This is a genomic window from Massilia polaris (genome assembly GCF_012927275.1).
Taxonomy (GTDB): Bacteria; Pseudomonadota; Gammaproteobacteria; order Burkholderiales; family Burkholderiaceae_D; genus Telluria_A; species Telluria_A polaris.
Map to the genome: position 1 here is coordinate 340910 of NZ_JABBGG010000001.1, position 115343 is coordinate 456252.

At 64.1% G+C, this 115343-nt stretch carries 111 protein-coding genes and 3 pseudogenes (2 of these 114 running past the window's edge); 58 read left to right on the plus strand and 56 right to left on the minus strand.

Annotated features, from left to right (window positions below; all coding sequences use genetic code 11):
- The 26 genes and pseudogenes from HHL21_RS01645 to HHL21_RS01770 form a co-directional block, all read left to right on the plus strand.
- Positions 1-703: the final stretch of a GH92 family glycosyl hydrolase gene (locus HHL21_RS01645; RefSeq protein ID WP_206085504.1), read on the plus strand. Its footprint begins 2663 nt before the window's first position; the window shows 703 of its 3366 coding nt (coding positions 2664-3366); its start codon lies beyond the left edge, outside the window; the stop codon is at positions 701-703.
- A 258-nt stretch (positions 704-961) separates the two neighbouring features.
- Entirely contained in the window at positions 962-1948 is a 987-nt protein-coding gene (locus HHL21_RS01650) for a LacI family DNA-binding transcriptional regulator (protein WP_169463507.1), read from the plus strand.
- Positions 1949-1970: 22 nt separating this feature from the next.
- Entirely contained in the window at positions 1971-3185 is a 1215-nt protein-coding gene (locus HHL21_RS01655; protein WP_169463508.1) for an AGE family epimerase/isomerase, read from the plus strand.
- Complete coding sequence (locus HHL21_RS01660) at positions 3178-4101, plus strand: carbohydrate kinase family protein (protein ID WP_169463509.1); 924 nt, start codon at positions 3178-3180, stop codon at positions 4099-4101. Before HHL21_RS01655 ends, HHL21_RS01660 begins: the two co-directional genes overlap by 8 nt.
- The gene (locus HHL21_RS01665; RefSeq protein ID WP_370659650.1) at positions 4098-6530 is read left to right on the plus strand and encodes a GH92 family glycosyl hydrolase; all 2433 of its coding nucleotides are present in this window, start codon (positions 4098-4100) and stop codon (positions 6528-6530) included. The genes HHL21_RS01660 and HHL21_RS01665 overlap by 4 nt, the downstream gene beginning before the upstream one ends.
- Before the next feature lie 50 nt (positions 6531-6580).
- Complete coding sequence (locus HHL21_RS01670) at positions 6581-7879, plus strand: sugar MFS transporter (RefSeq protein ID WP_169463510.1); 1299 nt, start codon at positions 6581-6583, stop codon at positions 7877-7879.
- A gap of 10 nt (positions 7880-7889) precedes the next feature.
- Positions 7890-9791, plus strand: a complete 1902-nt coding sequence (locus tag HHL21_RS01675; RefSeq protein WP_169463511.1) for an MFS transporter — start codon at positions 7890-7892, stop codon at positions 9789-9791.
- Between the two features lie 37 nt (positions 9792-9828).
- Positions 9829-12435: a family 20 glycosylhydrolase gene (locus tag HHL21_RS01680; protein ID WP_229495828.1), complete on the plus strand. Its 2607-nt coding sequence runs from the start codon at positions 9829-9831 to the stop codon at positions 12433-12435.
- A 323-nt stretch (positions 12436-12758) separates the two neighbouring features.
- Positions 12759-13124, plus strand: coding sequence for a MarR family winged helix-turn-helix transcriptional regulator (locus HHL21_RS01685; RefSeq protein WP_229495830.1), 366 nt, complete (start codon positions 12759-12761; stop codon positions 13122-13124).
- Positions 13125-13295: 171 nt separating this feature from the next.
- Complete coding sequence (locus tag HHL21_RS01690; RefSeq protein ID WP_169463513.1) at positions 13296-14063, plus strand: alpha/beta fold hydrolase; 768 nt, start codon at positions 13296-13298, stop codon at positions 14061-14063.
- Between the two features lie 86 nt (positions 14064-14149).
- A complete protein-coding gene (locus tag HHL21_RS01695; protein ID WP_169463514.1) occupies positions 14150-14578 on the plus strand; it encodes an organic hydroperoxide resistance protein in 429 nt (142 codons plus the stop codon).
- A 254-nt stretch (positions 14579-14832) separates the two neighbouring features.
- Positions 14833-15246: a MarR family winged helix-turn-helix transcriptional regulator gene (locus HHL21_RS01700; RefSeq protein ID WP_267874046.1), complete on the plus strand. Its 414-nt coding sequence runs from the start codon at positions 14833-14835 to the stop codon at positions 15244-15246.
- A 200-nt stretch (positions 15247-15446) separates the two neighbouring features.
- Complete coding sequence (locus tag HHL21_RS01705) at positions 15447-16217, plus strand: alpha/beta hydrolase family protein (RefSeq protein ID WP_169463516.1); 771 nt, start codon at positions 15447-15449, stop codon at positions 16215-16217.
- Between the two features lie 196 nt (positions 16218-16413).
- Complete coding sequence (locus tag HHL21_RS01710; RefSeq protein WP_169463517.1) at positions 16414-16716, plus strand: hypothetical protein; 303 nt, start codon at positions 16414-16416, stop codon at positions 16714-16716.
- A gap of 221 nt (positions 16717-16937) precedes the next feature.
- Complete coding sequence (locus tag HHL21_RS01715; RefSeq protein WP_169463518.1) at positions 16938-17336, plus strand: hypothetical protein; 399 nt, start codon at positions 16938-16940, stop codon at positions 17334-17336.
- Positions 17337-17450: 114 nt separating this feature from the next.
- Positions 17451-18755 carry a TolC family protein gene (locus HHL21_RS01720; protein WP_169463899.1) on the plus strand — a complete coding sequence of 435 codons (1305 nt, stop codon included), beginning with the start codon at positions 17451-17453 and terminating at the stop codon, positions 18753-18755.
- A complete protein-coding gene (locus HHL21_RS01725) occupies positions 18752-20284 on the plus strand; it encodes an efflux RND transporter periplasmic adaptor subunit (RefSeq protein WP_169463900.1) in 1533 nt (510 codons plus the stop codon). Before HHL21_RS01720 ends, HHL21_RS01725 begins: the two co-directional genes overlap by 4 nt.
- Positions 20281-23424, plus strand: coding sequence for an efflux RND transporter permease subunit (locus HHL21_RS01730; RefSeq protein WP_169463519.1), 3144 nt, complete (start codon positions 20281-20283; stop codon positions 23422-23424). The genes HHL21_RS01725 and HHL21_RS01730 overlap by 4 nt, the downstream gene beginning before the upstream one ends.
- A 315-nt stretch (positions 23425-23739) precedes the next feature.
- Positions 23740-24306 carry a YceI family protein gene (locus HHL21_RS01735; RefSeq protein WP_169463520.1) on the plus strand — a complete coding sequence of 189 codons (567 nt, stop codon included), beginning with the start codon at positions 23740-23742 and terminating at the stop codon, positions 24304-24306.
- Between the two features lie 237 nt (positions 24307-24543).
- Positions 24544-26307: an amidohydrolase gene (locus tag HHL21_RS01740; protein WP_169463521.1), complete on the plus strand. Its 1764-nt coding sequence runs from the start codon at positions 24544-24546 to the stop codon at positions 26305-26307.
- A gap of 475 nt (positions 26308-26782) precedes the next feature.
- On the plus strand, positions 26783-26944 hold the full coding sequence (locus HHL21_RS01745; protein WP_229495832.1) for a hypothetical protein: 162 nt from the start codon (positions 26783-26785) through the stop codon (positions 26942-26944).
- Positions 26945-27035: 91 nt separating this feature from the next.
- A complete protein-coding gene (locus tag HHL21_RS01750; RefSeq protein WP_169463522.1) occupies positions 27036-27308 on the plus strand; it encodes a hypothetical protein in 273 nt (90 codons plus the stop codon).
- A 9-nt stretch (positions 27309-27317) separates the two neighbouring features.
- Positions 27318-27788, plus strand: a pseudogene (locus HHL21_RS01755) (efflux RND transporter permease subunit); the annotation flags it as partial.
- 409 nt (positions 27789-28197) lie between these two features.
- Positions 28198-30858 carry a TonB-dependent receptor gene (locus tag HHL21_RS01760; protein WP_229495835.1) on the plus strand — a complete coding sequence of 887 codons (2661 nt, stop codon included), beginning with the start codon at positions 28198-28200 and terminating at the stop codon, positions 30856-30858.
- A gap of 72 nt (positions 30859-30930) precedes the next feature.
- Positions 30931-31623, plus strand: coding sequence for a PepSY domain-containing protein (locus HHL21_RS01765; RefSeq protein WP_169463524.1), 693 nt, complete (start codon positions 30931-30933; stop codon positions 31621-31623).
- The gene (locus HHL21_RS01770; RefSeq protein ID WP_169463525.1) at positions 31620-33425 is read left to right on the plus strand and encodes a 2Fe-2S iron-sulfur cluster-binding protein; all 1806 of its coding nucleotides are present in this window, start codon (positions 31620-31622) and stop codon (positions 33423-33425) included. Before HHL21_RS01765 ends, HHL21_RS01770 begins: the two co-directional genes overlap by 4 nt.
- An 80-nt stretch (positions 33426-33505) precedes the next feature.
- Here the strand turns inward: HHL21_RS01770 and HHL21_RS01775 are convergent, their stop codons facing one another.
- The 10 genes and pseudogenes from HHL21_RS01775 to HHL21_RS01820 form a co-directional block, all read right to left on the minus strand.
- Positions 33506-34447, minus strand: a complete 942-nt coding sequence (locus tag HHL21_RS01775) for a CopD family protein (protein WP_169463526.1) — start codon at positions 34445-34447, stop codon at positions 33506-33508.
- Positions 34447-34812: a copper homeostasis periplasmic binding protein CopC gene (copC, locus tag HHL21_RS01780; RefSeq protein ID WP_169463527.1), complete on the minus strand. Its 366-nt coding sequence runs from the start codon at positions 34810-34812 to the stop codon at positions 34447-34449. The genes HHL21_RS01775 and copC overlap by 1 nt, the downstream gene beginning before the upstream one ends.
- A 79-nt stretch (positions 34813-34891) precedes the next feature.
- The gene (locus tag HHL21_RS01785) at positions 34892-35278 is read right to left on the minus strand and encodes a copper-binding protein (RefSeq protein ID WP_169463528.1); all 387 of its coding nucleotides are present in this window, start codon (positions 35276-35278) and stop codon (positions 34892-34894) included.
- A 21-nt stretch (positions 35279-35299) separates the two neighbouring features.
- Entirely contained in the window at positions 35300-35743 is a 444-nt protein-coding gene (locus tag HHL21_RS01790) for a DUF411 domain-containing protein (RefSeq protein ID WP_169463529.1), read from the minus strand.
- A 22-nt stretch (positions 35744-35765) separates the two neighbouring features.
- Positions 35766-37160, minus strand: a complete 1395-nt coding sequence (locus HHL21_RS01795) for a multicopper oxidase family protein (RefSeq protein WP_169463530.1) — start codon at positions 37158-37160, stop codon at positions 35766-35768.
- 14 nt (positions 37161-37174) lie between these two features.
- Entirely contained in the window at positions 37175-38590 is a 1416-nt protein-coding gene (locus HHL21_RS01800) for a TolC family protein (RefSeq protein ID WP_229495837.1), read from the minus strand.
- A 15-nt stretch (positions 38591-38605) separates the two neighbouring features.
- The gene (locus HHL21_RS01805; RefSeq protein WP_169463531.1) at positions 38606-38917 is read right to left on the minus strand and encodes a hypothetical protein; all 312 of its coding nucleotides are present in this window, start codon (positions 38915-38917) and stop codon (positions 38606-38608) included.
- A 601-nt stretch (positions 38918-39518) separates the two neighbouring features.
- Positions 39519-39713 (minus strand): heavy-metal-associated domain-containing protein, encoded by a 195-nt coding sequence (locus tag HHL21_RS01810; protein ID WP_169463532.1) that lies wholly within the window; start codon positions 39711-39713, stop codon positions 39519-39521.
- Between the two features lie 333 nt (positions 39714-40046).
- Positions 40047-40427: pseudogene (gene cueR / locus HHL21_RS01815) on the minus strand (Cu(I)-responsive transcriptional regulator); the annotation flags it as partial.
- 140 nt (positions 40428-40567) lie between these two features.
- A complete protein-coding gene (locus HHL21_RS01820; protein ID WP_169463533.1) occupies positions 40568-43141 on the minus strand; it encodes a heavy metal translocating P-type ATPase in 2574 nt (857 codons plus the stop codon).
- A gap of 460 nt (positions 43142-43601) precedes the next feature.
- Between HHL21_RS01820 and HHL21_RS01825 the strand changes: the two are divergent.
- The 3 genes and pseudogenes from HHL21_RS01825 to HHL21_RS01830 all read left to right on the plus strand — a co-directional run.
- Positions 43602-43781, plus strand: a pseudogene (locus HHL21_RS01825) (2Fe-2S iron-sulfur cluster-binding protein); the annotation flags it as partial.
- On the plus strand, positions 43724-43981 hold the full coding sequence (locus HHL21_RS21500) for a hypothetical protein (RefSeq protein ID WP_229495988.1): 258 nt from the start codon (positions 43724-43726) through the stop codon (positions 43979-43981). The pseudogene HHL21_RS01825 and the gene HHL21_RS21500, both read left to right, overlap by 58 nt.
- Before the next feature lie 8 nt (positions 43982-43989).
- Positions 43990-44601, plus strand: coding sequence for an EAL domain-containing protein (locus HHL21_RS01830; RefSeq protein WP_229495958.1), 612 nt, complete (start codon positions 43990-43992; stop codon positions 44599-44601).
- 37 nt (positions 44602-44638) lie between these two features.
- On the opposite strand, the gene HHL21_RS01835 is transcribed toward HHL21_RS01830, so the two are convergent.
- Positions 44639-45586, minus strand: a complete 948-nt coding sequence (locus HHL21_RS01835; RefSeq protein ID WP_169463535.1) for a GlxA family transcriptional regulator — start codon at positions 45584-45586, stop codon at positions 44639-44641.
- A 129-nt stretch (positions 45587-45715) separates the two neighbouring features.
- Here HHL21_RS01835 and HHL21_RS01840 point away from each other — a divergent pair, with 129 nt between their 5' ends.
- Positions 45716-46522 carry an SDR family NAD(P)-dependent oxidoreductase gene (locus tag HHL21_RS01840; protein WP_169463536.1) on the plus strand — a complete coding sequence of 269 codons (807 nt, stop codon included), beginning with the start codon at positions 45716-45718 and terminating at the stop codon, positions 46520-46522.
- A gap of 14 nt (positions 46523-46536) precedes the next feature.
- Here the strand turns inward: HHL21_RS01840 and HHL21_RS01845 are convergent, their stop codons facing one another.
- From HHL21_RS01845 to HHL21_RS01920, 17 genes are all read right to left on the minus strand, one after another.
- Positions 46537-47793, minus strand: a complete 1257-nt coding sequence (locus tag HHL21_RS01845; protein ID WP_169463904.1) for an ATP-binding protein — start codon at positions 47791-47793, stop codon at positions 46537-46539.
- A 50-nt stretch (positions 47794-47843) separates the two neighbouring features.
- Positions 47844-48584, minus strand: a complete 741-nt coding sequence (locus HHL21_RS01850; RefSeq protein WP_169463903.1) for a response regulator — start codon at positions 48582-48584, stop codon at positions 47844-47846.
- A 138-nt stretch (positions 48585-48722) separates the two neighbouring features.
- Entirely contained in the window at positions 48723-49061 is a 339-nt protein-coding gene (locus HHL21_RS01855) for a CzcE family metal-binding protein (protein WP_169463537.1), read from the minus strand.
- Positions 49062-49207: 146 nt separating this feature from the next.
- On the minus strand, positions 49208-49723 hold the full coding sequence (locus HHL21_RS01860) for a thioredoxin family protein (RefSeq protein ID WP_169463538.1): 516 nt from the start codon (positions 49721-49723) through the stop codon (positions 49208-49210).
- Between the two features lie 2 nt (positions 49724-49725).
- A complete protein-coding gene (locus HHL21_RS01865; RefSeq protein ID WP_169463539.1) occupies positions 49726-50433 on the minus strand; it encodes a cytochrome c biogenesis CcdA family protein in 708 nt (235 codons plus the stop codon).
- A gap of 365 nt (positions 50434-50798) precedes the next feature.
- A complete protein-coding gene (locus HHL21_RS01870) occupies positions 50799-51215 on the minus strand; it encodes an organic hydroperoxide resistance protein (protein ID WP_169463540.1) in 417 nt (138 codons plus the stop codon).
- A gap of 66 nt (positions 51216-51281) precedes the next feature.
- On the minus strand, positions 51282-51467 hold the full coding sequence (locus HHL21_RS22240) for a hypothetical protein (protein ID WP_308640216.1): 186 nt from the start codon (positions 51465-51467) through the stop codon (positions 51282-51284).
- 102 nt (positions 51468-51569) lie between these two features.
- The gene (locus HHL21_RS21990) at positions 51570-52127 is read right to left on the minus strand and encodes an alpha/beta fold hydrolase (protein ID WP_308640217.1); all 558 of its coding nucleotides are present in this window, start codon (positions 52125-52127) and stop codon (positions 51570-51572) included.
- A 34-nt stretch (positions 52128-52161) separates the two neighbouring features.
- Entirely contained in the window at positions 52162-52914 is a 753-nt protein-coding gene (locus tag HHL21_RS01880) for an HvfC/BufC N-terminal domain-containing protein (RefSeq protein WP_169463541.1), read from the minus strand.
- Positions 52911-53762: an MNIO family bufferin maturase gene (bufB, locus tag HHL21_RS01885; RefSeq protein ID WP_169463542.1), complete on the minus strand. Its 852-nt coding sequence runs from the start codon at positions 53760-53762 to the stop codon at positions 52911-52913. The genes HHL21_RS01880 and bufB overlap by 4 nt, the downstream gene beginning before the upstream one ends.
- Positions 53763-53844: 82 nt before the next feature.
- On the minus strand, positions 53845-54189 hold the full coding sequence (locus HHL21_RS01890) for a lipase family protein (RefSeq protein WP_206085505.1): 345 nt from the start codon (positions 54187-54189) through the stop codon (positions 53845-53847).
- Between the two features lie 40 nt (positions 54190-54229).
- Complete coding sequence (locus HHL21_RS01895; RefSeq protein WP_169463543.1) at positions 54230-54655, minus strand: DoxX family protein; 426 nt, start codon at positions 54653-54655, stop codon at positions 54230-54232.
- Positions 54655-54936 (minus strand): BufA1 family periplasmic bufferin-type metallophore, encoded by a 282-nt coding sequence (locus tag HHL21_RS01900; protein ID WP_169463544.1) that lies wholly within the window; start codon positions 54934-54936, stop codon positions 54655-54657. The genes HHL21_RS01895 and HHL21_RS01900 overlap by 1 nt, the downstream gene beginning before the upstream one ends.
- 222 nt (positions 54937-55158) lie before the next feature.
- Complete coding sequence (locus HHL21_RS01905; RefSeq protein ID WP_169463545.1) at positions 55159-56568, minus strand: MFS transporter; 1410 nt, start codon at positions 56566-56568, stop codon at positions 55159-55161.
- 45 nt (positions 56569-56613) lie between these two features.
- The gene (locus HHL21_RS01910) at positions 56614-57261 is read right to left on the minus strand and encodes a DsbA family protein (RefSeq protein WP_169463546.1); all 648 of its coding nucleotides are present in this window, start codon (positions 57259-57261) and stop codon (positions 56614-56616) included.
- The gene (locus HHL21_RS01915; RefSeq protein ID WP_169463547.1) at positions 57258-57485 is read right to left on the minus strand and encodes a 2-hydroxymuconate tautomerase family protein; all 228 of its coding nucleotides are present in this window, start codon (positions 57483-57485) and stop codon (positions 57258-57260) included. The genes HHL21_RS01910 and HHL21_RS01915 overlap by 4 nt, the downstream gene beginning before the upstream one ends.
- A 40-nt stretch (positions 57486-57525) precedes the next feature.
- Positions 57526-58266, minus strand: coding sequence for an SDR family NAD(P)-dependent oxidoreductase (locus tag HHL21_RS01920; protein WP_169463548.1), 741 nt, complete (start codon positions 58264-58266; stop codon positions 57526-57528).
- A gap of 155 nt (positions 58267-58421) precedes the next feature.
- Here HHL21_RS01920 and HHL21_RS01925 point away from each other — a divergent pair, with 155 nt between their 5' ends.
- Entirely contained in the window at positions 58422-59342 is a 921-nt protein-coding gene (locus HHL21_RS01925; RefSeq protein WP_169463549.1) for a LysR family transcriptional regulator, read from the plus strand.
- Positions 59343-59442: 100 nt separating this feature from the next.
- Here the strand turns inward: HHL21_RS01925 and HHL21_RS01930 are convergent, their stop codons facing one another.
- Positions 59443-59679: a hypothetical protein gene (locus HHL21_RS01930; protein ID WP_169463550.1), complete on the minus strand. Its 237-nt coding sequence runs from the start codon at positions 59677-59679 to the stop codon at positions 59443-59445.
- Positions 59680-59921: 242 nt separating this feature from the next.
- Here HHL21_RS01930 and HHL21_RS01935 point away from each other — a divergent pair, with 242 nt between their 5' ends.
- Entirely contained in the window at positions 59922-60638 is a 717-nt protein-coding gene (locus HHL21_RS01935) for an HAD family hydrolase (RefSeq protein WP_169463551.1), read from the plus strand.
- A gap of 12 nt (positions 60639-60650) precedes the next feature.
- Here the strand turns inward: HHL21_RS01935 and HHL21_RS01940 are convergent, their stop codons facing one another.
- The 6 genes from HHL21_RS01940 to HHL21_RS01965 all read right to left on the minus strand — a co-directional run bounded on the left by HHL21_RS01940 (position 60651) and on the right by HHL21_RS01965 (position 65643).
- Complete coding sequence (locus tag HHL21_RS01940; RefSeq protein ID WP_169463905.1) at positions 60651-61115, minus strand: hypothetical protein; 465 nt, start codon at positions 61113-61115, stop codon at positions 60651-60653.
- 2 nt (positions 61116-61117) lie between these two features.
- Entirely contained in the window at positions 61118-62245 is a 1128-nt protein-coding gene (locus tag HHL21_RS01945) for an MGDG synthase family glycosyltransferase (RefSeq protein WP_169463552.1), read from the minus strand.
- A gap of 82 nt (positions 62246-62327) precedes the next feature.
- Positions 62328-62768 (minus strand): carboxymuconolactone decarboxylase family protein, encoded by a 441-nt coding sequence (locus HHL21_RS01950; RefSeq protein WP_169463553.1) that lies wholly within the window; start codon positions 62766-62768, stop codon positions 62328-62330.
- 59 nt (positions 62769-62827) lie between these two features.
- Positions 62828-64246 carry an MFS transporter gene (locus HHL21_RS01955; protein WP_169463554.1) on the minus strand — a complete coding sequence of 473 codons (1419 nt, stop codon included), beginning with the start codon at positions 64244-64246 and terminating at the stop codon, positions 62828-62830.
- A 21-nt stretch (positions 64247-64267) separates the two neighbouring features.
- Entirely contained in the window at positions 64268-64972 is a 705-nt protein-coding gene (locus tag HHL21_RS01960) for an SDR family oxidoreductase (RefSeq protein ID WP_169463555.1), read from the minus strand.
- Positions 64973-65058: 86 nt separating this feature from the next.
- Positions 65059-65643, minus strand: a complete 585-nt coding sequence (locus tag HHL21_RS01965) for a TetR/AcrR family transcriptional regulator (RefSeq protein WP_169463556.1) — start codon at positions 65641-65643, stop codon at positions 65059-65061.
- Positions 65644-65767: 124 nt separating this feature from the next.
- Here HHL21_RS01965 and HHL21_RS01970 point away from each other — a divergent pair, with 124 nt between their 5' ends.
- Positions 65768-66484, plus strand: coding sequence for a fumarylacetoacetate hydrolase family protein (locus tag HHL21_RS01970; RefSeq protein WP_169463557.1), 717 nt, complete (start codon positions 65768-65770; stop codon positions 66482-66484).
- On the opposite strand, the gene HHL21_RS01975 is transcribed toward HHL21_RS01970, so the two are convergent.
- Positions 66458-67882: a phospholipase D family protein gene (locus HHL21_RS01975; protein WP_169463558.1), complete on the minus strand. Its 1425-nt coding sequence runs from the start codon at positions 67880-67882 to the stop codon at positions 66458-66460. The two genes, HHL21_RS01970 and HHL21_RS01975, sit on opposite strands and share 27 nt — an antisense overlap.
- Before the next feature lie 662 nt (positions 67883-68544).
- Here HHL21_RS01975 and rnk point away from each other — a divergent pair.
- Complete coding sequence (gene rnk, locus HHL21_RS01980; RefSeq protein WP_169463559.1) at positions 68545-68958, plus strand: nucleoside diphosphate kinase regulator; 414 nt, start codon at positions 68545-68547, stop codon at positions 68956-68958.
- Here rnk and HHL21_RS01985 read toward each other — a convergent pair whose 3' ends face one another.
- The 3 genes from HHL21_RS01985 to HHL21_RS01995 form a co-directional block, all read right to left on the minus strand.
- Positions 68959-69708 (minus strand): hypothetical protein, encoded by a 750-nt coding sequence (locus HHL21_RS01985; protein ID WP_169463560.1) that lies wholly within the window; start codon positions 69706-69708, stop codon positions 68959-68961.
- 41 nt (positions 69709-69749) lie between these two features.
- Positions 69750-70145, minus strand: a complete 396-nt coding sequence (locus tag HHL21_RS01990; RefSeq protein ID WP_169463561.1) for a hypothetical protein — start codon at positions 70143-70145, stop codon at positions 69750-69752.
- A 134-nt stretch (positions 70146-70279) separates the two neighbouring features.
- Positions 70280-70483, minus strand: a complete 204-nt coding sequence (locus tag HHL21_RS01995) for a hypothetical protein (RefSeq protein ID WP_169463562.1) — start codon at positions 70481-70483, stop codon at positions 70280-70282.
- Between the two features lie 209 nt (positions 70484-70692).
- On the opposite strand from HHL21_RS01995, the gene HHL21_RS02000 reads away from it, so the two are divergent.
- The gene (locus HHL21_RS02000) at positions 70693-71985 is read left to right on the plus strand and encodes a glycerate kinase type-2 family protein (protein ID WP_169463563.1); all 1293 of its coding nucleotides are present in this window, start codon (positions 70693-70695) and stop codon (positions 71983-71985) included.
- Here the strand turns inward: HHL21_RS02000 and glf are convergent.
- The 3 genes from glf to HHL21_RS02015 form a co-directional block, all read right to left on the minus strand.
- Positions 71969-73123: a UDP-galactopyranose mutase gene (glf, locus tag HHL21_RS02005; RefSeq protein WP_169463564.1), complete on the minus strand. Its 1155-nt coding sequence runs from the start codon at positions 73121-73123 to the stop codon at positions 71969-71971. The two genes, HHL21_RS02000 and glf, sit on opposite strands and share 17 nt — an antisense overlap.
- Before the next feature lie 107 nt (positions 73124-73230).
- Positions 73231-73503: a hypothetical protein gene (locus HHL21_RS02010; RefSeq protein WP_169463565.1), complete on the minus strand. Its 273-nt coding sequence runs from the start codon at positions 73501-73503 to the stop codon at positions 73231-73233.
- A gap of 81 nt (positions 73504-73584) precedes the next feature.
- Positions 73585-75699: a putative bifunctional diguanylate cyclase/phosphodiesterase gene (locus tag HHL21_RS02015; protein ID WP_229495849.1), complete on the minus strand. Its 2115-nt coding sequence runs from the start codon at positions 75697-75699 to the stop codon at positions 73585-73587.
- 249 nt (positions 75700-75948) lie between these two features.
- Between HHL21_RS02015 and HHL21_RS02020 the strand changes: the two genes are divergently transcribed.
- On the plus strand, positions 75949-76131 hold the full coding sequence (locus HHL21_RS02020) for a hypothetical protein (RefSeq protein ID WP_169463566.1): 183 nt from the start codon (positions 75949-75951) through the stop codon (positions 76129-76131).
- A 7-nt stretch (positions 76132-76138) separates the two neighbouring features.
- Here the strand turns inward: HHL21_RS02020 and HHL21_RS02025 are convergent, their stop codons facing one another.
- The 8 genes from HHL21_RS02025 to HHL21_RS02060 form a co-directional block, all read right to left on the minus strand.
- Positions 76139-76513 (minus strand): diguanylate cyclase, encoded by a 375-nt coding sequence (locus HHL21_RS02025; RefSeq protein WP_370659651.1) that lies wholly within the window; start codon positions 76511-76513, stop codon positions 76139-76141.
- A 257-nt stretch (positions 76514-76770) separates the two neighbouring features.
- Complete coding sequence (locus tag HHL21_RS02030) at positions 76771-77334, minus strand: histidine phosphatase family protein (RefSeq protein WP_169463568.1); 564 nt, start codon at positions 77332-77334, stop codon at positions 76771-76773.
- Positions 77335-77345: 11 nt separating this feature from the next.
- A complete protein-coding gene (locus HHL21_RS02035) occupies positions 77346-77834 on the minus strand; it encodes a DUF6644 family protein (RefSeq protein WP_169463569.1) in 489 nt (162 codons plus the stop codon).
- Entirely contained in the window at positions 77834-78172 is a 339-nt protein-coding gene (locus HHL21_RS02040) for a DUF6152 family protein (protein ID WP_169463570.1), read from the minus strand. The genes HHL21_RS02035 and HHL21_RS02040 overlap by 1 nt, the downstream gene beginning before the upstream one ends.
- 22 nt (positions 78173-78194) lie before the next feature.
- Positions 78195-79031 (minus strand): hypothetical protein, encoded by an 837-nt coding sequence (locus HHL21_RS02045; RefSeq protein WP_169463571.1) that lies wholly within the window; start codon positions 79029-79031, stop codon positions 78195-78197.
- A gap of 2 nt (positions 79032-79033) precedes the next feature.
- Entirely contained in the window at positions 79034-79639 is a 606-nt protein-coding gene (locus tag HHL21_RS02050; RefSeq protein WP_169463572.1) for a hypothetical protein, read from the minus strand.
- 22 nt (positions 79640-79661) lie between these two features.
- Positions 79662-81617, minus strand: coding sequence for a DUF2779 domain-containing protein (locus HHL21_RS02055; protein ID WP_169463573.1), 1956 nt, complete (start codon positions 81615-81617; stop codon positions 79662-79664).
- Positions 81618-81698: 81 nt separating this feature from the next.
- Entirely contained in the window at positions 81699-81899 is a 201-nt protein-coding gene (locus HHL21_RS02060; RefSeq protein WP_169463574.1) for a hypothetical protein, read from the minus strand.
- A gap of 160 nt (positions 81900-82059) precedes the next feature.
- On the opposite strand from HHL21_RS02060, the gene HHL21_RS02065 reads away from it, so the two are divergent.
- From HHL21_RS02065 to HHL21_RS02095, 7 genes are all read left to right on the plus strand, one after another.
- Positions 82060-82932: a hypothetical protein gene (locus HHL21_RS02065; protein ID WP_169463575.1), complete on the plus strand. Its 873-nt coding sequence runs from the start codon at positions 82060-82062 to the stop codon at positions 82930-82932.
- Between the two features lie 136 nt (positions 82933-83068).
- Positions 83069-83407: an IS66 family insertion sequence element accessory protein TnpA gene (gene tnpA / locus HHL21_RS02070; RefSeq protein ID WP_169463576.1), complete on the plus strand. Its 339-nt coding sequence runs from the start codon at positions 83069-83071 to the stop codon at positions 83405-83407.
- Positions 83407-83790 carry an IS66 family insertion sequence element accessory protein TnpB gene (tnpB, locus tag HHL21_RS02075; protein ID WP_169463577.1) on the plus strand — a complete coding sequence of 128 codons (384 nt, stop codon included), beginning with the start codon at positions 83407-83409 and terminating at the stop codon, positions 83788-83790. The genes tnpA and tnpB overlap by 1 nt, the downstream gene beginning before the upstream one ends.
- 7 nt (positions 83791-83797) lie before the next feature.
- Entirely contained in the window at positions 83798-85411 is a 1614-nt protein-coding gene (gene tnpC, locus HHL21_RS02080) for an IS66 family transposase (protein WP_169463578.1), read from the plus strand.
- 17 nt (positions 85412-85428) lie between these two features.
- Entirely contained in the window at positions 85429-86073 is a 645-nt protein-coding gene (locus tag HHL21_RS02085) for a reverse transcriptase domain-containing protein (RefSeq protein WP_229495964.1), read from the plus strand.
- Positions 86074-86334: 261 nt separating this feature from the next.
- The gene (locus HHL21_RS02090) at positions 86335-87759 is read left to right on the plus strand and encodes a hypothetical protein (RefSeq protein ID WP_169463579.1); all 1425 of its coding nucleotides are present in this window, start codon (positions 86335-86337) and stop codon (positions 87757-87759) included.
- Positions 87760-87878: 119 nt separating this feature from the next.
- Positions 87879-88478, plus strand: coding sequence for a peptidoglycan-binding domain-containing protein (locus HHL21_RS02095; RefSeq protein WP_169463580.1), 600 nt, complete (start codon positions 87879-87881; stop codon positions 88476-88478).
- Positions 88479-88810: 332 nt separating this feature from the next.
- Here HHL21_RS02095 and HHL21_RS02100 read toward each other — a convergent pair whose 3' ends face one another.
- Entirely contained in the window at positions 88811-90916 is a 2106-nt protein-coding gene (locus tag HHL21_RS02100) for an AAA family ATPase (RefSeq protein WP_169463581.1), read from the minus strand.
- Positions 90917-91045: 129 nt separating this feature from the next.
- Between HHL21_RS02100 and HHL21_RS02105 the strand changes: the two genes are divergently transcribed.
- Together HHL21_RS02105 and HHL21_RS02110 are read left to right on the plus strand one after the other, a co-directional pair.
- The gene (locus HHL21_RS02105; RefSeq protein WP_169463582.1) at positions 91046-91537 is read left to right on the plus strand and encodes a putative molybdenum carrier protein; all 492 of its coding nucleotides are present in this window, start codon (positions 91046-91048) and stop codon (positions 91535-91537) included.
- A gap of 67 nt (positions 91538-91604) precedes the next feature.
- Positions 91605-92609 carry a helix-turn-helix transcriptional regulator gene (locus HHL21_RS02110; RefSeq protein ID WP_169463583.1) on the plus strand — a complete coding sequence of 335 codons (1005 nt, stop codon included), beginning with the start codon at positions 91605-91607 and terminating at the stop codon, positions 92607-92609.
- Here the strand turns inward: HHL21_RS02110 and HHL21_RS02115 are convergent.
- Together HHL21_RS02115 and HHL21_RS02120 are read right to left on the minus strand one after the other, a co-directional pair.
- The gene (locus HHL21_RS02115) at positions 92600-94024 is read right to left on the minus strand and encodes an aminotransferase-like domain-containing protein (protein ID WP_169463584.1); all 1425 of its coding nucleotides are present in this window, start codon (positions 94022-94024) and stop codon (positions 92600-92602) included. The two genes, HHL21_RS02110 and HHL21_RS02115, sit on opposite strands and share 10 nt — an antisense overlap.
- Entirely contained in the window at positions 94024-94236 is a 213-nt protein-coding gene (locus HHL21_RS02120; RefSeq protein WP_169463585.1) for a DUF2970 domain-containing protein, read from the minus strand. Before HHL21_RS02120 ends, HHL21_RS02115 begins: the two co-directional genes overlap by 1 nt.
- Positions 94237-94448: 212 nt before the next feature.
- Here HHL21_RS02120 and HHL21_RS02125 point away from each other — a divergent pair, with 212 nt between their 5' ends.
- From HHL21_RS02125 to HHL21_RS02175, 11 genes are all read left to right on the plus strand, one after another.
- On the plus strand, positions 94449-95156 hold the full coding sequence (locus HHL21_RS02125) for a c-type cytochrome (protein WP_169463586.1): 708 nt from the start codon (positions 94449-94451) through the stop codon (positions 95154-95156).
- A 1-nt stretch (position 95157) separates the two neighbouring features.
- Positions 95158-96441, plus strand: coding sequence for a c-type cytochrome (locus HHL21_RS02130; protein ID WP_229495869.1), 1284 nt, complete (start codon positions 95158-95160; stop codon positions 96439-96441).
- Positions 96442-96557: 116 nt separating this feature from the next.
- Positions 96558-98198, plus strand: coding sequence for a flagellinolysin (locus tag HHL21_RS02135; RefSeq protein ID WP_169463588.1), 1641 nt, complete (start codon positions 96558-96560; stop codon positions 98196-98198).
- A 191-nt stretch (positions 98199-98389) separates the two neighbouring features.
- The gene (locus HHL21_RS02140; RefSeq protein ID WP_169463589.1) at positions 98390-100525 is read left to right on the plus strand and encodes an alpha-amylase family glycosyl hydrolase; all 2136 of its coding nucleotides are present in this window, start codon (positions 98390-98392) and stop codon (positions 100523-100525) included.
- Between the two features lie 96 nt (positions 100526-100621).
- Positions 100622-101350: an SDR family oxidoreductase gene (locus HHL21_RS02145; protein ID WP_169463590.1), complete on the plus strand. Its 729-nt coding sequence runs from the start codon at positions 100622-100624 to the stop codon at positions 101348-101350.
- Positions 101351-101773: 423 nt separating this feature from the next.
- Positions 101774-102406, plus strand: a complete 633-nt coding sequence (locus tag HHL21_RS02150; protein ID WP_169463591.1) for a response regulator — start codon at positions 101774-101776, stop codon at positions 102404-102406.
- Between the two features lie 349 nt (positions 102407-102755).
- Positions 102756-106454, plus strand: a complete 3699-nt coding sequence (locus tag HHL21_RS02155; protein WP_169463592.1) for an EAL domain-containing protein — start codon at positions 102756-102758, stop codon at positions 106452-106454.
- Entirely contained in the window at positions 106451-107335 is an 885-nt protein-coding gene (locus tag HHL21_RS02160) for an HDOD domain-containing protein (RefSeq protein WP_169463593.1), read from the plus strand. The genes HHL21_RS02155 and HHL21_RS02160 overlap by 4 nt, the downstream gene beginning before the upstream one ends.
- Complete coding sequence (locus HHL21_RS21995; RefSeq protein ID WP_169463594.1) at positions 107304-108248, plus strand: ATP-binding protein; 945 nt, start codon at positions 107304-107306, stop codon at positions 108246-108248. Before HHL21_RS02160 ends, HHL21_RS21995 begins: the two co-directional genes overlap by 32 nt.
- Positions 108245-109543, plus strand: coding sequence for a response regulator c-di-GMP phosphodiesterase, NosR family (gene nosR / locus HHL21_RS02170; RefSeq protein ID WP_169463595.1), 1299 nt, complete (start codon positions 108245-108247; stop codon positions 109541-109543). The genes HHL21_RS21995 and nosR overlap by 4 nt, the downstream gene beginning before the upstream one ends.
- Positions 109540-110070, plus strand: coding sequence for a response regulator (locus HHL21_RS02175; RefSeq protein ID WP_169463596.1), 531 nt, complete (start codon positions 109540-109542; stop codon positions 110068-110070). The genes nosR and HHL21_RS02175 overlap by 4 nt, the downstream gene beginning before the upstream one ends.
- A gap of 9 nt (positions 110071-110079) precedes the next feature.
- On the opposite strand, the gene HHL21_RS02180 is transcribed toward HHL21_RS02175, so the two are convergent.
- Positions 110080-111033 (minus strand): DMT family transporter, encoded by a 954-nt coding sequence (locus HHL21_RS02180; RefSeq protein WP_169463597.1) that lies wholly within the window; start codon positions 111031-111033, stop codon positions 110080-110082.
- A 265-nt stretch (positions 111034-111298) separates the two neighbouring features.
- Between HHL21_RS02180 and HHL21_RS02185 the strand changes: the two genes are divergently transcribed.
- Complete coding sequence (locus tag HHL21_RS02185; RefSeq protein ID WP_169463598.1) at positions 111299-111553, plus strand: hypothetical protein; 255 nt, start codon at positions 111299-111301, stop codon at positions 111551-111553.
- Between the two features lie 8 nt (positions 111554-111561).
- Here HHL21_RS02185 and HHL21_RS02190 read toward each other — a convergent pair whose 3' ends face one another.
- Together HHL21_RS02190 and HHL21_RS02195 are read right to left on the minus strand one after the other, a co-directional pair.
- Positions 111562-113277, minus strand: coding sequence for a putative bifunctional diguanylate cyclase/phosphodiesterase (locus HHL21_RS02190; protein ID WP_267874040.1), 1716 nt, complete (start codon positions 113275-113277; stop codon positions 111562-111564).
- Between the two features lie 213 nt (positions 113278-113490).
- A complete protein-coding gene (locus HHL21_RS02195; protein WP_169463600.1) occupies positions 113491-114798 on the minus strand; it encodes a hypothetical protein in 1308 nt (435 codons plus the stop codon).
- 159 nt (positions 114799-114957) lie between these two features.
- On the opposite strand from HHL21_RS02195, the gene HHL21_RS02200 reads away from it, so the two are divergent.
- Positions 114958-115343: the beginning of a diacylglycerol/lipid kinase family protein gene (locus HHL21_RS02200; RefSeq protein WP_169463601.1), read on the plus strand. Its footprint extends 616 nt past the window's final position; the window shows 386 of its 1002 coding nt (coding positions 1-386); its start codon is at positions 114958-114960; the stop codon falls past the right edge of the window.

Sequence of the window (115343 nt, forward strand, 5' to 3'; positions counted from 1 at the left end):
GTACCCGTTGCGGATGGGCTCCCCGGAATACGTGATCGGCGCGCCTGCCTTCGACCGCGCCGAGGTCCGCCTCGACAGCGGCCGCACGCTCACCGTCATCGCGCACGGCAATGGCCCCGATAAGGTCTATGTGCAATCGCTCAAGGTCAACGGCAAGCCCTGGACCCGGCCCTGGATTCGCCACGATGACATCGCCGCCGGCGCGACCCTGGAATTCGTCATGGGCAGTGCGCCATCGTCCTGGGGAAGCGATGCGGGCGCCTTGCCGGGATCGATGACCGCGCCTGGTCGCCGGCCCGCGGTAATGAAGGACCGCGCCAAAGGGGCAGCGGCAATCACCGTGGACAGCGGCGTCGCTGCCGGTGGGCTGGTCGACGACGATGCATCGACCTCGCTGTCGCTGCACGGCCGCGCGGTCGTCGGCTTCGCGTTCGCCGGTTCCACAGCGATCAGTTACTACACGATTACCGGTGGCAAAGCCCCGCCGGACAAGCTGGCCTGGACGCTTGAAGGACGCAACGGCAAGGGCAGCTGGGCGGTGCTTGACCGGCGCAGCCACGAGCGTTTCGCGTGGCAGCAGCAGTTGCGTCCGTTCCGCATCGCCAGGCCGGGCGGGTATCGCGAGTACCGGCTGCGGTTCGAGAATGCGGCGGCGTTTGAACTGGCCGAGCTCGAGTTGCTGGACTCTGCGGAATCGAAGTGAACGCGCGCGCGGCAGTTGGTCAATGCGCTGTTTACTAAAAACCTGCTAAAAGCGTGCCGATCAGGCCGCTTTGATTGACTCTCGCAAATGGCGGCTGATATAACGGTTACCTATGAACTGACGCGGGGCACAGAACTTCGCGCACACAGAAAACGCAGCCATACGCGTTTAATAAACCAGATATCGGAGACTCTTCATGCACTTGAATTCGCGGCATGTCCCCTTGCTTCAACGGCCGCGTCGCTTGTTGGGGCAGCCATGAGCCAGGTCACGCTGCGCGACATCGCGCAGGCCACCGGGCTGTCGATCGGCACGGTGTCGCGCGCGCTGAAGAACCAGGCCGGGATGACCGAGCCGACGCGCGACAAGGTGCGCGAGGCCGCGCTGCAGCTGGGCTATGACTTCGGCCAGCTGAAGAAGGGACGCATCCGCCGCATCGCCTTCCTGCTGCACAGCCAGCACAACACGCTGGCATCGAGCCCGTTCTACTCGCCGGTCCTGCATGGCGCGGAAGAGGCCTGCCGGCGCGAGGGCGTCGCATTGTCCTTCATCGCGGTCGGACCGGCCGATCCGGTGCTGGGACAAATCCGCTTGCACCAGCCCGATGCCATCGTCTGCGCCGGTTTTTTCGAGCCGGAGGTGCTGGCCGCGCTGCAGCAAATCGGCAAACCGATGGTTTTGGTCGACATGCACCGGCGCGGTTTCACCTCGGTTAACCCGGACAATATGCGCGGCGGCTACCTGGCCACCCAGCACTTGCTGCGCTGCGGACGCAAGCGCATCGCGATGCTGTCGGGCTCGCTCGCCCACTACAGCATCCAGCAACGTAACCGCGGCTTCCGCCAGGCGCTGTTCGAGGCCAGGGTCCTGGCCGACCCGGACCTGGAAGTCATCGTGCCGGCCATGGACGACGGCGACGAAGGCGTGGCGGAAGCCATGCGCAGCCTGCTTAGCCTGCCGAAGCGGGCCGATGCGGTGTTCTGCTACAACGACAGCACGGCGCTGTCGGCGATGAAGTATTGCCTGAACGAGGGCATGAAGATCCCGCATGACATTGCCATCGTCGGTTTCGACGACATCGCCGCGGCCGCCGCCGCCATTCCCCCGCTCAGCACGGTCCGCGTGGACAAGGAAGCGCTGGGCCGGGCCGGGGTCGAGTTATTGCTCCACAAGCCAGACGAATGCCCGTCCCACATCACCGTGCCGGTCCAGATGATCGTGCGCGAGAGCAGCTGCGACGACTAGTACACCCCTAACCCTGCCTACTATGACCACTCTCCCCAACTTTCGCAGCCCGGCCGTGCTGCTCAACCATGCGCGCCACACCATGGGCTTTTATCACCCGCGCGCGATCGACCCCGCCGGCGGCCTCTATCACTATTTCAAGGACGACGGCACCGTCTACGACGCGCAGCACCGGCACCTGGTCAGCAGCACGCGCTTCGTGTTTACCTATGCCATGGCGTACCGGCATTTCCGCGATCCGGCCTATCTGGAGGGCGCCGGGCATGCCCTGCGCTTCCTGCGCGAGGTGCACCGCGATCCGGTCGGCGGCGGCTACGCCTGGCTGCTCGATGGGGGCAAGGTGGCGGACGGCACCCAGCACGCCTATGGCCTGGCCTTCGTGCTGCTGGCCTATGCGCACGCCACGATGGCGGGGCTGGAACAGGCCCGCGCCTGGATCGGCGAAACCTTCGCCTTGATGGAGGCGCGCTTCTGGGACCCGCAGGCCGGCCTGTATGCCGACGAAGCCAGCCAGGACTGGACGCTGTCCGGCTACCGCGGGCAGAACGCCAACATGCATGCCTGCGAAGCGCTGCAGGCGGCATGGCAGGCCACCGGCGAGCGGCGCTACCTCGAGCGTGCCTACACCATCGCGTACAACATCACCCAGCGCCAGGCCGAGCGCTGCGGCGGCCTGATCTGGGAACACTACGACGCCCAGTGGCAGCCCGACTGGGCCTACAACTTCGACGATCCGGAGAACCTGTTCCGCCCGTGGGGCTACCAGCCCGGCCACTTCACCGAGTGGGCCAAGCTGTTGCTGCAGCTGGAGGCACGCGCCAGCGGCGTGCTGGAGCAGGACCTTGGCTGGCTGCTGCCGACGGCCGAACGGCTGTACCGGGTCGCGGTGGAAAAGGGCTGGGATGCCGAGCACGGCGGCCTGTGCTATTCGCTGGCGCCGGACCTGACGGTGTGCGACACGCATAAATATTTCTGGGTCCAGGCCGAGAGCGCGGCGGCGGCGGCCATGCTGGCGCAGCGCACCGGCAATGCGGAATACTGGGAATGGTACGAGCGCCTGTGGGCGTACAGCTGGACCCATTTCGTCGATCACCAGTACGGCGCCTGGTTCCGCATCCTCGACCGCGAGAACCGCAAGCTCAGCGACGAGAAGAGCCCGGCCGGCAAGGTGGATTACCACACCATGGGCGCCTGCTACGACATCCTGGCCGTGCTGGCGAAGGCCGACCATGCATGACGCGCCGCTGATGCTGTGCGCCGGCGAGGCGCTGACCGACATGATCAACCAGGGCGGCGAGCAGTGGGTGAGCCGCGTTGGCGGCTCGACCTGGAACGTGGCGCGCGCGCTGGCGGTGCTGGGCGAGCCGACCGCCTTTGCCGGCGCCATCAGCCGCGACCGCTTCGGCGACGCCCTGTGGGCGGCCAGCGAGGCGGCGGGGCTGGACCTGCGGCTGCTGCAGCGCGTCGAGCGTTCGCCCTTGCTGGCCGTGGTTGAGCAGGGCGAGCCGGCGCGCTATTTCTTTATCGGCGACGACAGCGCCGACCTGCATTTCGATCCCGCGGCGCTGCCCGATGGCTGGCCGGCGGCGCTGCGCTGGGCGCACTTCGGCGGCATCAGCCTGGCGCGCGAGCCGCTGGCATCAACCCTGGTCGCGCTGGCCCGGCAGTTGAAGGCCCAGGGCGTGGCGATCAGCTACGACCCCAACTACCGCAACCTGATGGACGAACGCTATGCGCCGACCCTGCAGCGCATGGCGGCGCTGGCCGACGTGATCAAGGTGTCCGACGACGACTTGCGCGGGCTGTTTCCCGGACTCGGGCTCGAGGCGGCTCTGCAGGAGGTGCGCGCGTTCAATCCCGCGGCGCATTGCCTGCTGACGCGCGGCGGCCAGGGCGCCAGCCTGTTCCACGGCGCGCAGCGCTGCGATGCGCGCCCACCCACGGTGGAGATGGTGGACACCGTCGGCGCCGGCGACGCCAGCGTGGCCGGCCTGCTGCACAGCCTGGCGCGCCATCCCGGCCGGCGCTTGCAGTCGCACCTGCATGCCGCGCTGGCGGCCGGCTCCGCCGCCTGCCTGCAGGCCGGCGCCACGCCGCCGCAGCCGGCGGCCATGCACCGATTGTTCGAAGTGCTCGAAGGAGAAGTATCGTGACGACCCGACCCCGCTTTGCCCCCTTGCTGCTGGCGGCGTTGCTGCTGCCGGCGACCGCCCAGTGCGCCGCGCCAGCCGCCGCCGCGGGCGCCAGTTCCATGCCGGTGAACACCTTCATCGGCACCCAGGACGAAGGCAATACCTTCCCCGGCGCCGCGGCGCCATTCGGCAAGATCCAGGTCAGCCCGATCGCCGACCATTACGCCGGCTACCGCTACAGCGACAAGCGCATCCGTGGTTTCGGCCACTCCTTCCTGTCCGGCGCGGGCTGCTGGGAACAGGGCGGGCAGTTGTCGGTGCTGCCGGTCACCGGCCACATCGGCCCCGGCGGCGATTTCGACACGTCCAAGGCTGACAGCTTCGACCACAAGCGCTACGCCGCCGAATACAGCCATGAGGGAGAAGTAGGGCAGGCCGGCTACTACCAGGTCAAGCTGACCAGCTATGGCGGCATCACCGCCGAGGCGACCGCGCTGACCCGCGCCGCCGCCGAGCGCTACACCTTTGCCTCCGGCACCGCCACCGGGCACGTGCTGCTCAACCTGGGCCAGGCCAACGAGCGCCATTCCGTGATCGGCAGCGAGGTCAAAGTGCTCGACGGCCGCAGCGTCGAGGGCAGGATCGTCACCAAGAGCTTCTGCGGCGGCGCCAAGTACAGCACCTGGTTCCGCATCGTGTTCGACCAGCCGGTCGTGGCCCATGGCATCTGGGACGACCGCGGCGGCTGGCCTGGCGTGGACGGCCCCAGCCAGCAGGGCGAGGCCAAACCGCATGGCGTCTGGCTGAGCTTCGACCTTGGCAAGGGGACGGCGGTCACCGCGGTCAGCGCGATTTCCCACGTCGATGCCGAGGGCGCGCGCATCAACCTGCAGGCCGAAGGTATGGAAGCTGGCAAGCCGCTGGCTTTCGATGCGATGAAGGCGAAGGCGCAGCGCGAGTGGCAGCGCGAACTTTCCAGCGTGCGCATCGAAGGCGGCAGCCAGGACGACCGCACGGTGTTCTACACCGCGCTCTACCACGCGTTGCTGCAGCCGATGACCGGCAACGATGCCGACGGCCGCTACCGCGGCTACGACGACCTCGTCCACAGCGCGAAAGACTGGACTTACTACGAGTACTTCTCGCTGTGGGACACCTACCGCGCCCAGAACCAGCTGCTGGCCCTGCTGCGTCCGCAGCGCGCGCGCGATATCGCCAACTCGGTGCTGAAGATCCGCGAGCAGGGCGGCTGGTTGCCGCGCTGGGGCTACGCCAGCTTCGAGACCAACATCATGACCGGCGACCCGGTCACTCCCTTCCTGGTCGACCTGTGGCGCTTCGGGGCGCTGAAGGGGCGCGAGCGCGAGGCCTATGCCGCGCTGCGCGAAAACGCCTTCGGCGTGCCGGCTTTCAGCATCCGCCCGCAGGGACGTTCGGGCAACCCGAGCTACCTGCGCGACGGCTTCGTGCAATACGACCGCAGCTTCATCTCCAAGGGCATGGACACCGACCCGCACCACGGCGCCTCGGCGACGCTGGAATATGCGCTGGCCGACAGCGCGCTGGCGCACATGGCGAAGGCGCTGGGCCACGGCAAGGACGCGCAGCTGCTGGCGCAGCGCGCCCTCAACTGGCGCAAGGTGTGGGACCCGAGCGTGGTCGACGCCCCAACCGGGCAGCGCGGCTTCCCGCGTCCGCGCCTGCCTGGGGGCGGCTGGTTCGCCGACGTCGGCAGCGGCTTCGACCCGCGCGGCGACCATGGCTTCCACGAAGGCACGGCCTGGCAGTATCAATGGCTGGTGCCGCAGGACGTCCCCGGCCTGGCCGCGGCGATGGGCGGCACCGCCCAGGCCCAGCGCCGCCTCGACCAGTTCTTCGACTACGACGCCGTGCTGGCCGATCCGGCGGCCGTGCGCAAGTCCTGGGTGGTCGGGCCGTACAGTTATTACAGCCAGTTCCGCTACAACCCGAACAACGAGCCCGACCTGCATGCGCCGTGGATGTACACGCTGATGGGCCAGCCCTGGAAGACCACCACGGTGCTGCGCGCGGCCGAAACGCTGTTCGCCAATGGCCCAAGCGGCGTGACCGGCAACGACGACCTCGGCACGATGTCGGCCTGGTACCTGTTCAGTGCGCTGGGTATGTATCCTGACGCGCCGGGCAGCGGCCGCTTCCTGCTGCACGCGCCGCGCTTCGCGCGCGCCGAGATCGACCTGCCGCAAGGCCGCGTGCTGCGCATCGAGGCACCCGAGGCCAAGCCCGGCGAGCGGCGCTTCGTGCAGTCCGTGAACTGGGCTGGGCGTCCGCTGTCGCGCGTGTGGCTGGACTGGGAGCAGTTGCAGGCTGCCGGCACCCTGAAATACCAGCTCGCGCCGCAGCCGGACACGGCGGGATGGGGCACGCGCGGCCGCGACTTGCCGCGCCCGCCTGCGGGCATCACGCCGTAAGGCATATTCTGCACACACAATAAGATCATAAGATCACCAGGAGACTTCGCATGGCAAACATTTCGCAACCGACGACGGCGCTGCCGCAAGTGGGCACGCAGACCGGCACCACCGGGCCGCTCGTCATCATCACCATCCTGTTCTTCATGTGGGGCCTGCTGACGGCGCTCAACGACGTGCTGATCCCGCACCTGAAGGAACTCTATACGCTGACCTACGTGCAGGCGATGATGGTGCAGTTCTGCTTCTTCGGCGCCTACTTCATCGTGTCGCTGCCGGCTGGCGCATTGATCAAAAGGATCGGCTACCAGAACGGCGCCGTGGCCGGGTTGGTGGTTGCCGCGGCCGGTTGCGCGCTGTTCTACCCGGCCGCGAACAGCGGCTACGCGCTGTTCCTGTTCGGCTTCTTCGTGCTGGCCGCCGGCATCACGATCCTGCAGGTCGCGGCCAATCCCTTCGTGACGGTGCTGGGCGACGCCCGCAACGCGTCGAGCCGCCTGACCCTGACCCAGGCCTTCAATTCGCTGGGGACGACGGTGGCGCCGGCTTTGGGCGGGATCCTGATCCTTTCCGGCAGCGTGCTGGGCGTGGCCGAAGTGGCGGCGTTGCCGGCCGTGGAGCAGGCCGCTTACCGCGCGGCCCAGGCGGCCAGCGTCCAGGGCCCTTACCTGGTGCTGGCAGCAGCGCTGCTGGTGCTGGCGATCCTGTTCGCCGTCGTGCGCCTGCCGAAGATCATTCATGCCGACGACTCCCTGCCGATGCCCGGCAGCGCCGCCAAGGAGTCGGCGCTGGCCCATCCGCATCTGTTGCTGGGGACGATCGGCATCTTCCTGTATGTCGGTGCCGAAGTGAGCATCGGCAGCTTCCTGATCAATTTTTTCGGCGAGCCGCGCATCGCGGGCCTGAACCACGCCGACGCCGCCCACTACGTCAGCTATTACTGGGGTGGCGCCATGATCGGCCGCTTCATCGGCTTCGCCGTCATGCGCCATATCAGCCCGGGCAAGGCACTGGCCTTCAATGCGGCTGCATCGATCGTCCTGATCATGGTCGCTGTGTTCGGCCAGGGCCAGGCCGCGATGTGGGCGATTATTGCGGTCGGCCTGTTCAATTCGATCATGTTCCCGACCATTTTCAGCATGGCGCTTTTCCGGCTCGGAAAGCTGACCGGCCAGGCATCGGGCATCCTGTGCATGGCAATCGTCGGCGGCGCCATTGTGCCGTTCGCCCAGGGCTTGATGGCGGACACGATCGGCCTGCAGTGGTCCTTCGTGGTGCCGGCGGCGTGCTATGCCTTCATCCTGTACTATGGCGCGCGTTACGCGCGGCTGTATGAAGCGGCTGCTTAATAGGCAAGCAATGTCCATCGATGGCAAGCAACGCTTGCACCTCCTGTTCCTGACCGCGGTCTGCGGGCTGGGCGGACTTCTGTACGGGATCGATATCGGCATCATCGATCCCGCCTTGCCCTACCTGCACCGGGCCACCAGCCTCACTGAAGGACAGTTGTCGCTGGTGGTGGCGGCGGTGATGGGCGGCTCGATCCTGGGCTCCGTGGTGGCCGGCATGCTGGCCGACTGGCTCGGGCGGCGCCCGATGATGGTCGTCAGTGCGCTGCTGTTCGTCGGCAGCGTTACCGTGATCTACCTGTCGCAATCGTTTGTGGCCTTGCTGCTGGGGCGCCTGCTGCAGGGCCTGAGCGGCGGCGTGATCGCGGTGGTGGTGCCGCTGTACCTCGCGGAGTGCCTGCCGGCCAGCCAGCGCGGACGCGGGCTGGCGCTGTTCCAGCTCGCGCTCACCGCCGGCATCGTGCTGGCCGCGTTCATCGGCAATCACTACCTGAGCAACGCCGAACTGGCGATCCAGGCCGCCGGCGGCGATGTCGCAGCGGCCACTGCCGCCGCCGACCGCGCCTGGCGCAGCATGTTCCTGGCGGTGCTGTATCCGGGCACCCTGTTCCTGCTCGGCTGCCTGTTCGTGACCGAATCGCCGCGCTGGTTGATGCGGCGGGGACGCGCGGCGCAGGCCGAAAGCGTACTGGCGCGCCTGCGCCCGGCGGCGCAATGCGAGGCCGAGGTGGCCGAGATCGGCGCCGCGCTGGCCGAGGAGAGGGCGCGTCCGAAGCTCGGTCGCGGCGCGGCGCTGGCCGAGATGCTGACCGAGCGGCGCTACGTGCTGCCCTTCGTGCTGGCGTGCGTGATCCTGGGCTGCAACCAGGCTACCGGCATCAACTCGCTACTGCAGTTCATGTCGACCATCCTGCAGCACGCCGGGCTCGATCCGGTGAGCGCGGCCAGCTACGGCACCGCGATCAAGATCCTCAATTCGCTGATGACGGTCGCCGCCATCATGCTGGTCGAGCGCAAGGGCAGGGTGTTCCTGCTCAAGATCGGCACCGCTGGCATCATGGTGTCGCTGTGCCTGCTGGCGCTGCTGTTCCACCGCTTCGAATCGCAGCGCGTCGACGTGCGCGCCGAGGTGGCGGCGCTGGTACGCGACAATGCGCTCGACCTGAGCCTGGCCGATGCCCGGTTTGCACGGTCCGCAGCCGGACCGGTGCAGCTGACCATCCTGTACCAGTACGGCGCCAGGCAGCAGGTGGCCGAAGCATATACGGCGACCCCCGAGGCGCAGGCAGTGCTGGCGCGCGCGCAGGCGCTGGTGCGCACGCTGCCGCAGGACCAGCGCGCGCTGCTGGACCAGGCGCGAGCAGCGTGGAGCGGGCGCGCCGACCCCGCCGTGGCCGATAGCGCGCAGCAGCTGATCGCGAGCCTGGCGCCTGACGCGCGCGCCACGATCGATGCCGCACGGCGCGTCCACACGGCCCAGCGCATCGCTATCCGGCCAGCCGAAGGCGCTGGCGCAGGTGGAGCGGCACTCGAGATCGTGCGCGCCAGCGTCGGCCCGATCCCTGACAGGAACAGCGGGATGCTGGCGGCGCTCTGCATCGCCGGATTCATCGCCGCATTCTCGATCGGGCCGGGCGTATGTGTCTGGCTGGCGCTGTCCGAACTGATGCCGACCCGGATCCGCTCGGTGGGCATGGGCGTGGCGCTCCTGATCAACCAGGGCACCGGCACGCTGATCGCCGGCGCCTTCCTGCCGATCGTGGGCAACTTCGGCTACCACATGATGTTCCTGTTCTGGGCCGCCTGCACCGCGGTGTACTTCATCACGGCGACCTTCTTCCTGCCTGAGACCAAGGGCCAGTCGCTGGAAGAAATCGAGCGGCTGTTCGCCCGTTCCGGCGCAGCCAAGTGAGGCAGGGCGGTCGATGCGCGCACTTGGGGAGAGAGATTTGGACAAGAAGACGATGACGGGCCGCGCCGCGATGTCGTCAACCCTGCTGGCGGCGCTGATGGCGCTGGCGGCGCCGACTGCGCTGGCGGCGCCGACTGCGCTGGCTGAACAGGCCGGGCAGACCGGGCAAGCCATTCCTGCGGCCAGCGGTTCCGCGCTTGGCGTCGCCAACGGCGCCCGGCTGCAACTGCGCTGGGAACTGCAGCGCAAACCGGCGGGTGCACAACTGCCGCAGGGCGGCACGCCGGCGCGCTTCATCCTGGCCAACGGCGACCGGCAGCCGCTGCCGGGGTCTGGCTGGTCGCTGTACTTCACCGGCATCGATCGCATGCCGGCCGGCGCCCAGTCGGGCGGCTTGGTGCTGGAGCAGGTCGCCGGCGGCTTGTTCCGCCTGCGCCCGGGGCCGGATTTCAAGGGCCTGGCGCCGGGCCAGACGCTGGAATTCGCCTATCGCCACAACGATTCGGTGTTCATGCCCTCACGGTCGCCGGGCGCGCCCTACCTGGTGTACGACGCGACGCCTGATGCAGGCGTGTCACTGCAGTACACGGTGGCGACGTTGACCGAACCGGCCCAGCGTGGCAAGGTCGGCAGCCCGCATTCGGCGGTGTCGCCGGAGGACACCTACTGGCGCAACGCGGGCGCCGACCTGCTGCCGGCATCAAGCGTGCCGCCGGTCTTGCCAACGCCACTGCTGCTGCAGCCCGGCGCCAGCCGGCTGGCGCTGGCGGGACGGCCGAACATCAGCGCACCCGCCGCGCTGGCCAATGAAGCGGCGCTGGCGCGTTCGCTGTTCCCGGCTGCCCTCGCTGCCAGCGGTGGGCCGCCGCTGCGCCTGACTGTGGGGGCGGTCGAAGGGCACGCCTCGTCCGAAGCCTACCGCCTCACGATCAGCGCCGCCGGCGGCATCGACATTGTCGGCAACAGCGCGGCCGGCGTCGCCCATGGCGTGCAGACCCTGCGCGACCTGATGCCGCTGCCCGGCGCTGCGGCGCCGGCCTTGCCCGAACTGACGATCGTCGACGCGCCGCGTTTCGGCTACCGCGGCTTCATGCTGGATGTGGCGCGCAACTTCCACGGCAAGGAAACCGTGTTCAAGTGGCTCGACCTGATGGCACGGTTCAAGCTGAATAAATTCCACTTCCACCTGACCGACGACGAGGGCTGGCGCATCGAGATCGCGGGCCTGCCTGAACTGACCACGATCGGCGCCGTACGCGGCCACAGCGCCAAACCCGGCGTGCGCCTGCAGCCGGCCTACGGCTCCGGACCCGATCCGCGTGACGCCAGCGGCAGCGGCTACTACACCCGCGCGGACTACAAGGAGATCGTGCGCTACGCGGCGGCGCGCCACATCGAGGTGACCCCTGAGATCGAGATGCCCGGCCATGCGCGCGCCGCCGTGCAGGCGATGGAGTCGCGCTATCGCCGCCTGAAGTCAGCCGGCAGCGGCGACGCCGCCCGCTACCTCCTCAACGACCTGGACGACCGCTCCGAGTACGTGTCGGCCCAGCTGTTCAACGACAACGTCATCAATCCCGGACTCGAGTCGAGCTACACCTTCGTTGAGCACGTGGTCAGGGAGCTGGCAGCGCTGCACCGCGAGGCCGGCGCACCCATGAAGACGATCCACATGGGCGGCGACGAGCTGGCCAACGGGGCCTGGGAAAAGTCGCCCGCCAGCCTTGCCATGATGCGCAAGCACGGGCTCGAGACCAGCGCCGACCTGTGGGATTATTTTTATGATCGCGTCGACGCCATCGTGCGCAAGCACGGCATGGTCACGTCCGGCTGGGAAGAACTTGCCGCGCGCAAGACGACGTTGGACGGCGCCTCGAAGCTGATCCCCAATCCCCGCTTTACCCGTAACGGCTTCATCGCCTACGTGTGGAACGACACGCTGGGCGCCGAAGACCTGGCCTATCGCCTGGCCAACGCCGGCTACGACATCGTGCTCACGCCGGTGACGCGCATGTACTTCGACATGGCGCACAACGCCAATCCGGAAGAACACGGCGTCAATTGGGGCGCTTACGTCGAACTCGATACGGTGTACGACTTCGACCCGCTCGACATCATGAAGGATGCGCCGGAAGCCGCCCGTGCCGGCAAGGATCGCCTGACCGAGTACGGCAAACGCCGCGTGCGTGGCATCCAGGCCAACCTGTTCTCGGAAACCGCGCGCGATCCGGCCCGCCTCGACTACCTGGTGATGCCGCGCATGGCGGCGTTGGCCGAGCGCGCCTGGGCGGACGCTCCGGGCTGGGCCGCCACGGCGGACCCTGCCAAGGCCGCCGCCCTGCACCGCAGCGCGTGGTCGGGCTTCGTCAATGCATTGGGCCAGCGCGTGCTGCCACGTCTTGACCTGGAAGGCGCCGGGCTGGCCTACCGCATCGCCCCGCCCGGGCTGGTGCTCTACAACGGCAGGGTGCTGGCCAACCACGTGCTGCCCGGGATGACGCTGCGCTATACCAGCGACGGCAGCGACCCGACCCCGGCCAGCAGCCCCGTGACCGGGCCAATCGCCGAGCGCGGCACGATCCGCGTCGCGGCGTTTGACCGCAAGGGCAGGAGTGGGCCGGTCGCCAGCATCGAATCGCGCTGACGCGACGAGACGGTAGCTGCGTGGTATTGACGAGCTGTTCGGCAATTGGCGGGAGCGGAGCCGTCCCCTCAGTCACGCGCGTGCGGACGGGCTCGACGATCAGCCTCCGGGCGATTACTGAGCGGCGGGGAGACGGCGGTCATTCCCATTAGAACAACCGTCCAAGGGCGCGAGCCGAGTGCAGGGAACGGATTGCTATACGGGGTGCTTTCAAATCGGTTAGGCTAGAGCCCACTACAGTCGATAAATTGCCAATGACCTCTCTACTGCCACCGCGGCTCGCTGACCATCTGTGTTTCAATTTGTACTCTACGTCCCTTAAGATGACGCAGCTGTATAAGCCGCTGCTTGCCCCCCTCAATCTTACCTACCCGCAGTACCTGTTAATGGTCGTCCTTTGGGAGCAGGAGGGCTTGGGAATCGGTGAACTCGCAACACGGCTCGGACAGGATCCCGGCTCGATTACCCCAGTTGTGAAACGTCTTGAGGCGGAAGGATATTTAATTCGAAACCGCGACCCAGAAGACGAACGAAATCGTGTGGTCACGCTCACCGCGTCTGGACGAAAGCTCCGGACTGCCGGCGCGCAGGTAAGTCAGAAGATCGCAGATGCCTGCAATATGAAGAGGGATGAGTTCGAGGCCATCATGAGGATTCTCGACAAGCTCGGGAGCAATCTCGACCGATGACTCGGAACAAATTTGGGCAGCATGAAAAAATATTTCAAAATTAGCTTGCGCGCTAACGATTAGCGCGCTAAAGTTATGTTCATGGCGAAGCGCAAAACGAAAAAGCGCCATTGAACATACTTAGTGCGCTAAACAATTTTTCCATAATTCATCTTTTCGAGAGGCTCTATCATGAAAAACGCTACCAAAACCGCACTGCTGTTGTCCGCCGCCTTTTCCGCTGCCGCCGCGCTATCGAACCAAGCGCTCGCTGCGCCAGTCAGCGACACCACCGTTGTCCTCGTCCACGGCGCGTTCGCCGATGGTTCGAGCTGGAACGCAATCACGCCGCTGCTGCAGGCCAAGGGCCTGAAGGTAGTCTCCGTGCAAAATCCCCTGTCCTCGCTGGCGGATGACGTCGCCGCAGTGCAGCGAGTAGTTGATGCGCAGACCGGCAAAGTTGTCTTGGTCGGTCACTCTTGGGGCGGGGCAGTTATCACACAAGCCGGCGTGAGCGATAAAATCAAGGCGCTTGTCTACGTGGCTGCCTTCGCGCCATCAGAAGGCGAAACCCTTGGCACCGTCGGTAAGGACTACCCGCTGCCACCTGGCGTCCCCACTCTTAAGCCAGATTCAAACGGTAACCTCGAGCTGTCGCCGGAATCGTATGCGAAGAACTTCGCTCAAGACATTCCAGCATCCACTAGCGCTGTCTTGGCAACCACCCAAGGCCTGTTCCCTGCCAAGGCGTTTGGCGAGCCAATCACGTTTGCCGCATGGAAGAACAAGCCGAACTACTACATCGTGGCCACTAAAGACCGCATGATCGACCCAGGTCTCCAGGCTGCTTTCGCCAAGAAACTCAATGCTGTGACGACTTCCGTGCCGGCGAGCCACGTGCCAATGCTGTCGCAACCGAAGGCGGTCGCCGACGTTATTCTGGCCGCCGTGAAGCGCTAATTCGAGCTGGCCACGAAGGTGGCCCCTTACGGCGCAAGATCAAACCACCGTCTCACAATTAAACGCAACTTCCAAAGGAAATTACCATGTCTATTCAAAATATTCTGTACCGCGCAACCGCCAAAGCAACCGGCGGCCGTGAAGGACGCGCCGTCTCGCAGGACCAAGTATTGGACGTCAAGCTGACGACTCCGAAAGAGTTAGGCGGAAACGGCGCTGTCGGTACCAACCCTGAACAGCTGTTTGCTGCAGGCTACTCCGCCTGTTTCTTAGGCGCGATGAAATTTGTCGCCGGCCGCGACAAGATTACGCTGCCTGCAGATGTCAGCATCGAAGGCACGGTCGGCATCGGTCCGATCGAAACAGGTTTCGGCATTGAAGTCGAATTGAAGATCTCGCTGCCTGGCATGGACCGTGTTGTCGCTGAAAAACTGGTAGCCGCAGCGCACATCGTCTGCCCCTACTCGAATGCGACGCGCGGCAACATCGACGTCACCCTCACGATTGACGCATAGGAAAACGACCCATGAAAAAACTCGTTGGCTATTTCTAGGCAACTGCTTACTGTATCGCTAACGAGCTTTGTTCACGGGTTGTTTAGCCCATCTCCGGTGCTGGATTCGCTTTAGGTAATTTCCTTGTTTTCAAGTTATCGCCTATAGCCAGACTTCGCCAGGTTTTGGGTCGAAAGGTTTGTATGAAAGCCGGTAAAAACCCACCTTCCATTTCTAGTCACCTCTGCTTCAACCTGTATGCGACGTCTCTCAAAATGACGAATCTTTATCGACCATTACTCGCGGAACTGGGGTTGACCTATCCCCAGTATCTTGTGATGCTGGTCCTTTGGGAGCAAGACGGCTTAGGAATTGGCGCAATCGCAGAGAAACTGCACCAGGACTCCGGCTCGGTCACCCCGCTAGTAAAGCGACTAGAGCGTCTTGGCTACCTTTCGCGAGAGCGTAGTTCACTTGACGAACGAGCCCTCCGAATTGTTCTAACTCAGCCGGGAAGGGAGCTTCGCGGTGCCGCTGCGAAGGTAACCGCACAGGTAACTCATGCATGTAATATCGGGCAGGCCGACCTTGATGAACTAATGTCGCGAATCGGAGTGTTAGCCCGAACGTTGGCGGGCGGCAGCGACTCCGCTAGCATTCCCCAAAGCGGAAGGTGTGAGGTATCCTGACATTTTTGGACACTCCTGTATGAGTAAATTTTGCCACTGGGAGAATTTATGAAGAAACTGACCACTACACGCCAGAGCTTCGCGAAGAAGCTGTAAGCTGGTTCTCACGCAGGGGCTTGCCATCGACGAAGCAGCCGGGCGCTCAACGAGAACTGCGCCACGCGCCGGCGCAACCGATTAACTGAAAATAGGAGGATGAAATGACCCTGCAGCGTACCGATTTCCGTGGGGCAGATGGTCAGCTCCTGGCCGCCCGCCTTGACCGTCCCAAAGGCGCGATCCGCGCATACGCGCTCTTTGCGCATTGCTTTACTTGTGGCAAAGACGTCTTCGCGGCAAGCCGTATTGCCCAGTCCCTCACAGAACATGGGCTTGCAGTCCTGCGGTTCGACTTTACTGGCCTTGGCGCCAGCGAAGGCGAATTTGCAAATACAAATTTCTCGTCCAATGTCGCCGACCTCGTCGCCGCGGCGAACTACCTGCGCCAGCACCATGATGCGCCCGCCGTGCTCATCGGCCACAGCCTGGGCGGCGCCGCAGTCTTGGCCGCGGCTGAACACGTTCCCGAAGCACGAGCCGTGGTGACGATTGCCGCCCCCAGCGATCCGTCGCATGTAGTCGGACTGTTCCGCGACCACTTGGCCCAGATCGAAGCGGTCGGCGAGGCGGAAGTGCAGTTGGCCGGCCGCCCCTTCCGGATCAAGCGTCAATTCTTGCTGGACGCGGCGGAGAATCAACTCGGCAGCAAAGTAGCCCGGTTGCGCAAGGCACTGCTGGTGATGCATTCACCGCTCGACGCTACTGTCAACATTGCGAACGCGTTAGAAATTTTCACTTGGGCCAAGCATCCGAAAAGCTTCGTGTCGCTCGACAGCGCGGACCATCTGCTGAGCCACAAAAGCGATGCTGTTTACATCGCCAACGTCATTGCCGCCTGGAGCGAGCGCTATCTACCGCAAACTCCCCGATAACCGTTGCGTACCACGCAGCGCACCTATAGCGCCGCCCAAACCTCCCGATGTCCTTCATCCGGCATATGGAGAAGATTGCGCCGAACGGGCGGCGATTCCGCCATTTCAGCGGCGCGCCGTCGGTATCGACACCGGAATAGACTTGCCCTTGCCCGACGATGCACGCCGGGTCCGATAGTCACTCAAGGGAGCCAGAATGAAAAAAATCTCTGTGTTGTTCGCCGCGTTGCTTGGTATCAGTGGCGTCGCCGTCGCCGATCACCATATGAAGGGCGAAAAAAAGATGGACATGAAAATGGTCGATGCCAACGGCGACGGCATGATCTCGAAAGACGAGTTCATGAAGCACCATGAAATGATGTACGAAAAGATGAAGAAAAATAAAGCCGGGATGGTCGACATGAAGGATATGGAAATGATGCATCACGGCATGGCGAAGATGCACATGGATAAAGCCAAGGACACGCATGGCGCCATGAAGGATGGCACGACAAAATAAGTCGCCCTGAAGCGGCATGCTCCTGCCAGCCGCGGCGCAAGGCAGCTTGTAACATCGTTGGGGATCATGAAACTTTCCCGCGCAGCCAGGTTATTTGCCGCCAGCATTGCATCGCACCAAGCTGAACCACAAGGCCGGAAAAGGACGCATTTCCCTTTCCAGGCCGTTTTGCAGCACACTGTTGACAGGATCTGTTTGCCCTTGTAGTATCGTCGCTGACTATGAAATTATCCCGTTCATCCCGCCTGGTCGCCGCGGTTATCGCTTTGTTCAGCATCCTGTTCATGCAGCTTGCTGTAGCGTCGTACGCCTGCCCGTCGCTGAGCGCCGATCATGGCAGCCAGGCGATGGCTGCCATGCCGATGGAAGAGATGGCGGGATGCCACGACATGGATCCGGAGCAGCGCAGCCTGTGCCACGCGTATGGACAGGCCGGGAATCAGTCGCTCGACAAGCCGGCAGTCCCGCCGCTGCAGCCTTTCCTGGCGGTCGGCTTTGGCCTTTCGGTGACTGCGCCGGATGCCAATCATCTTCCTGCTTTCGCATTCCCGCGCAACACCTTCCTTACCCGCGCGACGGCGCCTCCGCTTGCCATTCGCAACTGCTGCTTCCGCATTTAATCCTCCCGCTTGCTTTGCTTTCATTTCGCTGCGCGTCTGCGCTGGCGACGTTGTCCATTGCATTCTGGAGGTATCATGTCATCCCGGTTTTTCACAGCGGCCAGCCGGCCGCAAATGCCAGCTATTGGCTGGCGCGCGGCGGTCGTGGCGGCCGCTTTGTTCGGCGCGCTGGTCAGCGCCGCTTATGCAGCTGACGCTCCGTTAACGCTTGACGAGGCAATTCGGCTCGCCGTCGAGCGTTCGCGCCTGCTGTCCGCCAAGGATTCGGCAGCCGAGGCATCGAGGGAAATGGCGGTCGCCGCAGGCCGGCTGCCGGATCCAGTGCTGAAGATTGGTCTCGACAACCTGCCGATCAACGGGCCGGATCAGTTCAGTACGACGCGCGACTTCATGACCCAGCGACGCATTGGCTTCACGCAGGACCTGACCCGCGCCGACAAGCGGCACCTGCGCACCGAACGTTACGAGCGTGAGGCGGAAAAGTCCGTCGCCGAAAAAGCCGCGGCGTCGGCCGCAATCCAGCGCGATACCGCCATGGCCTGGCTGGCCCTGTCCTATGCCGAGTCGATGGCTACTGCGGTCAGCGAACAGACGGCACAGGCGAAGCTGGAAGTGCAGGCGGCGGAGGCTGCCTACCGCGCGGGACGCGGCACCCAGGCGGATCTCCTCAATGCCCGCAGTGCGCTGGTGACGTTCGACGATCGGGCGAGCGAAATCCGCAGCCGCATTACCGACGCCACCATCAAGCTGGCGCGCCGCGTCGGCGACGCAGCTCAACGACCGCTCGCCGACAGGCCTGCAACCACTGCCATTCCGCTTGACCCGGCGACGCTCGAGATCCAGCTCGCAAAACACCCGGATATTGCCGTACTCAACAAGCAGGAAGAAATCGGCGCGACCGAGGCGAAGCTGGCGCGCGCCGACAAGAAAGCGGATTGGAGCGTCGAAGTGGCGTTCCAGCAGCGCGGTCCGGCATATTCGAACATGGTGTCGCTCGGCGTCTCGGTCCCCCTGCACTGGAATCAGAAGAACCTGCAAGACCGCGAGGTGGCATCAAAGCTCGCGCTGGTCGAACAGGCAAAAGCCGAGCGCGACGACGCGTTACTCGAGCGGGTAGCCGAAGTACGGGCATTGATCAACGAATGGCATACCAGCCGCGAGCGGCGCATCCGCTACGAGGGCGATCTCGTGCCGCTGGCGCAGTCCCGGGCAGCCGCGCTGTTGGCGGCGTACCGCGGCGGCAAAGCGGCGCTCGCCGACGTGCTCGCAGCGCGCAACGCTGAGCTGACGGTGCGTCTCGAGGCATTACAGCTGGAGGCGCAGGGCGCTCAACTATGGGCCCAGCTCAATTACGTATTTCCGCAGGAAGGCGGGCCGGCACCCCATTCCGACGCGCGCGTGAACAAGGATTCAAAATGAAAAACAAGATAGTCATCGGTGTCTTGGTGGCCGCCGTCGCGGTCGGCGGTGCGGGGTACGGTTTGTACGCGCTCGGAAAGAAACAGGGAATGGCGGCCCGGTCGGGGACGGCAGCGCCGGCGGCGGCGCAAGCGGAACGCGCCGTTGACCCTGCAAGTGGCAGGAAGGTTTTGCATTGGCACGACCCGATGGTACCCGGCCAGAAGTTTGACAAGCCGGGCAAGTCGCCATTCATGGACATGCAGCTGGTGCCCGTGTATGCCGCTGAAAGCGCCGATGAAGGCGGCGTGTCCATCAGTCCGCGGGTACAGCAGAACCTCGGGATCCGCACCGCCGAGGTCACCCGCGGTTCGCTGTCGCGCGCGATCGAGGCGGTCGGAAGCATCGCCTACAACGAGCGCGATGTCGCGCTCGTCCAGGCGCGCAGCAATGGCTACGTCGAGCGGCTGTTCGTACGCGCGCCGCTCGATCCGGTAAAAAAGGGCCAGCCGCTGGCCGAGCTGTATATGCCGGACTGGGTCGCAGCGCAGGAAGAATTTCTTGCCGTCAAGCGGATGCGTGGCGTCGGGACGGAATCCCTGGCCGATGCCGCGCGTCAACGGATGCGCCTTGCCGGCATGAGCGATTCGCAGATCCGCCTGATTGATTCGACTGGCAAAGTACATCCGCGGCTGACGGTGCACGCCCCTATCAGCGGGATCATCGCTGAACTGAGCGTGCGCGAAGGGATGACCGTGATGTCGGGAGCGCCAATGTTCCGCATTAACGGCCTCGACACCGTCTGGGTGAACGCCGAGGTGCCGGAAGCAGTCGCCGCGCAGGTAAGCCCAGGTGCTGCCGTCGAAGCGCGCGCGGCCGCATTGCCGGGTACTGTACTGAAGGGCAGGGTCAGTGCGATTCTTCCCGAGGTTGAGGCGGCCACGCGCACCCTGAAAGCGCGCGTGGAGCTGGTCAACCCAGGCCACCGTCTCGTGCCGGGCATGTTTGCTACCGTGCAGTTCTCGCCCGCCGCACCTTCCGAGGTGTTAATCGTTTCGAGCGAAGCGGTGATCCGGACCGGAACGCGCAGCGTCGTGATGGTGGCGCAGGAAGGTGGCAAGTTCACGCCGGTCGACGTCGAAACTGGGGCGGAAAGTGATGGCCAGACCGAGATTCGCAAGGGATTGGAAATGGGGCAGAAGGTTGTCATATCGGGGCAGTTCCTGATCGACTCCGAAGCCAGCCTGCGCGGAACGGCGACCCGGATGAGCGACATGCCCAAGGCGGAAACGCCGCAGCAAACCGGGGGCGCGGTCCACCGCGGCGAAGGAAAAATCGAAAGCATCGACGCCGACGAGGTCACCTTGTCCCACGGGCCGATATCGAGCATGCAATGGTCAGCGATGACGATGGGGTTCCAGCTACCTGACGGTGGCGTCGCCAAGGGCCTGAAAGTGGGCGATACGGTGAGTTTCGAATTCAAGCCAACGAAGGACGGGGCGTTCAAGCTCACCGCGATCACGCCAAAAAGCGCAGGCGGTAAGAAATGATCGCCAAGCTGATTCGCTGGTCCATCTCGAACCGCTTCCTGGTATTGCTGGCAACGGTGATGGTCACGGCATGGGGAATCTGGTCGCTGCAGCGGGCGCCGCTCGATGCGCTCCCTGACCTGTCAGACGTCCAGGTAATCATCCGCACCGCCTACCCGGGACAGGCGCCGCAGATCGTCGAAAACCAGGTTACCTACCCGCTGACGACCACGATGCTGTCGGTGCCGGGCGCGAAAGCCGTACGAGGCTATTCCTTCTTCGGCGACTCCTTCGTGTACATCCTGTTCGAGGATGGCACCGACCCGTACTGGGCGCGCTCGCGTGTGCTGGAGTACCTGAACCAGGTGCAGTCGCGCCTGCCACCGCAGGCGAAGACCGCGCTCGGCCCGGATGCCAGCGGGGTAGGGTGGGTGTATGAATATGCGCTGGTAGACCGCAGCGGCAAGATGGACCTGTCGCAGCTGCGCGCGCTGCAGGACTGGTTCCTCAAGTACGAGCTGAAAACGGTGCCGAACGTCGCAGAAGTCGCGAGCGTCGGCGGCATGGTGCGCCAGTACCAGATCGTGCTCGATCCTGCCAAAATGCGGGCGTACAACATCGCCCACGGTGTCGTGGTCGACGCGGTGCAGAAGGCGAACCAGGAAAGCGGCGGCTCGGTGCTCGAACTGGGCGAGGCGGAATACATGGTGCGCGCCAGCGGTTACCTGCAGTCGCTCGACGACTTTGCGAAGATCCCGTTGATGACCACGGAAGCCGGCGTTTCCGTGCGCCTTGCGGACGTCGCGCGGATTCAGCTGGGCCCGGAAATGCGGCGCGGCATCGCTGAACTGAATGGCGAAGGCGAGGTGGCCGGCGGGGTGATTGTCATGCGGTCAGGGAAGAATGCATTGGAGACGATCAATGCGGTCAAGGCGAAGCTGGAATCGCTCCGCGCCAGCCTGCCGGCAGGCGTCGAAATTGTCCCCACCTATGACCGTTCGGGCCTGATCAAGGGGGCGATCAGCAATCTCCAGGAAAAACTGATCGAGGAATTTATCGTGGTCGCGATTGTCTGCGCGATCTTCCTGTTCCATCTGCGTTCCGCGCTGGTCGCCATCGTGACTTTACCGATCGGCATCCTGATCTCGTTCATTGTCATGCACTACCAGGGCGTCAATGCCAACATCATGTCGCTGGGCGGGATCGCCATCGCCGTCGGCGCGATGGTGGATGCAGCGGTGGTGATGATCGAAAACGCGCACAAGCACATCGAGGCATGGAACCATGAGCATCCAGGCCGCAAGCTGGAGGGGAAGGAGCATTGGCGCGTGATCGGTGACGCCGCGGCGGAGGTGGGGCCGGCGTTGTTCTTCTCGCTGTTGATCATCGTCCTGTCGTTTATCCCGGTTTTCACCCTGGAGGCCCAGGAGGGGAGGCTGTTCTCTCCGCTGGCGTTCACCAAGACCTATGCGATGGCTGCAGCGGCTGGCCTGGCGGTGACCCTGATTCCTGTGCTGATGGGCTATCTGATCCGGGGACGCATTCCGGACGAGCAGAAAAATCCGCTCAACCGGGTGCTGATTGCGGTGTACCGTCCCTTGCTCGAACGGGTACTGCTGTTTCCCAAGGCGACGCTGCTGGTGGCCGGCCTGATCGCCGTGGTTACGGTGTGGCCGATGACCAGGCTCGGGGGCGAGTTCATGCCGCCGCTTGACGAAGGCGATCTGCTGTACATGCCGTCCGCGCTGCCTGGACTGTCGGCCGGCAAGGTGGCGCAACTGCTACAGCAGACCGACCGGCTGATCAAGACTGTGCCGGAAGTGCACAGTGTGTTTGGCAAGGCCGGGCGCGCCGAAACAGCGACCGATCCGGCGCCGCTCGAGATGTTCGAAACCACCATCCAGTTCAAGCCGCGCGACCAGTGGCGGGCGGGCATGACGACCGATAGGCTGGTGGCCGAACTCGATCGGATCGTGAAGGTGCCGGGCCTTTCAAATATCTGGGTGCCGCCGATCCGCAACCGCATCGACATGCTCGCCACCGGGATCAAGAGTCCGGTTGGCGTCAAGGTTGCCGGCACCGACCTCAAGGAAATCGACCGCGTCGCCGGCACGATCGAGCGGATCGTCAAACGTGTACCCGGGGTGTCGTCGGCTCTCGCGGAACGGCTTACTGGTGGGCGCTACATCGACCTCGACATCAACCGGGATATGGCGGCGCGCTACGGCCTGAACATCGCCGACGTGCACGGCATCGTATCGTCCGCGATAGGTGGCGACAATATCGGTGAGACCATCGAAGGCCTGCAGCGATTCCCAATCAATGTGCGCTACCCGCGTGAATACCGCGACTCGATCGAGAAGCTGCGCCAGCTACCCGTGCTCACGCCGCGGGGCGCACAGATTCGCCTGGGCGATGTCGCGACCATCCGCATCAACGATGGTCCGCCAATGCTCCGTAGCGAAAACGCGCGCCTGTCCGGATGGGTGTATGTCGACATCCGCGGCCGCGACATGGGGTCGGTGGTGCGCGACATGCAGCAAGCGGTGGCCAGGGAGTTGAAGCTGCCCGCAGGGTACTCCGTGTCGTGGTCGGGCCAGTTCGAATACCTGGAGCGGGCCAGCGCCAAGTTGAAGGTGGTGGTGCCCGCCACGCTGCTGATTATTTTCGTGCTGCTTTACCTGACGTTCAAACGCGTCGACGAAGCGGCGCTGATCATGGCCACGCTTCCCTTCGCGCTGGCCGGCGGCGTCTGGCTGCTGTGGGTGCTTGGGCATCACGTGTCCGTTGCGAGCGCGGTCGGATTCATTGCGCTGGCGGGCGTGGCGGCCGAGTTTGGCGTCATCATGCTGATCTACCTGAAGCACGCGTGGGAAGACCGGATACGAGACGGCAAACATACCGAAGCGGACCTGCTCGATGCGATACGCGACGGCGCGGTGCTGCGCGTGCGGCCCAAGGCGATGACGGTGGCGGTCATCATCGGCGGCCTGATCCCGATTGTCGTCGCTTCCGGCACCGGTTCGGAAATCATGCAGCGCATCGCTGCGCCGATGGTGGGCGGGATGATCACCGCGCCGCTGTTATCGATGTTTGTGGTGCCGGCGGTGTACCTGTTGATGCGTCGGCGCGAAGTGAGGCAGGCGCTCGCTAAGCCGTGAATGGGACGGTCGCTGGCGTGTTTCAGGCGTGCAGGGTGGCAGGCATTTTTTGATATTGCTCGTGGAGGGAAATATGGAATTCAACACATTCAAATGGGCCGCGCTCGGCGGGACGCTTGCAGGCCTGCACCGCCAGGTCAGGCTTTGTGGGTGTGTGCCGAATGCACGTGGGGGCGTGCGCGACATTCGATGGATTCGATGAAAGCCCAGCAAATTTTCCGTTTTGTAACAATGCGCCCAAGACCGGATACTGCTGGGCTTGCCTTCTGGTAGTAATGAGCCGAAGGCGGTTCCGCACACCTTAAAGGATATGATATGAAGAAATTTGCGCTTTTCTGTCTCACAGCCGGTTTGTCGCTGACCGCGGTCGCAGCGCCTGAGACCTATGTGATCGACGGCTCCCACACCTACCCGCGGTTCGAGTACAGCCACTTCGGCTATTCGAATCAGGTAAGCCGCTTCGACAAGACCAGCGGCACGATTGTCATCGACCGCGCGGCCAAGATCGGTTCGGTCAACGTCACCATCGACACGACCAGCGTGAATACTGGCTTCCCGGTGTTCAACGACCACCTGCAGGGGGAGGATTTTTTCGATACGAAAAAATTCCCGACGATCACCTTCAAATCCAGCAAGCTGAATTTCGCGGGCGATAAGCCGAGCTCGGTAGACGGCGACCTCACCATCAAGGGAGTTACCAAGCCGGTCCGCCTCGACATCACGTCGTTCCACTGCATGCCGCATCCCATGTTGAAGAAAGACGCCTGCGGCGCGAATGCCATTACCAAGATCAAGCGCACTGATTTCAACAATGGCAAGTATGCCCCGTATGTCGGTGATGAAGTTACGCTGACGATCGCGGTGGAAGCGATCAAACAGTAACGCTGCCGCTGCATCGCAGCTTGCCGGGTTGCGGTGCGCAGCATGAACGGCCCCGCGCCTGCGCCGCTGTCTCTAGCCTTTCCCGACGCTCGATTAAATCGATCGTCACGTCGGCAATCAAGCGCTTTCTGCGACGGTTTAACCGGTGCATACTTGCATCACGGGTCGCCCCAAGCTCGCGGGTGGCGAATTTTTCACTTCGACTACTGTGCTGCGCGAGCGGCGTTTGGGAAAATTATGAAAAAGTCTTCGTACATTCTTCTGGCGGGTCTGACAGTGGCGGGGCTGGCCCATGCGCAGGCAGATTTGATTCTGACGAACGGCAAAATCGCGACCATGGTCAAAGAAGGCGAATTTGTCGAGGCAGTCGCCATCAAGGACGGGAAGATCGCAGCGGCCGGCACCAACGCTGCTGTGCTCAAGCTCAAGCGCGCCGACACCACGGTAATCGACGCTCAGGGCCGCACGGTGATTCCCGGCCTGAACGACTCCCACACCCACGTGATCCGCGCCGGGCTGAATTACAACATGGAACTGCGCTGGGACGGGGTGACGTCACTCAAACGGGCGATGGAAATGCTGAAGGAGCAGGCCGCGCGTACTCCCGAGGGGGAATGGGTGAAAGTGGTGGGCGGCTGGAGCGCACATCAGTTCGAAGAGAAGCGGATGCCGACCCTCGCTGAAATCAATGCTGCCGTCCCCGATAGGCCGGTGTTCATCCTTTACCTGTACGGGCTCGGCTACCTCAACAAGAAGGGGATCGAGGCGCTCGGCTACAGCAAAGAGACCAAATACAAGGATGGCGTTGTCGAGCTCGACGGCCAAGGCAAACCGACCGGACTGCTGGTGGCCAAACCAAATGCGATGGTGTTGTATTCGACGCTGGGGAAAACAAACAAACTCGGACGCGCCGAGCAGGTGAATTCCACGCTCCATTTCTACAACGAGCTCAATCGCTTGGGCCTGACCAGCGCAATCGACGCGGGAGGCGGGGGGCAGGCCTATCCCGACGACTACGGGGTGACCATCGAACTCGCACGCGCGGGAAAGATCACGGTCCGCACCTCGTATTTCTTGTTTGCGCAAAAGCCCGGCACCGAGCTGGCAGACTTTCAGCGCTGGATGACGCTGACCAAGCCCAACAAGAATGACCATATGGTGTATCCGAATGGCTTCAGCGCGGAGGGTGCGGGAGAAAACCTGGTGGCGAGCGCCGGCGATTTCGAAAACTTCCTTGAGCCGCGCCCTGATCTGCCGGAGCACATGGAGGGCGAGCTGGAACCTGTGATCAGATTGCTCGTCAAGAACCGCTGGCCGTTCCGCCTGCACGCTACCTATGCGGAAAGCATCGACCGGGACCTGGCAGTTATCGAGCGGGTCAATCAGGAGACGCCGCTCAACGGCTTGCGCTGGATTATCGACCACGCAGAGACGATCTCCGATGACCAGCTTAAACGTATCAAGAGAATGGGAGGGGGCGTGGCTGTTCAGAACCGCATGTATTTCCAGGGCGAGTCTTACTGGCAGCGCTACGGCGCCCAGACGCGCCAGATGCCGCCCATCCGCAAGATGCTCGAGATGGGCGTTCCGGTAGGCCTGGGTACGGACGGTACGCGAGTGAGCAGCTATGCGCCGTGGCCCGCGCTTTACTGGGCAGTGACTGGCAAGACCGCTGGGGGAATGAAAATGTGGCAGGACCGTGACGTGCTGAGCCGGTTCGAAGCGCTACGCCTGATGACGACCGGCAGTGCATGGATGAGCGGAGAAGAGCAGCTGAAAGGAACGCTCAGGAAGGGCCAGTACGCCGACCTGGTTGTCCTGCCAGACGATTATTTTTCTATACCGGCAGAGAAAATCAAAACGCTTGAGAGCGTCCTGACCATCGTCAATGGCCAGGTGGTTTATGGCGCCGGCCCGTTTAAGCCGCTGGCGCCCCAGCTGCCGCCGGTTTCGCCAGCGTGGAGCCCGGTCAACGCGTATGGCGGCTACCAGAACAAGTAGCGCGTTGGCTGCGCGGGGCGAATGTAAGGCAGCATTCTGGCCCATAGCCCTTCATCACTGCGCGGCCGCAGCCGACCCAGACGAACATCAAAGCTGAGCGGCACAATTAGTTTTCGGGTCGGCTGCTAGCGGTCGTCGGAGCAGCAAGGGCACTTGTGGTCGATTTAAACCGCAAGGGAATCGGACCGAAACGTAGGCAAAAAAAATCCCGCAGTTTCCGGCGGGATAAATTCCAATTCTTTTCTGAGGAGATTTGGAGGAGACAAGCTGATTGTGCTGCACTACAGCATTAGGGTCCAATTCTTTTTCTGAATACCGCATATATCCATAATGAATGCCGCAGCTACGGCGAAAAGGCGCTCACAGACCGCATCTCGCTCTCTGTAGCGGACCACTCGGGCATTTTGTGGACGACAAATGCGATGCGTGGTGGGCGAGCGCAAGCTTTAATTTGCGCGGGCACGCGAGGTGCAAAGTGAGGTTCTCGCTAGAGATTTTCACGTGGGCCAAGCATCCGAAAAGCTTCGTGTCGCTCGACAGCGCGGACCATCTGCTAAGCCACAAAAGCGATGCTGTCGACATCGCCAACGTCATTGCCGCCTGGAGCGAGCGCTATCTACCGCAAGCTCCCAGATAACCGTTGCGCACCAAGCAGCGCACCTAAGGCGCCGTTTGCTGTAGCGTCGTACGCCTGCCCATCGCTGAGCGCCGATCATGGCAGCCAGGCGATGGCTGCCATGCCGATGGAAGAGATGGCGGGATGCCACGACATGGATCCGGAGCAGCCCAGCCTGTGCCGCGCGTATGGACAGGCCGGGAATCAGTCGCTCGACAAGCCGGCAGTCCCGCCGCTGCAGCCTTTCCTGGCGGTCGGCTTTGGCCTTTCGGTGACTGCGCCGGATGCCAATCATCTTCCTGCTTTCGCATTCCCGCGCAACACCTTCCTTACCCGCGCGACGGCGCCTCCGCTTGCCATTCGCAACTGCTGCTTCCGCATTTAATCCTCCCGCTTGCTTTGCTTTCATTTCGCTGCGCGTCTGCGAGCGGCGCTGATCATGGCCACGCTTCCCTTCGCGCTGGCCGGCGGGGTCTGGCTGCTGTGGGCGCTTGGGCATCACGTGGCCGTTGCGAGCGCGGTCGGATTCATTGCGCTGGCTGGCGTGGCGGCCGAGTTTGGCGTCATCATGCTGATCTACCTGAAGCACGCGTGGGAAGACCGGATACGAGACGGCAAACATTCCGAAGCGGACCTGCTCGATGCGATACGCGACGGCGCGGTGTTGCGGGGGCGGCCCAAGGCGATGACGGTGGCGGTCATCATCGGCGGCCTGATCCCGATTGTCGTCGCTTCCGGCACCGGTTCGGAAATCATGCAGCGCATCGCTGCGCCGATGGTGGGCGGGATGATCACCGCGCCGCTGTTATCGATGTTTGTGGTGCCGGCGGTGTACCTGTTGATGCGTCGGCGCGAAGTGAGGTAGGCGCTCCCTAAGCCGTAAAGTTGCCGCGCCGGAATAAATCCTGGCGCTCCGCCGTTACGCTCTGGACCAGGCGGGAGTTGCGCGAACGCGACATTCTGGAAGGAATGGTCGCTTTCGGCAAATTTAATTTGCACAAAGAAAGGATTTGGCGATTTAAATTGGAAATTGCATACTAGAATAAACAACTGCTTGCCTTGACATTGCGCAAGGAATAGAGTGATTCTAATTCGCACTTGTATAGACAAGTATGTGTCGGCAGTGTGAAGGCGGGTTTTTGTATTGCAGCTTTGGAGAGCGATGCGCAATCAGCCAGGCTGGCGGTGGCGCAGGTGCATATGCAGCATAAATTAGCGGAGATTAAATGTCTTATAAAAATGTACCAACAGCAACAGCATTAGGTCTTTTACTGTTGAGCCAAGGCTCATACGCGCAGCAGGCAGCAGTACCCGGCAACACCGACAAAGCCGCTCCGATGGAGCGTGTGCAGATCACCGGCAGCCGCATTAACCTCAAGCAGGAACAGATTTCCGGCGTTGGTCCCGTCACGGTGATCGATGCGGACGCCATCCAGCGCTCGGGCGCCATTTCCATTGAGACCCTTCTGCAGCGCATGCCATCGTCGGCAGGTACCGCCGGCAACCAGGGCAGCGCCTACTGGACCAGCAACGGCTACGGCACCACCCAGGTCAACCTGCGCGGCCTCGGCATCGACCGCACCCTGGTACTGCTGAACGGCCGCCGCGTCGTCGCCGGCGGCACCGGCGCCAACAGCTCGGTCGACCTGAACATGATCCCGGTCGCGATGATCGAGCGCGTCGAGGTACTGAAGGACGGCGCATCCGCCATCTACGGCGCCGACGCCGTCGCCGGCGTGGTCAACATCATCACCAAGAAAGCCATCGACGGCGTCGAGATGTCTGTCCGCTACGGCAAGACCGGGCAGAGCGACGGCGAGGAAAAAGCCGCCGACATCGTTTGGGGCACGCGCAGCGACCGCGGCTCGATGATGGCCTCGCTGAACTACTCCGAAAGCGGGGACGTCAACCTGGCCTCTCGTGCGCCATGCGCACTGTTCGAGGACGACGGCAAGCTGGTCTGCTCGGGCAGCTCGTCGACCATCGGCGGTCGCGCGCGCCTTGCTGACGGGCGGCGCGTCAATTTCAACCAGGACCTGGGCGGCAATCCGCGCGGCTTCGAGACCTACTCCGCAGCCAAACACGGCTACAACAGCAACCCGTTCCTGAACGCGGTCAACCCGATCAAGCGCGTCGGTGTCAGCGCCTTCGGTAAATTGAACCTGAACGACAATGTCGAGCTGTTCACGGAATTGATGTTCACCAATCGCCAATCCGAGCAGCTGGCCACGCCCGGCGCGATCGGCGCCAACCGTCCGATCCGTATCGCGGCATCGCACCCGACCAACCCGACCGGCCAGGACCTGGTACTGGAACGCCGCCGCGTGGCTGAAGTCGGCCCGCGCAACTTCTTTCAGGAGACCAACACTTTCCGCATCGCTACCGGCCTGGCCGGCGCGATCAACGACAAGTGGGACTGGTCGGCATCGGTCAACTGGGGCCGCAATACCGGCGTCGACGGCATGACCAACATCATCAACCTCGACCGGGTCGATGCCACGCTGGACGCCGCCAACTGCGGCAAGACCCCGACTTCCGCACCTTGCGGCAACTACCTCGGCTACGGCAATCTTACCCCGGCGGTGCTGGACTACATCCACTTCGACACCCGCGACAACGGCGGCAACGACCAGAAGAGCTTCAATGCCGGCGTCAGCGGCGAGCTGTTCAACATGCCAGCGGGCGCGGTCGGCTTCGCGACCGGCTTCGAGTATCGCCAGGAAAAAGGCTGGCGCGATCCAGACAGCCTGATCGTCTCCGGCGCTGCCAATACCAACCGCCAGGACCCGATCGCCGGCGAGTACAGCGCGCGCGAAGTCTTTGCCGAATTGTCGGTGCCGCTGCTGGCCAAGCTGCCGCTGGTCGACTCGCTCACCCTGAACGGCGCAGCGCGCTATTCGGACTACAGCCTGTTCGGCTCGAAGAGCACTTACAAAGTGGGCCTGGACTGGCAAGTGATCCCATCCCTGAAACTGCGCGCCAACAAGTCGACCGCGTTCCGCGTGCCGAACGTACCCGAGCTGTTTGGCGGCGTGTCAGAGGGCAACCTGACCACGACCGATCCTTGCAACAGCTGGAACCTGCAAGACCCGAGCTCCAACATCTATAAGAACTGCCAGGCGTCGCGCGTGCCGGTCGGCTTCAAGCAGTTCGGCCCGTCGATCCTGACCACCGGCGGCGGCAACGTCAACCTGGAACCGGAAGACGCCGACACCTTCACCGTGGGCGCGGTGTGGACGCCGTCGAAGTCCGTCACGCTGACCCTCGACTACTTCAACATCGAGATCAATAACGCGATCGAAACGGTGCCGGGCTCGACCAAGCTGTCGGTCTGCTACAACTCGCCGGGCCTGGCGCACATCTTCTGCAGCCCATCGAGCTTCACGCGCGAGCCTGCGACCGGAGAGATCAACTTCCTGTCGTCGCAGCCAGCCAACGCGGCGCAGCAGCGCGTCTCCGGCATCGACCTCGGTGCGATGTACGACTTCCGTGCCTACGGCTGGAACGTGGCGCTCAACGGTGACGTATCACGCCTGAACCGCTTCGACGTCGCGCCATTCCCTGGCGGCGACATCATCGAGTACGCAGGCAAGATCACCGGCGGACGCGGCAGCTACGCCGAGTGGCGCGCCGCCACCGGTTTGACCGCGGCAAACGGTCCTTGGTCGGGTTCGTATAACATCCAGTACATCGGATCGGCGGACGACATCAATGCATCGGCAGGCGACATCGGTGCGCGCGCGCCGAGCGTGGCGTATCACAACGCCAGCGTGAAGTATGCGTTCAACAAGGCCATGACGCTGTCGTTCGGCGTCGACAACCTGTTGGACAAGGCGCCGCCGTTTATCCAGAGCTGGACCGACGGTAACACCGACACGATGACCTACGACCTGCTCGGCCGCCGCTGGCACGCGCGCCTGGGCTACCGTTTTTAAGTATTTGCCAACGCCGTACCCGCGCAGCCGCTAGTACCTGCGCGGGAACGGCGACTTTACATCGGAATCAGAATGCAATTATCTTTCTGGACACGCCGTGCCCATAAGTGGCTTGGGCTGGTCGTCGGCGTTCAGGCCCTGCTGTGGATGATCAGCGGCCTGTACATGGTCATCGTGCCGCTCGACGTCATCCATGGTGACCACCTTGCCCACGTTTTCACGGAGCCGCTCAAACCCGGCGCGACCCGCATCGCGCAGGATAAGCTAGCGGAGCTCTATCCGGGCATCACGTCCGTTCGCCTGAAGAACATGCTCGGCAAGGAAGTCTACGAGATCAGGCAGGGCAAGGACGCAGCGCTTGTCGACGTGACCACCGGAGCGAAGCTAAGCCCGCTGGACCGCGACACGATCATGGCCCTGGCGGAAGAATCCCACGTTGGCGAAGGCAGCATTCGCGGCATCGAATGGATAACCAAGGCGCCGTCCGAGGTGGGCAAGCGTCCGGTGCCGCTGTGGGCGGTCCATTACGAAGAAGCCGGCGACACCACGCTGTATTTTTCGCCGCACACCGGCGACCTGGTCGCACGCCGCCACAATCTGTGGCGCATCTTCGATTTCGTTTGGATGCTGCACATCATGGACTACGACACCCGCGACAACGTCAATAACACTTTGCTGCGCATCGCCTCGATGACAGGCGTCGCGTTCGCGCTCAGCGGCGCATGGCTGCTGCTGCACAGTTTCAAGCGGAGGAAGCAAGCATGACTCCCTGGATGAGGAAGATCCATAAGTGGGTGGGGCTCGTCATCGCCATCCAGTTCGTGCTGTGGATGGCCAGTGGCGTGGTCATGAGCCTTCTCGACGCGAAAAAGGTAGCGGGCCGCGAGTTCCGCATCATGCCGGCCGCCGCACCTGCCTGGCCTGGGAACGTGATGCCGGTCGATGCAGTGCTGGCAAAGAGCCGCGCGCAAGTGATGAACATCTCGTCGGGCTGGCTGCTTGACCGGCCCGTGTACCAGCTGGTGAACGACAAGGCCACCTGGATGGTCGATGCGGTCAAGGGAACCCCGGTGGCGCTTGACGAAGGCCTGGCGATGCGCATTGCGCAGGCATCGTACTCTGGCAGCGGCACGCCGGCCGGCGCGCGACTGCTCAACTACACGCCCGAGACCCGCAAGCACAAGGAGCCGGTGTGGGGCATCGATTTCAACGATGCCGATGACACCACCGTCTATGTGTCAGCCAACAGCGGCAAGGTGCTCGAACACCGCAACAGCACCTGGCGGCTATTCGACTTCTTCTGGATGCTGCACATCATGGATTACGTCGAGCGCGAGAACTTCAATAATAAGCTCCTCGTGACGAGCGCGGTGGGCGGCCTGTTCATGGCCCTGACCGGCGTGTGGCTGCTGGTCACCAGCTTCCGGCTGGCCGAGTTCATTCCGCAGCGGCTGCGCCGCGCCAGCAGCATCAATGTGTACGGCGACGACGGCGGCAAACTGCGCGCGGTTGCAGCATCGGCTGGAGACACCGTGTTCCAGGCACTGGCGCGCGACGGCCTGCAGCTGCCGTCCAACTGCGGCGGCGGCCAGAGTTGCGGCCTTTGCGGAGTGCGCTGCATTGGCAAAGCCCCCAAGCCGACCAGCGCGGACCGTGCGCTGCTGTCGCCTGAAAAGCTGGCGGCCGGCTTCCGGCTGGCCTGCAACCTTCCAGTCGACAGCAGTGTCGAGATCGAAGTCGCCGGCGGCGCTGCACTGTCAACGGAGTACGAAGCGACCGTCACCAGCGTGCGCGCCGTCACGCCGTTCCTGCGCGAGATCACGATCCGTCCGGATGCCAAAGTCGAATGCCGGCCGGGCTCGTACATCCAGGTCCACGTGCCCGATTACCAGCGCGACGCCGCGCACATCGAGCTGCCTGACGAACATCGCGACGCCTGGAGCACGCTCACGCTGCCGCAGCAGCTGGTCAACGCTGAGCCGCTGCGCCGTTCGTATTCGCTGGCGGTACCGGTGGAGAAGTGCGGCGGACAGCTGACGCTGCTCGTGCGCTTCATGCCAGGCGCACAGCCGGGAAAAGGATCGAGCTATATGTACACGCTGAAAGAGGGCGAGAAGGTCCGGTTCAGTGGCGCGTTTGGCGACTTCGCGATCAAGCCGGGCGGACGCGAGAAGGTCTTCATTGGCGGCGGGGCTGGCATGGCGCCGCTTCGCGCGATGATCCATTCACTGCTTGACGAGGGCGCGCGGGAGCCGATGCACTTCTGGTACGGTGCGCGCAGCCAACGCGATGCGCCATACGTCGACGAGATGAAGGGATTCGCCGACAAGCATCCGAACTTCAAATGGCAACTGGTGCTGTCCGAAGATGCTGGCGGCGCGGAGAATGTATCGGTCGGGCTGGTTCACGAGGCAGCGCGCGATGCGTTGCTGCAAAAGCATCCTGACCTGGGCATGTGCGACTTTTACCTGTGCGGGCCGCCCGCGATGCTTGAGTCGACTCTCGAGCTGTTAAAGGACCTAGGGGTAGACAGCGACCGTATTGCGTTCGACGATTTCAAGGTCTGAAGTGCGAGCAAGGGCTGGGCATTGCTGGCCGAATCGAACGGTTCGGCCAGCGGCCTGCGTACTCTTCGGGCCTGCTTGGATCAGCCGGCGCCCGGTGGTGAGGTTGAACTGAGAACGGCGGCAAACACCAGCGCTCCGGCAAGGACCAGTGATTCAACCTGCAGGATGAAGACGAATCTTTGCTCCTGCTTGCTCGATGGCGCGCCCGGCGCGCGCAGGCCGGCCAGCAAGCGTGGCATGACGACAAAGCGGTTCAGGCCACCAAGGGCCGCGGCGATGGCAACGAGCGCCAGCTTGAGCAGCAAGACTGTCGCATAGGGATTGCCGGTAATGTTCTCCAGGCTTCCCAGCCCTCGCCATGCGCTGATGAGCCCGGTGATGGCGATGCCAGCAAGTGCGATAGTTGCAGAATTCGACAACGCTTGCGTGTACTGCGCACGCTCCGGACCATCCTGGCCAGTCGCGCCTGGGAGATGGCGCAGCGTCACAAAGCCTGCGACCAGAACATCGCCGACCCACACGCTGATCAGGACCAGATGAATCCAGTCCGCAGCCATTGCCCAACTGATATCGCCGCCTGCGCCAGCGTGGCTGACCATGCTGCGCGTATACATGAACGCGCCGATGGCGGCCAAGCGCACAAGATCAGCAACCGGCCCGCGCTGCGGCGACCAGCGAAGTGTCGTCACCACGGTCACGACAGCTAGCGCCACCAGTCCGATTTTCCAGGAAAACCCGTAATGCGTTGCCGTCAACACGGCATCGATTGCCGGCGCGGCCTGTGAAAGAGCCACCTCCGCCATTGACGCGGCTTCGAGCCACAGCGCAGCCATATAAGTGAGCAGGGCAGTGGTGACGGACACCAGACCGACGCGGCGCAAGCTGACGCGGTTCCGCATTGCCCAATGCGAGCTACTCGCATGGAGCCAGCGGTCGGCCAGGCTGGCCCCTGTCAGCGCGGCCATGGACAGGTTCAGGACCACCGTCGCCGCGACCTGCGCAGCAGGAAGGTCGAGCGCCATTATTTAACCTGGAACGAAAACTCGCCTTTGACCTTGTGCCCGTCGCGCGTCAGCGTCGTCCACTGAACGCGGTACGCGCCACGAGTGAGCGCGGGAAGGGAGGCAACCATGACCTTCGCGTTCGCCTTGTCCACCGCGACTTTCAGCGGTTGGATCGCGGCGCCTTTTCCATCCACAAGCTTGATCTTGCTGAACGCCATTTCAAGCGGCTCGTTGAACTGAAGGCGCACTTCCTTCGGAGCAGGCGCCACGATTTCGTTGGCCTTTGGGGTCGACGCTTCCAGTTTGGCGTGGGCAAAGGCGGCCGAAGACATCGTCGCGGCCAGCATCATGGCGGCAGCGGCGAGCAGGTATTTTTTGTTCATGTGCTTCTCCTTGAGCGCGCGTGTTTGCTTGTGCATCCGGCGCAGCGGATGCACGAGGTCTTGTAAAAAAGCGTTTCGCTTACTTCGCTGGGACCAGTTGAACGACAGTGAACGCGCCGTTCACGCGCTCGGCGACGAACTTCACCTTGTCGCCGGCCTTGACCTGGGTGAGCATAGCCGGATCTTTCACGCGAAATACCATCGTCATCGCGCCCATGCCAAGGTTCTTCAGTTCCCCGTGGCGCAGCGTGATTTTGCCGGCTTCCTTGTCGGCTTTCTTCACTTCGCCGTCCGTCATTTCGACGGCATCGCCTTGATGGCCTGCGTGGGCCGAACCATGCCCGGCCTGGGCCGCCGCCATGCCGTGGGTTGCGTGTTCGCCGTGCTTTGCCTCCTGGGCAAAAGCGGTAGCAATGGACATCGCGGCAATCAGGGCTACTGCGGAGATTTTGGTGAATGCTTTCATGGTGAATCCCTTCATTGAATTTTAGTTGTAATGTTTGTACACGGTGATACGGCCATCCGCTCCGACCAGCAGGACATCGTAAGGATCTTTGCGTGGCCCTTCCATTCCTGGCGAACCCAAGGGCATGGCGGGCACCGCCAGTCCGCGTGCTTTCGGCTGTTCGGCGAGCAGGCGCTTGATGTCAGCCGCCGGAACATGGCCTTCGATGGCATATCCCTTTACCATGCCGGTGTGGCAGGATCCCAGCTGGTCGGGAATGCCGCCCTTTTCGCGGTAGTCCGAAGGATTCTCGACGTTCACGGCCTTGACGGCGAACCCGTGCGCCTTCAGGTGTTTCACCCACTCGCTGCAGCAGCCGCACTGCGCGCTCTTGTAGACCTCGATAACGGGCAGGGCGGCGCTGGCGGCAAGCGGAAAGCCCAGCGCGCCGGCGAGAACGGCTCGCGAAAGAATGTGACTTATCATGATTTCTCCTCTTCGGTTAGTGTCAACGATGTCCGCTGTGGCCTGAAGGCTTGCGCACGTTGAGTTCAATGTCGGGCCGCTTCTTGGCAACCGGCATGGCTTGTCCGCCGGCGGAGCTCTTCCGGACCGGCGCCGGGGTTTCGCCCTTCCATTCATAGGCAACGGTTCCGGCCGGATGCGTGTACCAGCCCGGATCCCTGTAGTCGCCAGGCTTCTGGTCTTTCCTTACCTTCAGCATCGTGAACATGCCGCCCATTTCGACGCCGCCGAACGGACCCTGGCCCGTCATCATCGGCAAGGTGTTGTCGGGCAACGGCATTTCCATATCGCCCATCGAGCCACCCTTGTCGCCCATGACCATGTAGTCGGGTACCAGGGCATTGATCTTCTCGGCGATACCACTGTGGTCGACGCCGATCAGGTTGGGCACCTCGTGGCCCATGGCGTTCATGGTGTGGTGCGACTTGTGGCAGTGGAAGGCCCAGTCGCCAGGGTCGGTCGCCACGAATTCGATTGCCCGCATCTGGCCAACCGCGATGTCGGTGGTGACTTCAGGCCAACGCGACTCGCGGCGCGTCCAGCCGCCGTCTGTCCCGGTGACTTCGAACTCGTGCCCGTGCAGGTGGATCGGGTGATTCGTCATCGTCAGGTTGCCGGCGCGGATGCGCACGCGGTCACCCTGGCGAACGTTCATCGTATCGATGCCCGGGAACGCCCGGCTGTTGAAGGTCCACAGGTTAAAGTCCAGCATGGTGTTGGTCTTCGGTGTGTAGCTGCCCGGATCGATATCGTAGGCGTTAAGCAGGAACACGAAGTCGCGGTCGACGGCGTGGTGCGCCGGGTTCTTCGGGTGGGTAACCCAGAAACCCATCATGCCCATCGCCATCTGAACCATCTCGTCGGCGTGCGGGTGGTACATGAACGTGCCCGGCCGCTTCGCCACGAACTCGTAGACAAAGGTCTTGCCCGGCTGTATGCCCGGCTGGGTCAGCCCGGTCACGCCGTCCATGCCGTTCGGCAGGCGCTGCCCGTGCCAGTGGATGCTGGTGTGCTCGGGCAGTTTATTGGTCACAAAGATGCGCACCCGGTCGCCTTCGACCACTTCGATCGTCGGGCCGGGGCTCTGGCCGTTATAACCCCACAGGTTGGCCTTCATGCCTGGCGCGATTTCACGCACCACAGGTTCGGCGATCAAGTGGAACTCTTTGACGCCGTTGTTCATCCGCCATGGAAGTGACCAGCCGTTCAGGGTCACAACGCCGTTGTAAGGGCGTCCGTTCGGTGGCGCCAGCGGTGGCTGCGTCTCGGCGCTGTTCATCACTGGCGCTTCAGGAAGGGTTGCTGCGCCGGCCCGGCTTACCAGTCCGGCGCCGACCAAGGCCGCTGCACCGGTAAAGAAATTTCGACGTGAAGTCATTGACTGTCCTTGTATTAATGTGCCTGGGGAGCATCGCCCGATGCCTCTGCGCGCATTTGCATTGCCGCGCCGCCCGTTCCGTTGATCGCCGCCTGCAGATCGGTTTCAGCGATCCAGTAATCGCGCTGGGCTTCGATCGATGTGTTGACGCTATTAATCTGCGCCCGCGCATCCGCCAGCAGTTCGAATACGCCGATCAGCATGCCGTTGTAGCGAAGCAGCATCTCATCCGAGATCTTCTTCCGCAACGGCACCACCTCGTCGCGGTAATGGCGTGCCAAGTCGTACGAGGTGCGGTAGGCCGAGTACGCCTCCCGCACTTCCGAGCGGGCCCGGATCGCCGCGTTCGCCGTACGGTGCACCGATTGCATGTAGATCGCCTCGGCTTTGGCGACACGCGATCCGCCCCAGTCGAACAGTGGAAGTTCCAGTTCGATCTCATAACCGTCCTCGCGCGGCGCATCCGTCGTGCTGCTGTTGGTGTAGCCTGCATGGAGCACGTTGATGAAACGGGTTGCCTTCGACAAGCCGAGCGCACTGGCCGTCATTGCCGCTTCGCGCTTGGCAAGCTGGATATCGAGGCGCTGTTCCATCGCCTGCGCCTCGCTGTTGCTACCGATGCCTGGCGCCGCAGGCAGGTCTGGCAAACGGTCGGGTAATGTGAGCGCGGCGTTGTCGCCCCACAAGCCCATCAGCCGGACAAGCTGCTCGCGCGCCACGGTGGCGTTATGCCGGCTGCGCGCCAGTTGCGCTGTCGCGTCCGCGTAAAAGGCTTGCTCCCGTGCCTGCGCAAGCTTGCTGAAGTTGCCCGCCTGCGCCATCCGTTTGGCGAGCTCGGCGCTCGCTTCGGCGGAGGCGCGCACCTGGTCCGAGTACAACGCCGTTTGCTGCGCTGCGACAGCATTGAAATAGGCTTTGCGGGTCTCTGCCGCGTGCCGGACAGCGTCAGAAGCGGCCTGCAGCTTGGCGAGCTCGAAACGGCGGCCTTCGATCTTGCTCCGTACTGGAATCGTCAGGAGTCCGACGATGTCGAACATGATGGCGCGCTCGATCTCAACCTCGTGGCCCCCGGACATCCGGCCAAACGAGAAACTTGGGTTGCTCATCCATCCGGCTTGCACCAGGTCGGCCTCGGCGATACCAAGTTGAGCAAGCGATGCTTGCAGGCCTTTATTGTTCAGCAATGCGACTTGCACGGCGGTGTCCGCAGTCAGCGGCTTGCCCAGCAGCTGGGCCACCTTACCGTCGACCGTCGCAGTTTCCGCGCCTGGCCTGGAAAACTGCACCGACTGGCCAGTACGCGCGTTGGTCATCGCGGAGACTGCGTCGAGCCCACCGTCTTTGGAAAACGTCGAGCAGCCGGCCAGCAGGACGGCGACGACGCCGAGCGTGAGCAAGCGGATACGTGTTGGTGGAATAGATATGTGCATAATATTTTCGCCTGATCAGTGCTTGCTGTGATCAACCGGCGTGTGCTTCGCTGCCGGCGCTGGCGACTTCGGCGGGCTGGCGTGGTGTCCCGCATGCCCGTCGGACTGCGCGACCTTGTCGTTTGCGGCGCGCCAGCGCATGTCCGGCGTCGCCTCGTCGTCAGTTCCCACGGCCGGAGCATAGTCGGCAAACGCGGACTGATAGGCAATTGCCGGGACGGCAGCCTTGGCATCACGTGGGTCGGGTTGTACGGATGCGCTCTGTGCCAGGGCGGCAAACGGCAACGCGGCCATCAAGCCGATGGCGATGGATTGTTTCAGTGTCAAGGTCATTCCCCAAAATCGATGGTATGGATGTGCGAAAGCACAAACGATTTATCCGACGTTATCGCGCCACGGACAGGGCGTGTCCGTGCGTTATCGGATCAAACGATCAAGCGGACATGTTTCGGGGAGGGCGTTTCAGGCCATCGGGCACGAACCCGACAACCGATGGGGAAAGCGAAATGACGACAGCCTCTGCGCCGGTAAGGGCAGGAAGGGGACTGAACGAAGAAGGGGGCGCAACGGCGCCGATGCAGAAATTAGAGCAGGCACTGCACGTGGAATGACCGGGACCGTCCGATGCATCGTGAGAGTCAGGCGAGGAGGGCGAATCCGTGAGCGCAGCGGTCGTGTCCACGCCGCCGTGCTGGTGCCCCATATCGCCGTCGTGTCCATGATGATCGGCAGCTGCCGACATCGTCTGCTGATGCACAGGACCACAAGACATGCCCATAGCTGCGGCGCCCGCGTGCAGCGGTACCAGAGCCATCAGAAGCCAGAGCAGAAAGGTCTTGAGGGTGCGTTCCATTGCGTAAAGTATAGCATGAAGCATTTCGCCGAAGTCAACACCAGGCGACCGCCCCGCGATGGTCATCGCTTCGGGTCACTGCTTGTCCGGGTACCCGGCTTCGCTAAGCACCGTGAGGAAAGCGCTCTCGTCCAAGGCGCTTTCGACCCGAACTTCACGCGCAGGCGGGTCGGTTTCGATGCGGGCTTGCGGGTCGACGCTCAGCAGCGCCTTGGTGACGGACTTGGCGCAGCCGCCGCAGGTCATGTTTGGAATGTAGAAACGAAGCATCTTGATCTCCTGGTTGCTTACTGTGTCCGACTAATATGGGGTTTGACAGCGTGATAAGGTCAAACGCTTTTTAGCGAAATTTTTTACTTCGACTCAATGGCGAAATTCTTGCCCCCGCGTTTGAGCGAACCCGAGAAGGGATGGCCATCGAAGATCGCTGACCTCGGCTGGGTAAGAACGATGCTGAGAAAGCTTGTGCGCGTTCACCTCCGCTCACGAAAGCGTCAGCGTGGCGGCGCGATCGCGTGACGAGGCGGGCGTGTCGACCCCAAACCGAGGCGTCCTATGTGGAGCCTGTGAACGCTGTTCCGCCGCCGCTGCGGCGGTCGGCTCAGCCAAATCCGCGATGATCGGGCAATCCGGGCGGTCATTACCGTGGCAGTGATCGGCCAGGTGCTCGAGCGTTTGCGCCATCGCTTGCAGTTCGGCGATCTTCGCCTTCAGTCCGGCGACATGGGACAGCGCCATCGCCTTGACGTCGGCGCTCGCGCGCTCACGGTCGCGCCACAAGACCAGTAGTGCCGAGATCTGTTCGACAGAAAAGCCAAGGTCGCGTGCGCGACGGATGAAGCGAAGGCCATGCACGTCCGGCGAACTGTAATGTCGGTAGCCTGCATCAGAACGACTAGCTTGCGGCAGCAAGCCAATCTGTTCGTAGTAGCGAATCATCTTCGCCGAGACGCCGGAGAACTTGGCCGCTTGACCGATATTCATCATTCTAGCCACGCCTTCAGCGTCCGGCAGTCAGGACAAGTCGGTGTCGTGTCGATGCTTACTTGGGGATGAGATGCGCTAGCCATGACGGCCTCCTTAACTTGTTTTGGTATTCAGTCAGGCGCGGCTTCGGCCCGGGATCAATGCTCGTTCACCAGGCGTGACTTGGGCGATGCCGCCCCGTTTGCCGGCCTCTCGGTGCGGGTTTCGACCGTCATCGGTGCGCGCAAGCGCTTGAGCCGGAGCGCGTTGCCGAGCACGAAGACACTGGAGAGCGCCATTGCGGCCGCGGCGACGATCGGCGAAAGCAAGGTGCCGTTCACCGGGTAGAGCGCGCCCGCCGCGACCGGGATCAGCACGGCGTTGTAGGCGAAGGCCCAGAACAGGTTCTGCTTGATGTTGCGGATCGCCGCCTTGCTGAGCGCGATGGCATTCGGCACGCCGCGCAGGTCGCCCGACATCAGCACCACGTCAGCCGCCTCGATCGCCACATCGGTTCCGGTGCCGATGGCGAGACCAACGTCCGCTTCGGCGAGCGCCGGCGCGTCGTTGATGCCGTCGCCGACGAAGGCGACCCGCGCGCCATTGATCCGGAACCTCTTCAGCGCCGCGACCTTTTCGTCGGGCAAGACCTCGGCCGCGACGTCATCGATGCCGAGCTGCCTGGCGATCGCCGCGGCCGTCGCTGCGGTGTCGCCGGTGATCATCGCGACCTTGAGTCCGAGCGCGTGCAGCGCCTCGATCGCCGCGGGCGTCGTCTCCTTGATCGGATCGGCGACCGCGATCACCGCCGCCAGGCGGCCGTCGATCGCGCCATAGAGCGGACTCTTGCCTTGCTCGCCGAGCCGCTGGGCGGTCGGCAGGAAGCGCGCCACATCAAGACCGAGCCGCGTCATGAACCGGTCCGCGCCGACGGCGACGCTCCGACCGGCGACCTTGGCCGACACGCCGAAGCCCGGTGTTGCGTCGAAGCTGTCGATGGGGGCGAGCGTGATGTCCCGCTGCTTTGCGGCTGCGACGATCGCTTCGGCGATCGGATGCTCGGAGCGGGTCTCGACCGCCGCAACGAGAGCCAGAACTTCGTCGTATTCGAAGCCCTCGGCGGGAACGAGGTCGGTCAGCTCGGGGCGGCCTTTGGTCAGCGTGCCGGTCTTGTCGAGCGCGATGACGCTCACATCGCGCAGCGCCTGCAAGGCTTCGCCCTTGCGGAACAGAATGCCGAGCTCGGCCGCGCGGCCCGTGCCGACCATGATCGAGGTCGGCGTGGCCAGCCCCATGGCGCACGGGCAGGCGATGATGAGAACCGCGACCGCATTCACGAGCGCGAAGGTCAGCGCCGGGTTCGGACCGAAGATCAGCCAGGCCAGGAAGGTCAGCGCGGCCGCTGCCATCACCGCCGGGACGAACCACATTGTCACCTTGTCGACCAGCGCCTGGATCGGCAGCTTGGAACCCTGCGCTTGTTCGACGAGGCGGATGATTTGCGCGAGCACCGTGTTCGCGCCGACCTTGGTGACGCGGTAACTGAAAGCGCCGGTCTTGTTGATCGTGCCGCCGACGACTTCGGCGCCCACCCCCTTCGACACGGGCACCGGCTCGCCGGTGATCATGCTCTCGTCAACATACGAGGCGCCCTCGACGACCTCGCCGTCGACCGGAATCTTCTCGCCCGGACGAACGAGCACGCGGTCACCGGTGGTCACCTGGTCGAGCGCAATTTCGACCGTCTCGCCGTTGCGCTCGATGCGCGCGGTCTTGGCCTGAAGTCCGACGAGCCGCTTGATCGCCTGCGAAGTTCGCCCCTTGGCGCGCGCCTCCAGCGTGCGTCCGAGCAGGATCAAGGTCACGATGACCACGGCGGCTTCGAAATAGACGTTGGTGGTGCCCGGTGGAAGCACTTCGGGGACGAAGGTCGCGGCCACCGAATAGCCGTACGCGGCCGCCGTGCCGAGCGAGACCAGCGAGTTCATGTCGGGGGCGCCGCGCAGCAACGCCGGTACGCCCTTGCGGAAGAAGCGCAGACCCGGACCGAACAGCACAAGGGTGGCGAGTGCGAACTGGATATGCCAGCTGGTCTGCTCACCCAGGACCCCCATCACCCAATGGTGCATGGCCGGAATGAGGTGCGCGCCCATCTCGAGGATGAAGACTGGCAAGGTGAGGATGGATGCAATGAGCAAAGCGCGCCGCAGCGCCCGTGCCTCGCTCTCACGACGCTCGGCGTCCCGATCGCCCGCAGTCGCCGTTTCGGCGGACAGGCGGCGGGACTTGTAACCCGCCTGTTCGACCGCCGCTTCAAGGTCGGCCGTTGAGACGACCCCGGCAAGGTGGCGCACCCGCGCGCGCTCGGTCGCCAGGTTCGCAGTGGCTTCGAGCACCCCCGGGATTTTCGCGAGCGCCTGCTCAACCCGGCCCACACACGACGCGCAGGTCATGTCCTCGATCGCGAGCTCGGTGGTCTCTTCGCGGACCGCGTAGCCGGCGCTTGCGATGGCGCGGACAGCCGCCCGCGGATCGGCCAAGCCGGTGAAGGTGATGTCGGCGCGTTCGGTGGCGAGATTTGCCGCGGCGGTCTGTACGCCTGGGATTGCTTTCAGCGCGCGCTCGACACGGCCGACGCACGATGCACACGTCATGCCTTCAACCGGCAGGCTCAGACGAACCCCTTTGGATATGGATGGATTGGAGCCTTGTTGGAGGGCAACGGAAGCCATGGAACTACCCCTTGAGTGTTTTGTTGAGGAATAGCTTGAAGCTTCCCACGAGGGCAAGGTCAAGGCCCGTGGGTGATTTTTTTCGCGAAACGCAAGCTCGGAATGCTGCGGCTCCGCCGCAGTCGTGATCCGCTTCCTCGCAAATTACGCAGCCCGCCCGTTTCTGCTTGACCTTTCCATCGTTGGAACGATGACAGTGACCTCACTACATCTTGGAGGGCCCTTATGTTAGAGCTAAAATTCGGCCGCACTGACTCACACACCGTCATGGCGACTGGGCGTGTCGCAGACACCAATGGAAGTCCGGGAAGTATGCGGAACGAGCAGGTGGCCGACCTGGACGAGAACAGCGGTGCGGTGCTTGGTACAACAGTCGAGGCAGCCAGGCCTGGCACGCTAATTAGCCCGTGTATTATCTGTCGATATCGAAAGCCGGCTGGGCGGACCGGGGAGGGCGCTAATGCCTAAGGTCACGATATTGCCCCATCCAGAACCCGCGCCAACCGGGGCTGAAGTGAACATCCGTGCGGGAACAAGCATCTGTGATGCGCTACTGGTCAACAAGATCGACGTCGAGCACGCATGTGGAAAGGTAGGGGCTTGCACGACGTGCCATGTCATTGTCCGCAGTGGATTCTCGTTTCCTACGCCCTCTACACGGAAGGCCAGGAAATCGAACACACCCGCCGCTTGTCGCTGATGGGCGATTTGCACCGGGCGATCGGTTGCAGCGAACTGCATTTGTATTGCCAGCCTAAGGTCGACATGCGCTCGCGCCGCGTATGCGGCGCCGAGGCGCTGGTGCGCTGGTGCGCTGGCAGCATCCGCGGCACGGGATGATGTCGACGATGGAATTCATCCAGCTGGCCGAACGCGCGGGCATGATCACGCCCTTGACGAACTGGATCCTGGAGGCGGCGTTCAGCCAGAGCCATGCATGGCGCAAGGCAGGGCTGGACTGGCCGCTGGCGGTTAACCTGTCGGCACATGACCTCTACGATCCCGCTATCGTCGACCGCATCCGCGCGCTGTTTTCCCGCTGGGACGTGGCGCCGGAACTGATTCAGTTCGAGCTGACCGAGAGCGCCCTGATGAGCGATCCGGCAGCGGCGATCGAGACGCTCAGCGCGCTGAAACGATTGAACGTCAAGCTGTTCATCGACGACTATGGCACCGGCTACTCGAGCCTGAGCTACCTGCAAAAACTGCCGGTTGACGCGATCAAGATCGACCAGTCGTTCGTCCAGGCGATGGTGGCGAGCCGCGAGTCGGGCGTGATCATTTCATCGACTATCGAGCTTGGCCACAGGCTCGGGATGGAGGTCGTGGCCGAGGGCGTCGAAACGCGGGAAGCGTGGAACTGCCTGGCCGCGCTCGGATGCGATGTGGCGCAGGGCTACCTGATCAGCATGCCGATGCCGGCGGCCCAGCTGAAGCAATGGGAACGCGGCTGGGTGTAGCCGATGCCGGCCGGCCCTGGGCACCGGCCGGCACGCACTAACTTGCCAGCTCACCGATTCGTGCATTGCGGCGTACCGCCTGCGGCGGCTGGCCAAAGACGCGCAGGAAGGCGCGGCGCATGCGCTCGCGGTCGGAAAAGCCGGTTTCATTGGCTATGGCGTCCATCGACAAGCGGCCTTGCTCCATCAGCAGGCGGGCCGCCTCCGCCCGCAGGTGCTCGACCGCCTTGGCCGGCGACTGCCCGGTTTCGAGACGGAAGGTGCGGCTGAACTGGCGCGGACTGAGGCGCGCCACGTCGGCCAGTTCCTCCACCGACAAGGTGCTACGCAGGTTCTTTTTGGCGAAGTCGACGGCAGTCTGGATGCGGTCCGACTTGGGATCGAGCTCCAGCAACGCCGAAAATTGCGACTGGCCGCCGGCGCGCCGATGGTAGAGCACCATGTTGCGGGCCACCATGCGGGTCAGTTCCGCACCGTAATCATCCTCCACCATTGCCAGGGCAAGGTCGACGCCGGCCGACATGCCCGCCGAGGTCCACACATTCCCGTCCTTGATGTAGATCCGGTCCTCGTCTATCCTGAGCAAGGGATAGCGGTTCTGCAGGTCGCGCGCGACGGCCCAGTGGGTGGTTGCGCGCCGCCCGTCCAGTACGCCGGCCTCGGCCAGGATGAAAGCGCCGATGCAGGGCGCCGCAACGCGGCGCGTTGTTTGCACGCTGTTCCTGATGAAATGAAGCATGCCCGCGCTCGATGGCGCCGGGTGCATGCCGGTGCCGACGATGACAGTATCGAACGGGGTATCGCCGAAGGCTTCGGTTTGCACCGCAAACCCGGCCGAGGTCGCGACCAGCCCCCCTGCTTCGGAGAGCAGGCGAATGCGGTACAGCGCGTCGCAGGCGACCAGGTTGGCAACTTCAAACACGCTCGTCGCCGCAAAACCCATCACCTGGAAACCGGGGAAGACCACAAATCCTATGTCGCGCATAGCGCTGCTCCTTGCGTGAAAATCGATGTCCTGAAACGCTGTATATATGACCTTTGAGTCAAACGCAAGCGGGCATATGATAGCTCTTACTCACCGCGACCCGCGGTGGCCACCTGAAAGAGAAACACGATGAACCCGAATCCCTCGAAAGGCACAGCGCTGGTCACCGGCGCATCGACCGGTATTGGCGCTATTTACGCGGACCGCCTGGCGCGCCGCGGCTATGACCTGATCCTTGTCGCGCGCAATCGCGAGCGCCTTGAGGCGCTGGCACACCGTATCAGCACAGACACGGGCCGCAAGGCCGAAGTGCTCGCCGCGGACCTGAACGACCAGGCCGGCCTGGCCAGCGTCGAGGCCGTGCTCGGCTCCGACATCCCGTTGACGCTGCTCGTGAACAATGCCGGCGTCGGGGCGACGGCGCCGCTGCTGGCGTCCGACATCGACAGCATGACCAGCATGATCAACCTGAACGTGACGGCGCTGACCCGCCTGACCTACGCAGCCGTTCCTGGCATGGTCAAGCGGGGCGGCGGAGCGGTGATCAACATCGCTTCCATTGTCGGTATCGCGCCCGAGCTGCTCAATGGTGTATATGGCGCCAGCAAGGCGTTCGTGCTGGCCTTCAGCCAGTCGCTCAGTCACGAGCTATCGGACAAGAACATCCGCATCCAAGCCGTCGCCCCGGGTGCGACCGCGACCGATTTCTGGGACATCGCCGGAACGCCGGTGGCGCACCTGCCGGGCGAAATCGTGATGCGCGCCGAGGACATGGTCGATGCGGCGCTTGCCGGTTTCGACCAGGGCGAACTGATCACCATCCCGTCGCTGCCCGATGCCGCCGATTGGATTGCCTACGAGGCAGCCCGCCAGAAGCTGCTGCCGAACCTGTCCAGGCAGGCACCGGCGGCGCGGTATGGACATGCAAGGGTATGACACCGATGGCCGGCTTAGCGGCTGGCCAGCCCCTTGAGCAGCAGCCGCGCTTCCAGGCCGCCGCCTTCGCGGTTATGCAGCGACAGCTCGCCGTCCATCGCCAGCGTCAGCTGGCGCGCGATCGCCAGTCCCAGGCCGGTGCCGCCGGTGTCGCGGTTGCGCGAGTCCTCCAGCCTGTGGAAGGGTTCGAACACCGCGTCGAGCGACTCCGCCGGGATGCCCGGTCCGCGGTCCAGCACGGAGATCGCCACCAGGCCGTCGACGACCGAGACTGACAGTTCGGCCATTCCGGCGAACTTCAGCGCGTTGTCGGTCAGGTTGCCGATCACGCGGCGCAGCGCCTGTGGCCGCGCCAGCATCGGCGCGCCGACCCTGCCATGCAGGGTGACCGCCTTGCCGGCGTCGGTGTAGTCGCACACCACAATATCGAGCAGCGCGTCGATATCCACCTTGCACGGGGCTTCCGTTGAGCCGTGCAAGGTGCGCGCGTACACCACGCCCTCGCGCACCAGCGTCTCCATTTCATGCAGGTCCTGGCGCAGTTTGACGTGTTCTGCGCGGTCCTCCATCAGGTCGAGCCGAAGGCGCATGCGGGTAATCGGCGTTTGCAGGTCGTGCGAGATCGCCGCGAGTATCTGCATGCGGTCAGTCATGTAGGTGGCGATGCGGTCCTGCATCGCATTGAACGCCCGGGCCGCTATCGCCACTTCGGCGGGCCCGTCTTCGGGCAGGCGTGCCGCGTTCAGGTCGGGTCCCAGGGTATCGGCAGCCATCGCCAGCTGATGCAGCGGCCGGGTGGCCAGGCGCACGGCCAGCCAGACGCACGCGCCCAGCAATGCAACCTGCAGCAGCAGTACCAGCGGCAGCCAGCGCGACACCGGCACACCCGACATCGGGCGGATGTCGATGGTCAGCGGCGTGCCGTCGCTCAGTTGCAGGTGTACCTGCAGCCGTTCGCGCGCCCCCGGCACCGCGTTGGCGGTCAGGGCATAGCTCTTGCCGATGCCCTGGGCGATCGATTGGGCCACCGCGGCCGACAGGAGGGCGTCCGGAGGGGAGCCCGTCACACCCGGATCGAGGACGAATTCGTAACTGCGGCGGGCGAGGCGGGGCAGCCAGGCCACACGCTCCTGCGGCGGCAGATGATCGAGCAAGGCCACCGAACTGGCGACTTCGCGCTCGATATAGCCCATCATCATCGTCATGGTGGCCTGGTCGCGTTCGGTCATGGTGAGCCAGACCGACAGCGACTGCGCCAGCACCAGGCCCATGCAAAAAATCAGCGCCAGCCTGGCAAACAGCGTGCGCGGCCAGGGCAGCTTCACCGGTGTTCCTCGACCACCGTCACCACCGCCGAAAACACATAGCCTTCGCTGCGCAAGGTTTTTATGTAGCGCGGCTCGCGCGGGTCGTCGTTCAGGCGCTGGCGCAGGCGGCTTACCAGCAGGTCGATCGAACGGTCGAACTGGTCGGCGTCGCGGCCCTGGGTCAGGTTCAGCAGCTGGTCGCGGTTGAGCACCCGTTGCGGATGGTCGAGGAACACGCGCAGCAGGCGGAACTCGGCGCCGCTCAGCGCCACCATGGTGCCGTCACGGTATAGCAGGTGGCGCGCGGTGGTATCCAGGCGCCAGTCGCCGAAGGCGATGATTTTGGCAGCCTCCGTGACCTGGAAATTAGGCGGGAGCATGCGCGCGCGGCGCAGGATCGCATTCACGCGCGCCAGCAGTTCGCGCGCGGCAAAGGGCTTGGTCAGGTAATCGTCGGCGCCCATTTCAAGGCCGAGGATGCGGTCGCTCTCGTCCGAACGCGCCGTCAGCATCAGGATCGGCATGTTGCGCATCGGGCCGCTACGCAGGTCGCGGCACAGGCTCAGGCCATCTTCACCGGGCAACATCAGGTCAAGCACGACCAGGTCGACGGCGCCATCGGCTAATGCGGCGCGCATCTCGCGGCCGTTCGCCACGGCCGTGGCGCGCAGGCCGTTCTTTTCCAGATAGGCCGCGAGCATGTCGCGGATCTCGCGATCGTCGTCGACGATCAGGACGTGGTTCATATTCCCCATCAGGCGATCATACTCCATCGCGCCGCTCCGGGCGAGTAACGTGGATCAGCTTGCACTGGGCCGGCGTGGTCGCCTCAACGGAGATGCCACCGAATACAAAGGCAAGGACGGCAAGCAAGCGCTTCATGGAAGGTCCGATCAGTTGCTGAAGTAGGTCGGGTTGCGCGCCACATGGACGGTCACGCCATTGGCCTGGGTATCGCGCGGTGCGATCTTTTCAAGGGCGAACTGGTTCGTGCTGGGCCAAGTGCGGAAGTGCCAGCTGAACTCCTTGCCATCGACGGCAAACTTGACGGTCTCGCCGTCGACCACGTTGACATGCTTTGTCTTAGGCTTGATTTCGATGGTGCGTTCGGCGGCGGTGTTGGCGACAGCGACGCCGAAGTCGGCGCGCTCGCCGGTTGGTCCGGCGGCGCTGGCGCCAGTGGCGATGGCGGCAGACAGGATCAGGAGGGCGGCGTGTTTCAGGTTCATCATGGTAGTTCCTTTAGATAGGTCGACGCGTTAGTGCGCCGATGTGTTCATTAAACCGGGCCTGCGTATCGGGCTGGTGTCGCGAAGGGCCCGGTTGCGTAAGCCTGTGTGTACCGGCCGCGCCGGTACACAGTGGGATACAAATCGTTTCACTCTGCCAGCAGGCGCTTGATGGCCGCTTCGGTCTCGGCGTAGTCGCCTTCGCCGAAATGGGTGTAGGCGATGCGTCCCTTTTTGTCGATCAGGTACACCGCCGGCCAGTACGAGTTGTTGTATGCGCTCCAGGTGGCGTAGCGGTTGTCCTGCGCCACGTGGTAGCCGATGCCGAAGCGCTTGATGGCGTCCTTCACGTTTTCGGTCTTGCGCTCGAACCCGTATTCCGGCGTATGCACGCCCACCACGACCAGGCCATGGTTCTTGTACGCCTGGTGCCATTTCTTTACGTAGGGCAGGGTGCGTATGCAGTTGATGCAGGTGTAGGTCCAGAAATCGACCAGCACGACTTTGCCGCGCAGTCCTTCGATGGTCAGGGGCGCGCCGTTGAGCCAGGTGTCGATGCCCTGGAAGGCGGGCGCCGGGATCGGGGTGCGCAGGTCCGCGGCCAGCGTGTGGGACGACGCTGCAAGTGCCAGCGCCACGGCGGCGAGGTGGTGAAATGGGTTCATGGTTACAGTCCTTTGAGGTTGGGAAAGCGGTCGGCAAGCCATGCATAGGCCAGCACGTCGTACTGGAAGAACATGGCGGCGGCGGTAAGCAGCACCAGCACGCCGAAGCCCTGCTGCAGGCGCTCCGCGTGACGTGCAAGCGCGCGGATACGGGTAGTGGCGAACTGGCCGCCGTAGGCGATCGCCAGCATGGGAATGCCGGCGCCGGCCGCATAGCAGCCCAGCAGCACGGCGGCCCAGCCGGGGTCTTGCGAACGCGCCACCAGCGCCAGGATCGATGCCAGCACAGGGCCGGCGCAGGGCGTCCAGGCCGCGCCCAGCGACATGCCGAGCACGAAGCCGCCGCCGTTACCGGCCCCTGCGCCATTGCCAAGCGCGCCAATGCGCTGGAGTGGTCCGCCAACGCGCGCCACCAGCCAGTCGTAAGGCGCGGGCCAAAGCCGGGTGAGGCCGGCCACTGCGAGCACGGCGATACCGGTGTTGCGCAGGGTTTCCTGGGCCAGGATGGCGCTGTTGGATACGACGCTGAGCAGCATGCCAAGGGCCGCGAAGGTCAGCACAAACCCGCCGGCAATGAACAGGGGACGGGTCCGGCCCGATCGCGCCACCGAGGTGCCGAGCACGATCGGCAGGATAGGCAGGACGCAGGGTGAGGCAATGGTGAGTACGCCGGCCAGCAAGGCGAGCGGCACTTCGATGAGACTGTGCATGTACAACTCCGGTGGGTGCGCCGCGGTACGGCATGACGCCATTACACCGGCGCCAGGTATCGCTGGTGTGTTCCCGCGGCCGGGGTTGCGCAATGTTTTGTAGCCCCCACGGGCAGCCGATACAGTGGGATACAAATAATTGCCCGCGACGGGCATGGTGCTGGCGGCTGCGGGGAAGCGGAGGGGGAAGTTGGGTACCGCGCGCGGGGGCCGGGCCGATGCAGTCCCGATGACGACACCCGATACACGCAAGGCATTTAATGATATCAAGCAACTCATTATCGACCAACGGCGCCAGCCAATGAAGATATTCACTGCCTGGCGCCAGTCGATTTTGCTGGTGAGCGGATTGCCAGCGCGCCTTGTCAGGCCAGTGCGATCACGACATCGATATTGCCGCGCGTGGCCTTGGAGTAGGGGCAGGTCTGGTGCGCGGCGTCGACCAGCGCCTGGGCAACTGTGCGCTCGACGCCAGGCAGGCTGACATACAGGCGCGCTTGCAGGGCGTAAGCGCCTTCGCTTGTGCCGAGGTCCACCTCGGCGTCGACCGCCAGGTCCGCCGGCAAGGCGATCTTCATGCCGGCGGCGGCTTTGCCAATCGCGCCGATGAAGCAGGCGGACCAGCCTGCTGCAAACAACTGCTCCGGATTGGTGCCGGCGCCGCTGGTGCCGGGCGATGACAACTGGATGTCAAGGCGGCCGTCGGTGCTGCGCGATGTGCCGGTGCGTCCGCCGGAAGTGTGGGTTTTACCTGTGTACAAAACGTTGTCGAGCTTGGTCATGATGTAATCCTAAAGTAAGTGAAGGAAGTGGTGGTGCAGTGAAACTGCTATTTCTCGCGAAAGAAATCAGGTACGCCATCGGCCGCTGCGCGCCAGTTCGACGACGGCGCCGGCGAACGCGCTGGGCGCTTCTTGCGGAAGGTTGTGGCCAGCTCCGGCAATCTGCCGATGGCTGCGCTGGCCGCGGAATTGTGCTGCCGGCGCGCGTCCATCGGCCGCCGCGGCCATGCCGTCGAGCGTGATGATGGGCATTGTCAGTGGCGCCGGCAGCGCCAGTTGGCTTTCCGCCTGCGCGTAGTCGGGAAAACCCGCCGCCAGTCCTGCGCGGCCGCGCTCGGTCTGGAAGTAGCACTGTTACCACAGCCCGGCTTCGGCCTGTGGCGCGGCCGGTGCGCCAGCCCTGGCGATGTCCTGGTTCGGGCCGCCGTTGGCCGAGACGATGCCGATGACCCGGGTCGGGCGCAGAGCCGCAGCGACGCGGGCGGCCAGGCCGCCCCAGCCGAAGCCGGCCAGCACCGCTTCGGGGATATGCAGTGCATTCATCAGGTCGATCACGTCCTGGCCGAGGGCAGCCTGCTGGCCGGAGCGTGGCGTGGCCGGATCGAGAAAGCGGGTGCTGCCGTGGCCGCGCAGGTAAGGAACAATCACGCGCACGCCTTGCGCGGCGAGCATCGGCGCCACCGCCGCAAAACTGTGAATGTCGTAAGGAAAGCCGTGTAGCAGGATCACCGGGCGGCCATTCTCCGGCCCGGCCTCGTGGACGGCGACGTCGAGTGGTCCTGCCTCGACCTGGCGCGTGGCCATGGCAGCCGGCGCCGGTGCGGCCAGCGCCATCGGCGCCAAGGGCAAGCTGCCCAGGGCGGCGGCGGCAAACCGCAGGAAGGAGCGGCGTTGTGGCGAAGTGTCTGACATGATGTTTCCTGCGATGTGAGGGAATGCGCTGCGCTCAGTCTGTATAGACCCGCTCGATCAGCTCGCTGCCCAGCCAGCTGGCGAGCAGCGACCCAGCCTTCGCGACGCCGTCGGCTTCGCCGAGACGCCCGACCAGCAGCTCGCACAGGGCCGCAAAGCTGCCGTCTGCCTGCAGGTGGCGCAGCGCCTCGAATTCGAGCGCGTCGACCTGCCGCAGGCATGAAGTGAACTGGCGCCGCCACACGATCAGCCCGGCCGGTCCGGCCAGCATTTCGCCCCCGGGCACCGGCCCGCCGTCGCCCAGCGCGCGCCAGATGGCATGCGCATTGGTGGTGGCGAGCCGGCTCGCGAACGAAGGCGCCAGCAGCAGGCGCGCCGTGTCCCAGTCGATGCCGGCCAGCGCGTCGGGCGCCAGCGGTGTGGCGTCGGCGGCAACGAAGGCCCCCGACAGCGCGTGCTCGATCCACGCAAGTTCGTGCAGGTCGGGGTTGTCGGGGAACTGGCGGGCCAGGGTGGCGTGGAAATCGTCGGCATAAGCGTCAAGCGTCCAGGCGGTTGGCGGATAATGGCCGATGTGGGTGATGGCCGTGGACAGGAAGGCGTCCTCGCCCATCCACGCGCGCACTTGGGGGAACGACACCTCAAGGCAGCCCACGAGCTGGGCGCGGTAGTTGTTCTGGTAGACCGACAGCCCGGCGCTAGCGGCGGCGCCCAGGCGGACTGCGGCCTCGTCTGTGCCCGCGACCAGCCAGCACCGGAAGTCGCGCTGCATTTCGGCGAGCATCATGCAGCCTCCCGATGGCGTGCGCGCAGTTCGCCGGCCCCAAAGCCGCGCGCCAGCGACACCTCCGTCAGCAGTTCGGCCAGCGGCGGGACGTCGTCGTCGCGCTCGATCATAGTGGCGACCGGGCCGAGCAGCGAAATGGCCTGCGCATACAACGACCAAACCTCCGTGCTGACTGCGCGGTCGTGGGTATCGATCAACAGATCCTTGCCCTGGCTGTGGCCGGCAAGATGGATCTGGCGCACCCGTTCGGCCGGGATGCCCGCGAGGAAATCCAGCGGCTCGAAGCCATGGTTGGTTGCGGACACATAGATATTGTTCACATCCAGCAGCAGGTCGCAGCCGGTACGCTTGGCCATGGCGCCCAGGAACTCCCATTCCGTCATCGCGGCGCCATCGAAGGCGAGGTAGCTGGACGGATTCTCGAACAGCATGCTGCGGCCGAGGACGTCCTGGGCCTGGTCGATGTTGGCGCAGACGATATCGAGCGCCTCTTCGGTGTAAGGGACGGGCAGCAGGTCGTGCGAGTTGAACGTGCCGATGCGCGACCAGCTCAAGTGGTCGGACACGAACAGCGGCTCGATCTCATCGGCCAGGGCCTTCAGGCGCAGCAGGTAATCGCGCCGCAGGCCATCGGCCGAACCGATCGACATCGATACGCCGTGCAGCGCGACCGGGTGGCGCTCGCGGACCTGGCGCAGGATGGCGCGCGGCTGGCCCCCATCGACCATGAAGTTTTCCGAGATGACCTCGACGAAATCGACAGGCACTGTGGTGTCGAGGAAGTCACGGTAGTGCTCCTTGCGAAGGCCAAGGCCGTAGCCGGAAAAGCGGGGATTGGATGCGCGCATCGTGGGTACTCTGCAAAAAGGTGAAAGGGCTGGCTGGCCCGGTCGCTCGGACCGGGCCAGGTGGCTTGTTACTTCGCCTCGGTCAGGGTGCCGCCTTCGGCCAGCTAGGGCGGTCGCCGGCAATGGTGATCACCGAGCCGCCGGAACTGTGGCCCACCAGCACCACCGCGCCGGATTGCTGGTCGACGATCTTGCGGGTGGCGGCGACGTTCGCAGCCATCGTCGTTTGCGGCTGGTGCACGACGCTGACGTTGTACCCCTTGAGCATGAGGATGTCGTGAACGACCCGCCAGCCCGAGCCGTCGACAAACGAACCGTGGACAATGACGATATTCTTCGCGCCGGCAGGTTCCGCTGGCGCTGCAGCGGAAGCGAGCACGGGCGCCGTGAGCACGACCGTGAGGGCAAATGCCGATAGAATTTTCAAACGATTTCTCCTTGAGGCCCGCGGGCCTCGTGATGCGGCGTTAGATGGAACGTGCTTTCCGGCGATTCAGCAAACTGTCCAGCGACCAGGCGCCAGCGCCGTGCGCCAAGAGTGGCAGCAGCAGGGCGGCCCAGCTCAGGTGTGTCGGCCATGCCTGCGGGTAGACGAATATCTGGATCACTGCCGTCATTCCGAGCAGCGCCGCCGCGGCAGCCCGGGTAAACAAGCCAGCGACCAGCAGCAGGGGAAACAGATGCTCGGAATACGTCGCAAGCTGGGGGGCAAGTTCGGCTGAAATGACCGGCAACGCGTACTCCGACCGGAACAACTCGTAGGCCAGCGGCTTGATCGTCAACAGGCCTTCGACCTTGGTGCGTCCCGACAACCAGAAGATCGACGCGGCGGCGACACGCGCGGTCAGCAGTAGCAAGCGGTTCGGCAAGACGCGCTGCAGGGAGCCGGACATCACGACTTGGCGGTCAGGGAGCCGTTGCCCTTGGGTGTCTTGATCGTGACGCAGCTGCCTTTCGGGACCAGCGTCCAGGCGTCGCCCTGGTAGTCGGCCGTGGAAGTGGCTGCACACGAGGTGCCCGGACCGGCGGCGCAGTCGTTGTGGCCAGCCAGCGAAACGCCATAGCATTTCTCGGTTGCCTTCGGCTTCGGCGCGTCGGCGGACTGGGCGCCGGTAGCAAAGGCGGCGAGCGTGAGTGCAAGGGTGGCGGCCAGGGCAGCGTGCGTATTCTTCATATGAATTCTCCAATTGGTCAGGTGTTTTGTCCGTCCGGGCCGGATGGCGCCGGCCCGGTAACGCGGCAGATCCCGGGTGCTCATGTCAATCGACCCAAGTGATCAGCCCGTGCAGCAAGAATGCAATCCGGTGTATCTGGTGTGTGTCACCTAAGCCCGGTGCATGTACCGCCGTGTATCCGGACGCGGCCTGATACCAATCCGTACCAAACGGGGATGCGTTTAACGGCAGAGTGAGGTAGCTGACGCTGGCGCCGGGCTGGAGCGGGCGATGTAGCGGTATGCAAGCGCGCCAGCGGCAAGCAGCAGAGCTGAGGAAACGGCCATTGCCAGCTGCAGGCCGCGCTCGGCCTGGTCGGGCGAGCCCGCCGCGACCATGGCCCCGAAAACTGCAACCCCCATGGCCCCGCCAACCTGGCGCGCCGTATTGAGTACGGCCGATGCGACGCCGGCCTGGTGGGCTTGCACACTGCCCAGGATCGACGTGGTCATGGCCGGTACGGCCAGCCCCATCCCGGCGGGTATGAGCGCGAGTCCGGGCAGCATCTGCAGGAAACTGGCGTCGCGCGCACTGCCCAGGCTGCCGAGCAATGCATAGCCGGCCGCGCCGAGCAGTGCCCCCAGCACCATCGGCATACGCAGGCCTGCACGCGACGTCAGCCAGCCGCTGGCGATATTGGAGAAAATGAAAGTGCCGGTCAGGGGCAGGAAGGCCAGCCCGGTTTCGGTCGCCGAAAAGCCGCGTACCCGTTGCAGGTAAATACTGAGGATGAAGATCACGCCGTAGTAGGAAAAATTGACCAGTACGCCAAACATCACGGCGGCGGAAAAGCCCGCGTTGCCGAACAGTCGCAGCGGCAGCATGGGAGTGCGCGAGCGCCGTTCGACCACCACGAAAGCGGACGCTGCAAGCACTGCACATCCGAGCGCGGCCAGCACGATGGCGCTCGACCAGCCGCGCGCCGGCGCTTCGATGACGGCGCCGACCAGCGCGGTCAGCGCGACCATGGCAAGCAATTGTCCTGGAAGGTCGAAAGAACGCGCTGCCGATGCGGCGTGCACGCGTGGCACCGCCTTGCAGGCCAACACGAATCCGGCCAGGCAGATCGGCACATTGACCCAGAAGATACTGCGCCACCCACCGATTGACAGCAGCAGGGCGCCCACGACCGGACCGGCGGCGATCGACACCCCGCCGGCCGCGGTCCACCAGCCTATCGCCTTGGCCAGCCCGACCTTGTCATGCGCATACGCTGAGTTGAGTATCGAAAGCGAGCTTGGCACCAGCAGTGCGGCGCCGATGCCTTGCGCTACTCTTGCCACGTCGAGCGCGAGGACCGAAGGCGCCAGCGCGCACGCGACCGAGGCGGCCGCGAACAGCGCAAAGCCAGCGAGGAAGATCCGGCGCGGCCCGAAGCGGTCGCCCATCAGGCCCGCGGTCAGCAAGAACACGGCGAACCCGAGGGTATAGGCATCGACCACCCACTGCAGCGCGCCGACATCTGCGCCCAGCTCCTTGCCGACCGCAGGCAACGCCACGTTGACGATGGTGACGTCGAGCTGCACCACGATGAAAGCGAAGCTGCTGGCCAGCAGAACGGCGCGCAGGGTGCTGCCGGAAGAGGCGGTCATGTTGTTTCTCCGATGATCAGGGCGAGGGGAAATCGATGCCGGCCACTACACCGCCGCGTGCTGGCGCAATGCTTCGGACAGGGCCGCGTCGAGTTCGTCAACCTTGGCGTAGCCCTGGCTGAGCTTGATCACGCGGCCATCGACTTCCAGCAGCAATTGCGGAAAGCTGCTGACGCCGAGCGAACGGACCTCTCTGAATTCGGCGGCCGTCGCTGCGATGGTGGCTGGGTCATTCCAGGCGTCGTGGAACTGGCTGACGGTCACCGCCTCGCCTTGCTGTTGCAAGGCGCCGACCGCAATCACGGCCAGGACCGCGCCATCGGTGGTGTCGCGGCCGCTGACATAGAAAGCCTGCTGCAATGCTTCGAACACCAGCAACTGGTTCGCTTGCGGCGCGAGCAGGCGCGCATTGACGACCGCACGGCATACCGGTTCAGTGTTGTAGACAAAATTCTCGCGTGCCACGAAAGCATCGCGATTGAAGGGGCGGCCACTTTTCTCCTCCACCATCGCCCAGTGGCCAAGCCGGAACTGCTTGCCGGCATGATCCAGCAGGTCGGTGGCGCCAGCCCGTACGCCGCCCATCAGGAGGGTCAGCGGCAGCATCGGATGGCGCTCGGCCAGCGATTTCAGTTCCGGCACGAATCCATAGCACCACGAGCACATGGGGTCGCCGGCAAAGAGCAGTCTCATTTCGGGTCTCCTGCATTACCGGTGGCGGCGCGTTTGCGCCGCGTGGTGGTGTTCTCGCGGTTCACGCCCCAGTTGTCGGTCTCCACTTCATCAATGATGACGAAGGTGGTGGCGGGATCTTTGTTGAGCACTTCCGTGAGCAGGTCGGTGACGCCTTCGATCAACGCAAGTTTCTGTGCGGCGGTGACACCCTCCCGGGTGACTCGGATATTTACGAATGGCATGGCAGTTGTCCTTTAATTCAAGAGTTGGGAAGGCGTGCGCTTACCAGGTGCCGGCAGTTGCGCCGCCATCGACGGCCATCACGGTCCCGCTGGTGAAGGTGGAGTCGGTCAGGTACAGCACGGCGTCGACGACGTCTTGGGTGCTGCCCATGGCGCCGTTCGGGGCCAGCCCTTTCAGGAACGTGGTCGTTCCCTCGTCGGTGCCGTGCATGGGGGTGACGATGATGCCGGGTGCGACTGCATTGACGCGCACGTTGGAAGTAGCAAGTTCGATGGCAAGGGCACGCGTGGCGTGGTTCAGGCCGCCCTTGATCAGCACGGGCAGCAGGGCAGGGATCTTGGCGTTCGGCTGCATGGCGACACTGGCCGTGATGGTGACGATGTGGCCATCACGGTTGGCGCGCATATGTTCGGCGGCCTGCTGCGACGGGTAGAAAAAGCCCTTCAGGTTGGTGCTGACGATGGTTTCCAGGTCGTCCTCGGTGTAATCGCCGACCGGTTTGGCGATGAAGATACCGGCATTGTTGATCAGGATGTCGACCTTGCCGAAAGCGTCGATGGCGCGCTCGAACAGGGCGGCGGCGGTCGAAGGCAGGGCGATATCGCCGGCCACCAGCACGAAGTTGGCCGGGTTGCCCAGTGCTTGTGCGGCGCTCTCCAGGCGCTCGAGCGAGCGGGCATTGCCGACGACGTTGTAGCCGCGCTCGAGGTAGGCTTTCGCAAGCGCGAAGCCGATGCCACTCGATGCGCCGGTGACGATAACTGTTTTGTTTGTGCTCATGATCTTGCTCCTGTGTGCTTGGGGTGGGTTAGCAGGCGCCGGGTACATTTGCGTGGTGCCATGAATCCACTATACTTATGACGCATCGGTTGATAAATCCCATTTCAGGCAAATCACTTGATACACGGTGTAACTAAAAAGAGGAAGGAGGACCAGTGACGCGCGAATTCGACGCCATGCGGCTCGGCAGTATCGAACTGTTCTGCCTGGCCGCGGAGCAGGCAAGCTTTACAGGGGCGGCCAATATTGCCGGGGTAACGCCGGCCGCGATCAGCCGCTCGATCGGCCGCATGGAGGAAAGGCTGGGCGTGCGCCTGTTTGTGAGGACGACGCGGCAGATCCGCCTGACCGATGCCGGGCGCCGCTACTACGACCAGTGCCGAGACGCGCTGATGCAATTGGTCGAGGCCGAGCGCGAAGTGACGGGGGCGCAGACGGCCCCGGCGGGGCCGCTGCGAATTAGTGCGCCGACGCCGTATGCCCATTACCGGCTGCTGCCGTTACTGCCGCAATTTCGCCAGCTTTATCCCGACGTGACGGTTGAGGTGCATGTCAGCAACCGCAACATCGACTTTGCCGGCGAACGCTACGACATCGCGATACGCGGACGCGATCCGGTCGACTCGTCGCTCATTGCGCGCAAGCTGGAAGATGCGGAACTGGTGCTGGTGGCGTCGCCCGCCTACCTGAAGCGCGCCGGGACGCCGGCTTCCCTCGAAGCCCTGGATGGGCATGAATGTATTCAATTCGACCTGCCCAGTACGGGGCGCAGAATCCCCTGGTCATTTCACGTCGATGGCAAAACGGTGGATGTGGCGACGACCGGCGGCTACACCTGTTCGGAAGACGTGCTTGGCATCGTGACCCTGGCGCGCAGCGGCGCAGGCATTGTGCAAACCTACCGTTTCATCGTGGAGCAGGATATTCAGAGCGGCGCGCTGGTGGAACTGCTGCCCATGCACGGCGGCACGTCGCGGCCGTTCATCCTGCTGTATCCGCACGCGCGCCACTTGTCGCTGCGCGTGCGCACATTCGTCGATTTCTTGTTGGCCAGGCTGGCCGGGCCTGGCAAATAACAGCTGCGGGTGGTGAGGGGCGAGCCCGGGCGTTCAATTGCGTCACAGCGCCATCGATCTGGCGCGGTTTCGTCAAGCGCGTACGGAACAGGCCACCTTCCTAACCGGAGTGCTCATCCAGCATCGACATGGCGGCTTGGTGCGCCCCCGTCTCGGCCTGCTCCTGCGTCGCAAATACCGTTTCCAGCGCGACCCGTTGCGGTGGCACGATGCTGTTCCGGTGCATCGGGTTCGTCGACGGGCCGTAGATCGCCACGTGCGCCGCCCATCCCTCGACATCCGCCATCCAGACCCCTGAATAGTCGATCTCGTACTCTCCCTGTTGTTGTGTTGGCACGGCGCCCTCCTTAACTGGTGTGAGGTCCCATGATGCCATCAACCATGCAACTGCGGCGTCGCAGTGCGAACGGGGCGCAACAGCCGGGTCCCATGTCATCAAGATGTCATCCGGACTCCGCAGAATGGGGTTGTTCGCAAGCTGAACGCCGGGTTTGCGGAGCTGCACGGTGAGCCACCGCGCCGCCATGCATTCCTGAATTGCGAGACGGGATACTGACGAATCCCGCACTGGAGAAAGCCATGTTCCAATCGAAGAGACTGATCATCCTGGACGCTGACGGGACAACGATCGATGCATATCCGGCGATCGAAGCTGCTTTTGCCCGCCACGGCATGACCCTCGGTGAAGAAAAGAGCTTTCAGAAACGCCACCATCTGTTCAAATATCTGGGCGGAATCAAGGAATTCCCTTCCATCATTAAAAAGAACCTGCGCAAGCAGGGGCGAAAGAAAATCGTCGATTCCCTGACCGATGTGTACCGGACAGACGCGCGGCTGTACCCCGGCATCCCGGAGATGATCAAGTCGCTGGTCGCGGACCCGAACATTGTGGTGGGCCTGGTCACGAGAAATATCACCAACGATCCATTGGAGACGCTCAGGCAGTTATTTTCCCGGCACGATATCGACGTCAATGCGTTCGATTTTTTCGACCATGTCCCGCTAAGTGAGGGCAAGACCTCGCAGTTTCGCCTGATACGCGAAAGGTTCCAGATCAATCCGGCACGTGCTTACGCCTGCGGCGATGAACACAAAGATTTTCACGCCGCGATCAGCACGGGAATGCATCCGTTCATGGTCTCGTATGGATTTGAAGACCACGACCGCCTGATCGAAAAATTTGCGGTTCCGGATGAGGTGATCTCGCGGACGCCCGCCGACCTTTGCCAACGCATCCGTAACGCTTTCGACCTGGTGACGGCAGAGGAAGCGGCCCATCCGTTAAGAATTGCGTAGACCTGGCCCAGCTTAAACTGAACAGGCGAACAGCAGGCCGCTGATGATGGCAAATATCCAATAGTCGGTTGGGGCGCCAAATATCCAGTGCTTGTGCCAGGACACATGTTTACGATGAAAGCGCTTCCATCCAAACGCGGGATTCACGATAAACCATAAAAAATCCTCGACGATCCAGAACACCATCATCGACGCCAGAATGCGCGCCTCCAGCTGCCATGACCAGTGCCACATCAGGAAAATGGGCAAATGGAAGAACAGGGCGACGAATGAAATCATCCACGCGTGATAACCGGTCATCGCGCGTCCGCCCCAGAAAATATCGAGCAGCCAGTGCTTTTCGATGCGCCAGGTTGGCAGGTTTGCCGCCCAGCCGGCATCGCCTTCAATGTGGATTTCGACCTTCGCAAAGAAATATGCAAGGACCACGACGAAACCGAGGGTCGACAGGAGCTGGATGAGATAAGAGGCGGGCATGGTCATTCCGTGGGCTGCCTGAGTATGGTGGCGAGCACCCGGCTGGCTGCGGCCGGACGTCCGAGGGCATGGGCGTTCGCGCGCATTTCGGCCAGCCTGGCTGGATGGGCGAGTAAATAGCGGACGCGATATTCCAGGGTCAGCAAGTCGAATGCCTTCAGTGCCGCGCCGCGCTCCAGCACAAAATTGGCGTTGTGTTCTTCCTGTCCCGGAATCGGCGCGATCACCACCATCGGCAGGCCGATAGCCAAAGACTCGGACGTGGTGAGTCCGCCCGGTTTGGTGATCACCAGATCGGAGCATGCCATCAGCCGCTCGATATTGTCGGTATGGGCAAGGGGCGAAAGGCGTCCAGGATAGCGTGCGGCGAGATCGTTCAATGCTGCCAGGGTGGACTTGTCCCTGCCCGCAAGCGTAATGACGTGCAGGTCGTCATCTGTTCGAAGCAGGCGCTCGGCGATGTCGGTGACCGTGCCGAAACCTGCTCCGCCTCCCATCAGCAGTATCGTCATCCGGTGAGCGGGAATCCCGAGTTCGCGCGCGCATCCGTCCCGGTCATGATGGCCTGAAAAGCCCGGCATGATGGGAATGCCCGTTATATGAATCTGATTCGCCGCGATGCCATGCTCACGCAGACGGAACGCAACCTCTTCGTTCGGTACGAAATACCCGGCCATGTGCCCGTGCACCCAAATCGGGTGTAAGTCGAAATCCGTGACTTGTACCCACACCGGACATGACAAGCCGTCCCGGGCGATCAGTTGCGACAGGATGTCGGCTGGCAGGAAGTGGGTACAGACAATCAGGTCCGGGGCGATCTTCTCGATCTCGCGCACAAAGCGGGCGCTGTTAATGCGCTCGGCCCAGCGCCGCAGCGCATGCCCGCCCCCGTCCCGTTTCGCCTGATGGGTGCTCTGGTACACATGGCGCCACAATGCAGGCGCGTGCTTCACCATCCCCGAATACACCTTGGCATATGCGGTTCGCAGGAGCGGCGAGACGAACTTCAGGATGTCGATGTGGGTGACCGAGACATCCGGTCCCTGCGCGTGCATTCGAAGCGCCTCGGCGGCGCGCGTATGACCGTTGCCTGCTGATGCACTGACTAGAAGTATTTTGGTCTTGCCCATTGCCGCCTGCGTAGGATGGAACCCGCCAGATTCTATACAGGAGGTATGACAGTGCGATGACAGCCGGCGCGGGTCCCTTTCCTTAACGGGCGGGCATCTTCCGGAACCCGACGGCAAGCCGGTTCCAACCGTTGATCGCGATGATGGCCACCGTCAGGTCGGCCATCTCCTTGTCGCTGAAGTGCTCGCGCAGGGCCGCGTAATCCGCGTCCGCGGCATGGGTGCTGGCGATCAGCGTCAACGACTCAGTCCATGCAAGTGCGGCGCGTTCGCGCGGCGTGAAGAAGGGTGCTTCGCGCCAGACGACGACGGCATGCAGCCGGCGGTCGGTTTCGCCCGCGTTCTTCGCATCGGTTGTGTGCAGGTCGACGCAGAACGCGCAGCCGTTGATCTGCGACGCGCGCAGCTTGACGAGTTCGAGCAGGGTCTGCTCGAGGCCAAAGCCCGAAACGGCCTTTTCCAGGCCAATCATTGCGGCGAGCGCTTCTTTGGACGCCTTGTAATAGTCGATACGTGAGTTCAAGGTGAGCTCCTTGTGAATAGGTGGAACGTTGATGGCAGGGTGGCGAGCGGATGGCGACATCACGGCCGTTGACCGACTTGCTTGGCTGTTTGCACGTTCAGGCACAACGCGCCGGTCACGAGGGCAAGCACGACATGCAGCCAATACAGCGGCAGGAAGTCGGTGCGCGCCAGCGTCGCATGCCCGACGAGCAGGACGGTAATGGCCACGCCCAGCACGGACCCGAGCTGGCGTATGGCCTGGTTGACGGCGCTCCCAACCGCGTACTGCGCTGGCGGCAGGCCCGCCACCGCGGCGCCCGAAAGCGAAGGCAGAACCATGCCGACGCCGAGCCCACTGAGGATCAGCCCGGGCAGCCAATGCGTCGCGTACGCCGGCTCGCTACCTGGTATGAGCAGCATCCAAAGGCCGGCGGCCGTAAACACCAGCGATCCAGATACGAGCACTGGCCGGTATCCAATCCGCGCCGCGATGCGCCCGGAGATAATCGCGGTCGGCACCACCATCAACGGGCCCGGTGTCACTGCCAGGCCGGCGGCCGGAAGCGTGTAGTGCCAGACGCCCATCAGGTAGGCGAAGAACGCGAAGAACATCATGGCGAACGCGGTGCCGAAGGCCAGCGTGGCCAGGTTGACCGCGCTGTAGCTGCGGTTCGCGAACAGCGCCAGGTCGACCAGCGGCGCCGTGCTGTTGCGCGCCCAGGCGATGAAGGCGCCGAAGGCGACCACACTGGCGCCGCCGAGCGCCGCCAGTTCCAGCCTGCTCCAGTGCGGCGAATCGGCCTGCGTGATCGCCATTGCGGCGGCGCCGACGGCGACAATCAGCAGCAGCATGCCGATAATATCGACCCGGTGCTTGCGCGCGCCGGCTTTGGCTTCGCGCAGCCGGGACGCGCCAAACCACAGCGACACCGCGCCCAGCGGAAGGTTGATGTAAAAGGCCCACGGCCAGCCGAGGTAGTCGACGATGCTGCCGCCAAGGCTCGGGCCGATCGCCGCCGCCAGGCCGCCAACCGCGCTCCACAGGCTGACGGCAACCGTCCGCTTCTCTTTGGGGAAGGCGTCGAGGATGATCGACAGCGACGCCGGCGTGAGCAAGGCGGCGCCCAGTGCCTGGACCACGCGCGCGGCGATCAGCACACCGACGCTCCCGGCCATTCCGCAGGCCGCGGAGGCGGCCAGGAACAGCGTCACGCCGGCCAGGAAGACGCGCTTGCGGCCGTGTGCGTCGGCCAGTCCGCCGGCGGGAATCAGCATCGTCGCGTAGACCACGGTGTACGCGTTGAGAACCCACGACAGGTCCGCAGGCGTGGCGGCGGGGAAGGCCAGCTGCAGCGCGCCGAAGGCGGCAAACAGCACGGTACTGTCGATCGAGACGAGAAACACCGCGATGCTGGCGATCCAGAACGTCGGCCATGGCGAGGCGTGGCTGGACGGCTGCGTAACGGCAGGGGCGGGGGCGAGTGAGGGGGATGTCATGGCGTGGCTCCGTCGACGGGCTTAGCGTGCGTAGTCGATGTAGATGCCCGGCTCGGCGGACAGTCCACGCTTGATCTCCTGGGTCCACTCGTCGACCGCCACTTCGCTGGCGCCGGCTTCGAGCGCCTCGAACGCGCGCGCGACGACAAACTCCGGCGACAGCTTGGGCGCGTCGAAACCGCGTGTCATGTCGGTGTCGATGAACGCGACGTGCAGCCCGAGTACCTGCGTGTGCTGCGCCCGCAATTCGTTGCGCAAGCCGTTCGTCAGGCTCCACGCGGCCGCCTTCGATACGGAATACGCCGCAAGCACCGGCGCGCTCAGCCAGCTCGCCACCGACAACACGTTGAGCAGGGCCCCGCCGCCATTCTTCGCCAGCACCGGGGCGAAGCCCTGGCTGACACGCATCATGCCGAACAGGTTAGTTTCGAGCATGCGCTGCGTCGCTTCGATGCTGTCCTCCGCCAGCAGGCCTCCGAGGCTCGCAATGCCGGCATTGTTGATGACCAAGGTCACATCGCCGCACTCGGCGACGGCCGCCGCAACCTGGGCGGCATTGTTGACATCGAGCGCAATCGGAACCACGCCCGGCAGCGTGACCTGCGACGGATCGCGTGCGCCCGCGTACACCTTGCGCGCGCCGCGGGCCAGTGCCTGCCGTGCGAATTCGAGTCCGAGGCCGCGGTTGGCGCCGGTGATGAAAATGGTGCTGTCCTGGAGCTTCATGGTAATTTCTTTCAGGTTTTGAATATGATGCTCGTCATATTCAAGTGTAAAAAAGTGCCGCAGGCGAACCCGCGGCTGGGAAAAGCTTATTTGGAGCGTTCGTATTGCCCGATGAGGGTGTTGCCGATTGCCCGCAGCATTTCATTGCCTTGCTCGCCGAGTGCGCGCGCCAGTTGCACCGCGCCGACCAGGCTGCCGGCCAATGCGAACGCGTGGTCCCTGGGACTGTCGGGCGGCAAGACCTGGCCCACCATTCCGATCAGCGCTTCGACGCGGCCGCGCGAAACGTCGCGTACTTCGCCGGCCTGGCGCGGCATTTCCGTGCCGAGTGCGGACACCGGGCAGCCGCTGTCGGTCGCGTGTATGTGTTCGTCCCCGAGGTAAGCTTCAACAAGGGCGCGCACCGGGCTGGCGCCGCCGTCGAGCAGGGCGGCTATGCGCCGGGACAGGATCTTTGCGCTTTCGGCGCCGGCATGTTCGACGGCCGCTGCAAGCAAAGCATCGCGCGACTTGAAATGTGCGTAAAAACCGCCATGGGTAAGGCCGGCCTCCTTCATGACGTCGGCCACGCCGACGCCGGTGTAGCCGTGCTTGCGCACGGCGCGCGCCGCTGCATCGAGGATGCGCTCGTGGGAAAGCTGGCGGCGGCTGGATTTGAGATCGCTGTTCATGGCTGCGTCCTCCTTATATGATGGCTCTCATATTACGGCCATCATATTTTCGAGTCAAGCGAATTTTCGGGGCGAAGATACAATGCTCTTGCGTCTAGCCGCATAACAACTTTACGGGATCGATATGTCTGAATTCGTCATCACTGCGCCTGCGACTCCTTCGGTAGCCGTCGCCGGCGCCAGCGCGCGGTTTCCAATCAGGCGCGTGTTCTGCGTCGGCCGCAATTACGCCGCTCACGCCCGCGAGATGGGCAACGACCCTGCGCGTGAACCGCCGTTCTTCTTCATGAAACCGGCCGATGCGATCGTCGACGCCGTTGGCGTCATTCCTTTCCCGCCCGCGACCAACGACTTGCATCATGAAGTGGAGATGGTGGTCGCGCTGGACGGCGGGGGGGCCAATGTCGCACCGGCGGACGCGCTCGCGCTGGTGTGGGGCTATGGGGTGGGCCTGGACCTGACCAGGCGCGACTTGCAGGCGGTGGCCAAGGAGATGAGCCGGCCCTGGGACTTCGCCAAAGGCTTCGATGCCTCGGCGCCGTGCAGCGCGCTGCATCCGGTCAGCCAGGTCGGGCATCCGGGCGATGCGCGCATCTCGCTGACGGTGAACGGGGTCGTCCGGCAGGAAGGAAGCTTGCAAGAGATGATCTGGCCGGTCGCTGACATCATCAGCCACATTTCACGCTTCGTGACACTCGCGCCGGGCGATTTGATTTATACCGGAACGCCCGCCGGTGTAGGGGCCTTGCAGCCCGGTGACCGCGTACACGGAGCGGTCGAAGGCGTTGCCGAATTTGACCTGGAAATGGGAGCGCTACAACAGCCAGTCGATCGGCAATAGCGACAGCAGCCAGACAGCTGCGCGCTGTCCGAAGCTGGTGCCTGGTTCGACGTCATGCCCCACGGCTATGGCGCCACCACGCTCAATCCAATACAGCTTCCGGTCCGCCGACATGCGGACCTGGTAAGCATCGACTGGAATACGATGATCGAATGCCTTTGAAATTCGATCCGCTAACATCGGGCTGTCGATAACGAAGCCCATTTCCGTGTTGAGCTTTGCCGAACGCGGGTCGAAATTGAAGGAGCCGATGAAAACCCGCGATCCATCAACCTTGCGGTGTTTTGCGTAGCCTGAATGGACAGCCGCCACGTCGGTCGCTTCCAGCGCATTGGTCAGAATCCTGATCTTTGCGCCGCGCCGGGCCATCGCAACGAAGGTATGCACTCCCGCTTCGGTAGGTACGAAATAGGGCGACACGAGGTCCAGTTCCGTGGCCGGCTCGCCCATTGTTTCCCTGAGTTTTTCGACGATCAGTGCGCCCGGTTCAGCCAGCCCAAGTCCTTTGGCCGCATCGTCGCTCACCATGCGCGTATCGGCCCATTCGAGGAGCAGGCTTCCCTTCATCTGTTTATCGACGAACGTGGAATTGCGCAGGGCGCTCGCGTATGCCAGCGCGCTGGCATTGCGTTCAAGCTGCGACGCCGCCGTCCGCAGCGCTTCTGTCGCGACGCGGTCGACCGGTTCCAGCAGCAGGTGCGCAGGATAGGAGGAGTCGCTGTTCCAGTAACGGTCAAAATCTTTGGAAACCTCGGCGACGACCGGCCCGATCGCCATCACGTCCAGATCCGCAAACAGCACGTCTTCAGCAGCGCCAAAATACTCATCGCCGACATTGCGGCCGCCCACCACCGTGACCTGGCTGTCCGCGGTGAACGATTTGTTGTGCATGCGCCGGTTGGCGCGTGAGAAATCGGTCAGGTAACCGAGCGCGCGCATGCGACGGTGCACAAAAGGATTGAACAGGCGAACCGCAATTTTCGGATGGGCGTCGAGTGCAGCGAGCGGACCGTCGAGCCCGGACGTGTTGTTGTCGTCGAGCAGCAGCCTGACCCGAACCCCGCGGTCCGCAGCCCGGCGCAGGGCGTTGAACAGCAGCGTCCCAGTCATGTCGTTGCGCCAGATGTAGTACTGGACGTCGAGGGTACGCTCGGCGGAATGCGCCAGCATGGCGCGCGCAGCAAACGCATCGCGGCCATCCGACAGGGGATAAATACCTGATTTTCCGGGATGCGCCATCACCTCCGGCGCTATCGCCCGTCCCAGCCGCGTGTCGCCGGCGTTCAAGTCCGCCGTGGAACTGGAACGGTTTTCCAGCGACGGCAAACCAGTGCATCCGGCGATCAACGACGCCACCAGGAAAATCGCACAGAGGTTAAGGCCGCAAGCTCGATTCATAAGTGGCGTGTCGCGTCGGACGGAGAGAAACTGATCTTACCCGAACGCGGCGGTCCGAAGCGGCATGTGGAATCCTGGCCTGCCGTTACCGGCTATCGGGGCTATAATGGGCTGACCACCTTAAGGCAGGCCCCCATGAAACAGCGTGTGGTTCAACATGTCCCATCGTGCTCTTCAATGAGCAGGGGATTGCTGACCTCCGTTTTTCCGGATCTCGCCACAGTGCCGCACTTCGCTCCGCTGCCGAAAGCAATGGCAACGCACGGGCGCCAGACCAAGCAGGCCTTCGCCTGCCTCCCTTAGGCTCGGCGAGCCGGTTGAACTGAACACCAGTTCTCCACCACGCCGAGCCACCTCAATCCCAGCACTGCACCACGACGGCTGTCGTACTGCAGCTCGTATGCTTTTTTGCTTCGCCCGACCGGGCGTTGGGGTTATCCATCATGACAAACAATTGCCACCCGCCCGCACGGGATGCCGGCGCCTGGGCCAAACAGGTTCTTGCACGCAGTAGCAAACGCCGCCGCGCCAGGGCGCTCATTAACAAAGGGCGGCAGACGCGCGCCCGCATCCAGCTTCTGGTGGCATGCAAACTCGCGTTGATTACGGCTGCCCTGATGGTCGAATGATGACGGGGCCCACATCACTAAATGGAGTTAAGAATGAAACCTGAAATCTTTGTTTTGGCTTCCGATGCCGAGCGCCTGGAAAACATCGCCGACCGGCTTCCCGCCTCGGCAGTCGACTGCAAGAACGCTTTGCTTGACGAGCTGGCGCGCGCCGACATCGTGGAAGCGGACCAGCTGCCCGCCAGGGTAGTCACCATGAATTCGTCGGTGCGCTTTGAAGTCTCCGAACCCCGGGAAGAGTTTTGCCTGACCCTGGTTTATCCGGCCGACCTGAATACCGCCCCGAACCAGATCTCGGTCCTCACGCCGATGGGCACGGCACTGCTGGGCATGGCAGAGGGAAATACGATCGAATGGCCGCGCCGTGACGGGCAGGCAGTGCAGGTAAGGGTGCTTGAAGTGCTCTCGCAGTGGAACGGGCAGGCCTGCCTTCGCGCTGCCCAGTAGTCAGCTGCCGGGGATCAGGTGCCGGAAGGTCGGTTCGATATTCTTCGAATGAAGGAATCGTACGATGTCCTCCAGCGTCGCGTCCTTTAGCAGCAGGCCATCGGCGCCCGCGTTGCGCCCCAGCGCGGGCGCACTGGCAGCCGGCGCCGCGCTGTGCGATTTCTGGAGCACATCCAGCGCGTGCCGGAACTGTGCGTCGCTGATACGGCGCAATCCCTCAAGGAACGCAAGCTGTCCCGCCATCGGTGGCGCCATCTCCAGCCCGGATTCGTCGGCAAACGACGCGCCCATGCCCGGATGGATGAACGCGGCCCATTTGCCGGTGCGCTGGTTCAGGCACGGCGGCAGTTCGACCGGGGCGCCAACCGGGTCAGGAATCGGGGAGCCCTCGGGGAAATACGCCTGGCGGAGCAGTTCAACAAACTTTTGCGCCAGGGCCGCGGGTACTGGCGTTTCCAATGACAGCCACAGACCGTAACCATCGGCGCCAGAGATGCTGACGGCTGGTGCCGGCAGGCCAAGGTCGGCCTGCAAGGCATTCGCGACCTCGCACAGCAAAGTCCAATGCTGCGCTTCTTCATTGCCGCTCACTTTGCGGAAGGGAATCACCATAGCGCGCGTCAGGCCATTGTCGCCGGTCAGCTTGATGGCGAGCGTTGCCTTGCCCAGCATGTGCTGAACCAGCGCTTCTGGTGCGACGGCGTCCGCTGGAAGGTAGAGCCGGCTCAGTTCTGAGATCAATTTTTGCATGTGATTCCTTGAAGCCGGGATGTTGTTGCCGATGCTGGCGCTTAGTCGGAGTGCGCGATGCGCAGTCCGCCTTTTTTATCCGGCAGCCAGGCCTCGGCCAGGTCCGAACTCACGTCGAAAAATCCCAGTCCATGCCTGGCCGCGAGGTTAAAGACGGCTTCGTGTGCGCGGTCGATCTTGTCCCAGTCGAGGAACGACATATAGATCAGCGAAGCGCCGATCGCGTAGTCGGTCCCTGCGTCGGCCTGATCCTCCCGCGCGGGTGGGAACTCGGCCGCGAGCTCGGTGAAGAACGCTTGCAGCGCTGGTGTTGCGACGCCAGGGTTGTCGTAGGCCTGGCCGTCGTCCCATTCGGTCTGTTCGTCATACCAGTCCAGAAAGGCAGGACGCTTCGCGGGCGCGGCGTCGGGCGCAAAGACGATCAGGTCGTAACTCATGGGTAATTCTCCAGGTTCAGGGCGCCGCAAAAGCGGTCGCCGGACCGGGATTATTTCACAGATGGGGGGATAGGGGCCAAGCGGGAAGGCCGCGGCAAGCGGGCGGCTTGTCGCCGCCGCGCGATAAGTGGTACTTAGTTCGCGGCGCGCTTGGAAAGTGCGGCTGCAACTGCCGGGCTGACCGAGTCACCGGATGCGGCGAGGCGGTACAGGTCCATCAGGCCTGGTTCGCCAGGTGCGCGGACGCCCTGCGCCGGCTTGAAGAATGTTGAAATGGATGCAGCCAGCGAAGACAGGGCCGCATTTTCCGAGACGAAATGTAGGGTAGAAGTTGTCATTTGGCGCTTTCTGTAACGGGAGGATTAGGGCTAGTATCGAACGTCGCGAGAAATAAATCCAATTCGAACTTTCGATACCTGCCATTCATAATCCAAATATAACGGGGTAATCGCCGAATACGCCGCTTCGCTTATACTCGACAGGAACAGCCACCGTATTAATTTCAATCCGAACACGCAGTTTGCCGCCCCAATAACAGGAGCCTGTCATGTCGCCCAGAGAGCTGTTGCAGCAAATGTTCGCAGCTGCCGTCGATGCCGCCCAGCCGCGCCACTGCCTGCCGCCGCATTTGCCGTCAGCACCGATCGGCCGCACGCTGGTGGTAGGAGCGGGCAAGGCATCCGCCGAAATGGCGAGGGTGCTCGAGCAGCACTGGGCGGGACCATTGAGCGGCCTGGTCGTTACCCGCTACGGCTACGAGGTGCCGTGCGAGCGCATTGAGATCATCGAGGCTGCCCATCCGGTGCCCGACCAGGCAGGGATGGATGCGGCACATCGCATCCTCAGTCTCGTGCAGGGCCTCACCAACGACGACCTGGTGATCTGCCTGATCTCCGGGGGCGGTTCGTCGCTGCTGCCGCTGCCGGCGGAAGGGCTCACGCTGGCCGACAAACAGGCCCTGAACCGCGACCTGCTCAGGAGCGGCGCCACCATCAGCGAAATGAACTGCGTGCGCCGCCACCTGTCGGCCATCAAGGGCGGGCGGCTGGCTGCGGCCTGTTATCCGGCGCGGCTGGTGACGCTCGTCATATCCGACGTGCCGGGCGACGACCCGATCAATATCGCCAGCGGCCCGACCAGCGCCGACCCGACCACGTGCGCCGATGCACTGGAGATCCTCGAGCGCTACGCCATCGCGGTACCGCCACAGGTCATTTCGCTGCTTGAGAGCGGGCGCGGCGAAAGCGTCAAACCTGGCGATGCGCGTCTCGCCAACAGCGAAACCCGCATGATCGCCACGCCGCAGATGGCGTTGCAAGCCGCAGCGGACGTGGCGCGCGGTGCGGGTGTGCCAGCGTATATCCTTGGCGACAGCATCGAAGGCGAAGCGCGCGAGGTTGGCATTGTCATGGCCGGCATCGCGCGCCATGTGGCGCATGGTGGCCAGCCGTTCAGCGCGCCTTGCGTGCTGCTGTCCGGTGGCGAAACGACGGTGACGATCCGCGGCGATGGCCGCGGTGGACGCAATGTCGAATTCCTGCTGTCGCTCGGCGTTGCGCTTGACGGCGACGCCGGCATCCACGCAATCGCATGCGATACCGACGGCGTCGACGGCCAGGAAGAAATCGCTGGCGCATGGCTGGCGCCGGACACGCTCAAACGTGCGTGGGCGATGGGGATCAATCCGCGCGCCAGCCTTGCCAACAACGATGGACACGGATTCTTCCAGGCGCTCGGCGACTCGGTAATCTGCGGTCCCACCCTGACCAACGTGAACGATTTTCGCGCCGTGTATGTGACGGGCGACCCGTTCCGACCATCCCTTATCCCAGTGGATTGATCACAAAAGCTGGCATCGCGGCCTTGTCCGGTGCGCACTCAAGGAATTTGTCGGCGGTGATTAGTGCTTCATTGATCGTCACGTCCATGTCGAGATAGCGGTAAGTGCCAAGGCGGCCGACGAAGGTGACGTTATGCTCATTCTGAGCAAGGCTGATATAACGTTCCAGCTGCTCTTTGTCGCGCGCCATCCGGATCGGGTAATACGGGATGTCCTGTTCCTCGCACTGGCGGCTGTATTCCTTGTAGCAGATGGTTTTCTCATGGGTTTCCCACGGCGAGAAGTGTTTGTGCTCGGTGATGCGGGTATACGCTTGCTGGTTGTCGCAGTAGTTGATCACGGCGTTGCCCTGGTAATCCCCGGTGTCGCGGAAAACTTCGAAGTCCAGCGTGCGGTAGGGCAGGTGGCCTTCCGCGTGCCTGAACCACGCGTCGATTGGCCCGCTGTAGAACACATGCGCGTAGTCGCCCTTGAGCGCCGGATCGAAGCGGGTGTTCAGGTGGACGGTCACCCCGGGTACGTCGAGGATTTTCGCCACCAGCGCGGTGTAGCCATCGGCCGGCATGCCCTGGTACTTGTGGCTGAAATAATTATCGTCGTAATTGAAGCGTACCGGCAGGCGTTTCAGGATGCTGGCCGGGAGTTCGCTCGGATCCAGCCCCCACTGTTTGACCGTATAGGTCTTGAAGAAGGCCTCATATAAATCGCGCCCGACGAATCGCAACGCCTGCTCTTCGAACGTCGTCGGGTTCTCGATCGACTTGTCGCCCAGTTCCTGTAGGAACGCTTGGGCTTCCGCAGGGCGGAACGTCTTGCCGAAGAACTGGTTGATGGTCAGCAGGTTGATCGGCAGCGTGAAGACCTTGCCGTTGGTGATCGCTTTGACCCTGTTGACGTAAGGCTTGAACTCGCTGTACCGGTTCACAAACGCCCATGCCCGTTCGTTATCGGTATGGAAAATGTGCGGGCCATACACGTGCAGCATCACGCCGGTGTCGGCATCGCGCTCGGAGTGGCAGTTGCCGGCGATGTGGGGGCGCGCTTCGAACACTTCGACGGTGTACCCGGCGTGTGCGAGCTGGTTTGCGATAACGGCACCGGAAAATCCGGCGCCGACAATGGCGATATTCGTTTTCATGGATAGCTCTCGCTGGTTTAGGTAACGTGATCAGGTATTTCATTGCAATTTAAGCAAAAAATACATGATCGCGAATTGACGAATCGCGCACTGTGCTTCACCTCACATTAAGGCAAGACGCCATGCGCACGCAAGCGGGCTTCCGCGCCGACTGGATCGAGGACGGCAAGGGTGTCACGGTGCAGGGCGACGCCTGCACCTGCGACTTGTTCGCGCCGGAGCGCTTCGACGCCCGGATCACCGACCTGAACCTGCCCGGCATGGCGGGCATGGCGCTGGGCGCGCAGTTGCGCGCGATGGCGCCGTCGCTGCGCATCATCGTGGCGTCGGGCGTCGGGCGCCGGCGCGCTGAGCGGCGAACTGGCGGCGTCGGCCTGCACATCGCTGCCGAAACCGTACCAGGTCGACCAGTTGCAGAAGATCCTGCTGGAAGCAAGCTAGCCGGCGCACCGCGCCTGGCGCTAGTGCTTCTGGCGCGCGTAGCGCGAAAAGTGTTCTTCCGCGATGGCGCGCTCGTACAGGAAGCCCTGGTAGGCATGGCAGCCGGCGTCCGACAGGAACTGGCGCTGGCCGATCGTTTCAACCCCTTCCGCGATCACCTGCAAACCCAGGCTGCCGCTGAGCGCGATGATCGAGCGCACGATGGCGGCATCGTTGCGGTCGGTCAGCACGCCGCGCATGAAGGAGTGGTCGATTTTGAGCTGGTCGATCGGCAGGTTGCGCAGGCACACCAGCGACGAGTAGCCGGTGCCGAAGTCGTCGAGCGAAAAACTGATCCCCAGCTTGCGCAAGGCCTTCATCTGCTGCGCGGTCTGGACGAAGTCGGTGACCACCAGGCTTTCGGTCAGCTCGAACTTGAGGCCGCGCGGATCGGCCCCGGTCTGGCGCAGGATCGCTTCGGTCTTGGCGACCAGGTCAGGCTCGACGAACTGGCGCGCGCTGACGTTCACCGACAAGCTCAGGTGCGCGGTTTCGTCCGCGCGCTGCCACAGCGCCAGCTGCTGGCACGCCGTCTCCAGCACCCACATGCCGATATCGACGATAAGGTCGGTTTCTTCCGCCGTGTGGATGAAATCGGCCGGCAGCCGCAGTTCGCCGCTCGGCAGGCGCCAGCGCAGCAGCGCTTCGGCCCCGATCACGTGGTTGTTCCCATCCATCTGGGGCTGGTAATACAGCACGAATTCATTGTTGCGCAGCGCGCGCTGCAGTCCGGTTTCCAGCTCGGCCCGGGCAAACAGCGCCGCCTGCATTTCCGGATCGTAGAAGTGGAAGGTGTTGCGGCCGCTCGCCTTGGCCTGGTACATCGCGCTGTCGGCCTGCTTCAAGGCCGATTCGACCGTGTCGGTCGAGCCGGAGATGAGCACCATGCCGATGCTGGCCGACACCGCGTAGCTGAAATCGGCCATCTTGAACGGCGCGCTCATCGCCGTGACGATTTTTGTCGCCACCGTTTCGGCCTGCAGCGCCGCCGCATCGCGGGTGTCGTCCTGCGGCGCGATCAGGATCACGAATTCGTCGCCGCCAAGGCGCGCCACCATGTCCGCTTCGCGCACGCTTTGTTCCAGCCGGCGCGCCGCCGCCTGCAGCAGCATGTCGCCGGCGGCGTGGCCGTGGGTGTCGTTGAGCCGCTTGAAATGGTCGAGGTCGCAGAACATCAGTGCGCCGTACTTGCCCGAGCGCGCACTGCCAAGCAAGGCGCGGCGCAGATGGTCGAGCAGGTTGGCGCGGTTGGGCAGCTCGGTGAGCGGATCGTAGAACGCCAGCCGGAAGATCTTGTCTTCGTGCTGCTTGCGTTCGCTGACGTCGGTGTTGATCGACATGATCCGCCCGGAAGGCTCGCTGGCGCTGCTGTCGGTGTCGACCAGGGTCCAGCGGCTGTCGACATGGATTCTGCTGCCATCGCGCCGCCGCTGCGTCAGCTCGCCCCGCCATTCGCCTTCGCTGAGGGTGGTGCAGTAGGCGATCCGGTACTCGGCCGGATCGTCGTAGACCAGGTCGCACAGGCGCTGGCCTTCGATTTCATCGGCATCCCATCCGTACAGGCGCTCGGCGCCGTGGTTCCAGTAGGTGATGCGCGAGTCGGCGTCGATCACGAAAATGGCGTCGAGCGCCTTGTCCAGCAGCGATGCCTGTTCGAGCACCTTGCGGTCGGCCATCTTGACGCGCGTGAAATCGCAGATGAAGCCCTGGATGGCTTCAATGCCGCCGCCGGCGCCCGGCACCGCCCCGCCTTGTTCCCAGACCCATTTGATGGCGCCGTCGGCGGCCACCAGCCGATAAGTCAGTTGATAGGATTGGCCCTGCTTTAACGCGCGCCCGACCTGGCACGATACCAGTTCGCGGTCGTCCGGGTGGATGATGCTGGCGAAGGTCATCGACGAGCGCGCCGTGAAGGCGGCTGCCGGATAACCGGTCAGTTTCTCGATGCCTGCGCTGATGAACGCCATCGTCCATGGGTCAACGCTTTCGCAGCGGTAGACGACGCCCGGCAAATAGGCGAGCACGTGCTCGAGCGAGAGCGCGGCCACATCGCCTGGTTTGACATCGGTTGACCCGGTAAGGCGTTCCTGGTTCATGGTTCCGCACGATTGGGCGACAGTTTACTCACTGGGGCGACGGCGCGGTAGCGCGGACGACAATAGGCCACTAAAGTAGCACATACGATAACGAATTTGTAAGCGGCCGATAAAAAAGGCGCGGCTGTATGCGTTGTTGAACGACAACGACAACGTCCGCCGGTAGCGCCACTCGATTCTTGTTGGCGAACTCGTCGATTGCAGTAACATCGTAGGATTTACCCAGCGCGCATCAATTGTGGAGGCATTTTGGACAATCACTACCTAACTCGCCCCGACCGCGCATCGGCGGTCAAGGTCGACCTCGCGGTCGCCGTCCAGGCGGCGCAGGGGACGCGGTCGGCTGCCGACTACCTGAAGCAAACCGGTATCGCGTTCACGGTGGCGCTGCGCGTGCTGACCCGGCCGCACCGCCGGCGCTGGGCGTCGTAACAGGCAATCAGGCTGCCGCGCTCCAGGCGCGGTCGCGCCCCTCGGCCTTGGCCCGGTAGAGCCGCCGGTCGACCATGTCGAGGAAGGCGCCGGCATCGTCGTGGGCGCCCGGTGCGGTGGTGCCCACGCCCATGCTGACCGTGACCAGGCTGGCCTCGGCCTCGGCCGCGCCGGCATGCGGGATATTTTCGCGCGCGAGAATCTTGCGGCAGCGTTCGGCCACGTTGAGGGCGGACGCTTCGCCGGTCGCCAGCAGGATCAGCACGAACTCCTCGCCGCCAAGGCGCGCGCACAGGTCGCGCGTGCGCCAGGCGGCCTGGTCGAGCGCGCGGGCCACGCGCTTGAGGTATCGGTTGGCTGGTTCATGGGCGGGGCAGGGCACCGTGGCAAGGAGTTGCCAATTGTACACCGAGCTCATCTGCAGCCGGGCGGGGCGTCGCCCGCCTGCTGGCCAATGGCGCCGCCATGCGCGGCCTTAATCGGCGCGCGCATCGGTCTCCCCAAGGGATATTCGTGTCCGGGATGGTGAAACCGACGCTGACGTTGAGCAGGTCAAGGCCGCCGTCGCGGAAGGCCTTGGTCGACTCGATCGATTCTTCCGGCGTCCGCCGTCGCGGCCGTCGTAAAACTGCCCTGTGGTTATGGACTTGCCCGGTCCAGCACTTGCAGCTTGCGCCGACCATCAAGTCGCACCACCACCATTTCCCCCGAGGCGACCGACTCCCTGGTCAGCGCGCTGATGTTCTGCGCGTGGGTGACCAGCACCAGGTTGCCGACCGAGGCGGGGCGGCGCGCCAGATAAGCGTAGAGCTCGCGCAGCTTTTCCTCGTCGCTGCGCTCGCGGTCGTTGAACATCGAATCGAGCATCGTGGCGGTGCGCACCGTTCCGAAGGCGATTTTTGCCGTGTCGACACAGCGGCACCAGCGGCTCGACAGTACTTCGGCGACGGGAATGCCGCGCTTGCGGAAATCCCCGCCGATCCTCGCGGCGTCGGCACGGCCCTGATCCGACAGGTTACGTTGGGTGCGGCAATCGCCGATCACGAAGCCGGGCGGGTCGCCAGCCCCGGGCACGGTTTGCGCGTGGCGCATCAATACGATGTTACCGCCTTGCCGAAGCAGCGACCAGAACCTGTCGTCGCCAGCCGCGCTCGCCTGGATGCAGATCGTGCAGAGTAACAAGAGCAGCAAGCGGCGCGACATCGCTGGAGACCTCAGGTGTACGCAAGCAAGCGGCCGCAGCAGATCACGGCGATCCAGATCGCCAGCGATGCGGCGGCCTGGACCCTGGCCAGGGCCGGAGTGCGCACGCCTTCGTTCCAGCCTGCGGCATGCCGGTAGACGCCGAAATGGAACAGTGCCGCGTTCGCGCCGGCGGCCCCGATCAGGGCCAGCTTCAGCCGGAACACCTTGTTGCTGGCGAAATCGTGCGGGTGGGCCGAGAACAGCATCAGCCCGGCCGGCACGATCAGGGCCAGGGCGGCAACGGCCCACGGCAGCAGGTGCCTGCCAAGCGCCTGCAGCGGCAGCGAGCGCGCGAAACCCAGCACGCGCAGGTCGAACATCGCGACCGATCCGACCAGGATCGTAAATCCCGTGATGTGGACGATCTCGACGATCGGGTACATCCACAGGCTGCCGCGCATCGCTTCTGCCAGCGCGGTCGCTTCCAGCCACGACAGCAGGCCGGCAGCGCCTGCCATCAGCGCAGCTCCGTGGTCTTCCCGCCTATGGTGATGCGTTCCGCGCGCATTTCTTCCGGCTTGTTACGGTTCTGGTAGCCGAGCACCTTGGCGGCCGTTCCCTTGGCCAGCATGGCCGGCGACAGGCCGCGGTTCTCCAGGCGCGACGGCGGTGCCAGGATCACCAGCCAGGTCTTGTCGGCGGTTTTCAGGCGCACGAAGCCGTGCGGGTGGACGTAGCCGGATTCCTCGATCGTGCCGCTCAGTTGCAGCGGACGATCGGCATCGTATTCGCTCCAGCCGTGGTGGGCGCTCGCTTGGGTCGCGAGCAACAGCGTCATCATGGCAAGCCATTTCATCGCGTCTCTCCCTGGGTGTGGATCAAGCAGGAAGCCATTCTACGCCAGTCGGCAGCGGGCGTGGCGCGGTGAAGTCGAGCGTGAAAATGTAGGACGTCAGGGGAAACGGTCCGGCGTCGTCCGCCATCTTGCGCGACACGACCTGCAGGTTGAATGGCCGGATCTCGTGGATCAGTTTCAGCATGTCCCAGGTCGGCCCGGTCCATGCCTTGTCGTAGGAAACGCGGTCATGCAGCGCATCCAGTTCGGCCTGCTCGCGCAGGAATTGCAGCCTGACGCCACGCTCGTCCAGTTCAGGACATTTCCACGGCCGCGACTTCGCATGCCCGGCCCGCGAACGCACCGCGTCCGGGTGCGCCGCGCCAAACCGGTCCTGCACGATCAGCACAAACACATCGCACAGGCCGGATGAATCGTCGCTGTCCTTGCCGATGCAGTCGAGGGCGATCCGTTGAAGGTCGCATTTTGGCAGGCTTTGCAGCTGCTGGCGTATCGGGAGGTCACCCGGCCAACGCTTGAGCTTGCCCAACGTCGTGCTGACCCGCGAGGCGAGGTCGAAGATGAACTGGTATTTCAGTTCGACCTTCACCCAGCCGTCCCGCCCCATGTCGGGCTGGGTCACCACCAGGTCGACCTTGTCGGCCTCGGCATAGGCGCGCCAGCCGTGCTGGTTGGCTTGCCCGGACTGGTTGAACAGCTCGAGCAGCGCGTCGCGGTAGCGGCCTTCCGATTTCAAGTTGTTGTAGTAGCGATGGATTGTCGCGAGACGTTCCGCGTAGGCGTCCGACTTCAGCGTGGTGCGCAGTTGCGTGACGATGTCGTGTACCGGCGTTGTCGCCAGCGGGCTTGCATTTTGCATGATTATTCCGAAAGAAAACCAGTAAGTTCCGCGCCCTCGATGACGACGACCCGGTCGTCGCGTCCGTCGGCGCCGTGCCGTACCGGCAGGTCGGCGAGACCGTCAACCCTGGCGGGCCGCTGCGCGCTGGCAGGCTTCGAGGTCGTATGGACCAGTGCCATGTCATCTTTCTTGGCGCCGAAGTTCAACCGTTTCATGTCCAGTTCCGCCATCGACTGGATCGACGCGATCGATTGAGACCCGATGGCAAGGAATACCCGCGCAGGCACGCCCTCGGACAGCTGGGTGAACACCAGGCAGCCATGCGAGGCGTAGTTGAACTTCGGATCGAACTGGTAGCTGGCATTCTTGGTGCCGCTCGACTTGAATTCCACATCGCGCGGGCCGGCAACGTCACCGACGATCACGCCGTCCACCCCGGTCGGCCGGCTGCTGATGGCGATTTTCCAGGCGTAACCGTTGGCGGCGAGCCAGCGGTTGACGATGATCGCCGACAGCAGTTCGTTGGCCTTTCCCGGCGCCAGTCCGGTCTCGCTTTTGAAGTAAGAGCATTCGCGCAAGTAGCGCAAGGCTGCGGTCGTCAACTTGGTATCGGTGCTTGCATCCATTGGTAGGTCCTTGATGGTGGGGTTATGCGAGTTCGGCGTGCCACGCCTGGTAGATCATGACCATCGCAAGCGTGTCCAGCTCGCAGTATTTCAGCAGCGCCGCCTCCAGCCGCTGGCGTTCCTGGTCGCTGATTTTTTCGAATTGCAGCCGGGCGTAGGCAACCATCGCGGCGCCGCCATTGGCCAGCGCTTCGTCTTCGTCCAGGCCAGCTGCGGCGGGCGCTTCCAGGTCGGCGAATACGGCCGGGAGGAGGGCGTACGGATCGCGCGGCAAACCGTCGCCGTTCGGCTGCCACCATGCCCAGCCATTGAAATTCAGGCTCGGGATGCCGTGCGGGCTGCCATAGCTGGCGTTGGCGTACCGGTCGCGAAGGTAAGGCGATGAACCAAGGACGGCGGGCAGGACTTTCTTGATCGAACAGCTGCCCCTGGTGGCCGGATGGAAGTAATACAACTCGGCCATCTTGCACAGGTCGACCATCGTGCGCTCGCCAGTCCGCTCACCCTCGGAGGTGATCGACAGGATGAAGGCCTGCAGCGCGGCCTTGTCGGCCGGTGGCGCCGGGTCGTGCTCGAGCTGGGTCCAGATGTCGCGCAGTACGCTGTTCTCATGGGTCGCCCAGCGCAGGATGGTGCCCTCGTCGCCCGACAGCTGGAGCCGCAGTTCGCGCACGAATGCGTAGTTGGGGAACTCACCTGGCGCGGCCCGGAGGAACTGGCCGGCGTGCGCGACGCTGCCGTCCTCGTCCATCACGTGATGCGAGAACTGGAACGCGACTTGTTCGTATGGCCGCCGTCCCTGGTGGAAGGGAAGGGCTGTGCGCGAAGTCTCGAAGTCGATGAAGTGGAGCGGGTAGCGCCACTTGGCCGCCTGTTCCCGCAAGCCGTCGCGGTCGAGGTAGAAGGCGCCGCCGCCGGGCCATTCGCCCGACACCTGCATCCACTGGCGCTCGCTGCGCGACATGCCCTCGATGCCGGGCGCCAGTTTCAGGTCGTCCTCGCTGACCTGCCCAAGCTTGTACACGCCGGCGTCGATCAGCTTGCCCTTGCCGCGGAAGTTCCACACGTCAAGCACGGTTCCGCCGGCGAAATCGCCATCGCTCAGGCCCGCCACTTGCTTCCAGCAGGCGTGGAAGCCGCTGCGCTCGTCGGGCGCCGCTGCCTTGAATTCGCAGCTTCCGCATTGCTTGCCCAGCACCGGCGCGATTTTCTCGTCGCGCCGGTAATGCGAGGCCAGCATGCCGACGGCGTCGCTGAACGCCATCGGCACGCCGGCCACGTCGACTGGCGAACCGATGATGTCGTCGACATGCACCGATACCGGAACCGCGCGCAGCAGGTCCGCACCGATCGCCGCTCTGGTGGTTCCCGGGGCGACCTCGACCCGGCTCTGGCGGCCGGCGCGGCAGATCTTGAAGCGCTGGCTGACCTGGCCGGTCGTTGCGGTCGACGATTTATCGGCCATCATCAGGAAGCACGAGACAGTATGGCCGGGGAACGCGGCGCCGACGACGAACTTCTGGAAGGCGACGTCCTGCAGGTAGGGCAGGATGGCCGGCTTGATTTTTCCCTTGGCGCCGGCAAAAAAATCGGGACTGTCCGGATCGTAGGACTTGGCCTTTACTTCGATCAGTTCGAAGTGGCTGCCATTCTTCTTCAGGATGTCGATACGAATGAACAGGTTCTGGAAACGGACGGCCGCTTCGAAAATCGTGACGGTCTCCTGTTCCAGCAATGCGGCGGTTTCCGCAAGTGCCTGGTCATGGCCCTTGGCCTTGACCTCGACGCCCTCGGGATGCATCAGCTTGGCAAGTTCGCCGACCTGGAACCCGCCCTCGGCCAGCGCGCGCATGAATTCGTCGTCGCTGCGCAGGTTCGTGAACGCCGGCTTGCCCATATAGAACAGCTTGGTCGGGCATTCGAGCGCGCTCTTGAAACGCGATTTGGTCAGGTAGCGCGGCGCGGTCGTCTGGTTCATGCGGGGATCCGGTCACTTAAGAAGTGGCACATCATAGGAGTGAAATTGCATTTTGGCAATAGTCACTGCAGCTTGTAATCGTCAGGCGCATGCGATCAGCGACGCCAGCAGGTTGCCGTGGCCAACCGTGTGAAAGCGATTGTCCTTCGTGATATTGGTGTGCGGATCGTAGTAGCCAACCGTGTGGTAGCGCGCGTCCCTTGCGCTTTGCTTGCCGTCGCTGGCGGTATCGATGTAGCCGATGATCTTGTAGCGTGCGTCTTTCAGCGTCTGCCGGTGCATCAGGTTCTCCCGTGCGAGTGAGGTGACTTCCCACTCTAAGCAGGCACCCGACAAGCCATGTCGCGTTGCCGCAGCGACCTGGCTTGTCGCAGCCGGCGCTAGCCTGAACGCTTCTTAAAACGCGAACAGGACCCGGATGTCTGGAATCTATAGCAAGCACGTGCGCCTGGTGGTCGGCGCGGAACTGACAGCATTGTTGCAAACCGATTTTGCGGGCGATGGCGCCGCTGTGCCGCCTGCGTTGCTGTACCGGCTGTGCGACGCGCCCGGACTGCAGGCGGCGGTCCAGGCACAGGCGTGGCCCGCGGTCGATGCGCGCTTTGCCGGCGCCGCATCGCCCGATGCGTATGCGGTGCCGTTTGCCCGCTCATACATCGACGAGCGCCTCCGCTCGGCGGAAAATCCCGCGCAGCGCGAATTCGCCGGGGAGCTGATCCGCAACTTCACGCCGTGCGGCTCGCAGTTCGACCATTACCTCGCACGCCTTTATGCCAATGGCGAGGCGGCGCTGGGGGATGCTTCGGACGGAAGCGTGTACGCGGTGGGGATGCGCACAAACGACCTCAACCTGTCGGCGCCGGGCCAGCTCCCGCGCCGCGCCTTTCGCGCGCAAGCGGCGATCTACGACGGCCAGGCACAGCGTGCAGCCCTGGATAGAATCTATGACTGCTTCCTCGGCTATTACGAGCAATCGGCCGAACGTTTCGGCGCGCATAACAATGACGACGTTTTGCCTTCCTGCTGGGGCGCGCTGCGGCAGGCGACGGGCCGCTTGCTGCCGCGGCTAAGGGACCCGGGCCTGGCCAGCCAGCGCGAATGGGTGGCTGTCGCGCCGCTGCGGCCCCCGGCCGGCTTTGCCGTCAGCGGCAATGTGCTCGTGCCGTCGATTCCGCTTCGCAGCCACCTGCGCGGCGCGCATCCGCTGCCGTTTGAACAGGTGCTGGTTCATCCCGCGCTTTCGGGCATCGCCGCAGACGTCGGGCTGCGCGCCTTCCTGCGCGCCAAGACCCTGCCGTCGCGGGTGTTACGGTGACGCAATGCGGGGTGCTTCCTGCGCTGCCCTTGGCTTGATGAATCAGGCATGAGTAACCGGTTCCTGAACGGCGTTGTATCTATCGGTTCGTCATGCCGGCACAATCTCCTCCGAGTTCAACAACACGGAGCGGGACATGGACAAGCTGGAATTTCAGACCTCGAAAGAAGCGAGCTGGCGCAATCACCTGGCACGACATGCCGCGAGCGGCAAGAGCATCGCCGCCTTCTGTCGGGATGATGCGATCTCGCAGGCCAACTTTCACGTCTGGCGCACGAAACTCGCAAACGGCGCCAATGAGCACGCCGCCCGGCCGGCACCGCAGGCGACATTCATCGATCTTGGCGCCGTCAACAGCGCCGTCGGCAGCAGAGCCACGGAGCATGCGCCGGCACCAGCGCCACTGGCCATTCCCAGCCTCGACATCCGCATAGATCTCGGCGGCGGTGTCGTACTGACGATCGCGAGGCGCTGATGTTCTTCCCCGAAGGCCAGGTGCGCGTATTCCTGTACGGCCAGCCGGTGAGCATGCGCCTGTCGTTCGATGGCCTGTACGCGCTGGCCAGGCACGTCATGCATCAGGATCCGCTGTCTGGCAATCTGTTCGCTTTCATCAACCGGCGCGCCACCCAGATCAGAGTCCTGTATTTCGACCGAAACGGCCTGTGCGTGTGGTCAAAACGCCTCGAGCAAGGCCGGCTTGTCAGCAACTGGGCCGATGTGGACAGCTGTGAAATGGACTGGACCGGCCTGAAGCTGCTACTCGAAGGCATCGAGCCGAAGCAGGTGCGCCGACGCTATAAAAAACCTCTCGTTCACTCTCAAAATACGCCTATTCACCCTGTAAAAACTTTATAATAATGATATGCAATTCAACCAAGAATCCGCCGCTAAAATTGTCCACCCGACGGTGGCATTGAGCGCTGTGGATATGGCCAAACTGCTCGATGTGAAGGATCGCGAAATCGTCCACCTGCGCCGCCAGGTGGCCTGGTTTCAGCGCCAGATCTTCGGCCAGAAGAGCGAGCGCCGCTTGCCCGAACCGGAAGGCGTCCAGGGCACGCTGGGCGAACTGTTCGAGATCGTCCCCGACGATCTGCCGCTCGCCAAGAAGAGCAGGATCGCCGCGCACGAGCGCGAACACAAGAACAAGAATCAAATCGACAGCGGCGACGAATCGACCCTGTTCTTTGACGATTCGAAAGTGCCTGTGGAGGTCATCGCTGTCCCCAATCCGGACGCGGCCGGACTCGACCCGGCCGACTTTGAGGTGATCGGCGAGAAGGTCAGCCACTGCCTCGCGCAACGCCCCGGCAGCTACGTCATCCTGAAATACGTTCGCCCGGTCATTAAGCTGCGCGCCACCCAAGCGCTGTCCTGCCCTCCGGCGCCAGTCGGCGTGATCGACGGCTGCCGCGCCGATGTCAGCTTCATCGCTGGCATGATCATCGACAAGTTCGCCTATCACCAGCCGCTGTATCGCCGGCACGTCAAACTGCAGGATTCCGGCATCAACGTCAGCCGGGCCTGGGTAACGAAGCTGATGCCGGCGGCGGTATCGCTGATCGAACCGATCTTCGACGCTCAGCTGGACTCGGTCCGGCTGTCCCGCGTCATCGCGATGGACGAAACGCCGATCAAGGCCGGACGCGCCGGCCCCGGCAAGATGAAGGCGGCGTATTTCTGGCCGGTGGTGGGCGAACAGGATGAAATCTGCTTCCTGTATTACCCCAGTCGGGCGGCAAAGCACATCGAGGATGCGCTCGGCCTGACGCGTCCGAACGGCGCGGTATTGCAGAGCGACGGCTACAGCGCCTATGCGCACTACGCGAAGAAGACGGGGATCACCCACGCGCAGTGCTGGGCACATTCGCGCCGAACAATCTACGACGCTCGCGACATCGAGCCTGCCCACGCGGATCAGGCACTCGATGCGATCGCCGCCCTGTACAAGGTCGAGCAGCAGATTCGCAACGACGGTCTGACGGGGCAGGCCAAACGTGAGCGTCGGCAGGAACAGTCCGAACCTGTCCTCGATCGTTTCTTCGCCTGGATCGACGAGCAGTTCGACAAGCAGGGCTACCTGCCGAGCAGCCCCTTCCTCGGTGCGCTGGCGTATATCCGCGAGCGCCGCGTCGGGCTATCCGTCTTTCTGGACGACCCGGACGTGTCGATCGACACCAACCACCTGGAACGTGCCTTGCGGGTCATTCCGATGGGCAAAAAGAATTGGTTGTTCAGCTGGACTGAACTGGGCGCCAAGCATATCGGCATCGTGCAGAGCCTGCTGGCCACCTGCCGGCTGCATGACATCAACCCGTATGACTACTTCGTCGACGTACTGCAGCGCGTCGGCAAGCACCCGGCGTCACTGGTGCATCAGCTCACGCCGCGCATCTGGAAGCAGATGTTCGCCGCCAACCCGTTGCGGTCCGATTTGCATGACCTTGGTGGACGGCGTACGGACGCCGGCGGCTGATCGCTTACGAGCGGTGGCTGACTGCGCCGTTCGAGACTGCGGAGGGCATTTCCGTTCCACGAGAACGGGGCACCCCTCAAGGCGGGGTCGTCAGTCCGATCTTGATGAATCTGTTCATGCACTATACGTTCGATCAATGGATGAAGCGCACCTATCCGCAATGTCCCTTCGCCCGTTACGCTGATGATGCGGTGGTTCACTGTCGCAGCCAAAAGCAGGCGGAAGACGTGATGCAGACCATTGCGGCGCGCTTGGCGGAGTGCGGACTGACGATGCATCCGGAGAAGTCCAAGATCGTGTATTGCAGGGACAGCAATCGCACCAAGGCATATTCAATCGTGCAGTTCACCTTCCTCGGCTTTACATTCAGGCCAAGGATAACAAAGAACAGGCGTGAACAACATTTCACGAGCTTTCTACCGGCGGTTAGTGAAACGGCCTTGATGCGGATGAGGGAGACGGTACGAGGCTGGAAACTGCATCGGCGGACTCCAGCGGCGTTGGCGGAGTTGGCGCAGCAATACAACACGACTGTGCGCGGATGGATGAACTACTACGAAGCATTCTACAAAACTGCAATGTACCAGCTCTATCAGTATCTTGATCAAAAGCTCGTGCAATGGGCCAGAAGTAAGTACAAAACCACAGGGTGTTTTGAGTAGTCCCTGAGTAAAAAGATCGATGTTGTCGATATTCCTTACATATAGTTGCCCATTTTTACCGCACTTGTAGCAATCGCCGAGATACATGAAATAAAACATGTACTTACAAAAAGCATCCATCAATGGCACGTTTTTTGCCTAGCTTTCCCCAGCAGTACAAATGAATCAAAACTTAAACCCTGGGGGATTACGATGAGCAAATCTGTATTCTCGGCGGCATCAAGAAGCTGGGGGTGGCGCCTTTGTGCTACCGCAGTTACCTTGAGTGCGAGCCTGGCTTCGGCGTCAGCTTTGTCGGGCGCCATTATCTACAACAATCTCAACCCTGCTAACGCGACCGTCGCGTTGGGCATCAACGATGCAGGCCATCTCAATTTTCGCGGCGGCGTGACTCCGGCCAATGCAAGCGCAATGGGCCTGGCCTATCGCTTTCCCGATGGTAGCCTGCGCGATTCCACCGCGCCGGGCTGCCTGTGTGAGGGATGGGGCGTTGCGGTAACGCGTTCCGACGGCGGCCGGGCGGCCGGTTTTGCCAACGAGGCGACGGGATCGGGTGGCCTGACAGGCGGCGTATTCACGTCCAGCACCACGCGTGCAACGTCGCGCATCGGCATGTCTGACGCGCCGGTTGTCGTGACCCATGCGTACGGCGTTTCCCTCGCCCCCAATCTGTTCCAGGGAAATATTACGATCACCAATACCGGCGCCACGGCGGTGAGCGACGTGGTTTACCGCCGCGCGATGGATTGGGACGTTCCCAATACCGAGTTTCAGGAGTTCGTTACCCATCGAGGCGTAACTGCCAACCTGGAATCCAAGGGCGGGACGGTGCGCTATGCGAGCGATAATGGTTTCGCGTCCAGCAATCCATTGCTGGACGCCGGTTCCATATTGCCCGGCACCGTTAATACCGATTTCATCGATTCCGGCCCGGCCGACCATGGTTCCGTTTTTGATTTCGCCTTCGGAACCCTGGCAGCAGGTGAAAGCCGTACGTTCAATATTTACTATGGCGCTGCTGCCAACCAGGCCTCCGCATTGGCGGCGCTGGACACGGTGAATGCGGAAGTGTTCTCGCTCGGGCAATCGGGCGGGCCCTCCGGCGTGAACGACGACGCCCCGACGTTTATCTTTGCATTTGGCGGCGTCGGCACCGTTGAACGCGGGCTGTCGCCGGACGATCCGCTGCTGCCGATCATCGATCTCGGCACCGGCATTTACGAATTCGCCGCACCGACTCCGCGTCGCTGGTACGACCCTCCATTCGCCACGGGCTTTGAATACGTACTGGACGGCGGTGGCGTCTTCACCGAGGTTGCGATTCCGGTCGGTTTCGGTGACCTGACCATCAAGCTCTCCGACGGGAGCTCGATCGGTATTGCCGCTGGTGGCCTGATTGACTTCGCCGCACTTGGTTTCGCCCCGTCGGCCTTTACGATTATTGGCCTGATGCTTGATACCGCGGCACCCGGCTACGATCCTGCGCGGGCTTTCCCGACCTTCCTCGATTTCACGGGCAGCCCGACGCTGCTGACAATGAGGCCGATCATCGACGGTGTGGTGGCCGTGCCAATCCCTGGCACTTTGCTGTTGCTGGTTCCCGGCCTTGCACTGTTGATCGGCTTCCGCTGGCGCGGGCGGCGGGCGGATCAGCCGTGCCTGCCCAGCTACAGCATGGCTGCCTGACGTCGCAGCATTTTGTACCCACAAGCCCCGCAAGGGGCTTTTCGACCGTTCGGCGATGCCACTAACAGCAGGTTTATCGCCCGAACGATCACGATCACTCTTCACGGAGCTCTACGTCCATGAAATATATTCTTAACAGCCTGGTATTGGCAGCATTCGTCGTCGCGCTTTCGCCGGCGCGAGCTGCAACTGACAAGGGCGAGTTTGGCATCAAGGGAATTGGCGCAACGGACTGCGCGACGCTGGTACGGGAATATAAAGCTGGCAGCCCGAATGCGATGATGTACGGCGGATGGCTGTACGGCTATATCACCGCGATGAACCAGGTAACTCCCGACACTTTCGATCTCGCACCATGGCATGACCTGAATACCTTGACCAATTTCATCGTCGACTACTGCCAGAAGAACCCGAGGACCAGCTTTGGCCAGGCGGTCTTCAGCATGACATCGGCACTCAAGCCCAAGCGATTGAAAACGGCGTCGGTGCCGACCAATGTCAGCCAGAACGGCAAGACTTTTGTTATGTATGGAGACGTTATCACCCGTATGGCCGAAACCTTGAAGGCAAAGGGCTTCTACAAGGGGCCGGTGAGCGCGAGCAATCCGGAGTTTACCATTGAGCTGTCGAAGGCTGTAAAAGCGTTCCAGGCCCGGAACAAGCTGCGCGAAACCGGGCATCCCGACCAGTTCACCTTATTCCGCTTGTTTGAACGTTGATTAAATTGCGTTCAATCGATGCCGCCAGGTCCCGGACCTTGGCGGCATTTTTCTTTTTTGTCGTGGATGCCGGCCACGATATTCCGCTCAGTTATGGCAGGATCGGCAAAACTCATTAGCCGCCGCAAAACTAATGGGCTACTTGCAAAACACCCTGTGGATCAAAATCGAAAGCGCTACCGAACGCCCGGCAGCGCAATTTTTTCAGCTGAACTGACTAAACTTCCCGCTACGTCATCATTTCATCCTACGTTTGAGAAGTAGCGCGCATAGCACTGCCCAGCGCTCCGAGTGCACCCATGCCAAGCTGTTTTGCGCGCTTGCAGGCATGATCAGCAAGACGCCGCCAAAAATCCAATCGGCCTCGCTTTCTTCGCCTTGATGGAACATTCCTGTTCGAGTGCCGACACAAACGACGCGCATGACATGAACGGCCGGAACCGGTGCTGCCTTGCCACGGCTGCGAAGTCGCCCGGCGTCAGCGCGGACAGGCGGCGCAGCCGCGCGAGTTGTTCCGGCGCGGGAGCGGGCAGGCCGAGGTTGGGGCAGTAGCGCCCGAACAGCGCCTGGGCCTGGTCCGGCAACAGGAAGCCGAACCGGATTTTCAAGTCGAAGCGGCGCAGCGCCGCCGGGTCGAGGCCGTCCATCAGGTTGGTCGATGCGACAAACACGCCGGAGAACGCTTCCATCCGCGTCAGCATCTCATTCACCATCGTCACCTCCCACGGCTGGCGCGCGTTGCTGCGGTCCTGCAGGAAGCTGTCGACTTCGTCGATCAGCAGCAACGCATTTTCCCGTTCCGCGCGGCGGAAGGCGTTGGCGATGTTCTTCTCGCTTTCGCCGACCCATTTCGACATCAGGTCGGACGCGCTGCACAGCACCAGCGGCATGCCAAGCCGCTCGGCCAGCCAGCGGCCGTAGGCGGTCTTGCCGGTGCCGGGCGGGCCGTACAGGCACAGCCTGCCGGAACGGGTGCGCGCCAGTCCTTCGGCCAGCGCGGCCATATCGGCGTCGGCATTGAGCAGCGCGGCGTCGTATTCGGCCGGCAGCCGGGTGGCGTCGCGCTGGCGCAGCGGTGCGTGCCCCTGCGCTTCGAGCGACTGGTCGATCAGCCATTCCATTGCGCGGGCAGCGCCGGCCTGGTCGAACTGGTCGCGGATCGTGCGCACCACCGCGGCGACCCGGTTGACGACCGCCGGCGACAGCGCTTCCGATTCGGCGATGCGCTGGATCGTGCCGGCATCGACCAGGTCGGCGCAGGCGTCGCGCAGGATCCGTTCACGCTGGCGCCGCGGCGGCACCGGCATCTCGATCACCATGTCGAAGCGGCGCATGAAAGCCGCGTCGATGCCGCTGATCGAGTTCGACAGCCACAGCGTGGGCACGGTGTTCTGTTCCAGCGTGCGGTTCAGCCAAGCCTTGCGGCGCTGGGCGGTGCTCTTGCGGCCGAACATGTTGTCGCCGTCGTTGAACACGTCTTCGACCTCGTCGAACAGGATCATCGCATTGCGCTGGCTGAAGAAGCATTGCGCGGCGCGATAGGCGCGCAGGCGGCGCTCGCCGATCACCGGGTCGCCGTCCGAGTCCTCGCTGGCCACTTCGAACAGCTCGCAGCCGAGCGCGGCTGCCAGCGCGCGCGCCAGTTCGCTCTTGCCGGTACCCGGGGCGCCGTGCAGGAAAATGTTGACCCCGAGCTTGCTGCCGCTGAGGGCGTGCTGCAGGTAGGGGCGCAGGATGGCGAGGGCGGTGTCGATGTGCGCGTAGTCGTCCAGCGCAAGCCGCGCCGGGGCGCTCGGGCTGACGGTATCGCGCAACAGGCTCAGCGGGTCGGCGTCGGAGGCGAGGATGTGGTCGGCGAACTTGTCCGACAGCAGGTCCAGCTTGCCGCGCAGGACGCCAATGCCCGACCGGTCCACTGCCAGCAACCCGGAACGGGCCAGCACGCCATGCGGGCTGAGCGCATGGCGCACGTCGGCCGGCTCCAGGTCGAGCAGGCTCGCCAGCGTATCCATCACCTTCAGCGACGACAGCTGGCCGAGCGTATCGGCGCCATCGTCGAGCACGCGGTCGTGGTGGATCATCGCGGCGAATTCGAGGATGCGGCAATCGGTGTCCGACATGCCGACCAGCGTGGCGAGGCGCCCGACGTTGGCACGCAGCGTGGGTGGCGTCGTGATGGCGCTTGCACGCGCTTCGGCGGCACGGTGGCGCTCGCGCAGTTCGAGGCGGATGGCGCTGGCGTCGAACTCGCGTTCGTCATTGTCGACCCAGTCCCCAAGCCCGACCGCGTGCGCCAGCGTATCGTTCGAAAAATTATTGCGGCTGATCAGGTCCTTCTGGCCGTCGAGCGGGACGAGCATGCGCAACAGCCACAGCTCGGCGATGGCAGGCGATTCTTGCGGGGTCGGGTAGCGTGGCTTGCGGCGGCGTACGGTCATGGGCTTCTCCTGGTTGGATGAGGTACATTCTCGGCCTGGCTGCGACAGCTCGCGTCGCAGCCAGGCAACGACGCCGTTTGTCGCACGGCGCGCTAAGGTGGAAGCTTGTTCACCCGCACAGGAAATCCGATGGAAGATATTTTTGTTATTGACGATAGCTTTACCCTGGTCGCCGGCGGCCAGACCGGCGCGGACCAGGCCGGCCTGGACTGGGCGATCGCGCATGGCGTCAAGCACGGCGGCTGGTGTCCGAAAGGGCGCAAAAGCGAGGACGGACCGGTGCCCGAGTTCTACCATCTGAAGGAAACGCCGTCGGCCTCCTACCTGCAGCGCACCGAGTGGAATGTCCGCGACAGCTGCGCGACCCTGGTGTTCACACTGACCGACAAGCTCGACGGCGGATCGAAGCGCACCGCCGATTTCGCCGAACGCCTCGGCAAGCCGTGGCTGCACGTGCGGCCCGGCGTGCACCCGAAGTATGTGGCGCGCTTCCTGGCGCGGCATTGCGTGAAGACGCTGAACATCGCCGGCAAGCGTGAATCGAGCGCACCCGGGATCGCCCGCTTCGCTACCGCCGTGCTGTCGCAGGCGCTGCGGGCGGCGGACAAAGCGCCAGCCTGAATAATCCTGTTATTTCTGATTGGAAAGTTTGTTAAGATCCCCCGGTTCAATCAACCCGGATTTTGAAATGGCGACAAACCAGTTATCCCTGCTCCGTCAATGGCACATGCTGCGGCTGGTGCCGCGCGCACCGGCCAAGATCTCGGTCAGGGACTTGTGCGACCAGCTGGCCGACGCCGACTTCCCGGTCACCAGCCGCACGGTCCAGCGCGACCTGAACGAACTGGCCTGCGTGTTCCCGCTGGTGGCCGACGACCGCGACAAGCCGTACGGCTGGAGCTGGCAACGCGATGCGTCGAGTTTCGATTTGCCGGGCCTGTCGATTCCCGAGGCGCTGACCCTGACGCTGGTCGAGCAGCACCTGGGCAACCACCTGCCGCCAAGCACGGTCGACGCGCTGCAGCCGCACTTCAAGTCGGCGGCACGGGCCTTGTCCGCGGTCGACGGCTCGGCCATGTCGAAGGCCTGGCTGAACAAGGTGCGCAGCGTGCCGCCGCAGCAGCCCTTGTTGCCGCCGGCAATGAACGATGAATGCCAGCGCACGGTCTACCTCGCGCTGATGAAGGACTTGCAGCTCAGGCTTCATTACAGGAAACGCGACGCCGGGGAGGCGACCGTGTACGGCGCCGTGCATCCGCTGGCGATCGTGCAGCGGGGCGGCGTGATCTACCTGGCCTGCATGTTTGCCGGGTATGACGACGTGCGCACCATTGCACTGCATCGGGTCGAACGGGCGGAAATGCTGTACGAACCGGCGCGCGCCAAGGCCGGCTTCGATCTCGACGCTTACATCGCCTCGGGCCAGTTCGGCGTGCTGACCGGCGCGCCGATCACCTTGCGCGCGACGTTTTCGCGCGCCGCCGGCGAACACCTGTATGAGACACCGCTGGCGGCCGGCCAGGTGCTGGTCGCGGGAGACGACGGCATCGAGCTGAGCGCGACCGTGCCGGACACGCGCGGGCTGGTGTTCTGGCTGCTCGGCTTCGGCGACGGCGTGACCGTGCTCGAACCAGCCGCCCTGCGCGAGGAAATCAAGGCGATCGCCGGACGGATGGCGGCCGCCTACGCCTGACCGGAAACGGCTGCGACCAGCCGTCCCAGCGTAGCCATCGCCGCTTCCGCGCGCGCATCCCACGGATGGCCGTAATTGAGCCGCAGGCAGTTGGCGAAACGGCGCTGCGCCGAGAACATCGGGCCCGGCGCGACGCTGATACCGAGCGACAGCGCCTGGCGGTGGATCTCGATCGTGTCCGGATGGCCGGGCAATTCGACCCACAGGAAGTAGCCGCCGTCGGGCCGGGTGGCGCGGGTGCCGGCCGGGAAGTGGCGCTCGATCGCCTGCAGCATGGCTTCCTGCTGCATCGACAAGGCGTGGCGCAGCTGCCGCAGGTGCTTGTCGTAGCCGCCTTTGGCAAGATAGTCGGCGATCGCCGCCTGGGCCGGGGCGGATGCCGACAGCGTGCGGGTCAGCTTGAGGCGCGACACGTCGCGCGTGAAGCGTCCCGGCACCGCCCAGCCGACCCGGTAGCCCGGCGCCAGGCTCTTCGAAAACGACGAGCAGTGCATCACCAGTCCCTTCTTGTCGTAAGCCTTGGCCGGCAGCGGCCGCTTGCTGCCGAAGTACAGCTCGCCATACACGTCGTCCTCGATCAGCGGCACGTCGTGGGCCGCAAGCAGCTCGACCAGCGCCTGTTTCTTTTGGTCCGACATCAAGCTGCCCATCGGGTTCTGGAAGTTGGTCATCAGCCAGCAGGCTTTCGGCGCGTGGCGCTCAAGCGCCGCGGCCAGTTCGGCCAGCTCGATCCCGTCGCGCGGATGGGTAGCGACCTGGATCGCGCGAACGCCGAAGCCTTCCAGCGCCTGCAGCGCGCCGTAAAAAGCGGGCGACTCGATGATGACGGCGTCGCCCGGCCGCGCCACCGCATGCAGGCACAGGTTCAGCGCTTCCAGCGCGCCGTTGGTGATGACGATTTCATCGGTATGGACCGACATGCCGTCGGCCAGGTAGCGCAGGGCGATCTGGCGCCGCAGGCCCGCGTTGCCCGGCGTGAGGTCGTCGACCGTGCTCCACGGGTCCATCGCCTGCACGCTCGAGGCCATCGAGCGCGCCAGCCGGGGCAGGGGAAACAGCAGCGGGCTGGGAAACGCCGAGCCGAACGGCACCACGTCGCGCATCCTGGTCGATTCGAGGATGTCGAACACCAGTTCGCTGACGTCGATCGCGGTGGAGTCGCCGTCCGGACGCAGGCCGATGCCGGGCTCGGGAAGGTGGGCCCTGGCGCCGGCCGTGACGTAGTAGCCGGAGCGGTCGCGCGCGCGGATCAGGCCGCGCGCTTCCAGCAAGTAATAGGCCTCGAACACGGTCGACGGGCTGACCCCGCGGCTGGTGCTGGCCTGGCGGACCGAAGGCAGCCGGTCGCCGCGTTTCATCACGCCGGCGCGGATCGACTGCGCTATTTCTTCGGCAAACGCTTCATACAGTTTCATTAAGCGACGGCGTATTTGGCGAACGCGAGCAGGACGCCTATGAAGATGGCGGCGCCGATCAGGGCCGCGATCAGCACGTGGAACGGGTTCATGCCGCCTTCGACGTCGTCGTCGAAGTCGCGTTTGCGGCGCAAGCCCGTAAATGACCAGGCAATCGCCTTCATTGTTCGTCCGAACGAGCGCGTGCTTGGCTTGTCATCAGCTTTCGTCATGTTGATCTCCAGTGAGTTTGCATTGTCCACCCGGACGCATTTTTAGTACAGCACCAGTGGGTGCGAAAATCAGCGGATCAGATGAGCGGCTGTCCGATGGGCGCATGCGCGTCAAGACAAGCGGCACGGACAGCGCAGCCGCCAACTGATATGCAAAAATCGGACGCAGCTGCCGCTGTTTTCCCGTGGCCGCCGGTCGGATAATACTGTCCATGAAGATACGTCACCTGATATTCACGGCACTGGCCGCTGCCGTACTGCCGGCCTCGGCGCAGCAGCTGGTGGTTCCCGACACCATCGCCCAGCGGGCGCTCGCCTGCGTCGCCTGCCACGGCAAGGAAGGGCGCTCCACCAGCGAAGGATTCTTTCCCCGCATCGCGGGCAAGCCCGAAGGCTACCTGTACAACCAGCTGCTTAACTTCCAGCAGGGCAGGCGGCAATATCCATTGATGACCTACCTGGTCGCGCACATGCCGGACGACTACCTGCGCGAAATCGCCGGCTACTTCGCCAGCCAGCACCCGCCCTATCCGGCGCCGGCGCCCTCGCGCATGTCCGGCGCGGCGCTCGAACGGGGCCGCACGCTGGCGCTGACGGGTGACTCTTCCAAAAAGATACCAGCCTGCGTCGCATGCCACGGCCAAACGCTGGGCGGCCAGCTTCCGGCAACGCCAGGCCTGCTCGGGCTGCCGCGCGACTACCTGAACGCCCAGCTTGGCGCATGGAAAAACGGTACGCGCCGCGCCGCCGCGCCCGACTGCATGGCGCAGGTCAGCCGGCAGCTGAGTCCCGACGACGCTGCCGCCGTCGCCGGCTGGCTCGCTGCCCAGCCGGTGCCGGCAAGCATGGCGCCGGCGCCCGCCACCTCGATCAGGCTGCCGCTCGCCTGCGGCAGCGTTCCACAATCACATGGGAACTAACTTGAAACGAATCCTGTTTATCCTCATCGCCATCCTTGGGCTGGCCTCGCTGGCGGTGGTCGCCAGCCAGTTGCTGCGCGATCCCGGCGCCGACGAGCCTGCGGTCACGGTCGCGGACACCGGCGCGCAGATTGAAAAGGGCAAATACCTTGCCCGCGCCAGCAACTGCATGGCGTGCCACACGGCGCGCGGCGGCACGGAGTACGCCGGCGGGCGCGACATCGACACGCCGTTCGGCGCCATCTACGCACCCAACGTGACGCCGGACGACGCGACCGGCATTGGAAGCTGGACGGCCGACGACTTCTGGCGCGCCCTCCATAACGGCAAGTCGAAGGACGGCAGTTTCCTGTACCCGGCCTTCCCGTATCCGAACTACACCAGGATGGTGCGGGCCGATTCCGATGCCTTGTACGCCTATTTTCGGACCATTACGCCCGTCCGGCAGCAGAACCAGCAGCACCGACTGGCGTTCCCGTATAACCAGCGCGTGCTGCTGGCGTTCTGGCGGGCGCTGTATTTCACGCCGGGCGAATTCCAGCCACAGCCGAACCGGACCGCCGAATGGAACCGCGGCGCCTACCTGGTGCAGGGACTCGGGCACTGCAGCGCCTGCCATTCGACCCGGACCACGCTGGGCGGCTCGCTGGCGCATGAAGGCCTGGGTGGCGGCATGATGCCGGGCGCCGGCTGGTACGCGCCGGCATTGACGTCCGACCCCGAAACCGGACTCGGCGACTGGGCGGTGGCCGATGTCGCCAGCCTGCTCAAGACCGGCGTGTCGCAGCGCGGCGCGGCCGTCGGCCCGATGGCGGAAGTCGTCAGCGCCAGCCTCCAGCATGTGTCCGATACCGACGTAACGGCCATGGCCACCTACCTGAAAACCTTGCCGAAGTCGGACCGCATGACTGTGCCGAATCCGGCTGGCGGCACCGGCGACCCGGTTGTGGTGCTGCGGCGCGGGGCCAGGCTGTACGAGCAGAACTGCGCCTCCTGTCACGGCGAGAACGGAAAAGGGGCGCCGCCAGCCTATCCTTCGCTGGCCGGAAACCGCCCGCTGGCGCTGGGCGACGCGACCAACCCGATCCGTATTGTGCTCAATGGCGGCTATCCGCCTGGCACCGCAGGCAATCCGCGGCCTTACGGCATGCCGCCGTTCGGAGCGGCACTGTCCGACAGCGACATCGCCGCGGTCGTGTCGTACGTCCGCGCCGGCTGGGGCAATGGCGGCAAGCCGGTGTCGCCGCTCGATGTCAGCCGCCTGCGCGGCGCCCCAGCGGACTAGGCTAAATAGCTAAATTATTTATATAGCAAGTATTTTTCGTACTTAGGGGTAACATTTACTCAAGAAAAAAAAGCGCGCGCCGTTAAAGGTGAAGACCAATTCCGGGTTCGCCCACGATGTCGCTGACCATTACCTCCAATGTCCTCTCGCTGCAAGCACAGCGCCGGGCCTCCGCCGCGGGAGAGGACATCGCGCGCACCATCAGCCGCTTGTCGAGCGGGATGCGGGTGAGCAGCGCGGCCGATGATGCGGCCGGGATGGCGATCGCGCAGCGCATGACGTCCAACATGAATGGCTTGAACATGGCGGGCCGCAACATCAACGATGCGGCTTCCATGCTCCAGGTCGCCGATAGCGCGATGGCCCAGGTTACCGAAAACCTGCAGCGCCTGCGCCAGCTGGCAGTGCAGGGCGGCGCCTCCACCTACGCGCAAAGCGACCGCGAGGCGCTTCAGCAGGAAGCCCGCGAGATCCTGGCGCACATCAGCCAGATCGGCAGCAATACCGAATTCAACGGCGACGCGGTCTTCTCGCAAGACCTCGGCAGCATCGGCGGCGACAAGGGCAAGCGCGCCGTCATCGACGGCCTCAAATCGAGCGGCTGGCTGACCCAGTCGGAAAAGCTGATCAGCAAGTATTACGGCATCCAGGGCGACGGCGCCGACCTGAGAATCGACCTTGACGCGCTGAACGACGGCCCGTCGAATGTGCTGGCCTTTGTCGCATGGCCAAACCTGATGATGGCGCTCGATATGAGCGACTTTACCCTCACTAATGGTGCTGATGGCGGCGACGGCCTCGACCGGATCGTAGCGCACGAAATGGTCCACGCGGTGATGTACCGCGAGACCGGCATGAACCTGCCGGGCTGGTTCATCGAAGGCGCGGCCGAGCTGATCCACGGCGCCGACGACCGCGTCCGCGGCGCCACCAACAACGGCGCAACCGCGGCCACCACGGCGTTCGTCGCCGACTTCGAGAACTCGGTGTATGCCGGCGGCTTCGCGGCGACGCGTTACATGCACGACAAGTTGAAGGACATGGGTGTCGAAGGCGGAATCAAAGGCATCATGACTTACCTGGGCAATAACCGGGGCAACACCCTGACGCAGGCGCTCAACGTCGTGACCAACGGCGCGATCGCCACCGAAGCGGCGTTCGTCGCCGATTTCAAGGCCAATGGCGTCGCCTACGTGCAGACCGTGATGAACCTGACCAACGCCGACACCGGCGCGATCGGCGGGCTCGACGCCGACGGCGGCCTCGAGCGTACGGCGCGCAGCGTGATTGCGGATGGCAGCGATCGCCCGCCGGACCAGCCGCTGGCAGGATTCAACGTGGTGTTTCCGGAGACCAGTGGCACCACCGCCACGCGCAAGGTGCAGGTGCAGGTCGGCGCCAACGCCACCGACCACATCGAGATCAGCCTGTCGGCGATGAATGCCGGCGCGCTTGGCCTGGACGACCTCGACCTGCGCCGCACCTCGGTTGCGATTCGCCATATCGACGAGGCGCTGGCCTTCGTGTCGAACCAGCGCGTCGCGGTCGGCGCATCGAGCAAGCGCCTGGAGATTGCCGCCAGCGCCGCAGCCACCGGCACCGAAAACCTGGCCGCCAGCCGTTCGCGCATTGTCGACACCGACTACGCGGCCGAAACTGCCGCGCTGACGCGCGCGCAAATCCTGCAGCAGGCCGCCAATGCGATGGTGGCGCAGGCCAACAACCAGCCCCGCACGGTGCTGTCGCTGCTGCGCTAGTTCTCAATAATATCCTTCCCGATTCAGATTGTTCCGGAGTAACTTCGTCCGCATTTCTTGTGTGTGTAGCAAAACTACGCGAACAATTGGTGATATTTACAGCGTAGACGCGGATTCCGATTGCTTGGGTAGTAGAACTACTGCATATTTGGCTGGCCCTCGAGGCGATAACAAATACAAGGAAGAAGGTTATGGAGACAAGACTGACCGCATCATTCCTGGCCGTGGCGTTCGCCGCCGGCCTCGCAGCCCCGGCCCACGCTGTGCCGGACACCAGCGTCACGAATAAACAAGGCTACAACACGGACGTGATCTACCAGATCGTGACCGACCGCTTTGTCGACGGCAATACCGCCAACAATCCCGCCGGCGGCGCATTCAGCGCCGGCTGCACCCAAAAGAAACTCTACTGCGGCGGCGACTGGGCCGGCATCCAGGCCAAGATCGCCGACGGCTACCTGACCGGCATGGGCGTCAGCGCCATCTGGATTTCACAGCCGGTGGAAAACATCACCGCGCTGGTCAACTATTCGGGCACCAACAACACCTCGTACCACGGCTACTGGGCGCGCGACTTCAAGAAGCCCAACCTGGCCTATGGCACGCTGACCGACTTCACCAACCTGGTCAACGCGGCGCACGCGAAGAACATCAAGGTCATCATCGACTTCGCGCCGAACCACACCTCGCCGGCGATGCAGACCGACGCCAGCTTCGCCGAAAACGGCAAGCTGTACGACAACGGCGTGCTGCTCAGCTCGTACAGCAGCGACACCAACGGCTACTTCCACCACCTTGGCGGCACCAGCTTCGCCAACCTGGAAGACGGCATCTACCGCAACCTGTTCGACCTGGCCGACATCAACCACAACAAGACCCAGATGGACGCCTATTTCAAGGCCGCCATCAAGACATGGCTGGACCTGGGCATCGACGGCATCCGGATGGACGCGGTCAAGCACATGCCGTTCGGCTGGCAGAAGAGTTTCATGGCCTATGTGCACGGCTACAAGCCGGTGTTCACCTTCGGCGAATGGTTCCTCGGCGAGAACGAAGTCGATCCGGCCAACCACTACTTCGCCAACAAGAGCGGCATGAGCCTGCTGGACTTCCAGTTCGGCCAGAAAGTGCGCCAGGTATTCAAGGATGGTTCGGCGGACATGAGCAGCCTGAACCAGATGGTGACGGACACGGCCGCGCAGTACAGCCAGGTCAACGACCAGGTGACCTTCATCGACAACCACGACATGCCGCGCTTCAAGGCGGCCGGCGCCAACAACCGCAAGCTGGAACAGGCGCTCGCGTTCACGCTGACCTCGCGCGGCGTGCCGGCCATCTACTATGGCACCGAGCAGTACATGGAAGGCACGGGCGACCCGGACAATCGCGGCAAGATGACCTCGTTCAGCACGACAACCACCGCCTACAAGATGATCGCCAGGCTGGCCCCGCTGCGCAAATCGAACGCCGCGATTGCCTACGGCGCCACGACCCAGCGCTGGGTCAGCGGCAATGTGCTGATCTTCGAACGCAAGTTCGGGCCGAACGTCGCCGTCGTCGCCATCAACCGCGACCTGGTCAACGCGACCAGCATCACCGGCTTCTTCGCGGGCCTGCCGGCCGGCACCTACGCCGATGTGCTGGCCGGGATTGGACTGGCCGGCAACAGCATCACCGTCAACGCCAGCGGCGCGGTCACCAATTTCTCGCTGGCGGCCGGCGCGGTCGCGGTGTGGCAGTACACGGCCGCCACCAGCACGCCGACCATGGCGCACGTCGGCCCGATGATGGCGATGGCAGGCAAGACCGTCACCATCGATGGCCGCGGCTTCGGCGCCACCAAGGGCACCGTGATGTTCGGCGCCACCGCCGTGACCGGCGCCGCGATCCTGTCGTGGGAAGACACCCAGGTCACGGTGCAGGCGCCGGCCATTGCCGCGGGCGTCTACGCGGTCAGCGTCAAGAATGCCGGCGGCGTGGCGAGCGGAACCTACGACGCGTTTGAAGTGCTGTCCGGTCCGCAGGTGACGGTGCGCTTCGTCGTCAACAACGCCACCACGACGCCGGGCGAAAACGTCTACCTGTCGGGCGACAAGCACGAGCTCACCAGCTGGAGCGCGGCCGCGCCGATCGGTCCGCTGTTCAACCAGGTGATCTACGCCTATCCGACCTGGTACACCGATGTCAGCGTGCCGGCCTCGTCCACCGTCAGCTTCAAGTTCCTGAAAAAGAGCGCCAACCCGACGGTGTGGGAGGGCGGCAGCAACCACACCTTCGTCACGCCGGCCAGCGGCACGGCGACAGTCAACGTGAACTGGCAGCCTTAACAAGGACTGGCGTCCGGCAGCGCGGGCGCGCCGTATGCGCGTGCCCGCAGTGCTAACATGTAGGCATCGACGTCGCCTGTGACTATGAGGTGCAGCATGAAAGCAATTGTTACCGGACACACCAAAGGGCTGGGCGCGGCGATCGCCTCGGACCTGCTCGCGCGCGACATCCCGGTGCTGGGACTGGCGCGCACCTTCTCGCATGAGATGCAGGCACGCTGTCCGGGCCTGCTGTCGCAAATCGAAATCGACCTGGCCGACGCGGCCGCGCTGGGCAACTGGCTTGCCGGCAGCGCGCTCAGGCATTACCTGGCGGGCGACAACGCCATCCTCCTGATCAATAACGCCGGCGTCGTGCAGCCGGTCGGCGCCTTGCCCGCCCAGGATCCGCTGGCGGTGGCGCGCGCCGTCACGCTCAACATCGCTGCGCCGATGATGCTGTCGGCCGCGCTGGCCGCGGCCAGCGCCGGCGCCGAACGCCGCATCCTGCACATCTCCAGCGGGGCGGGGCGCAATGCCTATCCGGGCTGGAGCGTGTACTGCGCCACCAAGGCCGCACTCGACCAGCATGCGCGCGCGGTCGCACTCGACGCGGTGCCGGGCGTGCGCATCTGCAGCCTGGCGCCCGGCGTCATCGATACCGACATGCAGGCCGAAATCCGCGCGACGCCGCCGGAACGCTTTCCGCTGCGCGAGCGCTTCGTCGAACTGCAGCGCGCCGGCGAACTGAGCACGCCGCAGCAAACCGCGCGCGGCGTCGTCGAATACCTGCTGGCCAACGGCTTCGGACGCGAACCGGTGGACGACCTGCGCACCGCCAGTTAGCTGGCTGGCGTCGCGGCGCCGGGCGAACTTGAGGTGCGCTGGGGAAAAAGGTATTCTTCCGGCCAGCTCGCTGACCGGCGCGCGCCCCCGATTTCCCTGACCTGCGGACCATCATGGCCATTGAGCGCAACAGCGTCACCGTCAACGACAAGCACGAGGTCCCCCGCATTTTCGCGGGCGAGGGTGAAATGGTCCGCCGCGTCAACCAACACGACTGGGAAAACACGCCGCCCGGGCCGATCTCGAGCTGGCCTATATCGACGCCGATGCCTCCACTTGCATTTTCGGCGAGAAGCATCCGTGGGCGCTCGGCAAGCCGACCTGTCGGCCCACGCCGGCGAGGGCGCACGCCTGGAGGGGCCCTGCTGCCGGTGCCGGAACGGCAAGCGCATTGAACCACCCAACAAGAGAAACGAGACAACATTGACCAAGATTGTTATCGCCGACGACCACGCGCTGATCCGCGAGGGCATCAAGAAAATCATCCGTTCCGCGAAGGACCTGCGCATCGTGGGCGAAGCGGCCGGCTTCAATGAGCTGCTCGACCTGATTCCGAAGGCCGAGCCGGACGTCGTCATCCTCGACCTGTCGCTGCCGAATTACGAGGGCCTGGCCGGCCTGCTGGAACTGAAGGCGCGGTTCCCGCAGCAGCGCGTGCTGATCCTGTCGATGTTCCCGGAAGAGCAGTTCGCGGTGGCCGCGCTGCGCGCCGGGGCGGCCGGCTACGTCACCAAGGCGATGGCGGCCGAAGAGCTGATCCAGGCGGTGCGCCGGGTGACCGGCGGTTCCAGCTACATCAGCGAACACCTGGCCGGGCTGCTGGTCACGGATGCCTCGGCGCCGCAGCAGCAGGCGGTGCATGAAAGCCTCACTCCGCGCGAGCGCGACGTGCTGCGCATGATCGGCTCGGGACGCCAGATCAAGCAGGTGTCGGCGGAACTGGGCATCAGCATCAGCTCGGTCAACACCTACCGCGCGCGCCTCTTCAGGAAGATGGGCCTGTCATCGAACGCGGCGCTGATCCGCTATGCACTCAAGTTCGGGCTGGTTGCCTGAGGCAATTTCCACACCGGCTGTCGTCACCGTTTTGACGACAGCGCGCTGGCATTTCTGTGACACGCCGCCGCACACCGTCTGCACCAGCTGTGCTAGCGCCGTGCCGTTCCCCTATGGGTGCGGCGCGCCAGCACGCGCAGGCGCACGATGTTTCTCATCGGAAAGGTGTTGCGCCCCCCATACGGACGAACGCGGCTATTTACCGGCAATGGAATAAACTTGCCGCCAGCACCGCGCCGCATTACCCTCGACACCTGACAATGTGTCTATGCGGCAACATCCGCTGCGACTGTCCGCCCCCATGCGGGCTGCCCCGGATCCTGGCCACCATCCGTTGTTATAGAAGAATATGCAGAAGATGCCCGATCAGCGCGACCCAGCACCACCCCGTAGCCGGCTGCGCCTGCCGGGCCCCGTGCTGGCGACGCTGCTGCTCGGATCGGCGATCACGCTGGCGCTGTTCATGGCCGTCAGCGCGTTCGAGTACGACCATGTGCGCACCGAGTTCGAGCGCCGCGCCGCCAGCCGCGTCACCGCGCTGCAGGCCGGCTTCAACGACGCGGTCGACAAGCTGGCGACCGTCAACCGCCTGTTCGTCGTCAATCCCCAGCTGGGGCGCGACGAGTTCTCCTACTTTACCGCGCCAATCCTGGAGCGCGCCCCGTACATCCGGGCGATCGTGTTCCAGCGCGTGGTTGGGCACGAACAGCGCGCCGCGTTCGAAGCGGCGCGGCGGCGCGAACGCGCCTATTCCGGCATCACCGAACTGCGCGACGGGAAGATGGTCGGCGCGCCGGAGCGCCCAGGCTACCGGGTGGTCGACTACATCGAGCCGCTGGCCGGCAACCGCATGGCGCTCGGCCTCGACGCCGCCTCGCGGGTGGAGCTGGCCGATGCCGCGCGGCGCGCCTGCACCACCGGCGAGACGGCGATGACGGGCCTGTACTCGATGGTGCTTGGCGGCAGCGACCGCGAAGGCGTCGCGCTGTTGCGCCCGGTCTACCGCAGCGGCGCCAGCCTGCCGGGTGCGGCCCGCTGCAAGCAGCTGATGGGGTACACCGGCGTGCTGCTCAGTATCGGCCGCTTCGTCTACGGTGCGCTCGACGGCCGCGGCCTGCTCGCGCCGGAAGGATTCAATGTCAGCCTGTACGACGGGCCCGCGCCCGTCGATGCCCAGCTGGCGCAGCGCATCGGGGCGCCGCCGCGTGCCGGCGACACCCGTCCGCTGTTGTTGCGCCTGGCGCTGAGCCGCACGCCGGACGACCTGCGCGCGCCGATCAAGGTGGCCGGCCACACCTGGCTGGCGGTGGTCTCGCCCGACGCGCACCGGCCGAGCGACTTTTTGGCGGCGATCATGGTGGCGGCCGGCGGCATGCTGATCACGCTGCTGGCGGCGATCCAGGCGAACATCCTGGCGCTACGCGCGCGCAATGTGCGCAAGCTGGTCGACGAGCGCACCGCGGCGCTGTCGAACGCGAGCCGCAAGCTCAAGCTGCTCGACCAGGCGATCGAGGCGAGTGTCAGCGGCCTGGTCATCATCAGCGCGCGCACGCCCGACTACGTGATCGAGTACGTCAATCCGGCGTTCGAGCGCATGCTCGGCTATAGCGCCGCCGAGGTGGTGGGGCGCGCATCGGCCATGCTGCTGCGGCGCGAAGACGGCAGGCGCGACGTGCCCGAGATCCGCGAAGCGCTGGCGGCGCAGCGCGAAGCGCACGTCGCGCTGCGCATGCTGCGCAAGGACGGCAGCCCGGTCTGGTCGGACGTCTACCTCGCGCCGGTGCGCGACGCGGCCGGCGCGGTCAGCCATTTCGTCATCACCCATTACGACATCACCGACAAGAAGCGCTCGGAAGACGAGCTGGTCTACCGCGCCAACCACGACAACCTGACCGGCCTGGCCAACCGCCGCCTGCTGACCGACAAGCTGCGCGACATGCTCGCGACGGCCGCGCGGCGCAAGGGCGCGATCTGGCTGATGTTCATCGACCTGGACCGCTTCAAGCGCATCAACGACAGCCTGAGCCACCGGGTCGGCGACGAGTTCCTCAAGCTGAAGGCCGGGCGCCTGCGCGCCAGCGTGCGCGAGATCGACGTGGTGGCGCGGCTGCACGGCGACGAATTCCTGGTCGCCTTCCCGGACGCGGGCGACCCGCCCGCCATCGCGCTGATCGTGCAGAGGGTGATGGCGTGCATCGCCGAACCTGTGATGGTGGCCGGCCACGAGCTGACCGTGTCATGCAGCGCCGGCGTGGCCAAGTATCCGGGCGACGGCGACACGCCGGACGTCCTGATCGACAACGCCGACATGGCGATGTACAAGGCCAAGGAGCAGGGCCGCAACAATGTGCAGTTCTTCGCGCCGGGCATGAACCAGCATGTGCAGGAACGGCTGCGCCTCGAACGCGGCCTGCGGCTGGCGCTGGAACGGTCCGAATTCGTGCTGCACTACCAGCCCCAGTTCGACCTCGCCAGCGGCGCGCTGGTCGGCCTGGAAGCGCTGCTGCGCTGGGAGAGCCTTGAGTTCGGCGCCGTGGCGCCGGCGCGCTTCATCCCGCTGGCCGCCGAAACCGGCTTGATCATCCAGATCGGCGACTGGGTGCTGCGCACCGCCTGCGCCCAGGCCGAAGCGTGGCGCGTGGCCGGACTGGGCGCCCTGCGCATCGCCGTCAACCTGTCGGCGCGCCAGTTCCGCCAGCCCGAGCTGGTGCAGTCGGTGGCCGACGCGCTGCGCGACACCGGCCTGGCGCCGGGCCGGCTCGAGCTGGAACTGACCGAGACGCTGCTGATGGACCAGGTCGGCGACGCCGTCCAGGTGATGCGGCGCCTGCGCGAACTGGGCGTCGGCCTGTCGGTCGACGACTTCGGCACCGGCTATTCCAGCCTGGCGAGCCTGAAGGCGTTCCCGGTCGAGGTGCTGAAGATCGACAGCTCGTTCGTGCGCGACATCAAGCCGTATTCGCATGACACCTCGATCCCGGACGCCATCATCTCGATGGCGCACAGCCTCGGCATGCGCGTGATCGCCGAAGGCGTCGAAAGCGAGGCCCAGTGCGAATTCCTGGCCCGCAACATGTGCGACGAGGTGCAGGGCTACCTGTTCTCGCGCCCGCTGGCGGCCGATGCGATGGAAGCCTACCTGCGCGAAGGCCACAGCGTGCCCGAACACCTGCGCCGCATGTTCAAGCGCCAGCGCACCTTGCTGCTGGTGGACGACGAACCGAACATCCTGTCGGCGCTCAAGCGCCTGATCCGCAGCGCCGGCTACAAGGTGCTGACCGCCTCGAGCGGCATCGAAGGGCTGGACGTGCTGGCGCAGAACGAAGTCGACGTGATCGTCTCCGACCAGCGCATGCCCGGCATGACCGGCGTCGACTTCCTGCGCAGCGTGAAGCAGCTGTACCCGGACACGGTGCGCATCGTGCTGTCCGGCTTTACCGAGCTGACGTCGGTGACCGACGCGGTCAACGAGGGCGCCATCTACAAGTTCCTGACCAAGCCGTGGGATGACGTCCAGCTGCGCGGGCATATCGAGGAGGGCTTCGCGCACAAGGAGATGGCGGACGAAAACCGCCGCCTCGGCCTCGAGGTGCGCACCGCCAACCACGGGCTGGCGCAGGCCAACCGCCAGCTCGAGGCGGTGCTGCGCAAACAGGAACGCCAGATCGAACGCGACGAGATCGTGCTCGACGTGGTGCGCGAAGGCTTGCAGAACGTGCCGCTGCCGATCATCGGCCTGGCCGACGACATGCTGGTGGCGTTCGCCAATCGCGCCGCCCAGCGGCTGTTCGGCGGCCATGGGATGCTGCTCGGCGCCGACGCGGCGCAGGCCATGCCCGCGCTGGTGCTGGCGATCCGCGGACTGGCCAGCGGCCAGTCGTGCGCGGTGGAAGTGCAGGGCCGCCGCTTCGTGGCCGAGGTACGCCACACGGGCAACGCCGGCCAGATGCGCGGGATATTGATTACACTGGTGCCGCAGCGGGCCGCCGCCGCGCTCCGCGAAGCGGCCGACCAGACAGGGGCAGTCAACGTGAAAGTACAATCATGAGAGAACGCGCGCAGTTGCTGGCGTCCGATCCGGTTCCCGGCGACTACACGATTGCCGGAGGCGAGGTCGCGCGCAACATCCGCGACCTGCCCGCCTTGCCGACCGTGGTCCTTGAGCTGATCAAGACCTTCGACCAGCCCGACGTCGACATCGCCAGGCTGGCCGACACCATCTCGCACGACCAGGCGCTGGCGGCGCGTACGCTGCGGGTCGCCAATTCCTCGTTCTATGGGCTGGCTTCGAAGGTCAAGACCATCAACCAGGCCATCATGGTGCTCGGTTTCGACACGGTGCGCTCGCTGGTCTCGGCCGGGGCCATCGTCCACACGCTGCCCGGCAACGGCGGCCACCTCGACCCGGCGCGGTTCTGGCGCCACTCGATGGCCACCGCGGTGTGCGCGCGCAGCATCGCGCGCCGTACCCGCCTGAACCAGGATTACGCCTTCCTGTCGGGCCTGCTGCACGACATCGGCCGCCTGGTGCTGGCGACCCGCTTCCCGCAGCAGTACGCCGCGGCGATGGCCTGGCGCGACCGGCACGACGCCTGGCAGGTCGAGGCGGAACAGCAGGTGCTCGGCATCGACCACCAGCAGGTCGGGCTGATGCTGGCCGAAACGTGGAAGTTCCCGCTGCTGATCCAGCGCGCCATCGGCTTCCATCACGCGCCGGCGGTCGACGACCTGGGCGACGTCCCCAGCATCGTCCATGTCGCCAATGCGATCGTGCACGCGCTCGACCTGGGCGGCGGCGACGATGCGCAGGTGCCGCCGCTGTCGCAAGAAGCCTGGGCCAGCCTGCGCCTCGAAAGCGACATGCTGCACGCGGTGTTCAGGGAAACCGAGGAACAGTATGAAGAAGCCTGCCTCATCCTGTCCGCCTGAGGCGCCGCGCGCCCCGGCCGAGACCGAGGCCGAGCTGCTGCGCCGGCATGCCGAGCTGACCGAGCTGAACGCGCGCCTGACGACCGCGCAGGAACAGCTGCTGCAGTCCGAGAAGCTGGCATCGATCGGCCAGCTGGCGGCGGGGGTGGCGCACGAGATCAACAACCCGATCAGCTACGTGTTCTCCAACTTCGCCACGCTGGGCGGCTATATCGACGGGCTGCTGGCGATGCTGGCCGCCTACCGGGAGGCCGAAACCCAGATCGGCGACCCGCAGGTACTGAAGGACATCCGCGCGCTGCGCGCCGCGATCGACCTCGACTTCGTCACCGGCGACATCCCGGTCCTGATGAACGAGTCGCTCGAAGGCATCGAGCGGGTGCGCAAGATCGTGCAGGACCTGAAGGATTTTTCGCGCGCCGACGCGCACCAGGAATGGCAGTGGAGCGACCTGCACCACGGGATCGACTCGACCCTGAACATCGTCAGCAACGAAGTCAAGTACAAGGCCGACGTGGTCAAGGAATACGGCGCCATCCCCGACGTCGAATGCCTGCCGTCGCAGCTGAACCAGGTCTTCATGAACCTCATCGTCAACGCCGCCCACGCGATGCCGAAGGAGCGCGGCCGCATCACGATCCGCACCTCGCATGAGGGCGACATGGTGCGGGTCGACATCGCCGACAACGGCAGCGGCATCCCGAAGGCGATCCAGGGCCGCATCTTCGATCCCTTCTTCACCACCAAGCCGACCGGCAGCGGCACCGGCCTCGGGCTGTCGCTGTCTTACGGCATCGTCCAGAAGCACCACGGACGCATCGAGATCGACAGCACGCCCGGCCAGGGCGCCACCTTCAGCATCTTCCTGCCGGTGCGCCACGCCGCCGCCAGCATCAAGGACCAGCAACCATGAGCGACACCCCAGCTACCGCTCAGGGCCCGGCCATCCTGTGCGTCGACGACGAACCGAACATCCTGTCGGCGCTGCGGCGCCTGTTCCGCGGCCAGGGCTACCGGGTGCACACGGCCGACAGCGCGAAGGCCGCCCTCGAACTGCTCGGACGCGAGCCGGTCGACCTGGTCATTTCCGACATGCGCATGCCCGAGATGAACGGCGCCGATTTCCTCGAGATCGTGCGCGCGCGCTGGCCGGCCACCCTGCGCCTGCTGCTGACCGGCTACGCCGACGTGCAGTCGATCCTGGGCGCGATCAACCGCGGCGAGATCTACCGCTACATCACCAAGCCGTGGGACGACGGCGACATCGTGCTGGTGGTGCGCCATGCGCTCGAGCGGGTGGCGCTGGAACAGGACAAGGCCAGGCTGGAGGCGCTGGCGCTGGCGCAGAACGAATCGCTGCGCGAACTGAATGCGACGCTCGAGCAGAAGGTCGAGCAGCGCAGCGGCGAGGTGATGGCGGCCAACGACCGCCTCAAGAACAACTTCCTCACCTCGATCAAGATCTTTTCCAGCCTGATCGAGATGCGCGGCGGCGCGCTGGTCGGCCACTCGCGCCGGGTGGCCGAGCTGGCGCGCCTGATCGCCAGCCGCATGGGCCTGCCGGCGCGCGAGGTGCAGGACCTGTTCATCGCCGGCCTGCTGCACGAGATCGGCAAGATCGGCTTCACCGACGAGCTGCTGCGCATGCCGGTGTCGCTGCTCAAGGGCGACTACCTGGGGCAATACCGCAAGTACCCGCTGCTGGGCGAGCAGCTGCTGATGCCGCTGGAAGAACTGCACGCGGTGGCGCGCATCATCCGCTCGCACAGGGAACGCTTCGACGGCGAAGGCTTCCCCGATGCGCTGGCCGGCTTCGCCATCCCGCTCGGCGCGCGCATCCTGGCCGTGGCCGGCGATTTCTACAGCCTGCAGGCCGGCATGCTGACCCAGGCCAGCGTCGACGGCGAGCACGCGGCCGAGCTGGTGGCCTCCAGCAGCGGCAAGCGCTACGACCCGGCCGTGGTCGAGGCCTTCTACGGCATCCGCACCGGCAAGCCGATGGCGGAAAAAGTGGCCGAGCTGGCGCTGCCGGTGGCCAAGCTGGCGCCCGGCATGCGCATGAGCCGCGACCTGGTCACCCGCGACGGCGCGCTGCTGCTGTCGGCCGAGCACGTGCTGAACCCGCGCCTGATAGCCCAGATCGCCGATTTCGAGCACCGCTCCGGCGAAACCTTCATATTGCATGTCAGGCAGGAGAAACAACCATGAGACGTGTGCTGATCCTGGACGATGAAGTCCATGTGCTGGCGGCCCTGCAGCGCGCGCTGCGCCAGGCCTTTCCGCCCGACAGCGTGGCGGTCGAGGCGTTTTCGGAACCGGAGGCGGCGGTCCTGCGCGCCGGCGAGGCCAGCTTCGACGTGGTGATGTCGGACTACCGGATGCCGGGCCTGAACGGGGCCGACGTGCTGCACCTGATCAAGGGCATCCAGCCGGAGGCGGTGCGGCTGGTGCTGAGCGCGTCGACCGACTTTTCCGAGATCATGAACGCGGTCAACCGGGCCGAAGTGTTCCGCTATGTCGCCAAGCCGTGGAATATCGATGCGCTGATCCGGATCTTCGAGGCGGCGTTCGCGCGCCGCGACGAGCTGGTCGATGCACGCCTGCTGGTCGAGCAGTCGCGCATCAAACAGGCCGAACCGTCGGCGCAGGAACTGGAAGCGCGCCGGCTGGAGGCGGACGACCCCGGCATCACCAAGGTCAACTGGGACAAGAACGGCGGCATCCGCCTCGACTAGCGCGCCAGCTCAGGGCGGGGCCGGCCGTTCGTCCATCGCATGCACCCGCACCGACCAGGCCACCCCGGCCACCAGCAGCACGATCGCGGCGATTTCCAGCGGGCGCGGCAGTTGTTGCTTGTAGATGAAGCCGTACAGCAGCGCGAACAGGGTCTCGAACAGGATCAGCTGGCCCGACAAGGTTACCGCCACCCGGCGGCTGGCGATATTCCACAGGTGGTTGCCGATCACCGATGCGCCCAGCGCGAGCAGGGTGTTGGCGATCCAGAACAGCGTCCAGTCGCGTCCGCTTGCGGCGCCGGCCGCCCCCGTCACATCGGCATGGAAGAACGGCAGCACGGCCAGCGCGATGGCCAGCGCGATCGCGCCGCTCGACAAGCCGTACAGCGCCGACCACTCGGCGCTGCTGAAATGCGGATTGCGCTTCAGGTAGCGCGCATTGTCGAGGCTGTACCAGCTCCAGCACAGCAGCGCGCCGCTGGCGCACACCAACCCGGCCAGGGTCCGCCACAGGCTGGCGCCTGCCGCATGGGCGTGCATGAACACATCGACATTGATGCAGGCGATGCCGGCCGCGACCACCAGCAGCGGCATGGCCAGGTCGCGCAGCGGCACCGCGCCGTGGTCCTTGTGGCCCATCAGCGTGACGACGACCGGCAGCAGGCCGACGATCAGCGAAGTGGGGGCGACCCCGGCCAGCTTCACGCCCAGCGCCAGCAGCATGTAATAGACGAGGTTGCCGGCCAGCGCGTGGCGCACCAGCGCCGCGTAGTCGCTGCGTTCCAGCCGCTGCAGCAGGGACGACAGCCGCGGGGCCATCAGCCCGAGTGCGATGGCGCCATACGCGGCGTAGCGGCCGAGCGCCATTTCGAGCGGCGAAAATGCGGCAAGGATTTCCGGCACGATGAATACCATGCCCCACAGGGCTCCCGCCAGCAATCCGCACAGCACGCCATTCCCCATACAGTATTCCTTTTCGACAAGCCGGCCAGTGTCTCATAAGCGGCAGATCGGCGTTGCCGTACCCCATTTTTTGTCGTCAAAAACGTGAGCTATCTTGTTTGTCGACTGCCCCTGTTGCGTACAGAAAAAAGAGTGTTGCGTTTCCGCCTGAGACCGACATTTAGTGTCCGGAATCTACTGTCCCGTTGTCAGAATCATCCTATACTTAGACCTGTAATTATTCGCGGCGAACCCATCAAGAGGCTATGCCGCAGGGGAGATGGGTATGTCTGAAAGATCTTTTGCTCTTGGATGTGTCGGGCTTGCGCTGGCGGTTGGACTGGTGGTACCCGACCCCGGCGGCAGGCAGCCGGCGGTTTCCCCGGCTCGCCCGGATTTCGTGGTGGTGCGGCCGGCACAGCAAGAAGCGCTGAAAACGATCGACCGGATGGACGATGGCCCATTTGCCGTCCACCACGCCGGTCCGGTGAAAGCGGACGCGACTCCCGCCTTGCTGTCGGCGGTACGCAGCGCGCCCTGACCGCCCGGTCAGGGCCGCAGTGGCGCCCGGCACATGCGGCGCGAAAATTCGGCGGCCGTCAGCGCTTCGCCGAAGAAAAACCCCTGGCCTTCCGTGCAGCCGCGCGCCTTCAGGAAATCGGCCTGCACCAGCGCTTCGACGCCCTGGGCGATGATCCGGTATTTCAGCGCGCCGCCCATCGCGATCGCGACCGAGGTGATCACATTGGCGTCGCCCGGCGCCCCGATGGCGCTGACGAACGAGCGGTCGATCTTCAGCGCGTCGAGCGGGAAGCGGGTCAGGCAGCTCAGGCTTGAATAGCCGGTGCCGAAATCGTCCACCGCCAGCCGGACCCCCAGTTCCTTCAGGCTCGACAGGATGGTGTTGCTCGATTCGACGTCGCGCATCAGCGACGATTCGGAAATTTCCAGTTCGAGGCAGGCTGGATCGAGTCCGGTTTCTTGCAGTACGGCACGAACGCAGTCGGCAAAATCGCGCCGCCGGAATTCTTGCGCCGAAACATTCACGGCCATGGTGTCGAGCGCGAGACCCTCGTCCTGCCAGCGTTTGGCCTGCGCGCACGCTTCCTTCAGCACCCAGCGCCCCAGCGGCGCGATCAGGCCGAAATCCTCCGCCGCCGACAGGAAACGGTCCGGCGGCACGATGCCTTGCTCGGGATGCTCCCAGCGCAGCAAGGCCTCGGCGCCGCTGATGCGGCCGCTCGCCAGTTCGACCTTGACCTGGTAGTGCAGGGCGAATTCATCGCGCTCCAGCGCGCGCCGCAGGTCGGCCTCGAGATGCTGGCGTTCGACCGCCAGCAGGTTCATGTCGTGCTTGTAGAACTGGGCGATGTTGCGGCCGTTGGCCTTGGCGCGGTACATCGCCGTATCGGCGTTTTTGATCAGCGTGGCCGCGTCGCGCCCGTCATCGGGGAACAGGCTGATGCCGATACTCGCGCCGACGAACAACTGGTGGCCGCCGATCTCATGCGAACGGCCCAGTTCGGCGAGGATTTTTTCGGCGGCGGCGGCGGCGTGGTGCTGGTTTTGCTGGTCTGCAAGCAGTACCAGGAATTCGTCGCCGCCCTGGCGGCACACGGTGTCGCTGTTGCGCACGCACGCGCGCAGGCGGTCGGCGACAGCGCACAGCAGCATGTCGCCGACCGGGTGGCCGAGCGAATCGTTAATCCGCTTGAAGCGGTCGAGGTCGAGGTAAAGCACCGCAAACGGTGCGTCGTTGCGCTCGCCATAGGCGACCGCCTGCTTGATGCGGTCCTCCAGCATCGCGCGGTTGGGCAGGTCGGTCAGCACGTCATGACTGGCCAGGTGGGTCATCTGCAGCACCAGCTGCTGGGCCGAGGTCACGTCGTGGAACACCATCACGGCGCCTGCCACGGCGCCGGTGTGGTCGTGGATAGGCGCGGTGGAATCCTCGATCGCTGCTTCGCTGCCGTCCCGCCTGACCAGGACGGTGCCGACCGGCAAGCGCAGCGGCGTGCCGCGTTCCAGCACGACGTTGAGCGGGTTGGCCAGCGGTTCCAGCGTGCTCTTGCAAAGCAGGCGCACCACGTCGGTCGCCGGCCGGCCGGCCGCCTCGGCAGGGTGCCATCCGGTCAGTTTGCTGGCGGCATCGTTCATGAACTCGATACGCCCCCTGGCATCGACGCTGACCACGCCATCGCCAATTGCATTAAGGGTAATCTCGGCGCGTGAACTATTCTCAGACGGTAATTCCTGCCCGCTCATCGCTACTCCGTTGGTGAATGCCGCATCGAATCGTGAAGCTTGGGGGGGGCGCCATGATGACACTTTAATACAAGAAGTCGTTTTTGGAAGCGACGCGCGTTGAGTATGGAAAATATATTTACATTGACGCGCAGGGGCCGCCCGAGAGGCGCCGTTTTGCGCGCGTAATTGTGATTAATGGTGACATCTCGCCGCCGGAAAGCGGCTGCCCGGCTAGACGAAGTAGACGGCCGCGAAGCCGCCGCCCGGCGTGCGCATGTTGGTGGCCTGGCCCTGGTAGACGCGGGCGGCGTGCCACTGGATTTTGCCGGCGTAGCAATAGGCGCGCAGGTCGAACTTGAGGCTTTCCGGTCCGCTCGGCGTCGCGATCATGCGTTCGGACGGTGCGACCAAGGCCTGCGACACATAGACGCCGCCGAGGATCTCGTCCCAGACGCGCCGGGTCAGCTTGTCGCCGCGGTAGGCGGCGCGCCCGCCGTAGCCGTCGGCCGGCTTGAAGAAACGCTGGCGGCGCAGGCCCCACAGGCGCGCGGCGTCGCCGGCTTGCACCAGTTCGGTGTGGGGAATACCGGCCAGCAGGATCTCTTGTGTGGCGGCCGGCACGCCCAGCGCGGCCAGGCGCGCGCGGTCGGACAGGATCGCCAGGTTGCGCTTGTCGGCATACAAGGCGTGGGCGTGCGGATGGGGCGTGACGACGGCGGCGCGCGCCAGGTAGGCGGCGCGGATCGCCGCGCTGTCGGGCGCATCGAACATGAAGTCGGTCATGCGGTTGTAGACCAGGTCGATCGGGGTTTCGCCATGCCACAGGCGGCCGCCATCCCAGCGCAGCTCCCCGGGCGCGGCGATCAGCGCGGCGATGCCGTGCTGTTCGAGCAGCCTGCGAAACAGCAGGAACTCGGGGTACAGGTACTGGTTGACGGGGTCGGCGTCGACGATCGCCACGCTGCGCAGCGCGCCGCCGCTCCCGCCCAGGCGCCACTCTTCGCGGAACATCGCCACGATATCGGCCTCCAGCTGGCGCGCGCTGTGGGTGCCGCTGGCGGCGCCGGCCAGGGCGGCGCACGGGTCCTGGGCGAGCGCCAGCGCCGCATTGAGCAGCGCACCGCCGGCGTTGGTGTTGATCTCGATGAGGGCGATACCGTTCTCGCCGACATGGAAGTCGTAGCCGAAGAACACGCTGCGCGCGCCCGGATCGTGGCGCGCGATCGCCGGCGCATCGGCCAGCACGGCCTCGCGGTAGGCGGGCAGGGCGATGACCGACTCGATCGCGCCGATCAGCTGCGCGATGCGTTCGGCGTGCTGGTGCGACACGAACACCGGCTGGCGCGAGAACAGGTGAGGGCAACGTTCGGCGATCAGCGCCGCCACTTCGGCGTCGCCGGAGCCGGATTCGAGCGCACCGACCAGCGCCTCGCGTTCATGGCTGACGCACAGGCAACTGGCGTTGAGCCTTGCGGCTGGCGCCGATCCGCACGCGCTGCCGCAGCCGGGCGCGCCTCTGGAAATGCATGGCATGGTCATGGGTCGGGGGATCCTCATCGGGATAGCCATTTTACCGCCCCCGGCTGGAAAACACCGTGCCGTAGCGGAAATGCCGTCACTTACCTACGCGGCGGGCGGTGAAACGCGCGCCGCGGTGATACAGTCGGTGTTGCGAAAACCAGGACGACCGACCAGAACATGCAATCAATCAAGCCAGATCCACGGACGCCGTTTTTCATCGTGCTCAATGCCGGTTCCGGTTCATCGGAAACGGCCGAGCGGCGTGCGGTGATCGACGAGGTATTGACGCAGGCGGGCCGCAGCTTCGAGCTTACGCTGGTCGACGACCCGGAAAACATCGCCGCCATCGCAGAGCGCGCCGCGCTGCAGGCCAAGGCGGCCGGCGGGATCCTGGTGGCGGCCGGCGGCGACGGCACCATCAACGCGGTGGCGCGCGAGGCGGTCGACAAGGGCTGCCTGTTCGGCGTGCTGCCTCAGGGCACGTTCAACTATTTCGGCCGCACCCATCACATCCCCGAAGACCTGGGCGACGCCGTACGCGCGCTGCTCGACGCGCACGTCCA

Coding starts and splice junctions, on each gene's coding strand:
- HHL21_RS01650 (WP_169463507.1), top strand. CDS start 962: ATGAGCCAGGTCACGCTGCGCGACATCGCGCAGGCCACCGGGCTGTCG.
- HHL21_RS01655 (WP_169463508.1), top strand. CDS start 1,971: ATGACCACTCTCCCCAACTTTCGCAGCCCGGCCGTGCTGCTCAACCAT.
- HHL21_RS01660 (WP_169463509.1), top strand. CDS start 3,178: ATGCATGACGCGCCGCTGATGCTGTGCGCCGGCGAGGCGCTGACCGAC.
- HHL21_RS01670 (WP_169463510.1), top strand. CDS start 6,581: ATGGCAAACATTTCGCAACCGACGACGGCGCTGCCGCAAGTGGGCACG.
- HHL21_RS01675 (WP_169463511.1), top strand. CDS start 7,890: ATGTCCATCGATGGCAAGCAACGCTTGCACCTCCTGTTCCTGACCGCG.
- HHL21_RS01685 (WP_229495830.1), top strand. CDS start 12,759: ATGACGCAGCTGTATAAGCCGCTGCTTGCCCCCCTCAATCTTACCTAC.
- HHL21_RS01690 (WP_169463513.1), top strand. CDS start 13,296: ATGAAAAACGCTACCAAAACCGCACTGCTGTTGTCCGCCGCCTTTTCC.
- HHL21_RS01695 (WP_169463514.1), top strand. CDS start 14,150: ATGTCTATTCAAAATATTCTGTACCGCGCAACCGCCAAAGCAACCGGC.
- HHL21_RS01700 (WP_267874046.1), top strand. CDS start 14,833: ATGACGAATCTTTATCGACCATTACTCGCGGAACTGGGGTTGACCTAT.
- HHL21_RS01705 (WP_169463516.1), top strand. CDS start 15,447: ATGACCCTGCAGCGTACCGATTTCCGTGGGGCAGATGGTCAGCTCCTG.
- HHL21_RS01710 (WP_169463517.1), top strand. CDS start 16,414: ATGAAAAAAATCTCTGTGTTGTTCGCCGCGTTGCTTGGTATCAGTGGC.
- HHL21_RS01715 (WP_169463518.1), top strand. CDS start 16,938: ATGAAATTATCCCGTTCATCCCGCCTGGTCGCCGCGGTTATCGCTTTG.
- HHL21_RS01720 (WP_169463899.1), top strand. CDS start 17,451: ATGCCAGCTATTGGCTGGCGCGCGGCGGTCGTGGCGGCCGCTTTGTTC.
- HHL21_RS01725 (WP_169463900.1), top strand. CDS start 18,752: ATGAAAAACAAGATAGTCATCGGTGTCTTGGTGGCCGCCGTCGCGGTC.
- HHL21_RS01730 (WP_169463519.1), top strand. CDS start 20,281: ATGATCGCCAAGCTGATTCGCTGGTCCATCTCGAACCGCTTCCTGGTA.
- HHL21_RS01735 (WP_169463520.1), top strand. CDS start 23,740: ATGAAGAAATTTGCGCTTTTCTGTCTCACAGCCGGTTTGTCGCTGACC.
- HHL21_RS01740 (WP_169463521.1), top strand. CDS start 24,544: ATGAAAAAGTCTTCGTACATTCTTCTGGCGGGTCTGACAGTGGCGGGG.
- HHL21_RS01750 (WP_169463522.1), top strand. CDS start 27,036: ATGGCTGCCATGCCGATGGAAGAGATGGCGGGATGCCACGACATGGAT.
- HHL21_RS01765 (WP_169463524.1), top strand. CDS start 30,931: ATGCAATTATCTTTCTGGACACGCCGTGCCCATAAGTGGCTTGGGCTG.
- HHL21_RS01770 (WP_169463525.1), top strand. CDS start 31,620: ATGACTCCCTGGATGAGGAAGATCCATAAGTGGGTGGGGCTCGTCATC.
- HHL21_RS01775 (WP_169463526.1), bottom strand. CDS start 34,447: ATGGCGCTCGACCTTCCTGCTGCGCAGGTCGCGGCGACGGTGGTCCTG.
- copC (WP_169463527.1), bottom strand. CDS start 34,812: ATGAACAAAAAATACCTGCTCGCCGCTGCCGCCATGATGCTGGCCGCG.
- HHL21_RS01785 (WP_169463528.1), bottom strand. CDS start 35,278: ATGAAAGCATTCACCAAAATCTCCGCAGTAGCCCTGATTGCCGCGATG.
- HHL21_RS01790 (WP_169463529.1), bottom strand. CDS start 35,743: ATGATAAGTCACATTCTTTCGCGAGCCGTTCTCGCCGGCGCGCTGGGC.
- HHL21_RS01795 (WP_169463530.1), bottom strand. CDS start 37,160: ATGACTTCACGTCGAAATTTCTTTACCGGTGCAGCGGCCTTGGTCGGC.
- HHL21_RS01800 (WP_229495837.1), bottom strand. CDS start 38,590: ATGCACATATCTATTCCACCAACACGTATCCGCTTGCTCACGCTCGGC.
- HHL21_RS01810 (WP_169463532.1), bottom strand. CDS start 39,713: ATGCTTCGTTTCTACATTCCAAACATGACCTGCGGCGGCTGCGCCAAG.
- HHL21_RS01820 (WP_169463533.1), bottom strand. CDS start 43,141: ATGGCTTCCGTTGCCCTCCAACAAGGCTCCAATCCATCCATATCCAAA.
- HHL21_RS21500 (WP_229495988.1), top strand. CDS start 43,724: ATGTGGAAAGGTAGGGGCTTGCACGACGTGCCATGTCATTGTCCGCAG.
- HHL21_RS01830 (WP_229495958.1), top strand. CDS start 43,990: ATGGAATTCATCCAGCTGGCCGAACGCGCGGGCATGATCACGCCCTTG.
- HHL21_RS01835 (WP_169463535.1), bottom strand. CDS start 45,586: ATGCGCGACATAGGATTTGTGGTCTTCCCCGGTTTCCAGGTGATGGGT.
- HHL21_RS01840 (WP_169463536.1), top strand. CDS start 45,716: ATGAACCCGAATCCCTCGAAAGGCACAGCGCTGGTCACCGGCGCATCG.
- HHL21_RS01845 (WP_169463904.1), bottom strand. CDS start 47,793: ATGGGCCTGGTGCTGGCGCAGTCGCTGTCGGTCTGGCTCACCATGACC.
- HHL21_RS01850 (WP_169463903.1), bottom strand. CDS start 48,584: ATGGGGAATATGAACCACGTCCTGATCGTCGACGACGATCGCGAGATC.
- HHL21_RS01855 (WP_169463537.1), bottom strand. CDS start 49,061: ATGATGAACCTGAAACACGCCGCCCTCCTGATCCTGTCTGCCGCCATC.
- HHL21_RS01860 (WP_169463538.1), bottom strand. CDS start 49,723: ATGAACCCATTTCACCACCTCGCCGCCGTGGCGCTGGCACTTGCAGCG.
- HHL21_RS01865 (WP_169463539.1), bottom strand. CDS start 50,433: ATGCACAGTCTCATCGAAGTGCCGCTCGCCTTGCTGGCCGGCGTACTC.
- HHL21_RS01870 (WP_169463540.1), bottom strand. CDS start 51,215: ATGACCAAGCTCGACAACGTTTTGTACACAGGTAAAACCCACACTTCC.
- HHL21_RS22240 (WP_308640216.1), bottom strand. CDS start 51,467: ATGCCCATCATCACGCTCGACGGCATGGCCGCGGCGGCCGATGGACGC.
- HHL21_RS21990 (WP_308640217.1), bottom strand. CDS start 52,127: ATGTCAGACACTTCGCCACAACGCCGCTCCTTCCTGCGGTTTGCCGCC.
- HHL21_RS01880 (WP_169463541.1), bottom strand. CDS start 52,914: ATGATGCTCGCCGAAATGCAGCGCGACTTCCGGTGCTGGCTGGTCGCG.
- bufB (WP_169463542.1), bottom strand. CDS start 53,762: ATGCGCGCATCCAATCCCCGCTTTTCCGGCTACGGCCTTGGCCTTCGC.
- HHL21_RS01895 (WP_169463543.1), bottom strand. CDS start 54,655: ATGTCCGGCTCCCTGCAGCGCGTCTTGCCGAACCGCTTGCTACTGCTG.
- HHL21_RS01900 (WP_169463544.1), bottom strand. CDS start 54,936: ATGAAGAATACGCACGCTGCCCTGGCCGCCACCCTTGCACTCACGCTC.
- HHL21_RS01905 (WP_169463545.1), bottom strand. CDS start 56,568: ATGACCGCCTCTTCCGGCAGCACCCTGCGCGCCGTTCTGCTGGCCAGC.
- HHL21_RS01910 (WP_169463546.1), bottom strand. CDS start 57,261: ATGAGACTGCTCTTTGCCGGCGACCCCATGTGCTCGTGGTGCTATGGA.
- HHL21_RS01915 (WP_169463547.1), bottom strand. CDS start 57,485: ATGCCATTCGTAAATATCCGAGTCACCCGGGAGGGTGTCACCGCCGCA.
- HHL21_RS01920 (WP_169463548.1), bottom strand. CDS start 58,266: ATGAGCACAAACAAAACAGTTATCGTCACCGGCGCATCGAGTGGCATC.
- HHL21_RS01935 (WP_169463551.1), top strand. CDS start 59,922: ATGTTCCAATCGAAGAGACTGATCATCCTGGACGCTGACGGGACAACG.
- HHL21_RS01940 (WP_169463905.1), bottom strand. CDS start 61,115: ATGCCCGCCTCTTATCTCATCCAGCTCCTGTCGACCCTCGGTTTCGTC.
- HHL21_RS01945 (WP_169463552.1), bottom strand. CDS start 62,245: ATGGGCAAGACCAAAATACTTCTAGTCAGTGCATCAGCAGGCAACGGT.
- HHL21_RS01955 (WP_169463554.1), bottom strand. CDS start 64,246: ATGACATCCCCCTCACTCGCCCCCGCCCCTGCCGTTACGCAGCCGTCC.
- HHL21_RS01960 (WP_169463555.1), bottom strand. CDS start 64,972: ATGAAGCTCCAGGACAGCACCATTTTCATCACCGGCGCCAACCGCGGC.
- HHL21_RS01965 (WP_169463556.1), bottom strand. CDS start 65,643: ATGAACAGCGATCTCAAATCCAGCCGCCGCCAGCTTTCCCACGAGCGC.
- HHL21_RS01970 (WP_169463557.1), top strand. CDS start 65,768: ATGTCTGAATTCGTCATCACTGCGCCTGCGACTCCTTCGGTAGCCGTC.
- HHL21_RS01975 (WP_169463558.1), bottom strand. CDS start 67,882: ATGAATCGAGCTTGCGGCCTTAACCTCTGTGCGATTTTCCTGGTGGCG.
- rnk (WP_169463559.1), top strand. CDS start 68,545: ATGAAACCTGAAATCTTTGTTTTGGCTTCCGATGCCGAGCGCCTGGAA.
- HHL21_RS01985 (WP_169463560.1), bottom strand. CDS start 69,708: ATGCAAAAATTGATCTCAGAACTGAGCCGGCTCTACCTTCCAGCGGAC.
- HHL21_RS01990 (WP_169463561.1), bottom strand. CDS start 70,145: ATGAGTTACGACCTGATCGTCTTTGCGCCCGACGCCGCGCCCGCGAAG.
- HHL21_RS01995 (WP_169463562.1), bottom strand. CDS start 70,483: ATGACAACTTCTACCCTACATTTCGTCTCGGAAAATGCGGCCCTGTCT.
- HHL21_RS02000 (WP_169463563.1), top strand. CDS start 70,693: ATGTCGCCCAGAGAGCTGTTGCAGCAAATGTTCGCAGCTGCCGTCGAT.
- glf (WP_169463564.1), bottom strand. CDS start 73,123: ATGAAAACGAATATCGCCATTGTCGGCGCCGGATTTTCCGGTGCCGTT.
- HHL21_RS02015 (WP_229495849.1), bottom strand. CDS start 75,699: ATGAACCAGGAACGCCTTACCGGGTCAACCGATGTCAAACCAGGCGAT.
- HHL21_RS02030 (WP_169463568.1), bottom strand. CDS start 77,334: ATGTCGCGCCGCTTGCTGCTCTTGTTACTCTGCACGATCTGCATCCAG.
- HHL21_RS02035 (WP_169463569.1), bottom strand. CDS start 77,834: ATGGCAGGCGCTGCCGGCCTGCTGTCGTGGCTGGAAGCGACCGCGCTG.
- HHL21_RS02040 (WP_169463570.1), bottom strand. CDS start 78,172: ATGAAATGGCTTGCCATGATGACGCTGTTGCTCGCGACCCAAGCGAGC.
- HHL21_RS02045 (WP_169463571.1), bottom strand. CDS start 79,031: ATGCAAAATGCAAGCCCGCTGGCGACAACGCCGGTACACGACATCGTC.
- HHL21_RS02050 (WP_169463572.1), bottom strand. CDS start 79,639: ATGGATGCAAGCACCGATACCAAGTTGACGACCGCAGCCTTGCGCTAC.
- HHL21_RS02055 (WP_169463573.1), bottom strand. CDS start 81,617: ATGAACCAGACGACCGCGCCGCGCTACCTGACCAAATCGCGTTTCAAG.
- HHL21_RS02060 (WP_169463574.1), bottom strand. CDS start 81,899: ATGCACCGGCAGACGCTGAAAGACGCACGCTACAAGATCATCGGCTAC.
- tnpA (WP_169463576.1), top strand. CDS start 83,069: ATGGACAAGCTGGAATTTCAGACCTCGAAAGAAGCGAGCTGGCGCAAT.
- tnpB (WP_169463577.1), top strand. CDS start 83,407: ATGTTCTTCCCCGAAGGCCAGGTGCGCGTATTCCTGTACGGCCAGCCG.
- tnpC (WP_169463578.1), top strand. CDS start 83,798: ATGCAATTCAACCAAGAATCCGCCGCTAAAATTGTCCACCCGACGGTG.
- HHL21_RS02095 (WP_169463580.1), top strand. CDS start 87,879: ATGAAATATATTCTTAACAGCCTGGTATTGGCAGCATTCGTCGTCGCG.
- HHL21_RS02100 (WP_169463581.1), bottom strand. CDS start 90,916: ATGACCGTACGCCGCCGCAAGCCACGCTACCCGACCCCGCAAGAATCG.
- HHL21_RS02105 (WP_169463582.1), top strand. CDS start 91,046: ATGGAAGATATTTTTGTTATTGACGATAGCTTTACCCTGGTCGCCGGC.
- HHL21_RS02110 (WP_169463583.1), top strand. CDS start 91,605: ATGGCGACAAACCAGTTATCCCTGCTCCGTCAATGGCACATGCTGCGG.
- HHL21_RS02115 (WP_169463584.1), bottom strand. CDS start 94,024: ATGAAACTGTATGAAGCGTTTGCCGAAGAAATAGCGCAGTCGATCCGC.
- HHL21_RS02120 (WP_169463585.1), bottom strand. CDS start 94,236: ATGACGAAAGCTGATGACAAGCCAAGCACGCGCTCGTTCGGACGAACA.
- HHL21_RS02125 (WP_169463586.1), top strand. CDS start 94,449: ATGAAGATACGTCACCTGATATTCACGGCACTGGCCGCTGCCGTACTG.
- HHL21_RS02135 (WP_169463588.1), top strand. CDS start 96,558: ATGTCGCTGACCATTACCTCCAATGTCCTCTCGCTGCAAGCACAGCGC.
- HHL21_RS02140 (WP_169463589.1), top strand. CDS start 98,390: ATGGAGACAAGACTGACCGCATCATTCCTGGCCGTGGCGTTCGCCGCC.
- HHL21_RS02145 (WP_169463590.1), top strand. CDS start 100,622: ATGAAAGCAATTGTTACCGGACACACCAAAGGGCTGGGCGCGGCGATC.
- HHL21_RS02155 (WP_169463592.1), top strand. CDS start 102,756: ATGCAGAAGATGCCCGATCAGCGCGACCCAGCACCACCCCGTAGCCGG.
- HHL21_RS02160 (WP_169463593.1), top strand. CDS start 106,451: ATGAGAGAACGCGCGCAGTTGCTGGCGTCCGATCCGGTTCCCGGCGAC.
- HHL21_RS21995 (WP_169463594.1), top strand. CDS start 107,304: ATGAAGAAGCCTGCCTCATCCTGTCCGCCTGAGGCGCCGCGCGCCCCG.
- nosR (WP_169463595.1), top strand. CDS start 108,245: ATGAGCGACACCCCAGCTACCGCTCAGGGCCCGGCCATCCTGTGCGTC.
- HHL21_RS02175 (WP_169463596.1), top strand. CDS start 109,540: ATGAGACGTGTGCTGATCCTGGACGATGAAGTCCATGTGCTGGCGGCC.
- HHL21_RS02180 (WP_169463597.1), bottom strand. CDS start 111,033: ATGGGGAATGGCGTGCTGTGCGGATTGCTGGCGGGAGCCCTGTGGGGC.
- HHL21_RS02185 (WP_169463598.1), top strand. CDS start 111,299: ATGTCTGAAAGATCTTTTGCTCTTGGATGTGTCGGGCTTGCGCTGGCG.
- HHL21_RS02190 (WP_267874040.1), bottom strand. CDS start 113,277: ATGAGCGGGCAGGAATTACCGTCTGAGAATAGTTCACGCGCCGAGATT.
- HHL21_RS02195 (WP_169463600.1), bottom strand. CDS start 114,798: ATGACCATGCCATGCATTTCCAGAGGCGCGCCCGGCTGCGGCAGCGCG.